Annotated in this window: 83 protein-coding genes, 1 tRNA gene and 1 pseudogene; 49 read left to right on the top strand and 36 right to left on the bottom strand. The window is 54.3% G+C overall.

All coding sequences use genetic code 11. The annotated features are described in order from the left end of the window. Window positions 1-19: 19 nt before the first annotated feature. A complete protein-coding gene (locus GN107_RS06920; protein ID WP_155286997.1) occupies window positions 20-655 on the bottom strand; it encodes a TMEM175 family protein in 636 nt (211 codons plus the stop codon). Window positions 656-990: 335 nt separating this feature from the next. On the opposite strand from GN107_RS06920, the gene GN107_RS06915 reads away from it, so the two are divergent. Next, a complete protein-coding gene (locus tag GN107_RS06915; RefSeq protein WP_155286996.1) occupies window positions 991-3,993 on the top strand; it encodes an LTA synthase family protein in 3,003 nt (1,000 codons plus the stop codon). A 1,331-nt stretch (window positions 3,994-5,324) separates the two neighbouring features. Beyond that, the gene (locus GN107_RS06910; protein WP_155286995.1) at window positions 5,325-8,339 is read left to right on the top strand and encodes an LTA synthase family protein; all 3,015 of its coding nucleotides are present in this window, start codon (window positions 5,325-5,327) and stop codon (window positions 8,337-8,339) included. 959 nt (window positions 8,340-9,298) lie between these two features. On the opposite strand, the gene GN107_RS06905 is transcribed toward GN107_RS06910, so the two are convergent. Both GN107_RS06905 and GN107_RS06900 read right to left on the bottom strand, forming a co-directional pair. Continuing rightward, complete coding sequence (locus tag GN107_RS06905; protein WP_155286994.1) at window positions 9,299-10,834, bottom strand: DUF6056 family protein; 1,536 nt, start codon at window positions 10,832-10,834, stop codon at window positions 9,299-9,301. A 50-nt stretch (window positions 10,835-10,884) separates the two neighbouring features. Beyond that, on the bottom strand, window positions 10,885-11,379 hold the full coding sequence (locus GN107_RS06900; protein ID WP_155287005.1) for a phosphatidylglycerophosphatase A family protein: 495 nt from the start codon (window positions 11,377-11,379) through the stop codon (window positions 10,885-10,887). A 235-nt stretch (window positions 11,380-11,614) separates the two neighbouring features. Here GN107_RS06900 and GN107_RS06895 point away from each other — a divergent pair, with 235 nt between their 5' ends. The 3 genes from GN107_RS06895 (at window position 11,615) to GN107_RS06885 (ending at window position 15,679) form a co-directional block, all read left to right on the top strand. Then, entirely contained in the window at window positions 11,615-12,403 is a 789-nt protein-coding gene (locus tag GN107_RS06895; RefSeq protein ID WP_196246276.1) for a LicD family protein, read from the top strand. A 15-nt stretch (window positions 12,404-12,418) separates the two neighbouring features. After that, on the top strand, window positions 12,419-13,846 hold the full coding sequence (locus GN107_RS06890) for an oligosaccharide flippase family protein (protein ID WP_155286992.1): 1,428 nt from the start codon (window positions 12,419-12,421) through the stop codon (window positions 13,844-13,846). A gap of 207 nt (window positions 13,847-14,053) precedes the next feature. Then, complete coding sequence (locus GN107_RS06885) at window positions 14,054-15,679, top strand: O-antigen ligase family protein (protein WP_155286991.1); 1,626 nt, start codon at window positions 14,054-14,056, stop codon at window positions 15,677-15,679. Window positions 15,680-15,739: 60 nt separating this feature from the next. Here GN107_RS06885 and GN107_RS06880 read toward each other — a convergent pair whose 3' ends face one another. Continuing rightward, on the bottom strand, window positions 15,740-17,101 hold the full coding sequence (locus GN107_RS06880; RefSeq protein ID WP_155287004.1) for an MFS transporter: 1,362 nt from the start codon (window positions 17,099-17,101) through the stop codon (window positions 15,740-15,742). Window positions 17,102-17,579: 478 nt separating this feature from the next. Next, window positions 17,580-18,824, bottom strand: a complete 1,245-nt coding sequence (locus GN107_RS06875; RefSeq protein WP_155286990.1) for an RNA-guided endonuclease InsQ/TnpB family protein — start codon at window positions 18,822-18,824, stop codon at window positions 17,580-17,582. Window positions 18,825-18,916: 92 nt separating this feature from the next. Between GN107_RS06875 and tnpA the strand changes: the two genes are divergently transcribed. Further along, entirely contained in the window at window positions 18,917-19,363 is a 447-nt protein-coding gene (tnpA, locus tag GN107_RS06870) for an IS200/IS605 family transposase (protein WP_155286989.1), read from the top strand. 152 nt (window positions 19,364-19,515) lie between these two features. On the opposite strand, the gene GN107_RS06865 is transcribed toward tnpA, so the two are convergent. Further along, entirely contained in the window at window positions 19,516-20,277 is a 762-nt protein-coding gene (locus GN107_RS06865; RefSeq protein ID WP_155286988.1) for an SLAP domain-containing protein, read from the bottom strand. Window positions 20,278-20,704: 427 nt separating this feature from the next. On the opposite strand from GN107_RS06865, the gene GN107_RS06860 reads away from it, so the two are divergent. Next, complete coding sequence (locus GN107_RS06860; RefSeq protein WP_196246275.1) at window positions 20,705-21,790, top strand: glycerate kinase; 1,086 nt, start codon at window positions 20,705-20,707, stop codon at window positions 21,788-21,790. Between the two features lie 62 nt (window positions 21,791-21,852). On the opposite strand, the gene GN107_RS06855 is transcribed toward GN107_RS06860, so the two are convergent. From GN107_RS06855 to GN107_RS06845, 3 genes are read right to left on the bottom strand one after another with little or no spacing between them, the layout of a single operon-like run. Continuing rightward, window positions 21,853-22,821 carry an aliphatic sulfonate ABC transporter substrate-binding protein gene (locus GN107_RS06855; RefSeq protein WP_155286986.1) on the bottom strand — a complete coding sequence of 323 codons (969 nt, stop codon included), beginning with the start codon at window positions 22,819-22,821 and terminating at the stop codon, window positions 21,853-21,855. Between the two features lie 9 nt (window positions 22,822-22,830). Then, complete coding sequence (locus GN107_RS06850) at window positions 22,831-24,351, bottom strand: AMP-binding protein (protein WP_155286985.1); 1,521 nt, start codon at window positions 24,349-24,351, stop codon at window positions 22,831-22,833. Next, a complete protein-coding gene (locus GN107_RS06845; RefSeq protein ID WP_230678568.1) occupies window positions 24,344-25,552 on the bottom strand; it encodes an acyltransferase in 1,209 nt (402 codons plus the stop codon). The genes GN107_RS06850 and GN107_RS06845 overlap by 8 nt, the downstream gene beginning before the upstream one ends. Before the next feature lie 241 nt (window positions 25,553-25,793). On the opposite strand from GN107_RS06845, the gene GN107_RS06840 reads away from it, so the two are divergent. Then, window positions 25,794-27,605 carry a heavy metal translocating P-type ATPase gene (locus GN107_RS06840; protein WP_155286984.1) on the top strand — a complete coding sequence of 604 codons (1,812 nt, stop codon included), beginning with the start codon at window positions 25,794-25,796 and terminating at the stop codon, window positions 27,603-27,605. Window positions 27,606-27,719: 114 nt separating this feature from the next. Further along, window positions 27,720-28,418, top strand: coding sequence for a signal peptidase I (gene lepB, locus GN107_RS06835; RefSeq protein WP_269057689.1), 699 nt, complete (start codon window positions 27,720-27,722; stop codon window positions 28,416-28,418). Window positions 28,419-28,503: 85 nt separating this feature from the next. Here lepB and GN107_RS06830 read toward each other — a convergent pair whose 3' ends face one another. Continuing rightward, window positions 28,504-29,619, bottom strand: coding sequence for a M56 family metallopeptidase (locus tag GN107_RS06830; protein WP_155286983.1), 1,116 nt, complete (start codon window positions 29,617-29,619; stop codon window positions 28,504-28,506). Between the two features lie 17 nt (window positions 29,620-29,636). After that, complete coding sequence (locus GN107_RS06825) at window positions 29,637-29,996, bottom strand: BlaI/MecI/CopY family transcriptional regulator (RefSeq protein ID WP_155286982.1); 360 nt, start codon at window positions 29,994-29,996, stop codon at window positions 29,637-29,639. Window positions 29,997-30,209: 213 nt separating this feature from the next. Between GN107_RS06825 and GN107_RS06820 the strand changes: the two genes are divergently transcribed. Both GN107_RS06820 and GN107_RS06815 read left to right on the top strand, forming a co-directional pair. Then, a complete protein-coding gene (locus GN107_RS06820) occupies window positions 30,210-30,407 on the top strand; it encodes a hypothetical protein (RefSeq protein WP_155286981.1) in 198 nt (65 codons plus the stop codon). Window positions 30,408-30,440: 33 nt separating this feature from the next. Then, on the top strand, window positions 30,441-30,707 hold the full coding sequence (locus GN107_RS06815; RefSeq protein WP_155286980.1) for a hypothetical protein: 267 nt from the start codon (window positions 30,441-30,443) through the stop codon (window positions 30,705-30,707). A 105-nt stretch (window positions 30,708-30,812) separates the two neighbouring features. Here GN107_RS06815 and trpA read toward each other — a convergent pair whose 3' ends face one another. From trpA to trpB, 5 genes are read right to left on the bottom strand one after another with little or no spacing between them, the layout of a single operon-like run. Beyond that, complete coding sequence (gene trpA, locus GN107_RS06810; RefSeq protein ID WP_155286979.1) at window positions 30,813-31,592, bottom strand: tryptophan synthase subunit alpha; 780 nt, start codon at window positions 31,590-31,592, stop codon at window positions 30,813-30,815. 21 nt (window positions 31,593-31,613) lie between these two features. Continuing rightward, window positions 31,614-32,192 carry a phosphoribosylanthranilate isomerase gene (locus GN107_RS06805; protein WP_155286978.1) on the bottom strand — a complete coding sequence of 193 codons (579 nt, stop codon included), beginning with the start codon at window positions 32,190-32,192 and terminating at the stop codon, window positions 31,614-31,616. 12 nt (window positions 32,193-32,204) lie between these two features. Continuing rightward, window positions 32,205-32,999 carry an indole-3-glycerol phosphate synthase TrpC gene (gene trpC / locus GN107_RS06800; RefSeq protein ID WP_155286977.1) on the bottom strand — a complete coding sequence of 265 codons (795 nt, stop codon included), beginning with the start codon at window positions 32,997-32,999 and terminating at the stop codon, window positions 32,205-32,207. Further along, the gene (trpD, locus tag GN107_RS06795; protein WP_155286976.1) at window positions 32,996-34,015 is read right to left on the bottom strand and encodes an anthranilate phosphoribosyltransferase; all 1,020 of its coding nucleotides are present in this window, start codon (window positions 34,013-34,015) and stop codon (window positions 32,996-32,998) included. Before trpD ends, trpC begins: the two co-directional genes overlap by 4 nt. A gap of 26 nt (window positions 34,016-34,041) precedes the next feature. Further along, window positions 34,042-35,229 carry a tryptophan synthase subunit beta gene (trpB, locus tag GN107_RS06790; protein ID WP_371863480.1) on the bottom strand — a complete coding sequence of 396 codons (1,188 nt, stop codon included), beginning with the start codon at window positions 35,227-35,229 and terminating at the stop codon, window positions 34,042-34,044. Between the two features lie 750 nt (window positions 35,230-35,979). On the opposite strand from trpB, the gene GN107_RS06785 reads away from it, so the two are divergent. The 4 genes from GN107_RS06785 (at window position 35,980) to GN107_RS06770 (ending at window position 39,532) form a co-directional block, all read left to right on the top strand. Continuing rightward, complete coding sequence (locus GN107_RS06785) at window positions 35,980-36,783, top strand: tyrosine-protein phosphatase (RefSeq protein ID WP_155286974.1); 804 nt, start codon at window positions 35,980-35,982, stop codon at window positions 36,781-36,783. 149 nt (window positions 36,784-36,932) lie between these two features. Continuing rightward, a complete protein-coding gene (locus GN107_RS06780; protein ID WP_155286973.1) occupies window positions 36,933-37,655 on the top strand; it encodes an ABC transporter ATP-binding protein in 723 nt (240 codons plus the stop codon). Continuing rightward, complete coding sequence (locus GN107_RS06775) at window positions 37,655-38,851, top strand: ABC transporter permease (RefSeq protein ID WP_155286972.1); 1,197 nt, start codon at window positions 37,655-37,657, stop codon at window positions 38,849-38,851. Before GN107_RS06780 ends, GN107_RS06775 begins: the two co-directional genes overlap by 1 nt. 15 nt (window positions 38,852-38,866) lie before the next feature. After that, on the top strand, window positions 38,867-39,532 hold the full coding sequence (locus tag GN107_RS06770) for a TetR/AcrR family transcriptional regulator (RefSeq protein WP_155286971.1): 666 nt from the start codon (window positions 38,867-38,869) through the stop codon (window positions 39,530-39,532). 95 nt (window positions 39,533-39,627) lie between these two features. Here the strand turns inward: GN107_RS06770 and GN107_RS06765 are convergent, their stop codons facing one another. Then, the gene (locus GN107_RS06765) at window positions 39,628-40,551 is read right to left on the bottom strand and encodes a helix-turn-helix domain-containing protein (RefSeq protein WP_196246273.1); all 924 of its coding nucleotides are present in this window, start codon (window positions 40,549-40,551) and stop codon (window positions 39,628-39,630) included. Between the two features lie 704 nt (window positions 40,552-41,255). On the opposite strand from GN107_RS06765, the gene GN107_RS06760 reads away from it, so the two are divergent. After that, on the top strand, window positions 41,256-42,290 hold the full coding sequence (locus tag GN107_RS06760; protein WP_155286969.1) for a hypothetical protein: 1,035 nt from the start codon (window positions 41,256-41,258) through the stop codon (window positions 42,288-42,290). 11 nt (window positions 42,291-42,301) lie between these two features. Beyond that, on the top strand, window positions 42,302-42,535 hold the full coding sequence (locus GN107_RS06755) for a hypothetical protein (protein ID WP_155286968.1): 234 nt from the start codon (window positions 42,302-42,304) through the stop codon (window positions 42,533-42,535). 117 nt (window positions 42,536-42,652) lie between these two features. Here GN107_RS06755 and GN107_RS06750 read toward each other — a convergent pair whose 3' ends face one another. Continuing rightward, window positions 42,653-43,348 (bottom strand): hypothetical protein, encoded by a 696-nt coding sequence (locus GN107_RS06750; RefSeq protein WP_155286967.1) that lies wholly within the window; start codon window positions 43,346-43,348, stop codon window positions 42,653-42,655. A gap of 513 nt (window positions 43,349-43,861) precedes the next feature. Here GN107_RS06750 and GN107_RS06745 point away from each other — a divergent pair. Next, on the top strand, window positions 43,862-44,305 hold the full coding sequence (locus GN107_RS06745) for a DUF3284 domain-containing protein (protein ID WP_155286966.1): 444 nt from the start codon (window positions 43,862-43,864) through the stop codon (window positions 44,303-44,305). 85 nt (window positions 44,306-44,390) lie between these two features. On the opposite strand, the gene cls is transcribed toward GN107_RS06745, so the two are convergent. Together cls and GN107_RS06735 are read right to left on the bottom strand one after the other, a co-directional pair. Then, on the bottom strand, window positions 44,391-45,863 hold the full coding sequence (gene cls, locus GN107_RS06740; RefSeq protein WP_155286965.1) for a cardiolipin synthase: 1,473 nt from the start codon (window positions 45,861-45,863) through the stop codon (window positions 44,391-44,393). A gap of 3 nt (window positions 45,864-45,866) precedes the next feature. Further along, complete coding sequence (locus GN107_RS06735) at window positions 45,867-46,469, bottom strand: TetR/AcrR family transcriptional regulator (RefSeq protein ID WP_155286964.1); 603 nt, start codon at window positions 46,467-46,469, stop codon at window positions 45,867-45,869. Window positions 46,470-46,667: 198 nt separating this feature from the next. Between GN107_RS06735 and GN107_RS06730 the strand changes: the two genes are divergently transcribed. The 10 genes from GN107_RS06730 to GN107_RS06685 all read left to right on the top strand — a co-directional run bounded on the left by GN107_RS06730 (window position 46,668) and on the right by GN107_RS06685 (window position 58,854). After that, complete coding sequence (locus tag GN107_RS06730) at window positions 46,668-47,450, top strand: lysophospholipid acyltransferase family protein (RefSeq protein WP_155286963.1); 783 nt, start codon at window positions 46,668-46,670, stop codon at window positions 47,448-47,450. A 79-nt stretch (window positions 47,451-47,529) separates the two neighbouring features. Continuing rightward, window positions 47,530-48,390, top strand: coding sequence for a glycosyltransferase (locus tag GN107_RS06725; protein WP_155286962.1), 861 nt, complete (start codon window positions 47,530-47,532; stop codon window positions 48,388-48,390). A gap of 47 nt (window positions 48,391-48,437) precedes the next feature. Next, window positions 48,438-49,388 (top strand): glycosyltransferase family 8 protein, encoded by a 951-nt coding sequence (locus GN107_RS06720; protein ID WP_155286961.1) that lies wholly within the window; start codon window positions 48,438-48,440, stop codon window positions 49,386-49,388. Continuing rightward, window positions 49,385-50,245 (top strand): lysophospholipid acyltransferase family protein, encoded by an 861-nt coding sequence (locus tag GN107_RS06715; protein WP_155286960.1) that lies wholly within the window; start codon window positions 49,385-49,387, stop codon window positions 50,243-50,245. Before GN107_RS06720 ends, GN107_RS06715 begins: the two co-directional genes overlap by 4 nt. Window positions 50,246-50,269: 24 nt before the next feature. Next, window positions 50,270-50,905, top strand: coding sequence for a TetR/AcrR family transcriptional regulator (locus GN107_RS06710; protein WP_155286959.1), 636 nt, complete (start codon window positions 50,270-50,272; stop codon window positions 50,903-50,905). A gap of 77 nt (window positions 50,906-50,982) precedes the next feature. Continuing rightward, complete coding sequence (locus tag GN107_RS06705) at window positions 50,983-51,348, top strand: YxeA family protein (protein ID WP_230678567.1); 366 nt, start codon at window positions 50,983-50,985, stop codon at window positions 51,346-51,348. 161 nt (window positions 51,349-51,509) lie between these two features. Then, on the top strand, window positions 51,510-53,237 hold the full coding sequence (locus GN107_RS06700) for an ABC transporter ATP-binding protein (protein ID WP_155286958.1): 1,728 nt from the start codon (window positions 51,510-51,512) through the stop codon (window positions 53,235-53,237). Next, window positions 53,230-54,987: an ABC transporter ATP-binding protein gene (locus GN107_RS06695; RefSeq protein ID WP_155286957.1), complete on the top strand. Its 1,758-nt coding sequence runs from the start codon at window positions 53,230-53,232 to the stop codon at window positions 54,985-54,987. The genes GN107_RS06700 and GN107_RS06695 overlap by 8 nt, the downstream gene beginning before the upstream one ends. 330 nt (window positions 54,988-55,317) lie before the next feature. After that, window positions 55,318-58,092: a cation-translocating P-type ATPase gene (locus tag GN107_RS06690; RefSeq protein WP_155286956.1), complete on the top strand. Its 2,775-nt coding sequence runs from the start codon at window positions 55,318-55,320 to the stop codon at window positions 58,090-58,092. Between the two features lie 537 nt (window positions 58,093-58,629). Beyond that, window positions 58,630-58,854 (top strand): cold-shock protein, encoded by a 225-nt coding sequence (locus tag GN107_RS06685; RefSeq protein ID WP_155286955.1) that lies wholly within the window; start codon window positions 58,630-58,632, stop codon window positions 58,852-58,854. 82 nt (window positions 58,855-58,936) lie between these two features. Here the strand turns inward: GN107_RS06685 and GN107_RS06680 are convergent, their stop codons facing one another. Continuing rightward, entirely contained in the window at window positions 58,937-60,583 is a 1,647-nt protein-coding gene (locus tag GN107_RS06680; RefSeq protein ID WP_155286954.1) for a 6-pyruvoyl-tetrahydropterin synthase-related protein, read from the bottom strand. A gap of 325 nt (window positions 60,584-60,908) precedes the next feature. Between GN107_RS06680 and GN107_RS06675 the strand changes: the two genes are divergently transcribed. After that, complete coding sequence (locus GN107_RS06675) at window positions 60,909-61,610, top strand: ABC transporter ATP-binding protein (RefSeq protein ID WP_155286953.1); 702 nt, start codon at window positions 60,909-60,911, stop codon at window positions 61,608-61,610. 9 nt (window positions 61,611-61,619) lie between these two features. Then, complete coding sequence (locus GN107_RS06670) at window positions 61,620-64,235, top strand: ABC transporter permease (RefSeq protein ID WP_155286952.1); 2,616 nt, start codon at window positions 61,620-61,622, stop codon at window positions 64,233-64,235. Between the two features lie 1,169 nt (window positions 64,236-65,404). On the opposite strand, the gene abc-f is transcribed toward GN107_RS06670, so the two are convergent. The 4 genes and pseudogenes from abc-f to GN107_RS11490 all read right to left on the bottom strand — a co-directional run. Continuing rightward, the gene (abc-f, locus tag GN107_RS06665; RefSeq protein ID WP_155286951.1) at window positions 65,405-66,955 is read right to left on the bottom strand and encodes a ribosomal protection-like ABC-F family protein; all 1,551 of its coding nucleotides are present in this window, start codon (window positions 66,953-66,955) and stop codon (window positions 65,405-65,407) included. A gap of 314 nt (window positions 66,956-67,269) precedes the next feature. After that, on the bottom strand, window positions 67,270-67,890 hold the full coding sequence (locus tag GN107_RS06660; protein WP_155286950.1) for an SDR family oxidoreductase: 621 nt from the start codon (window positions 67,888-67,890) through the stop codon (window positions 67,270-67,272). A gap of 88 nt (window positions 67,891-67,978) precedes the next feature. Further along, window positions 67,979-68,503, bottom strand: a complete 525-nt coding sequence (locus GN107_RS11375; protein ID WP_155286949.1) for a nitroreductase family protein — start codon at window positions 68,501-68,503, stop codon at window positions 67,979-67,981. Between the two features lie 41 nt (window positions 68,504-68,544). Next, window positions 68,545-68,724, bottom strand: a pseudogene (locus tag GN107_RS11490) (nitroreductase family protein); the annotation flags it as partial. A 155-nt stretch (window positions 68,725-68,879) separates the two neighbouring features. On the opposite strand from GN107_RS11490, the gene GN107_RS06645 reads away from it, so the two are divergent. Then, a complete protein-coding gene (locus GN107_RS06645) occupies window positions 68,880-71,426 on the top strand; it encodes an excinuclease ABC subunit UvrA (protein WP_155286947.1) in 2,547 nt (848 codons plus the stop codon). A 102-nt stretch (window positions 71,427-71,528) separates the two neighbouring features. Then, window positions 71,529-72,581, top strand: a complete 1,053-nt coding sequence (locus tag GN107_RS06640) for a zinc-dependent alcohol dehydrogenase family protein (RefSeq protein ID WP_155286946.1) — start codon at window positions 71,529-71,531, stop codon at window positions 72,579-72,581. Window positions 72,582-72,660: 79 nt separating this feature from the next. On the opposite strand, the gene GN107_RS06635 is transcribed toward GN107_RS06640, so the two are convergent. The 4 genes from GN107_RS06635 to GN107_RS06620 form a co-directional block, all read right to left on the bottom strand. Continuing rightward, entirely contained in the window at window positions 72,661-72,822 is a 162-nt protein-coding gene (locus GN107_RS06635) for a hypothetical protein (protein WP_155286945.1), read from the bottom strand. After that, a complete protein-coding gene (locus tag GN107_RS06630; RefSeq protein WP_155286944.1) occupies window positions 72,819-73,436 on the bottom strand; it encodes a DUF1700 domain-containing protein in 618 nt (205 codons plus the stop codon). Before GN107_RS06630 ends, GN107_RS06635 begins: the two co-directional genes overlap by 4 nt. Then, the gene (locus GN107_RS06625; protein WP_155286943.1) at window positions 73,423-73,746 is read right to left on the bottom strand and encodes a PadR family transcriptional regulator; all 324 of its coding nucleotides are present in this window, start codon (window positions 73,744-73,746) and stop codon (window positions 73,423-73,425) included. Before GN107_RS06625 ends, GN107_RS06630 begins: the two co-directional genes overlap by 14 nt. Window positions 73,747-73,994: 248 nt before the next feature. Next, entirely contained in the window at window positions 73,995-75,410 is a 1,416-nt protein-coding gene (locus tag GN107_RS06620; RefSeq protein ID WP_155286942.1) for an aldehyde dehydrogenase family protein, read from the bottom strand. 412 nt (window positions 75,411-75,822) lie between these two features. Here GN107_RS06620 and GN107_RS06615 point away from each other — a divergent pair, with 412 nt between their 5' ends. The 11 genes from GN107_RS06615 to GN107_RS06570 all read left to right on the top strand — a co-directional run bounded on the left by GN107_RS06615 (window position 75,823) and on the right by GN107_RS06570 (window position 88,136). Beyond that, the gene (locus GN107_RS06615; RefSeq protein WP_230678565.1) at window positions 75,823-76,710 is read left to right on the top strand and encodes a metal ABC transporter solute-binding protein, Zn/Mn family; all 888 of its coding nucleotides are present in this window, start codon (window positions 75,823-75,825) and stop codon (window positions 76,708-76,710) included. 88 nt (window positions 76,711-76,798) lie between these two features. Beyond that, window positions 76,799-77,449, top strand: a complete 651-nt coding sequence (locus tag GN107_RS06610) for a L,D-transpeptidase (RefSeq protein WP_230678564.1) — start codon at window positions 76,799-76,801, stop codon at window positions 77,447-77,449. A 423-nt stretch (window positions 77,450-77,872) separates the two neighbouring features. Then, on the top strand, window positions 77,873-79,501 hold the full coding sequence (locus GN107_RS06605; RefSeq protein ID WP_230678563.1) for an ABC-F family ATP-binding cassette domain-containing protein: 1,629 nt from the start codon (window positions 77,873-77,875) through the stop codon (window positions 79,499-79,501). Window positions 79,502-79,773: 272 nt separating this feature from the next. Continuing rightward, a complete protein-coding gene (locus GN107_RS06600) occupies window positions 79,774-80,646 on the top strand; it encodes an Rgg family transcriptional regulator (RefSeq protein ID WP_196246272.1) in 873 nt (290 codons plus the stop codon). Between the two features lie 2 nt (window positions 80,647-80,648). After that, complete coding sequence (locus GN107_RS06595) at window positions 80,649-81,509, top strand: helix-turn-helix domain-containing protein (RefSeq protein WP_155286940.1); 861 nt, start codon at window positions 80,649-80,651, stop codon at window positions 81,507-81,509. 141 nt (window positions 81,510-81,650) lie between these two features. Continuing rightward, window positions 81,651-82,757, top strand: coding sequence for an exonuclease SbcCD subunit D (locus tag GN107_RS06590; protein WP_155286939.1), 1,107 nt, complete (start codon window positions 81,651-81,653; stop codon window positions 82,755-82,757). 11 nt (window positions 82,758-82,768) lie between these two features. Next, entirely contained in the window at window positions 82,769-85,906 is a 3,138-nt protein-coding gene (locus GN107_RS06585; RefSeq protein ID WP_155286938.1) for an AAA family ATPase, read from the top strand. Window positions 85,907-86,020: 114 nt separating this feature from the next. Beyond that, on the top strand, window positions 86,021-86,170 hold the full coding sequence (locus tag GN107_RS11305; RefSeq protein ID WP_196246271.1) for a hypothetical protein: 150 nt from the start codon (window positions 86,021-86,023) through the stop codon (window positions 86,168-86,170). 515 nt (window positions 86,171-86,685) lie between these two features. Continuing rightward, a complete protein-coding gene (locus GN107_RS06580; protein ID WP_155286937.1) occupies window positions 86,686-87,348 on the top strand; it encodes an NAD(P)H-dependent oxidoreductase in 663 nt (220 codons plus the stop codon). Between the two features lies 1 nt (window position 87,349). Next, window positions 87,350-87,529, top strand: coding sequence for a hypothetical protein (locus GN107_RS06575; RefSeq protein WP_155286936.1), 180 nt, complete (start codon window positions 87,350-87,352; stop codon window positions 87,527-87,529). 82 nt (window positions 87,530-87,611) lie between these two features. Beyond that, window positions 87,612-88,136 carry an HdeD family acid-resistance protein gene (locus GN107_RS06570; protein WP_155286935.1) on the top strand — a complete coding sequence of 175 codons (525 nt, stop codon included), beginning with the start codon at window positions 87,612-87,614 and terminating at the stop codon, window positions 88,134-88,136. Window positions 88,137-88,234: 98 nt separating this feature from the next. Here the strand turns inward: GN107_RS06570 and GN107_RS06565 are convergent, their stop codons facing one another. The 4 genes from GN107_RS06565 to GN107_RS06550 form a co-directional block, all read right to left on the bottom strand. After that, complete coding sequence (locus tag GN107_RS06565) at window positions 88,235-89,533, bottom strand: ammonium transporter (RefSeq protein ID WP_155286934.1); 1,299 nt, start codon at window positions 89,531-89,533, stop codon at window positions 88,235-88,237. A 295-nt stretch (window positions 89,534-89,828) separates the two neighbouring features. Beyond that, window positions 89,829-90,641, bottom strand: a complete 813-nt coding sequence (gene thiD, locus GN107_RS06560; protein ID WP_155286933.1) for a bifunctional hydroxymethylpyrimidine kinase/phosphomethylpyrimidine kinase — start codon at window positions 90,639-90,641, stop codon at window positions 89,829-89,831. 201 nt (window positions 90,642-90,842) lie between these two features. Beyond that, a complete protein-coding gene (locus tag GN107_RS06555) occupies window positions 90,843-91,898 on the bottom strand; it encodes a hypothetical protein (protein WP_155286932.1) in 1,056 nt (351 codons plus the stop codon). Continuing rightward, entirely contained in the window at window positions 91,891-92,781 is an 891-nt protein-coding gene (locus GN107_RS06550) for an SbcC family exonuclease (RefSeq protein ID WP_155286931.1), read from the bottom strand. Before GN107_RS06550 ends, GN107_RS06555 begins: the two co-directional genes overlap by 8 nt. 240 nt (window positions 92,782-93,021) lie before the next feature. On the opposite strand from GN107_RS06550, the gene GN107_RS06545 reads away from it, so the two are divergent. Together GN107_RS06545 and GN107_RS06540 are read left to right on the top strand one after the other, a co-directional pair. Next, complete coding sequence (locus tag GN107_RS06545) at window positions 93,022-94,191, top strand: MDR family MFS transporter (protein WP_155286930.1); 1,170 nt, start codon at window positions 93,022-93,024, stop codon at window positions 94,189-94,191. A 61-nt stretch (window positions 94,192-94,252) separates the two neighbouring features. Beyond that, window positions 94,253-94,325, top strand: a tRNA-Ala gene (locus tag GN107_RS06540). Between the two features lie 66 nt (window positions 94,326-94,391). On the opposite strand, the gene GN107_RS06535 is transcribed toward GN107_RS06540, so the two are convergent. Both GN107_RS06535 and GN107_RS06530 read right to left on the bottom strand, forming a co-directional pair. Next, window positions 94,392-95,054 carry a YetF domain-containing protein gene (locus tag GN107_RS06535; RefSeq protein ID WP_155286929.1) on the bottom strand — a complete coding sequence of 221 codons (663 nt, stop codon included), beginning with the start codon at window positions 95,052-95,054 and terminating at the stop codon, window positions 94,392-94,394. A gap of 137 nt (window positions 95,055-95,191) precedes the next feature. After that, on the bottom strand, window positions 95,192-95,497 hold the full coding sequence (locus tag GN107_RS06530) for a hypothetical protein (RefSeq protein ID WP_155286928.1): 306 nt from the start codon (window positions 95,495-95,497) through the stop codon (window positions 95,192-95,194). Window positions 95,498-96,292: 795 nt separating this feature from the next. Between GN107_RS06530 and GN107_RS06525 the strand changes: the two genes are divergently transcribed. The 3 genes from GN107_RS06525 to GN107_RS06515 all read left to right on the top strand — a co-directional run bounded on the left by GN107_RS06525 (window position 96,293) and on the right by GN107_RS06515 (window position 97,506). Next, a complete protein-coding gene (locus GN107_RS06525) occupies window positions 96,293-96,673 on the top strand; it encodes an iron-sulfur cluster biosynthesis family protein (protein ID WP_155286927.1) in 381 nt (126 codons plus the stop codon). A 92-nt stretch (window positions 96,674-96,765) separates the two neighbouring features. Next, window positions 96,766-97,188 (top strand): GNAT family N-acetyltransferase, encoded by a 423-nt coding sequence (locus tag GN107_RS06520; protein ID WP_155286926.1) that lies wholly within the window; start codon window positions 96,766-96,768, stop codon window positions 97,186-97,188. Between the two features lie 24 nt (window positions 97,189-97,212). Beyond that, the gene (locus GN107_RS06515) at window positions 97,213-97,506 is read left to right on the top strand and encodes a hypothetical protein (protein WP_155286925.1); all 294 of its coding nucleotides are present in this window, start codon (window positions 97,213-97,215) and stop codon (window positions 97,504-97,506) included. Window positions 97,507-97,547: 41 nt separating this feature from the next. On the opposite strand, the gene GN107_RS06510 is transcribed toward GN107_RS06515, so the two are convergent. Beyond that, window positions 97,548-98,573: a zinc-binding alcohol dehydrogenase family protein gene (locus tag GN107_RS06510; protein ID WP_155286924.1), complete on the bottom strand. Its 1,026-nt coding sequence runs from the start codon at window positions 98,571-98,573 to the stop codon at window positions 97,548-97,550. A 119-nt stretch (window positions 98,574-98,692) separates the two neighbouring features. Here GN107_RS06510 and GN107_RS06505 point away from each other — a divergent pair, with 119 nt between their 5' ends. Continuing rightward, entirely contained in the window at window positions 98,693-99,115 is a 423-nt protein-coding gene (locus tag GN107_RS06505) for a hypothetical protein (protein ID WP_155286923.1), read from the top strand. The last annotated feature ends 434 nt before the right edge of the window (window positions 99,116-99,549 follow it).

Raw genomic sequence — 99,549 nt, 5'->3', positions numbered from 1 at the left:
TGCCCTATTATTTTGTCATTTAAAAGGGGCCTACACTCTTAGCGTTGGATTTCTCCAACACCAGAAAGTGTAGACCCATTTCTTGCCGGGCCGCGCTGTTGAGCAGGAAGCTGAGCACCGGGTAAGCCAGGTAGAAGAACAGCGCCGCTTCGGGGAAGAAGTAGGCGACGACTAACGCAACGATGCTGAGAATGTCGAGGTAGCGGTTCGCGTTCCCGTAAATTTTGACGTAGACCTTCTGCATCTCCGTCTTATCTGTGTACTGCAGGTGCACGATGACTTTCGCCAGGTAGCGGAAGAGATAGTTGACCAAGAACTGTAGCAAGCCGTACAGGATCACGGTGGTGCGGGTAGTGTTCTGCGCCATCATGTTGGTGAACAGGGGCATCAGCGCGAGGAAGGCCAGAAAAATGATCTCGAAAATCAGAATCCGGTAGGTCATAGTCGCGATTTCGCCAAATGCCGTGCTGTGTTCATACCAAATATTGGCCACAAAAATAAAACTGATCAGGTAGACCCCAACGTGCTTGCCCAGCAGCAGGTAATTGCCAAGGCTGTCGTGCAGCACAGGGGGGATGTCGAGGACCATGATGGTAATAATGATGGCGATGATGGCGTCACTGAAGGCGTCCAAGCGGTTCTTTAATTTTTCCATAAGGCTGACTTTCTGTTCAATGACTAATGTGCGGGTGCAAACTGTTATCCTTGCCCGTATTCTACGGAACTAGGGGTTAAAGTGCAAGGCACTTGGCCTGCAGTCGTAAATGGCGTTCGTGATTTTTATTGATAAGCTGCAGTTTTGGTGGGTGGCGCGTGCGCGACTGGCCGCTGACATTGTGCGTGCGGAGTTAGACACCCGCAGTGGACTTAATTATAATTAGAACCAACTATTAAAAATTAGGCTGAATTCGCGGGCTGATATTGCCATCTATGCCAATGCATGGGCAACAGCTTGCTGGACAGCGCAACTAGAGAGTGTGGAACTTAACTGTGGAATCATTCAAAAAAGTAATGCGGCGGCCAGCCGTGCGCACGATCATCGGGCTGCTACTGATGGTGGCGTTCGTGATGAACGAATACGCATTTGGCGTGCGGGGGCTGTACTCGCCAACGATTAACGCCCAACCTGTCGGCCTGAAATGGTTAGTGGTTTGGGCAATCAAGCTGATCATGGTGATTGGCAGTGATGCCTTTCTGATCTACTTGTTCCGCTTATTTATCGATGCTAAGGTCCACGTCAAACTTGCTGTCCACACGTGGCTATTTGTCGTCACTTCGGGAATTATCCTGCTTGGCTTCACGATGGTTCACGGCCAAGTGCCTGGATTAGCGGGCCTCCTGGACGCCATGTTCCCGATCGTGCGGAACGTGGTGCCGTATCTCACCGGCATGCTGATTTTCATGTTGCTGCTGCCGTACCTGCAACTCGGCAAACATGCACCCCTCGTTAAGCGGCTCTTACTGCTGGCGATGGGCATGGCGATGCTGATTGGCCGCGACATCTGGAGCTTTAATGCCGGCAGCGGCCTCACCGCCGCGCTTTGCGTTGGCTTGGTCGCGCTGCTGTTCCGGAACGAAAATCTGGGCAAGAATCTGCGCGCCTTCTGCGGTTTAGCGCTGCTGGCTTACCTGCTGACCCTGTTTATGTCCTGGGCGACTCTGTACGGCCAGGGGGCGTGGAACAATTCCGCGCAGTTCATCGCGCCGGAATCAATTTTGACCCTGATTCCCGCCGTGGCGCTGGTGAACGTTTTGCTGCCCGCACCGGCTGCGAAGACGCAGGTGCAGGGTGCAGAAAGCTGGCAACTGTTTGCTGGCATTTTGCTCGTAGTCGTCAGTCGTAGCGCCAGCTTACTGGCAATTATGACGCTGCTGAAGAACAAGGTGCAGGCATTGATCACCGCCCGGCTGGGCATCTGGATGCTTGTTAGTGCGCTGGCACTGACGGTTGGGGTCGTCATCTTTACACTGGCCCTGCTGTGGATTCTCAAGCGGACGCAGACCTGGCGCGTGCTGGGCAAGGAGTCTGACTTCGAGTTTGTGCCCTTAGCCCGGGACATCGTGGCAAAGCGCAGCCACTTGCTCGGTGCAATCTGGCACCGGCTGTGGCCCGGCGCACTGGCTTTTGGCCTCTTCTACGTTCTGCAGACCGTGGCGACCTTCTTCATGTATCCCGGACTGCAGGCGGCGTGGAAGGCGTGGTCCGGCCCGATGGTTTACCCGCGGGTCCTGCTCGTGCGGATCCCGGCCATGGTCTACGGTGCCATCCTGCTCATGGCCATTTTCTGGATCATTCGCGGCCTGACTAACCGTTACTGGACCGCCCTGATTGCGACCTTCACCGCTGGCACCCTGTGGCTGATTGCGGATGTCGTCAAGATTGCTGCCCGGAATGAACCAATTGTTCCCGCCGACATCTACGAATTACGTTCCACCGCTAATCTTGTGAAAATGGTCAGCCCGCTGCTGCTGATTGCCGGCGTGGTGATCGTTGTGGCCGTGATTGCCCTGTGCATTTGGCTGGAACGCAAGCACCCGGCGCCAAAGACGAGCTGGCTAATGCGCGTGGTGCAATTCATTTTTGCCATCGCGTTCATGGTCGGTTTCCGTTCCTACAACCAGTACATGTCTGCTAGTCAGCAGTTCGCGAACAACTTCAAGGTGACCTACAAAATTATGAACCAGATGTGGGCCGCCCAAGACAACGGGCCGTACGTGCAGTTTGCGCAGAACATCGACGTGACGCCGATGGAAAAACCCAAGGGCTACTCCAAAGCGGCAATCGATCAGCTGGCCAAGAAGTACGGTCAAGAAGCTGCACAGATCAACAAGACGCGCACTAACGACATTAGCAAGATGACCGTCATGTTTAACCTGAGCGAGAGCTTCTCCGACCCGACCCGGGTGCCAAACGTCCACCTAGACAAGGACCCGATCCCGAACATTCGCGCCATCAAGAAGCAGACCACGTCCGGGCTTATGATGAGTCACGGTTATGGTGGTGGGACCGCTGATATGGAGTGGGAGACGCTCACGGGGATGAGCCTTGGCAACCTGAACACGACGCTCTCGACGCCTTACACGCAGCTAGTTTCGCGGCAGCAAAATGGGGCGGCGGTTTCAACTTGGTTCAAGTACTCTTCCGCAATTCACCCCTTCAACGGTTCTGAATACAACCGGCAGGGCGTCTACGAGAAGTTCAACTTCAACAAGTTTGCCGCGCTTGATAGCAAGTACCCGATCAAGCACAGACGCTACGTTGGCAACGCCCACACCTACCTCTCTGATTACACGGCCTACGATAACGCGTTGGACCAACTGCAGGCGCGCAAGGGTGGCCAGTTCCTTAACCTGATTACCATTCAAAACCACATGCCGTACACGCCGACGCTGTACAGCAAGCATGACTTTAAGGCATCTGGTTCCGCGTTCACAACCGCCGACCTCAAGGGTTCCTTTGAGAGTTACGCGATGGGTCTGCACTACACGGATGACGCGGCCGAGAAGTTCATGCACCAGATCGATGCCATCAACAAGCCGATCATCTGGGTCTTCTACGGTGACCACCTCGGTGCCCTCTACAATGGCGACAGCTCGTCCAAGTACGCGGTCCCGCTGCACCAGACCGACTACTTCATTTACGCTAACAAGTACGCCCGCGCGCACGGGGCCAAAACCAAGCTGAGCAATACCAAGCAGGTTGGCTCCAGCGACTTCATCGCCATGGCCTTCGCGCAGGCTAACGCCAAGGTCGACCCATTCGTGGCTCTCCTGACGAAGGTGCAAAAGACGCTGCCAACTATCTGGATGCGCAGCGACAACCGCACGAATGACCCAACGTACGGGATGAGCTTCGTGAACAAGAACGGCAAGGAAGTTTACTACAATGACCTGAGTAAGAAGCAAAAGGCCACCTTGCACGATTACCAGCTCCTCGAATACGACATCACTGCCGGCAAGCAGTACGCATTGCAGGCGGGGATGCAAAAGTAATTGTGAGTTAAAATGGCACCCTGGATTCCATTTGAGATGTGGAGTTCAGGGTGCTTTTTGGTTGGCTGCCCGGGCGGTGGGCGCCTCTTCCTCCCGTTTCGCTATTGGGGGTGACAGCAGGCATGCTGGGGCCGGCTGCAGGCTTGACCTCTTCGATGTCCGGAAGCTCTAACCGCTGAAGCGCTAAGAGCTCTGGCAAACCCGGGCCAAGTCTTCCGCCTGAACTACGAGCCCGCCGTGTTGTAGTGACCAACCACGGTAAACTCACAGTTGTGCTTTTATTTTATTGGCGGTCTCTCCGTTCTCCCCGATAATCAGCGCAAACCACGCTGATTATCGCGACAGCATGGTCACCCCCACTAGCTGCACTTCGGAAGAGGCGTCCACCGCCCTACAAATATCCACACATTAACTGCGGTTTTTACTCAGTATCCAGACAGTTTGACAACACGCTTTGCAATCATTGTGAGTAAGGATCACCTATCAACTCTTGGTAACTGGTTCACCTGTGATAACGGTTATGAAGTCACTTCCAGTTGTTAAGCAGAAATACACCTCTTAACGACTGTTTGGGCTTTACGCGGCATATACTTCATTCTCCAATATTGATTGAACTAGCAGCGACATATCCACAGCAGTTTAAATCGCTATGCAGCGGCGCCCCTCCTTGCTACATTCATTTCTAACCAATAGGCGGTGGCTTAGACTGCCTAACTAAGCAAACTGCTTACAATACACAATGCAACTATCCAGTGGTGTTGTGTATATTCTCCTGGATTGTTGAGTATCCAAGTTACTTGTAATATCCGAGGTAGTTAGAAGAGGGGGAGATTTTATTGCAGGCTGGAAAGTGTCCAGTTCATGACGGAGCTAATTAAGAACATCTCTGTAGGGTGGCGGGCGCCTTTTCCGGGAACGGAGCTGGCGGGAGTGACCATGCTGAAACGAATATTGAAAGTAGTAGTCTTGCTGGGTTTGCAAGGCTACTGCTTTCAATATTCGGGGATAGCGGAGAGACCGCCTATGATGATTAAAGCAATGCGCCAAGCTTACCATCGACGGTTGCGAAAACACGGGCGGGCTCGGAGCTAAGGCGGAAGATTTGACCCGGGCTTGGTCAAACCTGTAGCCGTGCCCCAGCATGCCTGTCGTCACTGCCGCCAGCGCAGTGGGAGGAAAATGCGCCCGCCGCCCGGACGTACAAGCCCTTAGTAGTGGTATATTCCACCTCCACCTACGTTTCCGTCCGCGCAGGTGATTTAGGCAACCACTACCCGAACGTTAGTGTATAATTAGCGGGAGATTAGAAAGGTACATATCGGGGACGAATCATGAAACGTAATCAGAGCACAGGGGACCGGCGCTTAGGGCTGGTCCTCCTTGTATTTTTTGGAATCATCATGCTAGGCGCCGTTCTGACCTACTTTGTTAGTTACGGGCAACACGGTGTCTTAGCCTACACACTAAATAGTAGCAAGCCCACCAAACTGTGGCTGGCCGGGAATCTGCTTAAGTACGGTCTCGGCATTTTGGCTGATATCGGGTTGATTTGGGCGGGCAGTTTCTTTGCGCAACGCCACGTGAGCCTGGCGACGACAGTCCACTTTTGGGCAACGGCAATCATCAGTGGCATCGTGCTGATTTTGGCGCAACTTGCGGTCGGTAGTTTTGGCGAGCCGGCTGCCATTTATGACCAGCTATTCCCGGTTTTGCGCAACGCGCAGCCTTACATCACCGGGGTCGTTCTCTTCACGCTGCTCGCACCGTGGTTGCAGCAATGGCTTGCCAAGCGGGAATGGAAGCTTTTCGGCGTATTTTTGCTGAGTTTGCCGCTGATCTTTAACCGTGATATTTGGACGCTCGGAAACGGTGGCTTTACTGCTGGGGTCATGGCGCTAGGCTGTATTGGACTCGTCGCGGGCGATGCGACCGCGCGAATTCGTTGGGAAGACTTAGGCCTGTTCATCGTGGGCTGCCTGACGATTCCGGCGATGGGCTTCAGCACGACAGCAGCGGCACTGACACTGGCCAATTCCGCGCGCTTTGTGGGCTTGCTTTCGCCTTTGACCTTTCTACCGGCGCTAGTTGTTGTGCGGGTGGTCCTGAAGCTGAGCCGTAGTACGCAGGCACCAATCGATTCTGCTAGCGACCGCATTCACCAGGTCATGGCCTATGCGGTTTGGTTAGGGGCACTCGTAGCGGCCGGAACGACCTGGCGGGACCTTTTGGGCACTTATGTTGAAGATTTACACCGCTTCTTTGATGGTTTTGGTCACCTGTGGCTACCACTTAGCCTCATCACCATTGCGGCCTTTGTGTTGCTACTTGCGCTGATCAGTCTGGCCTTTTCATGGCACACTAAGCTATGGCGGCGGGCTAGTCAGCGCTTGGATATGCCGTTTACAACCGCCTGGCTGCAGTTTGTGGCGCATCCGCAAGCTGCTATCAAGCTGTTCTGGCATGATTACCAGCGGCCAATCATCACTGGCGTGGCGTTATACGCGGCACAATTGCTCGGCGCCTTAGCAATGAATGAGTCTTGGCAAACGGTTGAAAATATTTATAATCCGCATTTGTCCGTGCTGGGTTACACGGTCATGACCTTGGTTCCCAACATGTTGGTCGGGACGCTGATCCTGCTGATTATTTACTGGATTTTGCTGGGCTTAACGGACCGGTATTGGCTGTCACTGATCACCACTTTGACCCTGCAGACGATATTTGTCATCGCTAACCGGGTCAAAATCGTTTATCGCAATGAACCAATCGTGCCGAGTGACATTGCGGAACTGAAGGCGGGGGGCCAGCTGGTCAAAATGGTCCCGGCGTGGCTACTGGTTGCGGCACTGATCGGCATTGTGGCCATTGTGCTCCTCATCGTGTTTATTGAGCGCCGGGCGCAGCGAGCTGAACAAACGCGCCTGACCGGGATTGCAAAATTGCTGGTGGCGCTCGTTGCTGGCGCTGGTCTGTTCACGATGAATCAGCATTATTCCTACTGGCGCAACCTGACCGATAGTGGTCACATCGTGATGGCCAACAACAATCAACTCCGCTTTGCGCAGTGGAACGGACCAATTTTGCAGTTTTTGAGTAGTATTGATGTCCACGCGATGGCGCAGCCCCAAGGTTATTCCAAGGCGGCAATTCGGCGAATCGTCAACAAATACAGCCAGCAGGCGGCACTTGCCAACCAGTCGCGGCCCAATTTGCCGCAAAAAACGACGGTGATTTTTAACCTTTCTGAGAGCTTTGCGGATCCAACGCGGATCCCTGGCGTTAAAATCAGTCAGGACCCGATGCCCCATATTCGGCGACTAATGCAAGCGAACACCAGTGGCTCGCTCATGAGTTTCGGCTACGGTGGGGGCACTGCCGACATGGAGTACATGTCCTTGACCGGCCTCAGCACGGGTAATTTTGACAGTGCTCTCAACACGCCTTACACCCAGCTCGTACCGCGGCTGAAAGCCAATCCGAATGTTGGTAATGATTTTGACTACGCGACCGCGGTCCACCCGTACACGGGCAGCTTCTACAACCGGCCGCAAGTTTATCAGCGTTTTGGCTTCAACAAGTTCATTTACTTAGGTAGTAAGTACAAAATTATCGATAAACACCGGCTTGGTAGCAGTCCTTACCTCTCTGACACCACCGCCTACGCAAACGCACTGCGGCAAGTGCACGCACGGCGCGGCGGGCAGTTCCTCAATCTCATCACGATTCAAAACCACATGCCGTTCAACGGTTGGTACAGCAAGGGGGTCACGGCCAAAACGACCAGTGCGACCCTGTCCGCCCGCCAGCAGCAGATCGAAACCTATGCGCGTGGGGTGCACTACACAGATCAAGCCGCCGCGGCGTTCAAGAAGCAAATCGACAAAATCAATAAGCCGATTGTTTGGGTCTTCTACGGCGACCATCTGCCCGGCATCTACCCAGGTATCACCGACACGGTCCTCTTGCACCGCACGGATTACTTCGTTTATGCGAATAAATACGCGCGGGCACATGGGGCGCTGGGCAAACAGCACGGCGGGGTCATCGGTACTAACGACCTGATTGCGCTGGCCTACAAGCAGGGTGGTTTGAAGCTGAACGCGTACAACGCACTGCTGACGGCGGTTAACGCCAAATTGCCTGCAATGTGGACTAAGGTTGCTAACTCAAGCACGAACAGCACGACTGGGATCCGCTTCGTGAAGGATGACAACCGCACGGAGCTTTACCCACAGCTGAGCAAAGCGCAAAAGGCAGTGCTGCACGACTACCAGCTGATTCAGTACGATATCGCGGCTGGCAAACAGTACAGCGTGCAGTTCGGCATGAACAAAAAGGTGAAGTAGCTGCCTGAATTAATTGACTGACGACTGCAAGTACGCGTAGATCTTGAGCTAACTAGACTGGCCGCCGGGAGGGGCGCCGCTGCTCCGCTTCGCATATGCTTTCGCGTGGAACAGCCCGGGGCCGGATACGGACTAGCTTCGCGAGTCCTCCTCCTAAAATCGGGCCCGCATCGCTACGCTCAACGCGGTCCCAATTTCACCCCCAGTGGTTAAGCAGAAGCCCACTGCTTAACCGCTGTTTGGGCTTTACGCGGCATATGCTCCACACTCCGCGGCTTTGCCGCTCCGATGTCGATTGAACTAGCGGCGGCAGAGCCGCTGCAGTTCAAGTCGCTACGCAGCGGCGCCCCTCACGACTACATGTGTTTATTCCAGGTAGGTAGTTGATCAGGCTATGAAGCCGAGCTTGGCGGTTATCCAGCTTGATAATGGACGAAACTGATCATTCATACCAATAGCACCGCCAAATTGTGTTGGTTGCAGAGTTCAAATTCAATAAATGCCAAAACACGGTCAGGACATATTTTTACAAACGCGCAATATGGCGCAGAAAGTCAAGCGGGACAAGGGTTCTAGAGATTGCTAAAAATATGGCTTGCAACAACATTCACAAGTCTTACCGTCAAGTACAGATTCAGCAACATTGGGCGTGGGAGATAGATCCATATTTTGGTCATTCGCGCAAAGTCTGTACTACCAACGTTTCGGGCGGTTTCTGCGCATATTTGTAAATATGTCCTAAGCAGATTTTCGGCTTTTCGGCAGTCGCCCTTTTCGAGTCAGGCCCATTCTTCAGCCGGCACGGTCGGTGGTGATTCAGCAAATAAGTTAGCCTAGTGTTAGTCGGCGCGAGCTAAACGGAGCAGTGGTGCCCCGCACCGCGGCAGTGGAATAAGCAGCAGTCTGACGATATATGTAAAACCGGCCGCCCCGTTGGATACGGAGCGGCCGGCTTTGTTTTACTTTTGCTTTGGCGCCACCTGCGGATACATGCGGGCGAAGCTCTTTAGCAACGTTGCCGGATCCTCGTGCCGATGTGCGCGCCACTGACTGTAAGGAACAAAAATGCCTGCCCCGTAGCGGAGGTTGTAGTAGCGGTCGATCTTCCAATCCTGATTCGGAGCTAAGTGGCCGGACCAGAACCAGTCACCGTGCGGAATCTCTGGGTAGTAGTTCTGGTACTTGCGGGGGTGCTTGGCTTCATAGCGCAAGACCTCTTCCCGAACGACCTTGCCCTGATGAATCTGGACTAGGTACGGCGTGCTGTACGCCAAGGTTACAGCTGCGGCGAGGGTGACGCCGATGGTCCAGACGCGGGCGGACGGTTGCACGTAATTATGCAGCCAGCGCAGAGCGAGCAGGACCAGGAACAATTGCGCGCTGAATACGCAGCGGGGGCCGAACGGGTGCAGGGCGAGGTAGGGCAGCAAGGTGAACACGGCCGCGGCCAGCAGGTACCAGGAGACGAGGTCGGCGGGGGCCAGGGCCAGCAGTAGTAGCGCTAAGGCGCCGAAGCAGCCGGCGGTGAGCAGTAGGTATAGATCCGCGTAGTGGCTACTGAGGTGGGCGGGATCCTGGACCAAGTGGTTGCCGACACACAGGGCGGCAAGTTCCAAGGTTGCCAAAGTGCCCAGAACGCGTTGGTAATTACGCCAGCCCTGCCAGTTTTTGATGCTCAGGATGATGGCTAGCAGTAGGAAGGCAATCAGCAGTCCGGCAAAAGAGTTCAGCGCTGTTTCCGTGATGACTTTGGCGTTCTGGACGATGCTGTGCAAACTGAAGTTGATGCTACGGTAGCTATCCGTCCCGGCGATACTGTTGCGGTAGCCGCCGTTCATGAACATGAGCACGAAGCCAATCAGGGTGCCGGCAAGAGCGGCCCACCAGTGCCGCGCAAGGTGGCCGCCGCGCAGCTTGGCAACGGCAATAAAGGCAATGATGCTCAGCAGGTTCAGCATGGTGACTGGTTCGCTGAGCCAGCTCGACAGCATCCCGGCGCCGGCCAGAAACAGGGCGAAGGTGCGGGGATAGTTGAGCGCAATTGGTCGTGCGTTTAGGATCTCCCGGTCGGCGAGCGCCAAAATACCGATGGTGAACAGCGTGGAGAACACATAATTAATGTAGCCGGAATTCCAGCCGATCGTCTGCGCGAAAACAATGCGGGGCATCAGCAAAACGGCGGTCATGGCCGCAACACCACCACTGACCGAGCGCAGCAACTTACTGCAGACCCAAGCCAAACCGGCGGCAATGAGTCCGTAAACGATGTGCAGTAGCCACTGAATTTTGCTCAGAACGATAATCATTGTGTTGCCGAGGTAACGCCCGTCGTACACGTTAAATGAGCCCCAGTGCCAGTACCGTGCCAGCGAGCTAACCCCCCAGGTCAGGTCGTCGCCGGTCAGCGGCATGGCGATTGAAATCAGGGTAAAGATGATAAACACGCCCAGAACCATGGCAACTTCTGGACGCCGATCGTGGTAATGATTCAGCATAACTCCTCCAAGAGTCCAAAACCGATGCAGCAGTGGCTTAGCGCAAAAGTCTACGCGTACTTATGGGCCATTTTGCCGGCAACAGCGGCCGCAATCGCACCAACGAGGTCGTCAATGAAGGTGTTCACCGATGTACCGTTGTTGTCGAGTTTGCCGATAATCCCAGGTTTGGTGCGATCAATGTAACCATAGTTGGTGATGCCGATCGAGCCCCATAAAGTGGCGATTCCAGATGCCAGCGTTTCGTCAACCCCGAAGACGCCAACATCATTGGCAACGATACTTTGCAGTGGCTCGTCTAGTTGCCCCTTAGTTGCCAACTTATCGAGTTGCAAGGCCACCATCGCGTTGTTCAGCAATTCGCGTTTGTGCATGACGTTAATGACTTCCGCCTCGTAATCGGCAATCGTCGCGTCCGGCAGAAACTTGTGCTGCAGGCCGTATGTGATTTGGGCGATGTCGCTGAGGCGTACCCCTTTTGCATCCAGCTCGTCAATTACGTACTTGTAAGCCGCCGTGTCGGGGTACTTGAAATTATTATTCATTACCATCTATGCAAGCCTCCAAACTTTTGCCTCAATTCTGGACTAATTAAGTGCCATTGACTAGTCCGCATATAGAAGCTGTAAGAATCTTTAAGCTTTGCCCATGTGCATTGCGTCCGGTTAGCTAAGTTGCAAGAATGGAGGGGATGCCGATTAGATGCGCGTAGATAAAAGCGGCGTGGTATCATAGATGAAGCAAATTATATTTCGGAATACATATTTGGAGGATGGATTATTGGCTAATGTAAGCCACGAGGTGCTACTGACAACTCTAAAAAAATTACGCCGCATGCTAAAGCGTTATGATGTGCAGTATTTCCTCATTGGGGGTTCAGCAATTGGCGCGGTCCGGGAGCACGGGATGATTCCTTGGGACGATGACGTTGATATCGGTATTAAACGCGAGAACATTCAGGCTTTTATCGCCGCGTTTAACGGGGCCAATAAGGAAGCAAACGTCCGCTTGGTCAAACCGGGGGACCAAGGCTATTTCTTGGCCACTTACAAGGTATTGAACCAGTCCGAAGCCGTTTACGACGAAGTGGACGCGGGTACCGGTCTGCACGGGGTGTTTATTGATGTTTTCGCGCTGGACAAAACGTTCCGCTGGAAGCCGCTGCGGCGCTTGCACCAGCTGCTGATCCGCTTAGATCAAGTGGCGCTGGACGTGGCTAACGGTGACAATACGACCGGTCGGCACCTGGGCTTCTTGCACAAGATTGCTGAGTTTATGGCCGCCCACCGCAGTAAGGCTGACCTTGCGCGCCATAACGTGAAGCACATTCAGCTGTTCAACTGGTTGCCGTTTGGTTATATCTACTACAACTTCAGCAGCCCTTACCCTTGGGATAAAGAAATGTATCTTCCCAAAGAAGTTGCAGATAGTAGTATTCAGGAGTTTGAAGGGGAGAAATTCCCAGTTGCCGCCGGTTACGATGCAATCTTGACCCGGATGTATGGTGATTACATGCAGCCACCGAAGGAAGCGGACCGGAAAGCGCGGCACTTACAAGAAGATAATTAATGAAGAGGTGAAACCGTGCGGAAAACAATGGTGAACATCGTCTACAACGCCTTGTACCAGGTGATGGCGCTCATGCTGCCGATCGTGGTGCAGCCATACGTCACCCGGACTCTGGGCGCGCAGGCGGTTGGACTGAACGCGTATATTAATTCCATTCCGACGCTGCTGGCGGTGATCATCTTGTTTGGGATGAACCAGTACGGGGCGCGGGCGATTGCCCAGTCAAAAGCTGAGGATCTGCCGAAGCGTTTTGCCCACCTGTGGTTTATTCAGCTGCTTGTGGGGCTGGCCACAATCATCGGCTTCGTGGTCGTTGTCATGTTGTTTATGGACCACAAGAACTACTTCCTGCTCGAAGTGCCATTCTTACTGGGTTACGTGCTCGATATTTCCTGGCTGTTCATCGGCCTGGGAGAAATCAAGGCGGTCGTGACCCGGAACACATTCATCAAGCTCGCCATCATGGCCTGCATCTTCATTTTCGTTCATAATCCAAGTGACTTGTGGATCTACCTGTTAATTAACTCAGTTACTTACTTGGCCAACATCGTGTTCTGGTTTGATTTGAAAAAGCGCTTGGGCCGCAAGCTCACCCGCAGCGATTTTGACTTTGACAAGATTTACTTCCGCGGTGCGCTGACGATCACGATTCCGTCCATCGCGGTGCAGATGTACATCAGTTTCGACCAGACGCTGGTCGGCCGCATCGCTGGCAGCACCCAGCTATCATATTACGGGCAGTCGCAGATGATTGCCCGGGCAATAATTACCGTTGTCGGTTCCGTCAGCACGATTTTGATGCCCAAAATGGCGCAGATGCTCAGTCAGGATACCGATGAGACGCGGGTTCAGCAATTACTTAAGTCGGCGCTGGATTACACCTTGCTCATTGGGGCTTACTTCACCATTGAGTTGATGCTGAATGCCGATAAGTTCGTGGTTTGGTTCTGGGGGAAGGATTTCGCACCGGCCGGGTCGGTGCTGTTCCTCGGCGCCCTCATCATCGTGCTGGTCAGTTATGGTGGGGTCTTCGCCAACCAGTACACTTTGTCGCGAGGCTTGTTCAAGCAGTTCGCGATCCCGTATTATTGCGGGGCGGTGCTCTCAATCGTGCTGAACCTGCTCATCGTGCCCCACATGGGTGCGCTGGGTGGGGCAATCACCATCGTCACCACTGAGGCGATGGTGTGCTTCCTGCGGATTTTCCTGGTGCGCCGGGAACTGCCACTACGAAAGTTATTTGCAAAGCAATGGCAAATAATTATCGCGGCGGGCTGTGCGCTAGCCGTGGGGATGGCCTTACACCTCGTGGTCAACAGTGGGTCGCTCTTCTTAGACCTAGTTGTGCAGACGACCATTAGTAGCCTGGTCTACTTGCTACTGCTGATAATTATGCGCAATAACACGGTCATGGCGGTGTGGGCAAAAGTCCGGCATCACTAGGCGCGGGCTTGCGCCACTTAGTCCGTAAGTTTAGAATTACACATATTGATAAAGACAGTCGTATATATTCATTGCTCGCCAGTAATCATCCAGGGGGGTGCACCACGGCGCGGACCACGCGCGGTGCATGCGACATGCGGCCAAGGACACAGCGCTTAAGCAACGCGGGCTAATTGCCGTGCAAGACGTTATTTTGGAGGAAAAAGTGTGGCTTCTAAGTTAAAAAAAGTATTAATGATTTTCATAATCATACAGCCCTTTCTAGATATTTTCTGGCTGTATCAGCCGCCGATTTCTGAATGGCTCGGAATGTCCCCAGCCACGATTATCCGGATCTTATTTGTCGGTGTCATCGGGGTAATGTTCCTGCTGGCTGATCACAGCAAGCGGATGAACCTGTTCTTTGCGGGTTACCTGGCGCTGCTGTTGGTGTACTTCGCACTGCACCAGTGGAATGCGGGCCAATTCCACTCACTGATTCCCGGTAATTTTGCCTACTCGACGTTTGGTGAGTTGTTCTACATCGTGCGGATGGTGATGCCACTGTTTATCATCGTGGTGTCTTACCGGACCGAATTCGATGACCACACGCTCGAGACGGTCGTTTCCTGGCTCTCCGGGCTCGTTTCCGGCTCCATCGTGCTCACCAACCTGCTCGGCATTAGTCTGGGCTCCTACCTGCACCAGTGGGGTAAGGGCGGAATCATCAAGCAGTACGCCCGGCAGCACATTACGGGCAACATTTTCGCCTGGTTTACGACTTCTGGTCAGGGTAACTACTACGGGCTCGCATCGAAGGGCTTCTTTAACCATGCCAACACCGTCAGCGCCATGATTTTGATCCTGACGCCACTGGTCATTTACTTCCTGTGCACCAACTTCAACGCCAAGAACGTCATTTTGACCGTGCTGCAGGCATTGGCCGGGCTCGAGCTCGGGACTAAGGCCGCGGCTTACGGAACCCTGGGCATTATTGCGCTATTTATCATCGTTTACCTGTTCTTCGTGTTCATCACCCGCGAGTTCCGCTTCAAATGGGCCGTTGTTGGCTCCTTGGTCCTGATTTTGCTGGGGACGGGGCTCTTGTTCCACTACTCGCCAACTGGCAACCGGCAGGTGTCTGAGGCGCAGACCGAAGACAACGCCACTGAGCTGCGCGATAATTCCAAGAAGGATAAGCACGATATCAAGAATGTTTATAACCACTTGAAACGCCTCGAAAAACGGAATGCCAGTGACAAGCGCGTTGGCAAGTACATTGAAAAGCACGCAAGCGAGCTCGCGCTCAACGAAGAGTTCGTCAAGAAGTCATACCCGGCGCGCTATGACACTAACTTCTGGCGGAGTATTCTCAAGTGGCCGATTTGGCAGCGAATGAATTACCGCGGGTTGCAAAATGCCATCTGGCAGCGGGTCTCGGGCATCAACAACAACAGCAAGGACAAGCTCCTCGGCTTCGGTTACACCCGGCTCAGTAACATGGGGCTGATCGAACGGGATTTCGTTTCCCAGTACTACGCGATGGGAATCATCGGGATGCTCCTGCTGGTCGCGCCATACGTGCTGATCATCTTGTTTGCGATGATCATGTTGCTCTGGCACTTCCGTAGCCGGTTCACGATGCGGAATGTTGCCCTTGGAATCAGTTGCGCGTTGACTTTGTTCCTGTCACTGTACGCGGGTTACGTCATGGATTACCTGACCGCAACCTTGCTGCTGTCCTTCTTCATGGGTCAGCTGCTCCGCGGCGCGACTGGAGCCAGCAATGGTAATAGTGGCAACACGCGGACGCTTGCCGGTCTCACTTTCAACGGAACGCGCGGTGCGAAGTAATTAATATGTAGATTGCAAAAAGACGTCCAAGCACCCAGCCGGTGCTTGGACGTCTTTTCGTTACGCCTGTGGTTTCTTTTGATCAAGGTTCAAGAGCTTGTGGTACAGGAACCAAATGATGACACCGAAGACCGTTAACATGATGAACGCCCACGCACTGCCCGCGGCCACGTTGGCGGCGTGGCTGTTACCAGGCCGGTGAACGGAGCCCATCATCAGTGCCAAGACCGTCGTCCCCATCGCGCCGGCAACCTGTTGCCCGGTGTTATAGAGTGCGTTGGCATCATTTTGCAACTGCTTGTCCATCTGCTTGAGGCCGTAAGCGACAGTGTTCCCAAAGGCCATGGAGCGCCCAATGGAGAAGACCAGGTAGACCAAGGTGATGCCCAGCACGCCGATGCGGCTGCCGCCAATCGCGAGCACGAGCAGGTTCGCCGTGAACAAAATATCACCGAGGTAAAGCGGTAATTTACCGCCAAACCGGTCCAGCATGTAGCCGTAAAATGGTTGCCCGAAGCCGTTAAACAGGCTGCCAGGCAAGAGGATGAGGCCGCCGACCAGTGAGCTGGCCGCGAACACGGTCTGCACGTAATTTGGAAGTAGGAAGTTGATCCCAACGTTTGCAAACTGTAAGAGGATGTAGGGCAGAAAACTGTACAGGAACGCCGAATCCGCAAACACGTGCAGGGAAAACAGGTGTCGGGTAGCGGTTTTTGACAGGTGTACAAACAGCAGGGTCAAGGCGATACTGATTACCAGCAAAACGCCACACTCCAGGTAGCCAGCGGTGCCGAGTGCGTTCAGGCCAACAATCAGGGCCACCAATGCGGCGCCGAGAATGAAGAAGCGTAGCCAGTCGAAGGCGTACTTTTGGGTGCGACTGTACTGCTTGATGACAAACTGACCAATAATTAGCAGCAACAACGCTAGTGGGAGCGTGGACCAGAATATCATGCGCCAGCTGAAGAAAGCGACGACAAAGCCGCCGAAGGTAGGTCCAAAAGCCGGTGCAATCAGAATGATCAGGTTGGCGAAACCGATGTACATACCTAATTTGCTGCGGGGCACCACGTCCAAGATGATGTTCACCATCAGTGGGGTGCAAAGACCCACACAACCGGCCTGAATTAGGCGGCCGAGCAGCAGTACCCAAAATGTTGGGGCTAGGCCGCAGATGATATCACCAGTGATGAAGAACAGCGCCGCACTACTGAAAAGGGCCCGGTTGGTGAAGCGCCGTTTCATGTATGCTGATGTCAGCATGACGAGCGCCGCCATCAACAGGTAACCGGCAGTCACCCACTGGACGGTGCTCATGCCAACATTGAATTGGCGCATGAGCGTGGGGAAGGTGACGTTCATCGACGTCTCGGTGAGGATCCCAATGAAGGACATGAAGGCGACGGTCGCGACAACGAGCATGGGTCGTGAAGAATTGCTTTGCGATTGTTTCAAGGACGATGGCCTTCTTTCACTATGTAAATTGTTTAATGATTAGCATGAAATTATAAATGAAATTTGTCAAATCAAAGCCCACCATACGTAAACAGTCCCCACCGCTACCGGTAGGGACTGCTGTTGAGTTAATTCAAATTGCTGCTTAGAAGTTTTCCCAATCGTCATAATCCGCTGAGCTTTTTTTGCGTTGGCGGCGTTTTTGCGCGAACGCTTTCGCTTCGGCTCTTTGGGAATGGTCAACCACCCTTGGCTAAAGTCAGAGGCTTGTAAGCGCATCGCCTAACGACGGCACGACTACAATTTGCTTAGATACAGCGATTGCCCGCAAGCGGGTCTTACGTGCTAATTACCAAAGCCCTTAAAGTCCGCAGGTTGCCAGACGGACTTGGTGCTTTAGCGCCTTAGTTCCGTCGGACACCGGAGGGCCAGACGGACTGTTTTGTTAGTTGAGAGCTAATCCTTTAGCCAAAATGTTCTTTGCGGCGTTGTGGTCGCGAATGTGGAATGCCCCACACTGCGGGCACGTCCATTCCCGATCAGCCAACGTGAGCTTCTGGTTGCCACTCATTACGAAACCGCAGTCGCTACACGTTTGCGTAGTGTTTCGCGGATCGACCGTTACAAACTGGCGGCCATATAAGTCGGCTTTGTACGCCAGCATACTCAAAAACGTTCGCCAGCCAACGTCCGCGATGCTCATTGCCAGTGCGTGATTACGCAACATGTTCTTACTTCTCAGTTCTTCCGCTACGACTAAATCGTGGTTCTTGATTAGTGTTGTAGACACAAGATGGAGAAAAGCGTTGCGGCGGTTGGCCACGATACGTTGCAGGTTGGCGACCAGCACCCGCTGTTTTTGATAATTCTTGGCATTCCGCAATGCACGGTGTTCCTTCTTGGCCCGTAAGCGGCGACGAGCGAGAATGCGCTGCTCTTTTGCCAGCCGGCCCTTGATAGCACGATAGTAGCGGGGGTTGAGAACAATGATACCGTTTGAATCAGTCAAGAAATTTTCAGTGTTCAAATCAATGCCCACCGCTGACTGAACTGGTTTTGTGGCGTGCGCGAATGGTGTATCAGAGCCTAGCTGCATGGATAAGAAATACTGACCGGTGGCGTCACGTCGGATTGTAATTGTACCAACACGGATGTTTTCTGCGTCATTGAATAAGCGTTTCTGCGAGCCAGAGACGCGAATTTTACCAAGACCGCTGAGAACGACATGCTTCTTGTCGATAAATCGGTTAGACCCTTCCATCAGGCCTATTTTGGACTTGGTATAACGAGTTGGCAGCTGATAACTGCCGTCAGCACGCTTGCGGTGAAAAACTGGCACTCCCGAACGATGTACCTGGCGAAATAGCCGCCATGCGCTTTGATAAGCTCGTCGAGCCTGGTCAATCACGTCTGTCCCCACCCCGGCACCCGCTAACCACGGGTGGATAGCAAACAACATTTGCGTATTATTTTTGCGGCGTTGTAAGTATTCAATGCGGTCTTGAACGATGGTGATTGGAATTTTGACCTGACGGAGCGCGTACAGCTCCTTGTCGATAGCGACCATTTCGTTGTAAGCAAACCGACTGGCGTTGATGTTGTTGTCAATCACGCGCTTTTGTGCAGACGATGGAAAGAGGCGCATTTTCAGTCCATAGTGATAGTTCAGATCTGCCATTTTCTTAGCCATTTGTTTTCACCTCCTGACGCCTATATTATACTGCACATGGTATAATTCAGACAGTAGAAACTGCACTATTACAATAGTTATGGAGAATACATATGGTTAAGAATAATGCGATTCACGAACGCGGCTACGTCTATAATTTTCATTATCATCTGGTTTGGGTAACAAAATACCGGCGTGAGGTTTTTACCACGCCTCAGCTTGTCGCAGATATGCTTGAGATCCTGAACACGACTGCCAACGACAACGAAATTACCATCGAGGAAGCAAAAGTGATGCCAGACCACATACACTTATTGCTCAGCTTCAAGCCGAAGTATGCTCCAGCAAACGTGGTCAAGATTCTAAAAGGTGCGTCAGCACGGACTTGGTTTGTCGCGCACCCAGAAACCAAGCGACTACTTTGGGGCGGTCATTTATGGTCGCCAAGCTATTACATGGGGACACTGGGTGACATGTCAAAAGAAACTGTTGCAGATTATATTCGAAACCAGAGAACAGAAAGGGGGAAGGTGGGACGCCCAAGTAAAAAGGCTAACTAACCTTAGCCAGTGCGGGCTTACCTCCCCTGGCTAAAGTTAGGGGTTTCTCGCCAAAATAATTCATGACAACCATCCTTTCTGAATTCTGAAGTAGCGTAGGGTTTTAAAAGACCCCAAGCGTTTAGGCTCGGGGTCTTGGGACGATGAATGAATTATTTGTTGTAAACAGCGTAAGCGGCATCGACCCACTGGTTGCCACCAAGGTTGTACCAGGTGTTACCGTCAAGGTTAGCAACTTGGAATACCTTCCAGCTGGTGCCGGCCATGAGCTTCTTGGCGTGCTTCTTGTCGACCATTACGGGACGCTTGCCATCCTTGTAGCCGTCCCAGATCTGGATACCGTAACCCTTGGTGTAGTGGACCGTAACACTGCCGGTGATGGGGCTAGGAGCTGTGTAAACCAGCTGTTCCAGTGCCTGGCTCAGGGCGTTGGTTTCGTTGTCCAGTTGGTCCTGGCTAGCGTTCTTCTGGGTGTTGATAGCAATGGCCTGCTTGTAAACCTTGTCGAACTTGGCGAAGCTAGCAGCGGTGTAGTCCTTAGCCTGAACGGCGGCTGCACTGTTAACGAGGTAAGTCAGTCCGAAGTGGTTAGCTGCGGTGTTGCCGAGGTCCATGAAGCCGCGCAGAACCGCCGTTGCGAAGTTGTAATCGGTGGTCTGGCTAGCACTGTTACTCATGGTCATCTTTGCCAGACCGATTGCCCGCTGGAGACCTTGGTAACTTGCGGTCGTCATGTTGCCCTGCTTGATGCCTTCAGCGTTGCTGAGCAGAGCTGAGAGGGTAGCTTTAGGAGTAGTAGTAGCAACCTGACTGGCGGCAGCCACACTCTGAATTGCAGTTGGTGCTGCAGTAACAACGGCGCCGCCCATTAGTGCTGCGCTAAGCATTGCAACCAATACCATGTTCTTCTTCATAATAGCTACCTCCATTTTATGTAGTGGGTCGATTCCCGCTGCTTCCTTGATGTATTTATTATACGTCATCTAGCCGTAACATGTCTGTAAAAAAGTAAAACTTTTTTAGTCACAGACGTTAAATAACGGCAACGGCAACCGCTTTTTCTATTTTAAAGGGGCCAAGCACGGTTTAACTAACAAATGTTTTTTATAATTAAGTTCTAAAAGCCGCAGCAAAATCATTGCGTGTCATCTTACAGACGTATTAGGCGCTTACAAATATGTCCGTTTGTTACAAACTACTTTTTTAATCATAAGCAGGTACTTGGCAAAATTTCAGGGGGCCACTTGCGTTATGTTTTGCTGAAAAGTGCAAGCGCTGGCGGTGGGATTCGGAGCGGCGTTACAATTGGTACGAAGCAGACAACTAATGGGGGCACACAAAATGCGCATACTGATCATGCCAGATTCGTTCAAGGGGAGTTTAGCCGCGGTTGATGTAGCGGCGGCAATGGCGCGGGGAATTGCTACCGCGATGCCAAGCGCGACCATCGTGCAGCTGCCGGTCGGCGATGGCGGCGAGAATACAATCATTAATTTGCAGAAACCGCTGCAGTTGCAAAAGGTCATGACCACCGTGACAGGTGCAGACGGCAGAGCCATTAACGCTCCGTATTACCTGCAGGTTAGTACCCAGACCGCCTTCATTCAGGCAGCGGACGTGGTGGGCTTTGCTGATTACGTTGGCAATGCTGAACCGCTCCAGCTCAGCACCTACGGAATTGGGGAGCTGTTGCTTGCAGCGCGCGGCAATGGTGCACGCCATGCAGTAATTGCCCTTGGTGGTTCCGCAACGAGTGACGGCGGCTTGGGGATGCTGCAGGCGCTGGGCTGGCAGGTTGGCAGCAAACGGCCGTTTACGCCCGATTGCTTGCCGGATGTGACGGCCCTGACTGCTGGTCCTGACATTGGTATGACCGTGACGGCTCTGGCCGATGTCACAAACCCCCTGACCGGTGCGCACGGTGCCGCCCACGTTTTCGGCCCGCAAAAGGGACTGACTACGGCGCAGCAGGACTGGCTGGATGCGCAGTTGACCCGAATCTATCCTGCCGCCACCCGCGTGGTTCATGGCGCCGGTGCTGCCGGTGGCTTGGGTGCCGCCATTGCCGGGCCGCTGCACGGGCAGATCGTTCCGGGAATCGACTATGTTCTTGATGTGCTGCACGCAGATACTGAGCTGCAGCGGGCAGATTACATTTTGACGGGCGAAGGTAAGCTGGACGGTCAATCTGCGGCGGGTAAGGTAATCAGTGGTATCAAGCAGCATGCGGTGGCCGTAAACAGTCAGGCGCCAATCATCGCCCTGTGCGGTGCGGTTGACCACGCGGGAGTGCAACAGCTAGGCATCACTGCGGCATTTACCATTGGCCGCGGGGATGAAAGCCATGCCGAAATGTTAATGCACACGGCCGCAAACTTGGAGTACACGGCGAACCAAGTGGGGCGCGTGTTGCAATCAGCAAACTAGGGTTAACTAAAAGGAGGTAGGGTCGACTGCGACCCTACCTCCTTATTAGTGTGTAAATGCCTTTAGTTCAGGTTCAGCACATAATCGCTCATCGTGATGTGCTTCTTGGTGATGCCCTCTTGGTAAAGCAGGTCCGCGATGGCTTGTTCCTCATTAGTCGTTTCGGTCGTCATGGCGCTGAACTTGTAGATCCGCCGGTTGACCATCCGCGAAACGACCGCCTTCGAGAGCTTGAGTTTCTTGCTCATTAAGGTCACCAGCTTGCTCTTGTGCGTGTTGGCCCAATCCATGTCCTCACTGAGGTACTGAATCAGCAGCTGGGTCGCGGTTTTATGGTTGCTGGCGTACTGGCCGGAAATCAGGACGTCGCGGTTGTTCACATCGACCTTGGTCCCGTTAACGAGCATGCGGCCTTTGTAGGTGAGCTCAGCCTGTGCGGTGGACGGATCCCAGTTGGCCCAGGCGTCGACCTTCCCCTTGGCAAAAGCCACTGCTGCGGCCGACTGGGACATGTCCATCAACTTCACATCGTTCGTGGACAGACCCGCCTGCTTCAGGACCTTCAGCACCATGTATTGGGAGCTAGTGTTGGTGGTGTAGGCAATTTTCTTTCCCTTGAGGTCCTTGATTGCCTTAATGGAGCTGTTCTTCTTGACGACGAGCCCACTACCATTGGACTTGGACGAACCGGCCGCAACCAGTGACAGCTTGGTCCCGTTGGCGGCGGCGGTCACTGGCGGTGTGTCCCCGGTGCGGGCAAAATCAATCGTTCCGGACGACATGGCTTCCATTTCCGCCGCACCGTTTTGGAATTCCTTGAAGACGATGCGGTAACCTTTGGCGGCCATCTTCTTGACGAGTTGCCCGTGGGCTTTCGAAATATCGATCGGGTCCCCAGCCTGGTAACCAATCGTAATGGTTTCTAGTCCCTTGTCGCCCTTAGATTTGGTCAGGGTGTAGCCCCAAATGGCGACGCCGGCAATGAAGAGCAGGAAGATGGTGTAAAAAGCGCGTTTGAAGTATTTGCCCATGTCTTTCTCCTAGTTCTCGCTCATCGCCGTGACGATTTTGCTCAGCTGGGGCCGCAAAATTTTGCCAGTTGGATTCAGTGGGAATGCGTCCACGAAGTACACCTGAGTCGGCCGCTCGTACTTGGCCAACTTCTCTTCCGTAATCTGTTTGATTGCGGCGCGGTGCTCGGCGTGGACTGCTGGGTCCTGACTGCCGTCAATGACCGCGGCCGCGACTGCTTCGCCGTAGATTTCGTCGGGCACGGGGACAACGGTCACGTTGCGGACAAAATCCAGTTCCTCAATGACATTGGCAACGTGGGCCGGACTGACCTTCTCGCCGCCGTGGTTGATGATGTCCTTGGAGCGGCCCTCAACGAAGAGGTAGCCATCCTTGTCGAAGTGGCCCAAGTCGCCGGTCAGCAGCCAGCCGTCCTTGAAGGCGTCAGGGTGGGGGTCGAGGTAGTGGGTGATGACGTGGTCGCCGCGAACAGCAATTTGGCCGTGGACGTCGGGGGTCTGCACGAAGCGGTCGCCACTAACAATGGCCACATCGGTCTTGTAAGGCTTGCCCGCGGACCCGCGCTTGATTGCGCGCAGCGGGTTCAGGGTGCACTGGCTGCAGGATTCGGTCATGCCGTAACCTTCCAGAATCGGCACACCGAAACGCTCGACGAATTCGCGGTGGTGGCCCAGCGTCAGCATGCTGGACGCGCAGCGAATGAAGCGCAGCTTGTGCTCGGGCCGAAACGCCGCGTTGGCCCGCTCGTTCTTGAGCAAAATCGTAACGATAGTCGGCACAACTGAGGACCAGGTGACGTCGTTGTCCAGAATTTCGGGCCAGAACTTGCGGGCCGAAAACTTCGGGGCGATGACCATTTTGCCCCCGGCCAGGAAGCTCGAGAGCACCAGGACGAGCTGGGCGTTGATGTGGAACATCGGCATCACGATCAAGACGGTGTCACTCGGCACCAGCTCGTGGCTTTCCAGGTCGTCGTGGGCGGCGATGATCATCATTTTGTGGGTCAGCCCGACGCGCTTCGGCTTGCCGGTAGTGCCAGAGGTGTTCAGAATCATGCCAAGCGTTTCTTCAGTCGGTTCAGCGTGGCTCGCCGGCTGCGAGTGCCGGGTGTTTTGCAGCAAAATTAACCCGGGGAACGTTAATAGACCGTCCAGTTTGGTCTGCTTGATGTAGTCGAACCGGTCAAAAGCCGCGGCGCGGGCTGCGTCCAGCAACATTGCCGGGTAGTTGAACTCCTCGAAGTCAGCGACCAGGCCGTCGTTACCAGTTGATGGGGCAATGGGGTGGATCGTTGCGCCCATGTACCAGAGGGCCTGGTTGATCGGCAGGTAGACGGCGGAGTTTTGCAGGGACATGAACACCACGTCATCGCGGCCAATGTTCGCGGCCCGCAAAGCTTGGGTCAGGAGTCTAACGTCGTGCTCGATGTCGGCGCCAGTGAACCACTGGCCGCGCTCCTCGTCCTTAACGACCCGGTCGAAACCGCGCCTTGTGAGCTCTGCATGTAATTCATCAGTCAATCTAGTCATTTTCGGGAACCTCTTTCTTGCTTAGTTGTTTAAGAATCCGTTTGATAACTCCTTGGGGCCGGCCAATCAGGATGCCGAATGGTGGGACCTTGTAGAAGAAGAAGCACATTAGCCAGGTAAAGCCTAGGGCGACCAAGTAAACCACTGGGGCCATGAATAGTAGCTGCCAGTCACCAAAATGCTGCAGGCTGAGCCACTTGGTGACGAAGGTGAGGGCAACGGTCTGCCCTAAGTAAATCCCAAAGGAAATTTTGGACGACAGGGCCACGAACTTGGCGAACCACTGCCAGTGCGGCCGGGTGCGGCGCTTGGCGTATTCTAGGCTGAGCAGGAACACGGTGAGTACCATCATTGTGGCGTAAACGAAGAGGTAGGGCTGGTGAATGAGCTCGGCGTAGTGCCGGGTGAGCCCGAGGACCTTCACGTTGAACTGGTACAGGCCCTGGGTGCCGACAGCGAGCAGCGCCGTGAGCCAGTAAATTGCGCGGTGGTGCTTACGCAGGAAGGCGATGGTCTCCTGGTAGTGAATGGAGACGAAGGCCCCGCCGAGGAAGTAGAACTGGTAAGAACCGATAAAGTTACCGTAGTTGGCAAACATGTAGGGCCAGCCGGTGTGGTCGATATATGGGAAGCGATATTTCGCCCAAAATAGGAACAGTAATTGCACCAGGGCACTGATTCCGAGCAGCCAGAGGTGGTTACGCGTGGTTTTCAGACTTTTGAACAGCTTGACCAGAAGTGGAAAAATCAGGTACAGCTGGAACATGACTAGCAGGTAGTACATGTAGAAGCCGTCCGCGTGGAGTAGGTGCTGCCAGACCTGCTGGCCCCACTGCGTCATGGTCAGCGTTTGCTGGGCAGCAACGGCGACGAAGAGGGTGTAGATGCAGTTCCACAGCACGTAGGGAATCCCTGAACCCTTGTAGCGCTTTACCCAAAATGCCGGCCAGCTGTTGTTTTTACGGTGATAATATTGCAGAAATAGGACCAAGCCGGAGATAAACATGAAGCCCATCCGCGTGAAGTGCAGGATGAGGTGCGATGCCAGCATGATTATGTAAGGAACGGAATCCGTCTTCATCGGCGTGGTGACGGCGGTGGTGGCGTGATTGGCCAGGACTCCGAAGATGAAGATGACCCGCATCAGGTCCACCTCATATAGGTAGGGCTTTTTCTTTTTCTTTGCTTGTGCGTTTGCCACGATTCTTTTTTCTCCTCCAAAACAATTTGTTAATAAGGGCACAGAATTTACTTTCAATATCACATTGTAAACTTTAGAGAGTAAATGTGGATTTTTTGTGTTCATTTGCAGAAAAAATTCCAGATTTGGTTCATATCGAATTAGGAATTAGCGCGTGAAGAGGTTAAAATTAGACTAAAGCATCTAAAAGCGCCGGATATGCAATTGTCACCGGGCATAAGGGTAAGGGAGGTTAATTGCGATGAAGCGATTATTCAAGACGTATTGGCGGTTGATCCTGGTATTAACGACTGGGATCGTAGCGCTCATATTGGCTTTTGGCCTGGGACAGCACTTGTGGGCCCGCTGGCTGATCAGCGGGATCAGCATCGTGCTCGCCCTGCTCATGTTCTGGGACATGGTGCAAACCTTACGCTCCGGCAAGTTCGGGGTCGACCTGCTCGCAATTACGGCCGTGGTTGCGACCGTGGCGGTTGGCGAGTACTGGGCGGCGCTGATCGTGCTGCTGATGCTGACCGGTGGGGACGCGCTGGAAGATTACGCGGCCCACATGGCTAACGGGGAGCTGCGCAGTCTGCTGGCGGCAACGCCAACGCGGGCGCACCGCCTACGCGATGGCCACACCGAAGACGTGAAGGCGGAAGACATTGTGGTCGGTGACGAGCTGCTGGTGCGGCCCGGTGAAGTGGTCCCGGTTGACGGCACCGTCCTCACCGGTAGTAGTAGCGTTGATGAATCCAGCCTGACCGGTGAGTCCCGGCCTTTAGACAAGACAGTGGGTTCCAAAATCATGTCGGGGACCGTTAACGGCTCCGGCGCGCTGACGGTGCGGGCCGATGCGACTGCGGCTGATAGTCAGTACCAAGGAATCGTTGCCCTAGTTAAGGAATCCATCTCTAAACCGGCCCCATTTGTCCGGATGGCAGACCGGTACGCCGTGCCGTTCACATTGGTTTCCTACATTATTGCTGGGGTGGCTTGGGCGGTTTCGGGTAACCCGGTGCGGCTAGCTGAAGTTCTGGTCGTGGCCTCGCCGTGCCCGCTGATTTTGGCGGCCCCGATCGCGCTCGTGTCGGGGATGAGCCGCTGCAGCCGTGCCGGCATCGTTGTGAAGTCCGGGGCGGTCATCGAGAAGCTGGCGGCCGCCAAGACCGCAGCCTTCGATAAAACCGGGACCATCACGCGCGGGGTGCTGGAAGTGAAGGATGTCGTGCCCGCCGCGGGTTACTCCAAGGAGGAACTGTTGACGGTGGCTGCCGCAGCCGAGCACCAGTCCGCGCACGTTCTCGCCCGCTCGCTGCAAGCGGCTGCGCCGCAGAACCTGCCGCCCGCAACGAATGTTACTGAAGAGACTGGTGGCGGGGTGCAGGCTGAAGTCCAAGGGCACACGGTGCGCGTCGGGAACGCCAGATTTGCGGGCATTGAGCCGCAAACTGACGTGACGGCCGTGTACGTGAATATTGATCAGCACTACGCTGGTTACGTGGCCTTCGCCGATGTCATCCGGCCGGAAGCTAAGGAAACGATGAGCCACCTGCACGAATTGGGGGTGGCCAACTTGATGATGATCAGTGGTGACCGCAAGCCGATTGCTGAAAGTGTTGGCCAGACCGTCGGCATCGATCAGGTCTACGCGGAACAACTGCCAGTGGGCAAAATCAAGGTGCTGCGCGATGTACCTAAGGACAAACGCCCGGTTATCATGGTCGGGGATGGGGTCAACGATGCGCCGTCTCTCAGTGCTGCCGACGCCGGGATCGCCATGGGTGCACACGGCGCCACGGCGGCCAGCGAGTCGGCTGATGTGGTCATTTTGCGTGACGACTTGGGCCACGTGGCGACGGCCGTTAAGATTGCTCGCGACACGATGCGCATCGCCCGCGAAGCCGTACTGATCGGGATCGCGATTTGTATCGTGCTGATGCTGATCGCCAGCTTCGGCGTGATTCCGGCAATGGTGGGGGCATTGCTTCAAGAACTTGTCGACACCACGACCATCCTCTACGCACTGCGGGCGCGGGGCAACAAGAAGCAGGACGCCGCGACCCTGTAATGATTCGTAATCGCTAAGTAATGGCTAAATTATGGGTCAAGGCGTAGAATCAATTGGGTCAGCGCTGCTGAATATGGTATTATCAGCACAGATAACCCGCATGGAGGCAAGATTTTGAGAGAAAAAGAAACGAGTAACTGGAAGTTTATCGTTGAACTCGTCGCATTGTTCGTGGTGGTATTCGCCGCCACGGCGGGGCTGATGACTTTTGTTCTGAGCAAGGATCAAGTGTCTGGCCCGTCAATGGAGCCGGGACTGATGGACAAAGATCGGCTCTTCTCACTGCGCCATAAACAGATCAAGCGCAACGAAATCGTTGTTCTCTACGCGCCGGACAAGGTGAGCCAGCAGTTCTTGCAAAAGAATGGGGCCACCGATGCCGATATTAGTCAGCACAACGGTAACCTCTACTACAACGGTAAGGTCGTTCCCCTGAAGGATCACGAGCTGTACATCAAGCGGGTCATCGGGATGCCCGGGGACACGGTCTCCAGCAAGAACGACAAGCTGTACGTCAATGGCAAGCAGCAGGCGGAACCGTACCTGAAGAAGAGCTTCATTAACAAGGAGCTCCAGCAGTACGCCACCATTTACGGCCAGAACGTTTCCGACATGAAGTTTACGAACGACTTTGACCTCAAGACGCAAGCCAGCACGCACCGCTCAACAGTGCCTAAGGGTTCGTACTTCGTGATGGGGGACAACCGTTACGTGTCCCATGACGGCCGCGCGTTTGGCTTCATCAAGAAGCAGAACATCCAGTCGGTAGTGGTGTTGCGCTACTGGCCACTGAACAAGTTTAAAATTTACTAGAATTCATTTGATGGACCTCCTGAGCATACTCGGGAGGTTTTTTGTTGCAAAAAAAGAGGACTAGGACAGTCCTCAAAAAGCTATATTAAGGTTTATTTCTAATTGGGATGCCCTTCAGTGCTGGCGAGTGCAGCTGGGTTACTTTACCCAGCTTATGGCCGTTGATAATCAGATAGTAGAATCCCTTTGTGTGCAAAATATAGGAATTTGACCGGTCAGTGATTGCATAGGTTTTACTAGCTTCGCTGCCGGGTTGAACATAATCAGGTTCAATGATGACGGAGCTTGCCGCATAGGGTAGCACAATTATTATCGCAATTAGTAGCAGGCTGGTGCTGCGAAATTGGTGATCCTCCAGTAGAAACTCAATTCGCCGCTGTAACACATTGTGGTTGATGTCTGCGAAGCCGCTGGTACTCGGAAAAGCAATGGTTTGCTCCGGGGCGCTGTTCCGCAATTTCTTGGTGGTTGTCAGCAGCGTCTCCAGATACTCGGTACCCTTTTCTGCAGACATGTTCTTCACAACCTGGGCATCAACGTGTAGTTCAATGATGATTGCTAATTCCTTGCGTAATAGGTAGACGAGGGGAAACCACCAGTAGGCGCAAACCAACAAACTCATGGTTATTTTCTGCAGAATATCGTGGTTGCGAATGTGTTGGTATTCGTGCTGCAGAATGTCTGCACGTTCTACGGCAGATAGGTTCAAGTCAGGCAAGAAAATCACGGGGTGGCGCGCGCCACTAACGAAGGGCGTACAGTTAGCGCGAATGCGATACACAGCAACACTAGCCGGAATTTTGTCTGGATAGATTCTTTGCCCCGTTGCCATTAACGTCTGCGTTAAACGGCGTGAGCGTAATAGTGACCGGAGCGATAGGAAGGCTGCGACAACACTACCGGCAATCCAAATGGCGGCCATGATCCTGAAAGTTGATACGTGAGCGGCTTTGGCGATGGTCAACTGGTGGTGGCCGAATTCGTAGAAGACTGGCAGGATGTGTTTGGACGTGAGCGTCTTCGTGTGCAGAAACCCGATTGGCACAATCAGGCGCAACGCAGAGATGATGATCAGCGCGTATAAGAAGTCCACCCGGAAGGTCTTGTAGGACGCTTTAGTGAGTAAGATCAGGTCCGTGATCACAATCAGGATGCTTGCCACAGCTACCGAAAATAAAACTGATGATACTGAAAGTTCCATTGTGCAGGCCCCCAGAGCTATTTCAGTTTATTCTTGCGCTGCTGAATTAGTTTTTCCAGTGCATCTAAATCCTCGGTGCTATCTTGATCATCAATGTAGCCGGTGACGATTTCGTGGAGGGCCTTGTCAGAGGCCGCAGACGTTAAATAAGCGGATTCCTGAAGTACCGGGGCGTATTTCCGCATCAAAGTACTGCCACTCATCGCGATTGAATCGGTTTTGATGATGTTCTGCTTAAGTAATTTGCGCAGTACGGACAGAATTGTGTTCATACTGATTTCTGGTGCTAGTGTGCTGATATCTTTAGCGGACAGAGCTTTATCCGCGTGCCACAAGGTGTTCATGATTTGTAGCTCCCGTTTGGTGAGTAATTGCAAAGATGCAACCTCCTTTTGAGTCCATTTACCATCATGATAGCGCTTGAAGACCGTTAGAACAATTGAAAATGAGCTTAGCTGTATTTATTTATTGTGGTTACAATTATGCATTGACATTGTGTACGCACCGCCCTATGCTGTTTCTGTAATTAATTACAGGGTGAAAAGTTGGCTTGGGTATCCAAATAAGGCGATTAAAGGAGGACGGCTGCTTTGAAAGGCAAGAACGAGGGCCTGAAGTATCTGGGCGAATTTGCGATCTTGGCGTTATTAGCGGTGTTCAGAATGCAGCCGTATTACGGAGTTGATGCGGTGAAGTACCTGCCGTCATTAGCCATTGTGGCGCTGGTAGTTGCCGTCCAGTATCCGGTACGGAAGGTGATTGCGCGCAGGCGTAAATTCGGCAAGTAGTAGTTCAACACACAGATAGCAGGAGGACATTTTATGCAACCTAACATCATCACAATCATGACAGTGATTGCTTGTATCATTGCCTTGATTAGGGCTTGGCAAACACGAGATGTTCCGAATACGCAGAAAGATGCTGGAATTATTAGTACGGTGTTCGGGGTGGTCTGGGTGCTGGCTGAACTGTTTGACTGGCCGCGGTATGTAATTGTCGCTAATGCTGTCTGTTCAATTATTTTGCTTGAGCTTGATACGCATTACCGGGACAAACAGGCCCGGGAACGTTGGCGCAACCGTCAATAGATGTATTTAATTTCTACCGCTAGTATAAAAGAATCCGTTACTGACGTGAATGGGCCAGTAACGGATTCTTTGTGTTAGTTAAACTGCAGTTCAAATCAATAATTATTAACCAGCTAGTGCAGTTGCCTTCTTCAAGGACGCCACGTAACTTTCAATATGTTCGGGTGCGTCCTTGCCGTACTTACCCACTAGGTCAACAATACCGGAGCCCACGATAACCCCGTCACTGATTTTGGCCATCGCCGTTGCCTGTTCCGGCGTGTGGATGCCGAAGCCGATTGCCGCAGGGGTGTCAGTCTGCGCGTGGATATCGGCGAGCAGTTTGCTCAGGCGCTGATCGAATTCTTCGCGGGTGCCAGTAACACCCTCTGAGCTGACCACGTAGATGAAGCCCTGCGCGTTGCGGGCGAGCATCGGCACGCGGTCGCCGGAAGTGAGTGTAATGAGGTTAATGATGTCGACGCCGTACTTGGTCGCACTCGGCAGGATCTCGCCCTGTTCTTCATGCGGCAAGTCGGGGATAACTAAACCCGCGACTCCGAGTTCACTGCAGCGGGCGCAGAATGCGTCGTAACCGTAACGGAAAGGAATATTCGCGTAGGTCAGGAAGACGATTGGCGTCTTGGTGAACTTGCGCGCCTCGGCTACGATGTCAAAAATCTCGGCAACGCTGATGCCGCCCTTGAACGCGCGGACATCAGCCGCCTGGATAACCGGCCCGTCAGCGACTGGATCGGAGAACGGAATGCCGAGCTCGATGATGTCGGCGCCGCCCTTGTCGAGGGCGCGGATGTTGGCGAGCGTGGTTCCTTTGTCTGGATCCCCAGCGACGATGAAGGGGATGAATGCCTTGTTGTTGTTAAAAATTGCGGATAGTTTGCTCATATTTAAAATTCCTCTCTTGAGTTAATGCTTGTGCGCGCTGGCGATGATGGCCGCAATCAGGGCCGGATCCTTTTTGCCGGCGGCTTCGACCCCGCTGGAAACATCGACGGCATAGGGGTGGACGGTGGTGATTGCCTTGTCTATGTTGGCCGGCGTGATGCCGCCAGCCAGGAAAATTGGTTTGTTGCTAGACGGTAAATTTTGCCAATCCAGCTTGTGGCCGCTGCCGGCACCAGCGTCGAGCATTGCGTAGTCAGCGGGAGTGTCTGCAACTTGCGGTAGTGGGGCCTTAAACACACGGATTACCTTAACGCCGCGTTCCTGGAGCAGGGCGATGATTGCGTCCGGCTCACTACCGTGCAACTGCACGATTTTGATGCCGGCGTGCACCGCAGCCAGAATTAGGTCGATGTCGTTGTTCATGAAGACGCCGACGGGAGTAATGTTCGCGTCCAGCTGTTGGATTAGCTTGCTAGCGGTGGGTACGGTCAACTGGTGGCGGCCATGCGCGAAGACGAAGCCGGCGTAATCGGGCTGGTACTGGTTAACGGCCGCAACGTCGGCTGCCGTCATGAGCCCGCATATTTTGATTGCCGTCATGCTTAAGCCCCCTTAGCTAACTGGCTTGCCGAACAGCTTGGTCAGTTCGGCTTTTTTATCGTCTGCGCGCATGAATGCTTCGCCGATCAGGCAGGCGTCGATGTTACCGGCGGCGAGCTCCTGCACCGCGGTCGCGGTCTTGATGCCACTTTCGGCGATGACGATTTTGTCGGCTGGAACCAACTTGCTGAGTTGAACACTGTTGTTCAGGTCGACCGTGAAGTCGCGCAGATCGCGGTTGTTGATGCCGATGATCTCGGCTCCGGCCGCCAGTGCGGTCTGGAGCTCGGTCTCGTCGTGGGTCTCAACGATGGCGGCCAGGTCCAGTTCACGTGCTAGTTGCAAGTAATCACGCAGCTGCTCCTTGCTCAAAATTGCCACGATGAGCAGGATCAGGCTGGCTCCATTCGCGCGGGCCTGGTAGATCATGTAGTCGTCAATGGTGAAGTCCTTGCGTAGCAGCGGCAAATTAACGGCTTGGTGAATGGCCGCCAGGTACTTGATGTCGCCGCGGAAGTAATCGGGCTCGGTGAGGACGGAAATAGCGTTAACGCCGGCGACTGCGTAGCTTTTGGCGATGGTGACCGGGTCAAAAGCGGCGGCAATCAACCCTTTAGAAGGGGAGGCTTTTTTGACTTCAGCTATCACGTGCATGCGCGCGCCGTCTCTACGTAGCGCCCGCAGCGTGGCGGCATGGTCCGGCTTTGGGGCCGCTACTGCCAGTTCCCGCATTTTGGCGGGCGTGATTTCTGCCTGTTCCTTTTGCATGCGCCGCTTGGTTACGGCGACTAAGTCATCGAGAATCATGCTGACACCGCCTCGGTGGTTGCGCGGATCAAACCGTCCAGGGCTGCCTTGGCCTTGCCGCTGGCGATGCTTTCGCGGGCTAGGTCGATGCCATTCGCGATGCTGAGTTCAGGCTTGGCGACGTGCAGTGCGCAGCCGGCGTTTAGCAGCACGGTGTCGGTCTTGGGTCCCTGGGCACCGTTCAAAATATCGCGGGTGATCTGGGCATTTTCTGCCGGTGTGCCGCCCACCAAGTCGGCGGACTGGGCGCGCTTAAAGCCAAACTGCTCCGGGGTGATGCTGTAACGGGTGAACTTCTGGCCGCGGACTTCTAGGACCTCAGTTACGCCGGTCAGGGTCACCTCATCAAGGCCGTCGTCGCCGTGCACGACCATCGCGTTTTCGACGCCGACCTTGGTCAAAACCTTAGCGAGGGGTTCGAGTAGGTCGGCGCTGTAAACACCGAGCAGCTGGTTGCGAGCGTGGGCCGGGTTGGTGAGGGGTCCGAGCAAATTGAAGATGGTTGGAATCCCGAGTTCTTTGCGGACGGGGCCGACGAAACGCATTGCAGGGTGGTATTCCTGGGCGAACATGAAGCAGATGTTACTGCTGGTCAGGGCCGCTTCTGAAACGGCGGGGGTGACGTTCAGGTTCACACCGAGTGCTTCGAGAACGTCGGCCGCACCGCTCTTGGAAGACGCGGCGCGATTGCCGTGCTTAGCGACGGGCACACCGGCACCGGCAACCACGAATGCGGACGTGGTTGAGATGTTGAAGGTGCTAGCCTGATCACCACCAGTGCCAACAATTTCGAGAACATCCTCACCGGCCTTAAACGGTAAGGCGTGGGCGCGCATTGCGGTGGTGGCACCGGCGATTTCATCCGGCGTTTCACCGAGCATGTGCATTTCGGTGAGCAGCGCCGCCGTTTCGGCATCGCTGCACTTGCCGTCCATGATTTCGTTGACGACGGCTTTGGTCTGGTCCAAGGTCAAATCCTCTTTGTTTGCGAGTTGCTTAATGGCTTCTTTAATCATGATGATTTCCTCTTTTTTAGTGTTCCTTAGTCTTCGTTCAGCTCAATGCCGCGGTACTTGGCGATTGAGGCAACATCTTTGTCGCCACGGCCGGACAGGGTGCAAATGATAATTTTGTCCTTGCTGAGGGTCGGTGCGAGCTTCATGACTTCAGCGACCGCGTGGCAGCTTTCAATGGCGGCGACGATGCCCTCCTCTTTAGCAATGTACTCGAAGGCGTTGACAGCCTCGTCATCGGTGATGGCGACGTACTGAGCGCGGCCGGAGTCCATTAATGCGACGTGTTCCGGGCCGACGCCGGGGTAATCAAGACCGGCGGAGATGGAGTAAACCGGGTTGATCTGGCCGTCATCGTTCTGGAGGAAGCGGGACTTCATGCCGTGGAAAATCCCGGTCGTGCCGCGCTGCATGGTGGCGGCGGTGTCGGGCGTGTTGACGCCGTGTCCGGCCGCTTCGGCACCAATCAGGTTAACTTCGGGATTCTCGATGTACTCGGCAAAACTCCCGATGGCGTTACTACCGCCGCCGACGCAGGCAACTACGTAGTCAGGCAGGCGGCCCTCAACTTTTTTGATCTGCTCCTTAGATTCCTTGGAGATGACGCTTTGGAAGTCGTGAACCATTGCGGGGTAGGGGTGTGGGCCAACCGCGGACCCGATGACGTAGAAGGTGTCCTCACTGTGGGCTGCGTAGTCTTGCAGCGCCGCGTTGATGGCGTCCTTCAAAACGGCCGTGCCGCTGGTAACTGGGTGCACCTTTGCGCCGAGTAATTCCATGCGGAAAACGTTGAGCCGCTGGCGGTCGGTGTCCATTTTGCCCATGAAGATCTCGCACTTCATGCCGAAGAGGGCGGCGATGGTGGCCGTTGCGACCCCGTGCTGGCCCGCGCCGGTTTCGGCGATGAGGCGGGTCTTGCCCATGCGCTTAGCAATCAGGGCCTGGCCGATGACATTGTTGATTTTGTGGGCCCCGGTGTGGTTCAGATCCTCACGCTTGAGGTAAATTTTGGCGCCACCCAGGTCCTCCGTCATGTTCTTGGCGTAGTAGAGCAGCGATGGCCGGTTGGCGTAGTCCCGCAGCAGGGTGTGGAATTCGTTCAGGAACTCGGGATCATCCTTGTACTGCTTGTAGGCCTTGGCAACCCGCTGAATTTCGGGAAGCAAAATTTCTGGTAGGTACTGGCCGCCGTATTCCATGTAGCTACCGCTCTTCATTGAATCTTCGGGTGTGTATTGTGCTTTTGTTTTAGTGTCCATGATTAATATCCTCCGGTGGTTGATTGTTGCGTGCAGTAACTTGTTTCGTGCCTACTGCGTTTGCCATCGTGCACTCAGGGTGGGCATTGATGGTTTAGTTGCGTTGTGAAAGTTGAATTTGCTTGGTATTTGCATTTGAAAATGCCTCCTTCGTGAATGTGGGGATGTTGATAAACAAAAAAATCCGTTCCTAATCTATTTGTGCCCACAACGGGTACAGATAGATTAAGGACGGATTAACCGCGGTGCCACCTTAATTCGATTGACTTTGCCAGTCCAGAAACACAAAAACCCGCGTGGAATAGCATCCACCGCGGGCCCTCACGTTAACGGATTGACAAGCAATCACACTTAGCGAAGAGCTAACACTCTCCCGGCAACTGACGTATGCCTCTACGTATCCCGGTACTCGCGGCCATAGCCACTTTTGCAGGATCCCTCGGCGGTCCATTTGCCAGCCTGCGTTCGGTCGCATTCTCATCATCGCGACTTTCTGTACGTGCACAACTGGTTTGATCTCCGCCTCATTGGTTTCTAAGAACTAATTAATTTAATTGAGACAAGCATAGCCACTCCTGATATCACTGTCAAGAATAAAGTTGGCAAAATTTTTGGTGGCGGTCACTACTAGTCAGCCAATGCTGCTTCTGCTATGCTTACTCGTGAGTGCGCTTTAGCAGCGTTTAAAAAACTTCGGAGGTGCTTTTCATGCCTGCAGCTGCAGCCAAATATTTGAACAAAGCCGTTATTAATTTAGACCAGGTCCGTAACGCCCGGACGTACCGGAACGTGCGCGGAACGGCAGGCCAAATTTTGCGTCCCAACATGTTTTTCCGCTCCTCCCGGCTCAGCGCCGCGGATGCCGCCGATCTAAAGACATTGCAGCGATTCGGCATCACTGGGGTCATCGACTTGCGGCAGCAGTTCGAGGTGCAGGCCCATCCTGACCGCCGGATTGCGGGCAGCACCTACCTCAACGCACCGATTGCCTCGGACCACATCAGCGCCATTGCTCCGACGACTGACGATTTGTTCGCATATTTTCAGCAGCACAACGACGCAAGCGTAGTCAAACAGCAGGCTTACCGCAGAGTCGTTTCTGACCCGGAGCTGCAGGCCAGTCTGCGCCAGGGATTAACGCTCGCACTTAGCACTCCTGGCGCCGTGCTCTGCCATTGTTCCATGGGCAAGGACCGCACCGGTGTGTTTACGGCCGTCTTTTTGGCCGCGCTTGGTGTCGACCGGCAGTTTATCATCAGTGACTACATGCAATCGAGCTTGGCCATTCAGGCGAATGCGGCTAAGCTGGATGCATATTTCAAGCAGAAGGGTGCAACGGATGGTATGATTCAAAACCTCCGGGCGCTATCGGGTGTCCACAGTAGTTACATTGCAGGGGTGCTGGACTGGATTGATACTAACTATGGTGATGCGGCCGCCTACCTCGCGAACGGGCTGGGCTTCGGAGCCAGCGGAGTGCAGGAGTTACAGACAAAGTTTCTGCAGGCATAAATACCGTATTAACAGGGGCTGAACATTCAGCCCCTGTTTTTTATTGCATAAGTGAGTTGACACTCACTTTTGCGGGTGCTATGCTCATCTCCGTTAAAAGTGAGTCGGCACTCACCAATGGCTGCCGACGAAAAAGGGGAAGTGCAGTAATGACTGAACAAGTAATTCAAATGACCGATTTGCAGAAGCAGTTTGATAAGCAATTGGTTCTGCGAGGAATCAACCTCAACGTCTTTAAGGGTGAAATCGTCGGTCTAATTGGGCCCTCTGGTGCCGGTAAATCGACGATTATTAAGACCGCCTTGGGGATGGAGAAGGCAGACGGCGGGCAGGCCTTGGTGCTGAACACCAAAATGCCGAACCGCGAGTTGTTAGGCCGGATCGGTTACATGGCGCAGACCGACGCCCTCTACGACGCTCTGAGTGGCCGCGAGAATTTGGAGTTTTTCGGCCAGATGAAGGGCCTGAAGAAGAGTGCAATGCAGCCAGCAATCGCGCACGTGGCGGCGGTCGTTGACTTAGAGGCTGACCTGAACAAGCGTGTGTCCGGTTACTCAGGCGGGATGCAGCGGCGGCTGTCACTGGCAATTGCCCTGCTGGGTGATCCCGAGCTGTTGATTTTGGACGAACCCACAGTGGGGATCGACCCGGCGCTGCGCCGCAAAATTTGGGCGGAACTACACAAACTCAGTGCGAACGGTCATAGCGTTTTGATCACCACCCACGTAATGGACGAAGCCGAGTTGTGCAGCAAAGTCGCACTGCTTTTGGACGGACGGATCATGGCCTTCGCGACGCCGACCGATCTTAAAAAGCAGTACGGTGTGCAGACGGTCGAAGATGCATTTTTGAAAGCAGAGGGGGAATTATAATGCGCACACTTGCGATTGCAAGACGGGTGATCAAGGAGCTGTTTCGCGACAAACGGACGCTGGCGTTAATGTTCCTCGCACCAGTTTTGATCATGTTTCTGATGAAAATTATTTTTGGGGCCAATTCTAGTACCAGCGTCACCATTGACGCGGTGCACGTTCCGAGTGCGGTGCGGACGGAGCTGGAAGATGTTAAGCACGTTCAGGTCGTCAAAAAGTCTAGCATGCGGGCCGCGCGTAAAAGCCTGAAAAATCAGCATGCGGACGCCATTGTGCGCAAATCTGGTAGTAAGTACATCTTGACCCACGCCAACACTGATGCCAGCAAGACCGCCGCGGTCAAGCAGGTCATGCAGGGTGTTTTGACCAAGCAGGGTGTGGAAACCATGAAGCAAACCCTTAAGCTGCAGGGCACGGTCATCGCCAAGCAGCAGACGGCCATCGGGCAATTGACCAAGCTGTTACCAGCACCGGCAGCCAAGCAGTTTGCGGCTGCAAGCGCGGGCAACGCGGCGGCGCCAGCCACGACGCACAAGCAGGCTGCCGCTCCGACAATCACCAACCACTACGTCTACGGCGACAAGAACACCAACTTCTTTGACAAGATGTTGCCGATTCTCATGGGCTTTTTCGTTTTCTTCTTCGTCTTCCTGATTTCGGGGATGGCGCTGCTGAAGGAACGGACGAGTGGCACCCTGGACCGCTTGCTGGCGACCCCAGTCCGGCGTAGTGACATCGTGTTTGGCTACACCATTGCTTATGGACTTTTGGCCATTATCCAGACCCTAATTATCGTTGTGGTCACGATTTATGCACTTGGAATCCAGATTGTCGGTAGCTTAGCGGCAGTCATTTTTGTCAACTTCGTACTGGCATTGGTCGCTTTAGCATTCGGCATTCTGCTGTCGACTTTTGCCAGCAGCGAGTTTCAGATGATGCAGTTCATTCCGATCGTGCTGGTTCCACAGATTTTCTTCTCCGGGATCGTCCCGCTGGATTCAATGGCTGCATGGGTGCGCGACATTGCGTACATTCTGCCACTGAAGTATTCTGGAGATGCGCAGGAGCAGATCATCATGTACGGTCGCAGCCTGTTTAGTAACGAGGTGCTCGTGGATTTGGGCGTACTGATGCTCTTCCTAGTGGTTCTGACCGTTGCCAATATTGAGGGGCTGCGCCGTTACCGGAAAGTATAGAAGTGGGGGCATCTGATGACAAATAAACAACCGAGCGATTTTCAAAAACTATATGCCCAGACGCTTGCCGCAGACACGACCCTGCCGGTGAAGCAGCGGGATATTTTGCTAGCAGCGTTCGCACTCTTTACTCAGCAGGGTTTCGACCACACGACCACGGCGGACATTGCTAAGCGCGCGGGCGTGGCGCAGGGCACGGTTTACAAACGCTATAAGACCAAGGATGGTCTGCTGAACGCGGTGCTCGCACCGTTCTTCGCCGGGGCCATTCCGCGGGCCGCAACGGAATTCGTTAACCAAGAGATCAATCAGGATTACCCCGACCTGCACACATTCGTAACTAATGTTGTTGGGAACCGCATCGATTTTCTCGCCATCAACGCTCCAGCCCTCAAAATCGTGCTGGGTCAGATTCTCAATAACCCGGACACCCTAGCCAAACTCAGCCGCCTATTCACGGATCATGTTTATGCGGACCTGATTGTCGACTTGAAAAAACTAAGAGCGCAAAAACTGATTGTCGATTTACCAAATGATATGCTGTTGCAGGGATTGGCGGGGCCAATGCTGGCGCTAGTATTACGCATTATGCTCGGTCTGCCTACTGGGGACTTGGCGCAGCAAAAGCGGGTCGTCATTGGCTTTATCGAGCGCAGCCTCACGCCAACGCAGGCAAATTAAAAAGATGGTCACAGCAAACTATTAATTGCTGCGACCATCTTTATTTTTATTGTGTGCTTTGAGGGGCGCTTCAAGCCGGGGCTTAAGCAAAATGCTTAGCTTTCGGCTTCAATTTGCTCCGCGATGTCTTGTTGGCCCCCAACGTTACTAACAGGAACCCGAATCAGTTGCAGCCAACGCGCATCACTATTAGCAATCGTGTCGTTGCCAGTCAAAGCCATTGCGTTCAGCGTGGTTTGGACTGCATCAAGCCGCGCACTAGTTGGTTGCTTAAGGTAAGCTAGAACATCCAGCGCCAAAGAGCGGCGGTAGTTGAAGTTAGCCGCCAATGGGTCGTCGCCGAGGTCGGCAAGCATGCCACTGATTTCATCGGCCATTGCCAAGGAGCGTTCAGCCAGTGGGCGCCGCATTGCGCTCAGCAATGCCTCCGCGTATTCACAAGTATCGTCAAGCGGGTGCTTGCGCTGGGTGTAGGAGCGGTGCATGATCCGCAGGCAGCGCTCAGCTGCGTGGGCGTCCATGAAGTAGATCAGGTGGCCCAGAAGCATGTATTCAAAACGGTGCCAATCATCGTCTCTAGCCAAGAAGTTAAGCACTTCCCGCTGTTCGTCTTCGTGCATGTAAGCGAGCGGGTCAGTAATTGACCGGGCAACTGAGTTTAGAATCAGCAGGTCAAAGTGCCGCAGCGGCAGGTCGCGGTGGGCCGTTGCGCTACGGTAGGCATTGACCGCTTCTTCAGCCGCGGCTTGGTCAGCGTTGACCAGAGCCGTATTCACTTGCTGCAGTGCGTTGGTAAAGGCCCGTTTTGATTGGGCTGACCGCAGAAATAGGTCTTCGGGATCGACTTCGAGTGCTTCAACTGAAGGTGCAAGTTTAGCAATTGTGAGGTCGATTTGACCACGCTCAAATCGCGAGAGAGTTGTTTCTGAAATTCCACTCGCGACGTCCCGAATTTTAAGGCCACGGCGCTTCCGGATGTGCCGGAAAAATGGGCCAAGTTGTGTGTCGTAATCTTCCAAAGGTGCTCCTCCTAAATTATAAGTACTCCTAAATTTCCCCAAGGACTCAGTATACGCTACGGGTGGTGGGTCAAGTCAAGGAAAATGCGTAATAGCATGTTATTTCTTAACCAATGCTGATTAAGCGGTGAAAACTTTCACAGGAGGCAAGCCCGGATTTACTGCGGATTGGTCCGGCGTATCATTTTGCGGTTAGAAATTATACAACCATGTTGATAATGAGCGACTGTTATTCTATATCTAGACCGTCCGGCTTGGGCTTGGCTCTGTTCCGGCGGCCAAAATATCAGCATAAATGGCAGCGCACTCGGTGGTAGATTTGTACATATTTGTACATAAATAGATAAAACGTCGGTTATGAAGCGCTTATTAGGGCTGTCAAGTTGGCACTCTGGCAGCCGACTGTTAAAATATTACACCGTTGTACTGTGTCAGGACTTACTGAAAACGGTCTGCTGTGCTTCCGCTGCACGTGCCGAATTGCGGGCAACTTTGTTTTTTATATTACATACGTTCTTAAATGAAAGCGGCTTTTGCAAACTGGTCATGCTAACTGGGGCTGGTGGCGCCCAGTGGCCATTCAAAAAAAGGCTGCCACCGGTGTTCAGCCTAAGTGTTTGCAAAATAAGTGCCCGCTTGGATGCGATGCGTTCGGGCTTACTCTATAATGAAAGTAGATCAGCTAAGAACATGAGGAGATAAAAATGGCTAAGCAAAACGATGCGGACCGTAAATACGTGCTTGAACATACGCAGGAGTGGCTTGATGATTTCCTCACTAATCCCGGCATTCAGGCGTACGCAGAGAATTTCAAAATCAGTGACAAGCGAATTCGCGAAATTATCCGCGAATATAGTCTGGCGATGTGTGACGAATTCGGGCGCCGGCCGCGGCGGTGGACCGGAACGGCTACGGAGCAGATTGCGCAAGAACACTATCGTCAGCTGAGCGCAGATGCGTGGCGCGAAACCTTCGTCATGCTAGGTAACTACTTTGGTTATCTGCAGGAGGAGGGGCACATCAATAATGCGGATGCCCTGCTGCACGCACTCACAGAATTCGGGGGGCTGTACATGCCCGCTAGCACTGACGCCTATCTGGATGACATTCAGGGTTACGACGGCTACAATTTTGAGCGTTACGATGATGGCACTGGCCTGAATCCCAACCCCCGCAATGGCTTTGATCCCGATGACGTTCTGGACACGTTAGCGGAGTTTTACGGCCTGCAGCGGGAAAGCAAGCTCGATAATGACAAGTTCATGCAGGAACACTTCAGTGAATTCGTGTTGCTTGCTGAGGGCGCAGACGGTATGGACCTGATGCTCTGCAACGCTATTGCCGACGGTTATGGTCGCGCGGACATGAAGTACATCACCGATTGGTTCAAACGCATCGTGATGCCCGACATTAATCTGAGCAAAATGCTGGATGGCCAGCAGCCGCCCAAGAACCAGCGGGAGATGGACGCACTTATTAATCAACTCGTCACCAGCTTCATGGTGGACACTTCGCCGCTACCAACGGATCTGCGGATGCAGTTCGCGGCCCAGCTAGATGGGGACTCACTTGCCAATCCTGGCGGCGAACAGCGCTTCATGAGCCGCCACGCAGCAGTTTTGCAGGAGTTCTTCGACATCAAGCAGAAGCCAGCCCAGCCCGCACCCAAGCAGAATAAGCCCGCCAAAATCATTAGTTTTGATGAGGCGCGCCGCCGCTTGCAGGCTGAAGAAAAGTAGGAGGAAGTAACATGGACCAGACTGTATACGTACTGAGTTTTGCGAATCCGGACGGAATGGGTACGGAAGTTTTTGCCCATAAGGCGCGCTGCCGGGATGAATTTCGCAAGATGATCAACACGATTCAAGACCAGATGGACGAGCCCAGCATCGACATGATCCTTGACGATGGTGCGGATGAGGGGAACTTCTACGATGGATACGGCATCACGATTCAGTGGGCGCAGGCGGATGTAATTCAATAGTTGCGTAGCTTGCTGGCGGAGTTTTGAATTAGTCTGCGGCTTTGCCGATACATAAAAGCAGCCCCACAACCGTAGTTTTTGAATGGTTGTGGAGCTGCTTTTTGCTATTAAGATTTTTCAGCCCATTTCTGCGTAGTCGGCGTCCCCGTCACCTTCGTTGACCCATGGGACCGCGTTTTGCCGCTTGCTGAACATCGAGTAGCCAACAGCCACAATGGCACCACCGAGGACGATTCCCAAAATCAGCGTGTTGCCCACGGTATTGAGTAGGTGCCCCAGCATCAGGATCGAGCGCGACGCCAGGCCAAAGGAAATGAGTCCCGCTGCCAGGTTGAGGCGCTTGATGGTGGTCATGATTGGATTGCTGAAGCCACGGTAATTGAAGATTCCCCGTAGTTCGATGCCAATTTTGATGACGGCAATCAGGCCCCCAATGATGGCGGCACTGATCGACTCTTCGGGGTGATGGACCGCGAAGAACAGCCACAAGGTCAAGACAATGTAACTACCCCCGATGGCGATCAGGAATGCGCCCGTGTTGTGGTAGGCCTTGTATTCGCGCAGAAACCGGTCGCTGGCAGCATTTTGCTGGCGGCTAGCCCAGTACTGGCGCAAGGCGTAACGGCGGCTAAAGAACAGCAGGAGGTAATAAGAACCGTTCAGTACGAGCCACGGCGCGTGGGTAAAGGCGCCCCAGATTACGGAGACGAGGCCCGCTAGCAGGTTCAGCGCAGAGGAGCTAATGGCTCCTGTTGCTGCGCGGCGGTTGGGGCTGCTAAAGAATAAGTTGTAAATAGTATTAATTAATTGCACCGGTTTGCTCCTCCCTCCAAACATAATAGAGCAAAAAGTTACGGAATTCTAAAGAAAATTTGATTAGACAAAAGGTTGTTGAAAATTAATGAATGCAATGATAGCAACCAATATTGTCTGCCAGCACTTTATAACGTGTTATTCAATTCGTTGGCATTAGCAAATTTTGTGGTTTATTTGCTAAAAAAGTTTATGAAAGCGCTTGAACAGACTGGGGCCAATCTTGTAGACTTTATTTATAAGCAAAGTAAGCATTACGTAATACCTGAGCAGCAAGGGCTTAGTTTTCGGGGGAACACTAAGCAGGGAGTGGCAGCATGGATGCTAGACAATAGGACAAGCAGGTAGTTACAAGCGTTGAAAGTGCGCGGCGCCGGTCTGCTGCAAGCTGTAATCGTCCTGAACGGGAGTGACCGGCTCGAGTAAGTAACCCGCATGCAGCAGTGGAATGCGTCTGGGGAGGCGGATTCGCGCTGCTTGTGCAGGGGAAGTATATGGTAGGGGGCAGGATTGATGGAGCTAAAAATCGAGTTAGCCGTTCCGGCGGAGTACTTCTTTACGGAGCTGATCCAGTCGGCAATTTACGATATTCAGTGCAGCGTTGGGCGCAATATTTCGGCCACGCGACTCAAGAATTTTGCCTACCGGAAAGTTCTACCAAACGGGCAGCATGCGCATTATGTCATCACCGACTGCACGCCGAATCGCTGTTATGCTTATCGCCTGCGTGTTGGCCGGGTCGAACGCTGCGTTAGCTACCAGCTGGAAGCGCTCGGTGCCGCGCAAATGCGCTTAGCGTACGGAGAAGAGGTAAATGCTGGCAGTCGCTGGCTGGCGGATAACATCCCCATTGGCGGATGGCTACGTCGGCACAATCTCACCAAGATGGTCCGGGAAATTGAAGCTGCTTATTGTGATTGTGGGACACCACGGGTGCAACGGAGTAGCTCGGTTTAAGAGTTGTGCTTCACGATTCGACAAAATGTAAATGCAAAGGGGGCGCAGTCTGAATGGCTGCGCCCCCTTTGTTGGGTTGCGGTGCTTATAGAACTGGTGATAGTAAGCGCGAGAAATTTTGCTTGAACCGCAGCCAGTGGGACCAATCCGCGATGGTTTCATCTGTGAGTAGTTCACTCATCTCGATGTCGTTTTCGTAGATGTCCGCCAATTGGCTGACGATCGCATCGTCGTACATGAAGGTGTTCACTTCGAAGTTCAGGCTGTAAGAACGGAAGTCCTGATTGGCACTCCCGACCGAACAGATGTCGTCGTCAACGAGCATGGTTTTGGCGTGCAGAAAGCCGTTCTGGTAAACATAGATTTTGACGCCAAAATCGTGCAGCATGTGCGCGTAGTACTGGGTTGCCCGGTAGATGAAGGGGTGGTCGGGCATGCAGGGAATCATGATCCGCACGTCAACGCCGGCACTAGCCGCCATGTGCAGGGCGGTGATCATGGAGTCATCGGGAACGAGGTAGGGTGACTGCAGCCAAACCCGGTGCTCGGCTTCGTTGATCAGTTTGATGTAACCGGTCTTGATTTGCTCATCGTTGGAATCAGGACCACTGGTGACCACCTGCAGGCTGGTGGTGCCACTGACCACCTGATCCGGCAATGGGAAATACTCCGGGGTGTAAATTAGGTGTTCACTGTCGTTAACTGATGCGTTCCAGTCCATCATGAAGCGCATCTGGAGTAATTCCACCCCGTGGCCGACGATGCGCAGGTGCGTATCACGCCAGTAGCCGAACTTCTTGCTGCGGGACAGGTACTGGTCGCCGATGTTGAAGCCGCCAGTGTAACCGATCTTGCCGTCAATCACCACGATTTTACGGTGATCATGGTAGTTCAAGCGGAAGCTTGCGACGGCGTTAGTGGAGGTAACAAAAGCCACCGCCTGGCCACCCGCCTGGGTCAGCGGCTTAAAGAACTTCGCGTTCGTGCCGTGGGAACCGAACGCATCGTAGAGTACGCGAACTTCCACCCCCGCGTTAGCCCGTTCAACCAGGGCGTCGCGGACTTGGGTACCGATCTCATCGGCGTAAAAAGTGTAGTACTCAATGTGGATGCTGCGCTTAGCTTGGGCAATGTCAGCCAGCATGGCGGTAAATTTATCGTTGCCATCCGTGTAGATTTTGACGTCATTGCGGCGGGTCAGTGGGGCCCGGTCGATTTTGCGGAACAGTTCGACCGTTTGCTTGCGCTTCTTCGTAATGTCGTCGGCGCTAGAGTGATGGTACTTCGGCAGGGCGGCAACTTGGGTCTCGATAACTTCTTTTAACCCGATGCGGTCCGCTTGGTGCATGTGGAACAGTTTATCCTGTGACATCCCGCGGCCCGTAAACATGAACAAAATGAAGCCGATGACGGGGATCATCACGAGCACGAGCAGCCAGGCCCAAGTGGACGCAATGTTGCGGGGCGTGTGGAACACCGTCACGATTGCGGCAACGGTGTTGATAAAGATGATGATACCGATGATGGTTGGTACGTGGCTAAAGAGCAAATCTAGCATTGCTTAATCCTTCCGCATTGTGCTTGCGTGATCGGCAGCTGCGTCTTCGTCTAATCCGAGCTTCACGAACAGGTAGTGAATATCGTTAATGACATCATCGGCCTTAATTTTGTCGTCGTTAGCGATGTAATCCGTGAGCACGGAGACGATCATGGCGGCGGCGAAGTGAATGAGCCGTTTCGGGTCGGGGGCGCCATGGATGAGATCGGCTAAGGGGCGATCGTTTGAGAAACCGGTGGTGTTGTTGTCGAATTCCATCAAGATGGTAGTGACGACGCGGACCAGCTCTTGGTATGAGCTAAACTGCTGATTTTCGACCAGCAGGTTCTTCATTAACTTGCGGTTGTGGACGACCCACTGAATCATCGTGGCTAGTCGGGAACTGGGATTCATGCTGTCGAGTTCCTTGAACATGTCCGGGGTGATGATCACCCGCATCGAGGAGCTTAACGCCTCGTATTTGTTGTGAAAATAGCGGTAAAAAGTGCTGCGGTCAATTTCTGCAGTGCGCGCGATATCGTCAATCGTGATTTTCTCGAACGGTTTGACGCGCAAGGTGGCGATGAGTGCGCGTTCGATTACGAAGTCAGTAGCTTGGCTTGTCATTTGTATATCCCCTCCAGCTTTACGCTAAAGTTTAGCGCGCATCTAGTTCCCGTGCAACTAAAAGCGGAAAGTGCCGCACGGGCTGCTGATAAGCATTTGGGTAGGGCTTTCAAACCAAAATTGAGTAAGTTTCTGTAAACTTTTGATTGAGTAGTCACTCAAGCCAGTCTATAATAAGCGCCGAAGGGAGGGGGCAAAATGGCTACGGAGACCAGATACTACACCAGCTACGCAACGGATTTTGTGACGAGCAAAACCCAGGACTACCGTTTACCTGCCGACTATCAGTGGCAACACCCGGGCCGTGCATTTCAACTCACGTCCAGCTTGGTTTACCGCCTAGCTGGTTTTGCCGGCTCCCTTTACAACCGGGTGTATTTGCACGAACGCATCGTTGGCCGGGAAAAGTTACGGGCGACGCGGGGTCGTGGCGCGTTTCTGTACCTCAACCACACCCAACCCGTGGGCGACGCCTTCACGCCGATGCGGATTGCTGGGCGCGGCCGGGCGAGTACCGTGGCGGCACCCGCTAATCTCGGAATCCCGGTCATCGGTCCGCTCATTGCACTGGGCCGGGGATTGGTGCTACCGAGCGGCTTGCACCAGTTGGGCCGTTTTACTACTGCGATGAATCAACGGCTAGAGGCCGGCGACCTTATCGCAATCTATCCAGAGGCGCACGTTTGGCCTTATGCCACAATGATCCGGCCCTTCGTTTCTGGTTCCTTACATTATCCAGTTGCCACTAACCGGCCGGTCTATGCCGCCACTAGTACCTACACGCGGCGGAAGTACGGCAAGCGGCCGCGCAAGACCGTCTACATTGATGGGCCCTTCTACCCGGACCTGAGTCTGCGGCGCAGTGAGCGGCAAGAAGATTTGGCCCAGAAAATTAGTGCCGCGATGCAAACGCGAGCGCAGCAGAGCAATGTTGAGTACATTCGTTACCGGCCGGTAGCGGAACGGAGCACCGTTAAATAGGTTGGAAGTTCGCAATTATTTTAAGCGCGTCATGACACGCGCAGACGCCAATTCACTGAATCGAGGAGGCAAACATTTTATGAATATTCTATTTTGCGGCGATGAACACATGACCGATGGCCTGTTTATCGCCACCTTGGCATTAATGAAACACACACCAGAGCCCCTGCACATTTATGTATTGACTGCCAGCATCGCCACTAGCAAAAAGCAGTACCGGCCGATCGCGCCGGATACAGTGGCTAAACTTGACGCCCGCATGCGGGCCGAGAAGAGCGGTAACAGCGCGGAATTGATTGATATTAGTAATCTGTTTGCGCAGCAAGCACCAACCGCGAACATGGAAACATTGTTCACGCCGTATTGCATGTTGCGGCTGTACGCAGATCAATTACCGCAGCTACCCGACCGGATTTTGTACTTAGATACCGATGTTGTTTGCCGGCGCAACCCCCTGCCGTTTTACGAGCAGGACCTGCAAGCCACCGAACTTGTTGGTGTGCTTGACTACTACGGCAAGTGGTTCTTCCACAGCGAGCTGCGGCTTGCGGACTACCTGAATTCGGGTGTCTTGCTCCTGAACCTCGCGGAAATCCGGCGCACCGGCCTCTTCAGTAAGTGCCGGGAGCTTTGCGCCACGCGGCAGATGTTCATGCCCGACCAGTCGGCACTTAATCACCTGGCCGGCAGCAAGCGCATCGCCAGTCACATCTATAACGATCAGCGCCGTCTGCACCCGGACACGGTTTTTCAGCACTTCACCACCAGTTTTCGCTGGTGGCCGTGGCTCCACACCCAGACCGTCAAGCCGTGGGAAATCGACCGGGTGCACAACACCCTCAAAATTCACGAGTACGATGACGTGCTTGCCCAGTACACGGCCATTGCGCCCGAATTGCACAAGCACAGTTCCAGTCCCAAGCAAACTATCAAGAATTAAGTTACTGCGCTGAGCAGCTACTTTTCAAGAAAGGTAATCATTAAAACATGTCAACTAAAGAAACTGTTCCCGTATTTTTCGCCGTCAACGACCCTTACGCTGCGGCGCTGGGCGTGGCAATCAAATCATTGACCGCCAACGCCAACCCCGACCGTCAATACCAACTGATCATTTTGAACCAGGGTTTGCGGCCAGAGCACGTCAAAAAAATCAAGCAGCTGGCGACCCCTAATGTCAGCATCGATTTTGAGTCCATGGCTGCCAAAATTCAGGAGTGCCTCAGTGACAACAACAACACCCTGCGTGCGGACTACTTCACGCTGACCATCTACTACCGCCTGTTTATCGCGGAGATGTTCCCCGAAATCAAACGCGCCGTTTACATTGACGCGGATGTGATCGTGCTCGACGACATCGGCAAGCTGTACGACACCGACCTGCAGGGCAACATGATCGGGGCCGCACTCGACCCCGTTATCGGGACCGACGCGCTCATGTCCAACTATTCCCGCAATGCAGTCGGGGTGCCCGCTGAGCGTTACGTCAACTCCGGGGTGCTCTTAATGGATCTGCAGCAGCTGCGGCAGCGTGATTTCGCCGGGCACTTCTTGAACCTGCTGAACACATACCACTTCAACAGTATTGCGCCCGACCAAGACTACATCAACGCAATCGCGACCGACCGCATGTTCATTATCGATAGTAAGTGGGACGTTGAAAACGGGGAACTGGCCGGTACGAAGCTCATCCACTACAACCTCTACCAGAAGCCATGGCGTTATGCCGGCATGAAGGGCGAAGAGGCGTTCTGGAAGTATGCACCAGCCACCCCATTTAATGATGAGTTGCGCGCCAACCTGGCAATTTACGACACTCCGGAGCACCACCAGGAAGACGATCAGCACTTCAAAGACTTACTGGCCCGTGCTGACAGAATTGCCGCAGAGACCGGGACGTTCCATGAAGTGCAAGAACAGACCGGCAAGGTGCGGCTATGATCACCGACCTGTTCCTACGCGGGGACCGGTCTGCCGTGATTGCCAACATCAAGCGGGCCGCCACTGAGGGCCGGTTCAACGATAAGGTGGAGACCAACGATCCGGTTTTGGATCTGAGCCAGGAACGCGCACTTGAGGCGAACTACTTACGCATGCGCAAAAAGCCCGCATTTTGGCTTAATTCGCACCTAGAATTGGCGCTGATCGGGACGACCGCCAGCGTGGACACCCGGCACGTGCGCGTCGTCGGCCGGGACAATTTGGCCGGGGTGACTGGTAGTGCTGTCGTCACGAGTAACCACTTCAGCCCCGGGGAAAACTTGATGGTGCGCAAGGCGGCGCGCGGGCGCAGCCTGCAGATTGTTGGGCAGCTGACGAACCTCGAGATGGGCGGCTTTTTGGGGTACCTGATGACTTACGGCACCCTGCCGATCAGTAGTGATGCTAAGTACATGGGCCGTGAATTTCCTAAACTGCTTGGGGGCAGTTTGCAAAAGGGAAACTGGGTCTTGATCTATCCGGAGCAAGAGATGTGGTTCCAGTACCGGCGGCCGCGGCCACCGAAGCGCGGTGCGTACTATTACGCCGCTCGCTTTAACGTGCCCGTAGTCTCTTGCTTTGTGACAATGCGGGATACGGGTGTGCACCTGACCGGCGATTTTAACCGGATCGAATACACCTTACACATCTTGAAGACACTCCGGCCAGATCCTAAACTGAGCGTACGGGATAACAGCCGCGCAATGATGCAGGCAGATTACGCGCAGAAGTGCGAATTATATGAGACTACTTATGGTGAAGCGATTGACGCGCCATTTTCCGCGGCGGATATTGTTGGTTGGCACGCACGGGGATGATTCAGATTGGGAAGAGGGAGCAGCATGGACACAAGTGAGATGGGTTTGTTCGCGGACCTGCATGTTTTCGATACGATGACCACCAAGCAGGTGCAAATCATCCGCGCGGCAATCGACGTGTTTGCGGATAAGGGCTACGCTAATTCGAGCACGCACGAAATTGCCAAGCGTGCGCACGTGGCGGAGGGTAATATTTTTGCGAAATTCGGCAGTAAACGGGGCCTGTTGCGGGCAATTATTGACCCGGTGATCCAGTCGATTTTCCCCCAAACGATTGATGGTTTCCTGAGAGAAGATTTTCGTGCGGACTACGCAACACTCGACGAGTTTATCAACGCGATGGTGCGCAACCGCATCGATCTAGTCCGCAACAACAAAAAGGTCCTGAAGGCTTTTCTCAGCGAAATCATCTACAACAGCGATAATTGGGACCGGTTAAAACAGGAGATGCCGCAGGGCTACTGGACGCGGATGTACACCTTATTTGACCGCTTGAAGGCTGCGGGCGAGCTGGTGGATTGGCCCGACCAAGACATCGCCCGGGTGCTCTGGTCGAACTTTGGGGGCATGCTCGCCGGCTACTTCTTCTTTGACCAGAAACTTGATGACCCGAGCGTGGCCATCATGGTCGCCAGCTTGGTCAAAGCACTGCGCCCCTAAGCCCGCAGCTGCAAAATCGGGCGGAAGACCGAGGCGTGTGCAGTCACGAGCTGGCATAATCATGTTTGAGGTGAAGAATGATGCGGAAAATTGTGATTGCGGTATCGGCATTGCTAGTGGTCTTTGTTGCCGGCGGGCTGTTTTGGTACGGTCAGTCTAATTATGGTGGGCAGACCTACTACACCCAGGTCACTACTGACGGCCAGCAAGTGGTCGATAAGGCTAAGTCTGGTGAGCATTACCGGGACTATGCCTACACTTTGAAGGGCTACACGCAGGACGGCCAGGGCAAGACGCTCCACTTTAAAGCTAACAAAGAGCGGCCACTGCGGCGCAATGCTTACCTGAAGCTGGTCAACAATGACAAAAAAGGTGTTATCAGCTGGCAGAGTGTTGCCAAGAAGGACGTGCCTGCAAAGGCGCTCGCTAAATTAAATCAGTAATCAACAACATTAAAGATTGGGGGGCCGGCAGCCGTGTAGTTGCCGGCCTCTTTTTGGCTAATGGGGGAATTAGCGGTCTGCAGTTGGCAGCTTTTCCAAAATGCGGGCATTTGTGCTAAATTAGACAAAGCTAAGTGCTTTCTTAACTGTGGAGGAGAAAAATGAAAACTTTGTGGCCATACTTGCGCCGGTTCTGGCGCGCAGAGCTGGTTGCGACCATTGCGACGATCATCATGGCCTTTGCATCACTGTGGCAACCACACTTGCTGCAACAGGTAATGGCAGCCATTATCGCGAACCGGCAGCAGCAGGTCTTACATCTGGGAATCGAGCTCATCGTGTTTGCGGCCCTCGGCATCGTTGCCGGGGTCGTGAACACGGTCTTTAGTGCGCGCGCCGCCGTGGGGATTGCCACCGCGCTGCGCAGTGATCTTTACAAGCAGGTGCAGTCGTTCGCGTTCGCGGACATTGAGACTTTTGCCGCCAGTAAGCTCGTTGTGCGCATGACCAACGACATTAACCAGGTGCAGGGCATGGTCATGGCTGTATTCCAAATCGTCGCGCGGGTGCCGATTATGTTCATCGGCGCGCTGACGCTGGCCCTACTAACGGTGCCGTCACTCTGGTGGCTGCTGGCCATCATGCTGATTATCATTGTCGTTATCGCCATCGTGGGCATGAAGCGGATGAGCAAGTACTTTGGTGCCATCCAGGCCCGTATCGACGACGTCAACACGATCGCCCGGGAGAACCTGATGGGTGTGCGCGTCGTGAAGTCCTTCGTGCAGGAGGACGCCCAGATCAAGCAGTTCACCAGCGCATCCGACAAGATGAACGCGCTGGCAATCAAAATCGGCTACACCTTCTCCGTGATGATGCCGGGCTTCTTCCTGATTGGTTACCTCGCAATGGCGACCGCTATTTTGGTCATCGGGCAGAGCCTGCGCGTGCACCCTGCGTACTTAGCAGCCGTGGCCAGCTTCACCGGTTACCTGATGCAACTGCTCATGGCGGTAATCAATGCTAGTTTCATTGCTAGTGGGACCACCCGGGCGTTCGTGTCCCTGGGGCGGATCGGCGAGGTGTTCGCACACAAGCCGAGCATGCACTATCCGGACGTGCCGGTAGTTAACCTCCCTGGTAGTATCGAGTTCGACCACGTGGACTTTTCCTATCCGGGTGCCAGTCAGCCAACGCTGCACGACATTAATTTCAAGGTCGCCCCTGGGCAGATGGTTGGGATCGTTGGGGCGACTGGTTCCGGCAAAACCAGCCTCGCCCAGCTGATTCCGCGGCTGTTTGACGCGACCAAGGGCGTGGTTAAGGTCGGCGGCAGCGACGTGCGGACCCTCGCCGCGGGCAGCTTGCGGCAGACCGTTGCGATGGTCATGCAACGCTCAACGCTGTTTTCCGGAACGATTGCCAGTAACCTGCGCCAAGGCAAGCCGGACGCGACCACGCGCGACATGCACTGGGCGGCCGATATCGCCCAGTCGAGCGAGTTTATTCGCCGGCTGGACGCGGGCTTTAACGCCCAGGTCGAGGAACGCTCCGCCAACTTTTCCGGTGGGCAGAAGCAGCGCCTGGCAATCACCCGTGGCGTCATCGCGCACCCGAAAGTCCTGATCATGGACGATTCAACGAGTGCCTTGGATGCGCGCAGTGAGCGCCTCGTGCAAGAGGCCCTCGATCGCGAGCTCAAAGACACCACGACCGTGATCATCGCCGAGAAGATCGCGTCGATCATTAAGGCCGACCAGATTTTGGTCCTCGATGGGGGCCGCTTGATCGCGCGGGGCACGCACAAAGAATTGTTAAAGACCAGTCCGGAATACCGGGCAATTTACCAGACCCAGAAAGCACGGGAAGGGGTGTTCGCAGATGCATGATTTAAAAGTAGCCGGGAAGTACTACTGGCATTATTTGCGCGCTTACCCCTGGCAATTCCTGGGCATCTTGGTGGCGGTTATCTGCTTTGCTACCTCACTGGCCGTTGCACCAACCTACATGGGGGCCGCGGTGCGCGACCTGACTGATTATCTGCGCAATGGCGCCAGCCTGAACCAGTTTTATCGCGACCTGGGCATCATGACCCTGCTGTACATTTTTTCCTCACTGGGCGACTTCAGTACGTCCATGTTCATGTCCTGGATCGGCGGGGTGGCGACCGGCAAAATGCGGACGGGGATGTTCCGCAAAATGCAAAAAATGCGTGTCGAGTATTTTGACACGCATAGCGATGGTGACATTCTCGCCCGTTACACCAGCGACCTCGATAATATTTTCAACGCCATGAACGAAGCCTTTGTGCAGCTGATCTACAGCATTGCGCAAATTCTCGGGATCGTAATCATGATGTTCCATAATAGTGTGCCCCTGGCCTTCATCACTATGGCGACAACGCCGCTGGCCATCATCATTGCAGCGGTCAACATTCACCAGGCGGGTGTGGCGGTTGACCGCCAGCAGGATGATATTGGCGACCTGAACGGGTACATCAACGAGCAAATCACCGGCCAGAAAGTGATCATCACTAATGGTCTGCAGCAAGATTCCATCGCCGGTTTTGAGGAGCGCAACGCCCGCGTGCGGGAATCCTCACTGCGCGGGCAGATTTGGTCCGGCGTGCTGCAGCCACTCATGAACGGGATGATGCTGCTGACGAGCGCGGTGGTCATCTTCTTTGGTAGTTGGTTCGTGCTCCAGGGCGGCCTGCAAACGGGAGTTGGCCTCGCGCTGATTGTTGCCTTTGTGCAGTACGCGCAGAACTACTTCCAGCCGATTGTTGCCGTAACTAGTGTCTACGTGCAGATTCAGCTGGCCATCACCGCCGCACGCCGGATCACGCAGGTCCACGAGCAGCCAGAAGAGAAGCGGCCGGAGCCGGGATTAGCTGTCAGCACGGTCCACGACGCCCTCACGATCGAGGATGTGCACTTCAGTTACAATCCGGGCACCGAGGTCCTGCACGGCGTCACCATGACCGCCAAGCGCGGGCAGATGGTGGCTTTGGTTGGACCGACTGGTTCCGGCAAAACGACCGTGATGAACTTGCTCAACCGCTTCTACGACGTTGACTCGGGGCGCATTTGTATTGATGGTGTCGACATCCGGACAATGAACCTAGACGCGCTGCGCAAGACGGTGGGCATCGTCTTGCAAGATCCGCAGTTGTTCACGGGCACGATTCGCGCCAACATTAGTTTTGGCCAGCCTGACGCGAGTTTAGCGGCCGTGCGGGACGCAGCCAAGCAGGCCAACATTGATGACTTCATCATGAGCCTGCCGGATGGTTACGATACTGAAATTAGTGATGAACAATCCGTTCTGTCCACGGGGCAAAAGCAGCTGGTCAGCATCGCCCGCACGATTTTGACCAATCCGCAGTTGCTGATCCTGGACGAGGCCACCAGTAACGTGGACACGGTGACGGAGGAACGGATTCAAAAGGCGATGGACAACGTGATTGCTGGCCGCACCAGTTTCGTCATCGCGCACCGTTTGAAGACGATCCTGAACGCGGACCGGATCGAGGTGCTGCGGGACGGGCGAATCATTGAGGCCGGCACGCACGCCGAGTTGTTAGCGAACAAGGGCTTCTATTCCAGCCTGTACCGTAACCAGATGGTATTTGATTAAGTTCATTACCAGATTACGGTCAATTCGGGCGCAGTATTTGCAGTCCGAAGTTGCAACTAAACGAGATGTTTAAGCGTCTTGGTCCTCGGCCGCAAACGGGTTGAGGGCCAACGTTGGCTATAGCTTAATTTTGGCGTCGGCGCTGGCCTTTTGCCGGCATCTTTACGGCTTAATGAGAAAGCAAAATGCCGTTATAGCAAGTTTTGCAACGGCTTGCTAAGATTGCTGCACAGAATTAGCTGTAAATTGAGCCAAAGGTGTTAGAATACATTTATCAAAAGAAGCCGTCGGTGTGTTTAAGGCCGCAGTGCTTATGGGAGTGATTATAGAATGGGAAAGATGGCGAAAACACCACAGGAGATTGCGCAGGAATCACAAGCGCAGGTGTTTGCAGACCTACAGACCAGTAAGGATGGTCTTTCTGCCGCTGAGGCTAAGGACCGTTTTGCAAAGTATGGTTCTAATGAGATTCAGAAGGGTAAAAAGAAATCACAGCTGAAGGCGTTTCTGAAGAACTTCACCAGCCTGATGGCAATCCTCCTCTGGGTTGGTGGTATCATCGCCATTGTTGCCGGAATGCTCGAACTTGGGATCGCAATTTGGTGCGTTAACATCATCAACGGGGTGTTCAGTTACTGGCAAGAACACGCCGCCCAGAAGGCTACTGATTCACTGATGAAGATGCTGCCAACCTACGTGCACGTTCGGCGTGACGGCAAGCTGGTCCAAGTTGAGACCACTGATGTTGTTCCTGGTGATGTCTACGCACTCCAGGCTGGCGACAGTGTTCCATCTGATTCAGTTCTGATCGAGGCCAGCTCGATGCAGGTTGATCAGTCTGCGTTGACTGGTGAATCTGTTCCTGAAAGCAAGAGCGTTAAGTACGCACCTGGCGAAGGTGAGTTCGCTGAATCGAACGTTATCTACGCCGGGACCACAGTTGGCGCTGGGACTGCGGTTGCCATTGCGGTTGCAACGGGGATGGATACTGAGTTCGGTAAAATCGCTAAGTTGACCCAGACGTCTGAGAAGACTGATGGTCCACTGTCAATTGAACTGAACCGGTTGACCCAGCAGCTGTCAATGATCGCCATCGGAATTGGGCTGGCGTTCTTCGTGCTCGCGGTCACAATTGTGCACTACCCGATGGCGCAGGCTTTCATCTTCGCACTCGGGATGATCGTTGCCTTCATTCCGGAAGGTTTGCTGCCAACTGTTACCTTGTCACTGGCCCAAGGGGTTACCCGCATGGCCAAGAAACACGCGTTGGTCAAGGAATTAAACAGTGTTGAAACTTTAGGTGAAACTACGGTCATCTGTTCCGATAAGACCGGGACCTTGACCCAGAACCAAATGACGGTTAACCACATCTGGTTGCCTTTCCGTGAATTCGGGGTTACTGGGACCGGTTACGTCGCTAACGGTGACATTAAGTACCGGGGCCACAAGGTCAAGCTTGACGAACAGCCCGAGTTGAAGCTATTGCTGGAAATCTCAGCACTCGATAACGACACCCGCGTTCAACAGGGTGAAGATGGGGCTAAGCTTTTAGGTACACCTACCGAAGCCGCAATGATCATCATGGCGGAAAAGGCGGGGCTCAAGGCCGATGAGCTTGAAAAGCAACACCCACGGGTCAAGGAACTGACTTTTGATTCCGAACGGAAGCGGATGACCACCATCAACAAGTTGCCAGACGGCGGTTTGCGGGTCAGCGTTAAGGGTTCACTGGGGGATATCATGACCCAGTGTTCAACCATTCTTGACCGGGATGGAGTTCGCAAAATTACCGATGCGGATAAGCAGCGCGCAAGCAAGGCGGAAGCGGATTACGCTGAGGCCGGTTTGCGGACGCTTGGGGTTGCCTACCGGGATATTCCGGCTGACCAGGTCCCAGCATCAATGAACGACTTTACCATTAAGAACACCGAAATTAATTTGACTCTGATTGGGCAGGCCGCAATGGCGGATCCAGCCCGGCCAGAGATTTTCGATGCCGTTAAGGAATGCCACCGTGCATCCATTCGCATCATCATGGTTACCGGTGACAGTCCCGTGGTTGCCCGGAACGTTGCCGCACAGATTGGCATTGTTTCCAGTCCTAAGGCGCGGGTCATCACCGGGTCCGAACTCGCTGACATGAGCGAAGATGATCTGAAGGCCGCGTTTAAAGAGGAATTGATTTTTGCCCGGGTTGCTCCTGAGCAGAAATACAAGATTGTTTCCACCCTGCAGGACATGGGTGAAATTGTTGCCTCAACCGGTGACGGTGTTAACGATGCCCCAGCCCTCAAGAAGGCGAACATTGGGGTTGCGATGGGTGTGACCGGGACCGATGTTGCTAAGGATGCCGCCGATATGATCCTCACTGACGATAACTTTGCTTCCATCGTTGCCGCCATTGAGGAAGGCCGGACCGTTTACAACAACATCCGGAAGTTCCTGACTTACATCCTGAACTCTAACGTTTCCGAAGCGATTCCGTCAGTTCTGTTCCTGCTCAGCCGCGGCGCTATTCCACTGCCACTGACAGTTATGCAGATCCTGACCATTGACCTTGGGACCGACATGCTGCCAGCACTGGGTCTTGGTGCTGAAGCTGCTGAACCAGGAATTATGGACAAGCCACCGCGTCCCCGTAGCGAACACCTGCTGACCAAGAGTGTTACCTGGCGGGCCTTTGCCTGGTACGGGATGCTCGGGGCATTAGTATCATCAGCTGGTTACTTCTTCGTTAACTACATGCACGGCTGGCCAAGCGTGCCCCTCGCTGCTAGTGGTCCGCACTACATCGAGGCAACCACGATGACGCTGGCTGGTGCCGTGTTTGCCCAGATTGCCGCGGTTATGAACTGCCGGACGCAAGACGCATCTGTCTTCTCGATCGGTTTGTTCAAGAACCACAGAATTAACCTGGGGATCATGGTCGAAATCCTGATTCTGGTGGCCCTCATGTACGCGCCACTCCTTCAAGACGTCTTCCAGACCGGTCCACTCTACTGGCAGGAATGGTTATTCCTGGTTGTTATCCCGTTCCCAATCTTCTTTATTGAAGAGCTCCGCAAGAAAATTGTGCGGGATCACACCGACAAGCCGGTTATTTAGCATTTAGAATTAACAAAATGTTTGCATGAGAATCGTCTGCAGTCACGTGAAGTACGTGATTGCGGGCGATTTTTTGTCCGGAGCTGCGAGACTGGCTGCAGTTGCCAGTGAGCACTGGCGGTATGGCTGCACGGTTCATCAGCTTACTAGGCTAAACTGTTAACAGGGCCACTGGCATGGCTAATAAGGGTTTGGGGCTCCGAATAACGGCTGTGGTGTAGTTGATAGGTGTAACAGGCGTAATTTTATCTGGAAACAAAGTGTGCTCAAATTCTGTTATGGTAGCATTTGATAACGATTATGAGATTGCAAAAAGATACTTGTACTTGTTATAAGCTAGTGGTATAAATTAAGTGTAAGTCAAAGTGTACCAATCTTTAACTGTGTGTTCGTAAGCGCGGATGCCAGTTATGACACGATCTGTGGGGGATTGATTGGTACACGATTACTACCACCAATGCGTAAAGTTTCCTTTTGAGAGCGCCTTGTTGGGAGTATTAGTTTAGGTTAAATCACACCGAGAGGCAGGGGTTTAACATGACGGACGGAACGGTTGAATGGTTTAGCCTAGATAAAGGTTATGGAATGATTAGCACTGATGACGGAATGGAAGTCTTCATGCCTTATTCGGCGGTGTTGGGTAACGGAGTTCGTTATCCTGAAGCTGGGCTGAAGGTCCGTTTCAATATTCAGCAAACGAGTCACAACTACATGCACGCTACCGGCGGCATGCGGGCTTGTGACGTGGCCCCAGTTGATTAGATGGGTTCGACTCGCTTAAAAATGTAAGTTATTAAAAAAAGGAAGTTCGCTAAGATTATGCGAGCTTCCTTTTTCGTGTTTTTTAGATACTGGCGTGTTTGGGTTTACGCATGCTTGGTGTGAGGTAGCGGCGCCGCAGGACCGGGAACAGGCCCCAGAGAATGAGCGTCACCAAACTAATGATGCGGGCAAAAATGGTTGTTCGTGAATTGCGGTAGGTGATGGTAATGTGTGCCGTGCCGTGGGGCAGACGTACGCCCGTCATGCCATCAACGCTGCTGGTCGCGATTGGCTTACCGTTGAGTTTTACCAATTGGGAAGCGTAACGGTAGACGCTGGTGCGCAGGACCTGGCCGCTTCGACCGTGGTTCGTGACGGTGAAACTGGCGGTGTTTTGCGTGTAGTGGGCGTGCAGCTTTTGGACCTTGCCGGCGAGGCGCGGCCGAAAGTCGGTCACGTAGGCGGGGTTCAACGCACCGTCTGGGCGGTAATCCTCGTGGGCGTAGTTTTGCATTTTGCCTTCGAGCTCGTTGTCGTTATAAACCAAGCCAGAGGGGAAGAACATTGCGGTTTGGGCACGCACGGCGTGGAAGCTGGTGTAGTGGACGCTCAGTAGTGCGCCCGTCAGCAGTAACAGCGTGAGGCCATAAGCGTAAGGGCTGTGGACCGCGGGCAGGTGGCTGCAGGCAATGTAGAGCACGAACAGGGTCGTGAAGGCGTTGAGCCGCCAGATGAACTGGATGCTGGCGACTGGGGTCTTATCAAACAAGGCAATTGGGAACAGGGTGGTCAGCAGCAAAATCATCCCCAGTGCCGTGGCTAGTAGGGTGCGCTCGACACCATTTAGTTTGCGGAACTGCGTTAATGCGTAAATGAGTGCGATGAGCACGGTGATGCCCAAGCCGTAGTGACTCCAATCGTTGTTCAACGAACTGGTGAACAGAGCACTCGGGCTCAGGACGCCGCGTTCGAGTAAGTGGCGGACGGGCAGCGCAACCTTCTGCGCGCGGGACATCTGCAAGAAGGGCAGGATAAAGGCCAGGCTCAGCAGTACGGTCATTCCGGCTGCCTTGATCCCGGCCGTGATGCGCTGCAGGCGGTGGTCCATCTGGGGCAGTGCGAGGACGGCGAAGATGGCGCAGAGAATAACGCTGAGTGCGACCGTCAGCAAGTGCGTGTACAAAATCAGGGTCATCCCCGCAGTTAGTAGCGGCCATTTGCGCCAGTTGCCGCGGAGCACTTGGTAGAGACCCAGAAAGGCGATCGGCAAAAACAGTGCGCAAAGTGTCTCGCCCAGCGCCCCGCGCAGGAAGACGTTAACCGACCGGTAAGCCGCGAAGGTGTAGACAGACGCAAAAACGAGGGCGGCAGTGCGCTGGTGCTTCATGGCCATGAAGGAGTAGTAAGCACTGACCGCGGTGAGGAAAGTGATCAGCACAATGAACAGCTTGTAACCCGTTGCCAGGCTCCCGGTCAGTTTGACCAGTAAGTAGGCTGGGTAAATGGTCAGCCAGGGGTAATAAGGGTTGATCATGTTACCGTGGTGGGCAAAGGTCAAGAAGTTGACCGGACTGTGCCACACGTTGCCCATGCTCAAGATGCGCCCGAGGTGAAAACGGGTGTCCTGGGGGCCCGCCAGTCCACTATTAAAAAGGGGAAAGCAAAACAGCAGGCTGATGACGAGCAGATATGTAATGACAATGGCGTTGTTAAGTACACGTTTATTCACGAAAATTCCTCCGCTGAAGTTCAGGTGTGACGCCGCTGGGTGACGCCACGAATTAAAACAAGCCTACCCCCGGCCAAACGGCGGCGCAAGGGCGTAGCGGCATTTTGCTAGGTACGGGTCAGCTTCTGGTAGCCAACGTATTAATGATAACAAACGTGCTTGGCTAAGAACATGCCAATCATTGCTGTAGCGACCAGTCGTACTAATTTTGGTAGCTGTCACCCGGAACCCCCGCACTTTTGGGCAATGCGTGGTATATACTTATTACAAACTACGTGGCTGAACGGCGGCAGGGTCCGTTTTGACCGTGAACAGGAGAAACGATATGGCATATATTGAAGTGCGACACGAATTCAAAAAGTACCAGATGGGCGACACCGAAATCATCGCCAATAATGACCTGAGCTTCGATATTGAGCGCGGCCAGCTGACGGTCATCTTGGGCCCCAGCGGTGCGGGTAAATCAACCGTCCTGAACATTCTCGGCGGGATGGATAGCCCCACCAGCGGCCAAATCGTGGTCGATGGCAAGGATATCGCGACCTATAGTGCCCGCCAGCTGACTACATACCGGCGTCAGGATGTGGGCTTTGTGTTTCAGTTCTACAACCTGATCCCCAACTTGACGACCTTGGAAAATGTGGAGATGGCCACTGCACTGACTAGTGACGCGCTGAATCCACAGGCAACGCTGGAGTCGGTGGGGCTCAGTGCGCGTTTGGACAATTTCCCCGCCCAGCTTAGTGGTGGCGAGCAGCAGCGGGTGGCAATCGCCCGGGCGCTGGCCAAAAACCCGAAGCTGCTCCTCTGCGACGAACCGACCGGCGCGCTGGATTACCAAACTGGTAAGGCGGTGCTACGCTTGCTTGCTAGTGCCAGCCACGAGCGCAACGCCACGGTCGTCATCATCACCCACAACGCCGAGATCGCCAAAATGGCCGACCGGGTGATCCACATCAATGATGCCCAGGTCCGTAGCGTGACCGACAACGCCAACCCGTTGCCCGTCGACCAGATCGAATGGTAGGTGCGTGCGATGCAGAATAAGATGTTAAACCGGATGCTTCGGCGCACCATTAAGGATACTAAGGGGCGGTTCATCGCCATCACGCTCATTATTATGCTGGGCGTGCTGATTTTTGTCGGGGTCAAGGGCATCGGCCCGGGCTACCGGGATAGCGCGACTCGCCAACTGGACAGTGCCCGGCTTGAGGACTTGGCCGTCAGTAGCACCGCCGGCCTGACCAAAAAGGATGTGGCGCGGGCCAAGCGGGTTAAGGGCGTCACTGTTGCCGCTAGCAAGAGCACCTTTGCGCTTGCGCAGGGGGATGAGTCCGTTGTTAACGTGCTGGGCTACCGGAACAATCGGGGGCTCAACCGCTTGATCATGCGCAGTGGTCACCTGCCGCAGCAGCGGGACCAAATCGTGCTGGATCAACACGCCCGAGAATACGGTAATTACAAGCTTGGCGGGCGGTTCACACTGAAACCGACCAAAACTTTGCGCCGCCGCAGTTATACGATTGTCGGCTTTGCGGACTCGCCACTTTACATCAATAATAATTACGACCGGGGCAATGCCAATATTGGTAGCGGGACGGTCGCCTATTTTGCGTACACGCAGCAGCGCAATCTCAAGCTGAACGTGTATACCAGCATTGCCCTGCGCCTCAAGCAGCGGCCGGCTGGTGATACATATGGCGCTGCCTATAAGCATGCGGTCGCCAGCAAGCGGCGCGACCTACAGCGAGCGTTTGCTGGGCGGGCCAGCGCGCGCAGGACCGAGCTGCGCCAGCAGGCATTGGCACCGTTAGCTAAGCAGCAGGCACAGCTGGACGCACAAAAAGCAAAGCTGACGCAGGCGCAGCAGGCTGCGGCCGGCATGCCGGGAGCGGCGGCCACGTTGACCGCACAAAGCCAGCAACTAGCCGCGGCCCAGCGGCAACTGACGAGTGCGCACGCGCGGGTCGTGCGAGCCATCCCCAAGGTTGATTTCACTTACGCCGAGCGCAGCGACCTGATTGGCTTCAGTGACTACGGCTCCTCGGCTGACCGCATCGCGGCCATCGGGGACGTGTTCCCCGTTTTCTTCTTCCTAATTGCGGCACTCATCACCTTCACGACCGTTAGCCGGATGGTGACTGAAGACCGGACGCAGCTGGGCACTTTGAAAGCCCTAGGTTATTCTGGGGCGGCAATTGCTCGGAACTACTTCCTGTACGGACTGTTTGCGGCCATCATTGGCACGATTTTGGGCGTGCTCATTGGGCAACAGGGCTTGGTCCGCTTTGTGCTCCTTATCAGCAAGGCCAACATCTTCACCACGCAGGTCATCTTGCCGCAGTGGGGCGACATTGGGCTGGCGACATTGATGGCGCTGCTCGCCACGGTTGGTGCCGTGGCCGTGGTGGCACCAAGCGAACTGGCAACCAAGCCGGCGGAACTAATGCTGCCCAAAGCACCCAAAAACGGCAAGAAAATTCTGCTCGAGCGGATTCGGCCCCTCTGGCGGCGTTTCTCCTTTAATACGAAGGTGTCCATGCGTAATCTGTTCCGCTTCAAGTCACGGATGTTCATGACCATCATTGGCATCGCTGGTGGGGCCGGACTAATTCTGACGGGTTTTGGCATCCGCGATTCGATTGTGGGCAGCTCGGCGGCGCAGTTTGGCGGAGTTTTGCGTTATCAGGCCACCGTGCGCCTGGACAAGCCGGCGTCCGCAAGCAAGGCCAAGCACGTCCTGCGCCAAAATGCAGCCTACAAGAGTACGCGGAGTGCCGCCAGCGACGTGGTGACCTTGGCGCGGAAAGGCAACAGCGTCGCGAGTGTGACCATGATTGCCCCTAGCAGCAGCAAGAATTGGCGCGAATACGTCCGCTTAGACACGATGCGTGGTAGGCACATTCAGCTACCGAAGCGCGGCGTGGTGCTGACGCAAAAGGCGGCGGACATTTTGCACGCCCAGACTGGCAGCCGGATCAGTGTCAAAAACAGCGCTGGCCGCAGTGTTTCCGTCCGGGTGGCCGCGGTCAGCCGCAACTACACCGGGCACTTTCTCTACATGAGTCCAGCCGCATACCAGCACACATGGGGCAAGCCGGTGCCTCGCAACAGCCTGCTGGTCAAAACTAAGCACATGCGCAAGTCCGCGGAGCGGCAACTAGCCCGGCAGTTACTCAGTCGTGGTGGTGCGGTTAATACTAGCTACATGAGTGATTCGCTGAGCACCATTCAAGATATGAGCAAGAGCCTCAATTCAGTTGTCCTCATCATGATCTTGCTGTCGGGATTGTTGTCCTTCGTTGTGCTTTACAACCTGACCAATATCAATGTTTCCGAACGCATGCGCGAACTGTCGACCATCAAGGTGCTGGGCTTCTATGATGGTGAGGTCACACTCTACGTTGGCCGGGAAAACATTGTTCTCACCATTGTCGGCATTATCTGCAGTTTCGGGGTGGGTCAAGTACTGACCCGTTTCATTCTGCAGCAAGCTGCATCCGACACGATTGTTTTCCCCGTGATCATCGGTTGGGAGGGCTACGTGGCGGCGACCATCCTGACGGCGGTGTTTACCGCCATCGTCATGTACGTGACGCATGTCCGGTTGAAACATGTGGACATGCTCGAAGCACTAGCAGCCCGCGAATAAGCAAAAGCTACGGCTGTCTGTCTGGAAACTGTCGGGCTGGTCGTGCGTCTTCCTCCATTTCGCTGGTGGCAGTGACGACAGGCATGCTGGGGCACGGATCCAGCTTTGACCAGGCCCGGGTCAAAGCTTCCTCCTTAGCTACTAGCCCGCCCGTGTTTTCTATCTGGGCCTGGCAAGCTAACTAGCAGTATTTTTAACATCATTGGCGGTCTCTCCGCTATCCCCGACAAATAGTAGTGGTACACCCGCAAGACCCGCAGGAATACCACTACTATTTGTCGTTTCAGCATGGTCACTCCCGCCAGCTTCATTCCAGAAGAGGCGCGCCCAGCCCTACACTGTCGGTTGATAACCACAAAGCGTAATGTTCACCGTCCGGGCGCACTCGAGGTTAATATTGCTGTACCATCAATCGCTAGGGTCTCTCCTATTTGAACAAGTAGGAATATCGTCAATTTGGCCTAGCCTTCTATAATGCGTAAGACCATTTCGCGTTTTTTGGTTCTTTAGGCAATTAATAAGCACTGTGTGGTATAAGTACATCCATGTTGGGCGGTGAGGGTGTCTACGGAGCGGAGACACGCGACCCGGTGCATGGAGCTGCCCCGTGACGCAGCGGGAGTAAATACCCCCACCGCCCTATTTGGACGCTCTAAATTACCAGGTGAATGCTAGGTAATTACAATATCAAGCAATTTGTATGGCAACTTTCCGAATTATGGAGGCATGCCGTTACACCATTGCTTAGGTCCTAATAATAATGAGATGGTAAAACTGACTCTGAGTTTAAGGATAACAGTGAGCATAATTACTGTGTACTTGTTGATTGACAGTGTAGGGCTGGGGCGCATCTTTCGGGAGCGGAGCTGGTGGGAGTGACCATGCTGAAACGAACAATGAAGTTAGTTGTCTTGCGGGCTTTGCAAGGCTACTAACTTCATTGTTCGGGGAAAGTGGAGAGACCGCCAATGATAGTATTGGCACTGTCTGCAAGCTTACCGAAAGAGCTAAATCAACACAGGCGGGCTCGGAGCTCAACCGGAAGACTTGGCGAATTTTGCCAAGCCTGAAGGTGGCCCCAGCATGCCTGTCTGTCACTGCCGCCAGAGTAGCGGGAGGAAGATGCGCCCCCAGCCCGGCAACACCCACCGCCCGGCCTTTCAGGGGCTTCAGAGCTGCATTGGTTTCAGCTCCACGACCTTGCTTGCCACCGCGTCAATGAAGTGCTGGTCGTGTTCCGTGATCAGCATCGTCGGTTGCACGGACTTGATGACCGCCGCAATCTGGTCCTGGTTGAACACGTCCAGATAATTGAGCGGTTCATCCCAGATGTAGAAGGCGGCGCTGGTGGCCATGCTGGCGGCTAATTCCACCTTCTTCTGTTGGCCGGCTGACATCTGTTCGATCGGGACGGTGAAGGTGCTGCGGGGCATGCCCAGCTTGTGCAGGTTGTTTAACAAGTCCTGGTAATTGAGCTTGCGGGCCGCCGCAAAGCGTTGTAGCGGGCCGCGGTTGTCCGGGTAGAATTGGCGGACGAGGGCGCGGCGGGCACCAGCTGTGAGGTCAATAGTGCCACTAATGGTGCCAGCAAAAGTTGGGGCGTCCTGGCCCGTAACCGTGCTACTGGCCGGTGCTTGCCGCAAAATTGCCGCCAGCAGCGAACTTTTGCCCGCGCCGTTGGGACCGACCAGGGCGACCCGCTCGCCGCGTTTGACCGTGAAGCTGACGGGGGCAAATAGGGGCTGGTTTCCGAACTGCAGGGTGACATTTGCCACCCGCAGCAGAACTTCGTGATAATCGGGCTCGTAATCCAAAGCTAGTGGGTCAAGATGTTCAACGTTCTGGAGCAGTGCTTCCTCCGTGTGAATTTGCTTATCCATCCGGTGCTCAAGGTTCTTGGACTTTTTCATCATCCGGGCGGCGCGGGCGGTAACGAAACCGGAGTGGCCAGTGCCGCCGCTGCCCTTAACGTGTGGGTCGCCATGAATGTCGTTCTCGCGGCTGAGCGCCCAGTCCTTCTTGTCGTGGGCACTGCTCTTGAGGCGGGCGATGTCCTTGCGTAATTTTGCCTGCTCGTCTTCCTCGGTCTGGTCGCGGCGGGCTTTTGCGTGCTCATAAGCGCCAAAATTACCCTGTGTGAGCACGAGCTGTTGCTTTTCAATGCTGAGGGTGTGGTCCGTGGCGGCGTCCAGAAAGTCGCGGTCATGGGCGATGACGATGTAGCCGCGCTTTTGGCGGGCTAGGTAAGCTGCGACCTGTTTGCGGCCGGCAATGTCTAAGTGGTTGGTGGGTTCGTCGATCAAGGGGAAGGCGTTGTGGTCGGCGAACAGGACGGCCAGCAGCAGTTTGGTCTGTTCCCCGCCCGATAGGCTCGAGTAGGGGCGGTAGAGTGCATCTTCGGCAATGCCAAGCGCGCCTAGTTCCCGTTCCACCTCCCATAATTCCGCGTTACTGATGGCACTGGCTACTTCCCAGGCGTCGCGCTCCGGGTCGCTAACGGGTTGCGGAAAGTAGGTCGGCACCTCCGGAAACTCGATCCGCGTGTCGCTGCTGCCGTGCAGCTGGCCCTGCAGCAGGCGCAACAGGGTGGTTTTACCGCGGCCATTGCGACCCGTTAGTCCGAGGTGCCAGCTACTGTCGAGCTGAAGTGATTGTTTGGTGAAAAGATTATCCTGGCCCGGGTAGGCGAAGGTGAGATTGCTAATTGTGATATTCGACATGGATGCCTCCTGGAACGCGGAGCGACTCTGCGTTCTGGCAGCGCTAGTGGGTGCTGATATTGCGGCTACTTGTTGGGGAGATTTTGCTGCCGTGCACTTTTGCAGGCACGAAAAAAGGCCCCAGAAAGTCTGCGGGCCCATTGTTGCGGAACCCGACCAGAGAGTCTAAGCAAGCAGTCAAAACAGCACACTATGCCCCATAAAGGGTAACTAGCGTAATGTTCAGACAACTTACTTAGTTCTTCAATGGCCGATTCCTCCGTTCAATTTGTTGCTTACTTTGTACCACGCAACGCCAGGCGTTGTCAAGCAAGCTAGATTGCTTTGACCGCCTCCGCGATTGGTGTCTGACCAGCGTGCATGGTGATGACCTTGCCGATGGTGTTATCCGCGTGAGCTAGTTCAGCGAGCACTGCGGCCACGTCGGGGATGGTGTTGCTTCCGGCTTCAGGGGTGAAGGAGGTGGTCCCGGTTGCGGGTAGTTCTTGCAGGGTGCCGGGCTGCAAAATTGTGTAGTCCAGGCCAGATTCATGCACTAGGTACAGGTCCGCGTAGTGCTTAGCGATGTAGTAATCCTTGATGGCGGCAATGCCAGGATTATTCCACTTGCTGCGGTCGAGGGCAAAAGCGGCACTGAGCATGATGTAGCGTTTAACGCCCGCCATTTCCGCTGCCTGCATGGTTTTGATGGCCCCGTCGAGGTCAGTCCCCAAGTTGTCCTTGCCCCGCGAGCCGGCAGTGAAGTAGACGGCATCAAAGCCATCTAGCTGCGGCGCAATTTCGTTGGCCTCAGCGTGCAGGTCCAGCTGCAGCTTGGCGCCGGCGTTGTCCTGCGGGTGGCGGGAAGCAGCAACGACCTCATCCCCCTGTTTCTCCAAATCGTTAACAAGTTCTTGGCCAACGCGGCCACTGGCGCCAATCACGATAATTTTCATAATAGTTTACCTCCATTTGGCTTGCGTGCTCGCAGGGGGCGAGCACCGACATTAACAACGAGTTTAGACAATTAACGCGGCAGTAATCTTAGTCCTGCGGCAATTCAAAGCCTTGCGCCGCCAAGATCCGGCCGATTTCGTCGCGGTGGTGCAGGCTGGCGGTGAGGTGGGCGACCATTGATTCGGTATAGCTGACGTCGCGCTGGTTCCAGCTGCGGCTAGCGTAATAGTTACGCACAGTCGCATCATAATCTGCCAGTGCGGTTTTATCCACTGGTGGATAAGTATCAGTTCCGACCACTAGTTTGTGCGGCAGCCGTGGCTTAACTTCCGGATCCTCAGCGGGCACCCCGATTTTCATGCCCAGCAGCGGGAAGGTGTAGCGCGGCAGGTGCAGCAAGTCGATCATGCGCTGCGGATCGTTCAGGATGCTACCAAGGTAAACACCGCCCAAACCGCTGTGCTCAGCTGCGCTCAGCATGTTCTGGGCGGCAATGGTGACGTCAAAGACACCGCCGAGCAGTGCGTCCCAGTTGGTGAGCTGGTGGATCGATTCACCGCTACTTTGGACCAGCTGCACGTTGCGCGCTTGGTCGAGTACGAAGACGTACAACTGGCCGGGCCAGCGACAAAATCGTAGGTGGTCACGGCAGCAATTGCCTTTAACAGGGCGGGATTGCTGATGCGAATCAGAGAAAACTGCTGCATGAACTTGCTGGTGGCACTGGCCTGGGCGACGTTTTCAAGCTCGCTTAATTGGGCCTCGCTGAGGGCTTCATCTTTAAATCGCCGGATGGACCGGTGCTGTAATGCTGATTGATCAATTTCTGCCATGACTTTTACTCCTAACGGTTGATTAATATTGGGTGTGGTTAGCGGTCAAATCGAGCTGGCTGCCTTTTGGCTCGGGTCCCCGCCAGCGCTATACTTGAGCTAAACGACGCGGATTAACCGCCCGCGCTTTCTTGACGAAGGGGAGACGAACTTACATGCATAATAGCACGATTCCACAATATATTCGCGTGCGTGGGGCACGGGTGAACAATTTGAAGAACCTGAATGTCGACATTCCGTTGCACCAGTTGGTCGCAATCACAGGGCGGTCGGGTTCCGGAAAGTCATCGCTGGCGATGGGCGTTCTGTACGCCGAGGGGATGCGCCGCTACGTGAGTGCGTTGTCCACCTACACGCGCCGGCGCCTCGGCCAGACGGGCAAGCCGGACGTTGATGACATTGACCACATTCCTAGTGCCATCGCGCTGCGCCAGCGCCCCAGCGTGCCGGGGAACCGCTCAACGGTGGGCACCAGCACCGAGGCGCTCAACGTCTTGCGGCTCGCCTTTTCCCGGCTGGGCTCGGTGCGCTGTCCGAACGGGCACCAGTTGCCGCCGAGTCGGGCAATCGCCCAAGCAATGGACCTGCCGAACAAACCGGGTAGCGGCATGGGGCAAATTACTTGTCCGGAGTGCGGCGTGCAGTTCATGGCCTTTAGCGCCGAGGATTTTGCGTTCAACGCAGCCGGTGCTTGCAAAAATTGCGGTGGGACTGGGCTTGCGCAAACGCTGGCGGACGACCGGCTGATTCCCGACCCCAGCAAGACGATTCGGGAGGGCGCCGTTGCTTCCTGGCGGCTGCCCGGGCGCAACTTCATGCACATTGTTGTCCAGCAGATGGGCATCGACATCGACACCCCGTTCCAGGATCTGCCCCAGGAACAGCAGGACATCGTTTGGAACGGTCCGCGCAAGAAGTATGCGATCAATATTCCGAGCAAGAGCGGCAAAATTTTCCACATGGATAACGCCCAGTTTGAAAACGCCCGCGCCGCGGTGACCGACAGCATGGCCACCACGACTAACGAGCGGGCCATCGCCCGGCTGAGCCGCTTCTACCGCTTCGGTACCTACCCCGTCTGTCACGGCAGTCGGTTCCGGCCTGAACTTTTGCACCAGCTGCTGGCCGGGAAGAACATCGCTGAAGTGAGCGACCTGACCCTCAGTGAGCTGAAGGAGTTCATTCCTAAGGTTTACGAATGGTTGCCGACCGACATGCAGGAACTAGCTGAAGACATTTTGTCCGAGCTGGAGCAGATTCTGCGGCCCCTGCTGGAACTTGGGCTGGGTTATCTCAGCATCGGCCGTGCGGGCGCGAGCCTGTCGACTGGTGAACTGCAGCGAATTCAGCTCAGCCGTACCTTGCGGACCAAGACGACGGGGGTGCTCTACGTTCTGGATGAGCCGTCAATCGGTTTGCACGCGGCCAACGTGCAGGGTCTGATCGACGTTATGCACGGCTTGGTCGCGCAGGGTAATTCCGTAGTGGTAGTTGACCATGACCCAACCATTATTGCGGCGGCGGACACGGTGTTGGAAATTGGCCCGGACGCCGGTGAACGCGGTGGTGAGTTGGTCAACCAGGGCACCCCAACGGCTATTGCGCAGGCGCCAAGCAGTTTGATTGCCCCGTTTCTGACCGGCAGCGGCAAGCTGATCGTGCGGCCGCAGCGCAGCCAGGAGGAGCTCGCCGCAGCCAAGCAGTACGGTGTGCGGGTTAGCGACCGCTTCAACTTGCATGACCTGACGGCTAGTTTTCCGGTCCATGCCTTCAGCGTGGTTTCTGGTTTTTCCGGAGCCGGTAAGTCGACGCTGATTCTGGACGCCCTAATTCCCGGCCTGACCGCGACCAAGACGCAGCCCGCACCGGATTACGTTGCGCAAATTCAGCGTGGCGGCCTCAAGCGGGTCGTGACCATTGATGCCACCCCCGTTGGCAAAAACGTCCGCTCGACGGTTGCGACTTATACTGACATTCTGGACAAGTTGCGTCAGCTATACGCGCAGCAGCCTGCCGCTAAGGAGTTCGGTTACACCACCAGCAGTTTTTCCTATAACGTGGCTGCCGGCGCCTGCCCAACTTGTGGCGGGACCGGGCAGATCAACCTGGATATTCAGTACCTGCCCGACATGCAGCAGGAGTGCCCGACCTGCCATGGCCGGCGCTACAATCCGGAAGTGCTGCGCGTTAAGTGGCACGACTACTCCATCGCCGATATTTTGGACCTCTCCGTGAACGCAGCGTTACCGGTGTTTAAGGATGAGAAGGGGATTGCGGCGACCTTACAGATCCTGCATGACATGGGCTTGGGCTACCTGCACCTGGGTGAAAGCACGCCAACCCTGTCTGGCGGCGAGGCGCAGCGCCTCAAGTTGACCGCGCACATGGGGCGCAAGCAAGCCGGCACTTTGTTTGTGTTTGATGAACCGTCAGTGGGCCTGCACCCGCTGGACGTCCAGGTTTTGCTCGCCGTTTTCCAGGGGCTGCTGGATCAGGGCGGGACGGTGCTCGCAATTGAACATGATCTGGATGTGATTGCGAACGCCGATTACTTGCTTGATATGGGTCCGGGCGGTGGCAGTGAGGGTGGCCAAATTGTGGCGAGCGGGACGCCGCAAGCCGTAGCTGCTGCTGGTCAGGGGAGCACTGCCAAGTATCTGGCGGAACATTTTGCCCGCTTCGGTGTTACCACCCAGAAATAAGTACAATTTTGGCACTAGCCCTTGCCTTAGAGTGGACTCTAAGGGGTATTCTAGATGTAGTGATAGTAATTCGTCCCTAATTGATTGAGGAGGAAACAATTTATGGCAACATCAAAGACAGCAGTATTCATCGAACCAGGCAAGGTGGAGGCGCAGAACTTGCCCAAGCCAACAATTAAGGACCCTGGCGATGCCGTGCTCAAAATCGTCCGCGCCTGTGTTTGCGGATCAGATTTGTGGTGGTTCCGCGGCATCAGTAAGCGCGCCGGCAACGTTGCGGTCGGCCATGAGGCAATCGGGGTCGTTGAGTCTGTCGGTAAGGACGTCACTAACGTTAAGCCCGGCGACTTCGTAATTGCGCCCTTCACCCATGGTTGCGGGCACTGTGCCGCTTGCCTGGCTGGTTTCGATGGCGACTGCATGAACGTACCGGACGCTGGCGAACCAACTGGCTACCAGGCCGAGTACTTGCGCTTCGTTAACGCTAACTGGGCATTGGTCAAAATTCCTGGTCAGCCTGAAGACTACACGGATGAACAGCTGAACGACCTGCTCACCCTGTCCGACGTCATGGCGACCGGCTACCACGCCGCTGCTACCGCCGAAGTTAAGCCTGGCGACACGGCAGTCGTTGTTGGGGACGGTGCCGTTGGTCTGTGTGGGGTGATTGGCGCCAAGCTGCTTGGTGCTAAGCGCATCATTGCGATGAGTCACCACGAAGATCGGGCGCAGATGGCCAAAGAATTCGGCGCTACCGACATCGTTTCCGAACGCGGGGATGCCGCCATCGCCAAGGTCATGGAGCTGACTAATAATGCCGGTGCGGACGCTGTCGTCGAGTGTGTCGGCACCGAGCAGTCTGTTGACACAGCGCTGCAGGTTGCCCGTCCTGGTGCGGTTGTTGGCCGGGTCGGGATTCCGCAGAAGGCCGAAATGAACACTAACAAACTCTTCTGGCGCAACATTGGTCTGCGCGGCGGGATCGCCTCAGTGACAACTGACGACCGCGCCCGCCTGCTGGACGCAGTTTTGCAGGGTGAGATCCATCCCGGGAAGGTATTCACCAAGTCCTTCGACCTCGATCATGTTCAGGAAGCTTACGAGGCAATGGACAAGCGCGAAGCTATTAAGTCACTATTGGTCGTTAGCAAGTAATTTAGTGCCAGGGGCTATAAATCCGCATAGGTACAGCAAAACCCACATGCAGCACGCATGTGGGTTTTTGTTGTTTTGTTTAATTGAACTGCACAATGTCATACCAGTGGCCGTGGTCGGTGTAGGCCGCACCATTGAAGCCGCTCAGTGCGAAGCCTAAGAGTGCGATGACGATGCCTGCAGCCAGCAAACTAAAGCCAATTTTGAGGGCTGCGAAGCGCCCGCTTGTTAAATGCCTCATGCTAGAGCCACCTTTCTGTCAGTGAACTGTTTGCTCAGCCAGTGCCAAAGTAGGGTGTGCGCCTGCAGGAACCAGCTGCCAAGTTTGTAGGTCACGTAGCCAGCAATGATGGCAACACCACAGAGGGCGATACCGACGCCGAAGTCGCTCAAGCCCATGAATGGCGCGTGGATGAAGGCGAAGGGACTGGCGCAGATGGCAATAATGCCGCCGAAACCGAAACCACCGGCAAGGCATAAGCCGGTGAAGGGGATGCACCAAAGACAAATTTCCGCCGCGAGTAGCACGCCCAAGCCGGCGAGGAGGATGCTGCCCCAGAGCGGGGACCCGATAACCAGTAGGATGATCACCGGCCAGTTCAACTTGCGGTGCCAAAGTGGCTGCGGGTTTGGCGCAGTCCACGTTGCACTTTGACCAGTCCCGGCGGCAATCGCATCGTAGACGATGGTGCCCGGATCACCAAGTTGGGCGACGGCATCATCCTCGGAAGTACCGTCTTCCATCGTGTCTAATAACATTTCGTCGTAATAAGCGACGATGCGGTCCACTTCCGCCGGTGCCACGTAACCCTGCAGCCCGGTCCGTAGCCTGATATCAAAATCACTCTTCTTCATTTTGTTCGCTCCTCTGAATATACGCGTGGATTGTTTCTAGCTGTTCCCAGTCAGCGAGAAACTGCGTGATGCTCTGCTTGCCCTGCTCCGTGACGTGGTAGTATTTGCGTTCCCGCCCGTTGTGGGTTTGGCTATAAGTGCTAACGCGCCCGTCAGTTTCCAGGCGTTTCAAAATCGGGTAAAGCGTGGATTGGGTCAGCCCCAGTAGTGCTGGTGAATCCTTAATGATTTGGTAGCCGTATGAATCACCGTGCCGCAAGGTTGCCAGCACGCTGTACTCAACTAGACCCTTCTTAAGTTGACTGTCCAATCTGATCACCCCGTTTACGTTCATACTATACAATGCAGACTATCAAAATCGAATCGGGCTTAGGACCTAAATGTTGAGTGCGGAGCAGATTTTGCTAGGTTGTAGACCTCAGCTTCGACCGGTGGGCCACTCCGATGGGGTAGTAAGCTGCAGAAGTGGAAATGGCTCCGTTCTGTGGACAAAAAAATCCTCCGGCACCGTAGTACCGGAGGATCAATGAATTGATTAACAGCTAAATTCGGGAGAAATTACTTGGCGCGGATAACTGACCGGAGCTCGTTGATGAATTCAACAGGGTGCCGGGTTGGGCGCGCAACGTACTTGATGTTGAGCAGGTCGTAAGTGGACAGGTTGTGGGAAATGGAGTTCTTCCCGTAAGTCCCAGTGCCCAGTGTGAGTGATGGGGTGAGGCCGTTGAAGAGGCCACCGATCCCACCAAGTGAACCTGGCTGGTTGATCAGGATGCGACATGCTGGCATCTGCGCGCCGAACTTGTCGACCACGTTGTTGTCCTGCGTGTGCAGAACGGCTGTGTGACCAAGACCACCGTAGTTGAGCAGGCCAAGGCAAATGGAGAATGCGGCTTCCTGGCTGCTTGCAACGTACATGGATAGAACTGGGGACAGCTTCTCGCCTGAGAGTGGGAAGTTAACGCCAATGCCATCAAGCTTACCGATCAGCAACTTGGTGCCAGCAGGAACCTTGATGCCAGCCAGTTCAGCAATCTTTTCGGCAGTCTGACCAGCAACCGGGCCCCGAACAGTGTGGCGGTTAGGGTCGATGACAGCTTCGGAAAGCTTTTCAACCTCGTTGTCAGGAACAAAGTAGGCGCCTTGCTTCTCGAATTCTTCCTTAACGTCGCGGAGGATGTCGCGGTCGATGACAACACTGTTTTCGCTGGCACAGATCATCCCGTTATCAAAAGTCTTGGAAAGCATGATGTCGGTAACGGCAGACTTGATGTTAGCAGTCTTTTCAATGTAAACAGGAGCGTTACCAGGGCCGACACCCAAGGCAGGCTTACCGGTTGAGTAAGCAGCCTTGACGAGGCCAGGGCCACCGGTAGCGAGCACGATGGCGATGCCAGGGTGGTTGAGCAGAGCGTTGGAAGCCTCGATGCTGGGGTCAGAGATCCACTGCACAAGGTTCTTAGGCGCACCGGCTGCGACTGCGGCTTCTGCCATCAGCCGGGCAGTTGCAACCCCACACTGCATTGCTTGTGGGTGCAGACTGAAGATGATGGCGTTCCGGGTCTTGAGGGCCAGGAGAATTTTGAAAATGACGGTTGAAGTTGGGTTGGTAACAGGAGTGACCCCGGCGATGATACCGAGTGGCTCTGCGACCTTGTCAACCTTCTTGGCTTCATCTACACCGATGATGCCGACGGTCTTGTCATCCTTGACTTGCTTCCAGATGTACTGGGATGCAAAAATGTTCTTGATGGCCTTGTCTTCGGTGTTACCACGGCCGGTTTCCTTGTAGGCTAGTTCTGCAAGGTCCTTAGAGTGGGCAGCAGCGGCGTTGACCATTGCCTGACAGATCGTGTCGACCTGTTCCTGACTGAAATTCTGGTATTGGTCAAAGGCGAGCTGGGCGTTGGCAACTAATTCGTTAATTTGCTTGCTTGCGCTGGTCTCTTTTTCCAAAGTAGCTGTATCTGGCATTTTTATCTTCCTTTACAGATTGACTTAGGTTTACAAGGACTATAATAAGGACTTTTCAAGACGTTGTAAACACGCACAAATCCCGCTAAAACAACGTTTATCAGGTGTTACATTAGTGGCTTCTGCATACCTGTTAGCGATTACCAAAGCCGTCGTTCCTGAAAAGGTCAAGCCCAGCTGTTATATTCAAAAGGAGCTCTACACCCGGATAATGGTACAGAGTTAATTTTTAGCAGCTACAGTTATTTACTTTGAGCAGCCAGTGGTCACGTTGGGCTGCGGGGTGCAGAACAACTATTGCTGTGATTCGCACAGCTTTTTGCAACTGGGGGGACAGGGCGGTGCTTGTTGCCAGCCAGATTCTTCTGTATACTTCATGTTAGTTCTAATTATTAGTAAGCAAGAGGAGACCATGTTGAAACGGATTATGCGATTAATGGCGGCACTGCTGCTAACACTCACCCTTGCTGCGTGCCGGCAACAAAGCAGTAACAGCTCTGCGGATAAAGGATCGACCAAAATCACGGTTGTTACCAGCCTCAAGGTGTACCAAGAAGTGGCAGCCGCCGTTTTGGGTCGGTATGGCCATGCCAGCGCAATCATTGCTAATCCCAATGTGGATCCGCATGATTTTGCGGTCACGACGGACACCGCCAAGCGGGTCGCGGACGCACAAGTCGTTGTCACTAACGGGCTGGGCTACGACGATTGGCTGGATAAGCTGATCGATTCCGCTAACCCCAAGGTGCAGCACGTGGACGTGGCGCGCAACGTTTTGCACCGGGCAGATGGGGCCAATGAGCACGTGTTTTACGATCCGGGGATGATGCCGAAGCTCGCCCGCAAACTGGCGCAGCAGTACGGCAAGCTGCAGCCGCAGCACCGAGCGTATTTTGATGCGCAAGCGGCTGCTTATATCAAGTCACTCCGGCCCCTGCAACAGGCCATCAAGCACCATCAGAATTCGCAGCAGCGCTTAGTCGCGACCTCGGAACCAGTTTTTGATTACGCACTGGCCGCCTGTGGGTACAAAATTACCGCGGAACATTTTGCCAAGGCAATCGAAGACGGGACGGACCCATCTCCGCAAGACGTCGCGCAGTTGCGGGCGCTGATCCGGGAGCACAAGCTGGCCTTCTTCGTCGACAACGTGCAGTCGGACAGCCCGGTTGTGAGCCAAATCGTGCAGTTGGCGGAACGGGAACACGTGAAGGTGGTGCGGGTGCGGGAGACGCAGCCACGAGGCAAGGATTACTTGCAGTGGATGCTCGGCAATTATGCTCAGCTGCCAACAAACTAATATAATTTACAAAAAAATCGCGGGTCCAACGACCGTAAAATGTTAATCTTAACTATAGTAAGACTGATGATTTAGGGGAGGTGTCACGGTGCGACTTAAACGCAAATATCGCAATTTGCTGCTTTTAATTTTGACAGTTCTCATCGTGATCTGGCTCGCCGGTTTGGGAATCCAGCACCACAACACGGCGGTTCAGGCCCGCACGCAAAGCAGCATTCGCACGGCGCAGCAGAAACAGCGCGCGGCGGCTTCTGCAAAGCGGGTTCAGGCCCAAAAGCAGGCTGCCAAAAAGCAGCGGGCCATCAACTGGCGGGCCCCGTCTGAAAAGAAGCCGTACCCGGACGTTGCGAAATACCCCCACATCTGGGTGCGGGTCGACATTGCTAAGCAGCGGGTTTATCTCCGTAGTGGGCACAAGTTGCTCTACACCATGTACTGTTCGACCGGTAGCGATGCCTCACCGACCCCAACTGGTACTTACTACATTCAGGGGGAGCGCGGCGCGCACTTTTATAACCAGTCTTCCGGCGAGGGTGCTAATTATTGGGTCTCCTGGAAGAACCACGGTGAGTATCTGTTCCACAGTGTTCCCGTTAGTAAGTCCGGTCATTACATCGTGAAGGAAGCACGCCATCTGGGGAAGAAGGCTAATTCTCATGGCTGTGTGCGTTTGTCGGTCAGTGATGCCAAGTGGATGTTCAGAAACATTCCGTATGGAACTAAGGTCGTTGTGCGGTGAGCTAATTGAACGAGTATTTGGGACGTGTCCGCAGCAAGTAGTAGTTTTGAATTAACTTCTGGCTATCGCTGTCGGCCGACTCCTGACCAATCTTAATTACGGTGAGGAGTCGGCCTGTAGACGTGCTCCCCAATGCAGCTCCTTCCGCTTAGCTAAATCGGCACCTACTCCCAAAGAACGGGAATAGGTGCCGATTTTTCTAATGCTCAGGAGCTATGCGCATTGGGGACCACTTGCCTGTGCGAATATGAATAAGTTTACAGAAACATGCCGGCGGGAGTATCGCTCAGCCGCTAAATTTGCTAGAATAGGAAGAATCTATTTAATCGGGAGCTTGCGAGCCTAGTGGTCTAAACCACTGTTACGCAGGGAATCTCTCATCAAGAAAACGCAAACGAAGCCAAATAAGGAGACCTGCATAAATTGCTTAATGTTAACAACGTCAGTATGACCTTTACCGACCGGACACTGTACAGCGACGTCAACCTCAACTTCACTGAGGGCAACTGTTACGGAATTATCGGCGCGAACGGGGCAGGTAAGTCCACCTTCCTGCGCATCTTGGAGGGCAAGTTGCAGCCAAGTAGCGGGACAGTGACCCTCGGGCCCAACGAACGCATGAGTAGCCTGAATCAAGACCACTTTGCTTTTGATGACCAGACTGTTCTGAACACCGTGATCCAGGGTTACAAGCGCCTTTACGAAGTGATGCAGGAAAAAGACGCCATCTACGCCAAAGCTGACTTTACTGAGGCGGACGGAATGAAGGCCGCTGAACTTGAAGGTGAGTTTGCCGAGATGGACGGCTGGAACGCCGAAAGTGACGCCGACCAGCTTTTGCAGCAGCTTGGCATTCCCGAAGAAATGCACGGCACGCTCATGGCCGAACTGACTGAAGGCGACAAGGTCAAGGTTTTGCTCGCCCAGGCACTGTTTGGGCAGCCTGACGTACTGCTCTTGGACGAACCAACTAACGGGCTGGACACCAAGACGATTTCCTGGCTGGAAAACTTCCTGGCCGACTACCAGAAGACTGTTCTCGTTGTTTCCCATGACCGGCACTTCTTGAACGCGGTCTGCACGGAGATGTGTGACGTTGATTTTGGCAAAATCGAGCTCTACGTCGGGAACTACGACTTCTGGCGTAAGTCCTCTGAACTGGCTCAGCAGCTGAAGTCCAACGCAAACGCCAAGAAGGAAGAACAGAAGAAACAACTGCAGGAATTCATCGCGCGGTTCTCTGCTAACGCCAGCAAGTCCAAGCAGGCAACGTCCCGGAAGAAGCAGCTGGAAAAAATTACGCTTGACGACATCAAGCCGAGTTCCCGGAAATACCCTTACATCAAGTTCAACCAGCAACGCGAAATCGGGAACGACTTGCTGCGGGTCAAGGACCTAGCGTTGACCGTTGACGGCGTGCCCGCCATCAGTAACGCCAGCTTCATTTTGAACCCCGGCGAAAAGACGGCTATCATCAGCCGGTCTGACGTCACGGCAACGCAGCTGTTGCAGCTGCTTGCGGAAGAAGTTAAGCCCGATTCCGGCAGTATCGCCTGGGGGGTCACCACTCGCCGCGGCTACATGCCTAAGGACCTGAACAGCGTGTTCGGTGATAACAACAGTAGCATTTTGGATTGGCTGCGGCAGTATGCACCCAAGGATCAGCAGGACAATACTTTCCTGCGCGGCTTCCTCGGGCGCATGCTCTTCTCCGGTGACGATGTGCTCAAGCAGCTCAGCGTTCTGTCTGGGGGCGAAAAGGTGCGGAGCATTATCTCCAAGCTGATGTTGGAGGAACCAAACGTCCTGATTCTGGACGACCCAACTAACCACTTGGACCTGGAATCAATCACCAGCCTGAACGACGCGCTGGTTGATTTCCCTGGCTCCGTCATCTTCACCAGTCATGACCACGAGTTTATCCAGACGATCGCCGACCACATTATTGAGGTCGGACCAAAGGGTGTTGTTGACCGTGCCGGCACGACCTACGACGAATTCTTGGCCCACCCGGTTGCGCGGGAACAGGTCAAACAGATTTATGGGGACTAAGCAAGAGTAGACCGGAACGTGGTCAGTTCTTGAATGTGGGTAAAATAAGGGCTATTCCTGAACTTTGGGAATAGCCCTTATTTTTGTCTAGACGCAGTGGCGCGCTGGTAGGATGGAAACCTTTTTTCGGGACGGAACTATGGTGACGATAAATAACAATCGTTGTAAATAATCGTAAATAGAAACTTTTCTTCAAAATATTTAACTCATGTGCATGAATGACTTGTATAATCAGTACATAGAATTATGTTGACGTGCGGGAGGCGTGGACCTTGCTAGGAAGTAATTTTCGTAAAATCAGGCTTGAACGGGGGTTAACGCTGCAAGAAGCCGCCGCCAAAGCGGTGTCTGTGGCGAGCCTTTCTAAATTTGAGAATGAAGAAACTAGCCTGGGTGTTCGCAAACTGACAGCCAGTCTGCACAATATGAACACGAGTTTCTTGGAGTACGCAAGTTTATGCGATGATAGTACTGGTAATCCGGACAGTTATCTCTTCCGGGTCGTTGCGGCTTACCGCAAGCCAGATCTTGCTACCCTCAAGTTGCTCGTTGATGAGCAGGCGGAGCGCTACAAAATGGCCGGCTCTGAGATCGACTTCAATGATTTGATTTCGGCAGCGGGCTTGTACTGCGATCTCAGCGGCAAGAATCTTGTCGGTCCCGCCGAGTTGAAGCACCTTGAGAATAAACTCAGTCACGTGCAGGCGTGGGGTGAAACGGAAGTCATCGTGTTTGGCAATGGTATGACCCTGCTTAACGATGAAACGGTGACCAAGTTGGGCCTGGACCTGCTGGCACATGTTGATGATATTCACGCGTGGAACGATGCCTTGTATCAGGACGCGTGGTCTGCATTGATGAACGTTGTGGACCTGCTGCTGGCGCGGCATAGTGACCAGGTGGACAGACTGTTCAAGGCAATCGGGGACTGCGATTTACCTGAAGCAATCATGATCGATCACTTTCGCCTGCGCTTCTTGAAGGACTGTTATGCGGCTCAAAAGCAGCCGACAGCGGCAACCGTAGCGCTGGTGCAAAGGGATATCGACTTTTTGGCCAAGGTTGGTTCCAAGCGCGTGCACGATCAGTATGTGCGTAGTGCTATTCGGCTGTTAGGCGCTGATTATCCGCATGAGGAGGCGTAGCGATGGAGATGGGAGCAGAGTTTAAACACCTGCGTGAACTCAAGGGCTATTCAGCCGGTGCCGTTAGCAGTGGCATCGTCACCTTGAACAGGCTCAACGCTTTTGAAAGTGACGAGGGTGATATCCCCCTCGACAAGCTGCGGGCATTGCTACTGCAAATGGGGGTTTCACTACGCGAGTTTGCCCACTTCTGCGAACGGATGGAAATCAATAAGGGCACACTGCGGAAAGAACTAAATAAAGCTTACGCAGCTAAGGACGTCAACCGCCTGCAAGCACTATTTACCATGTTGGCGCCGGAGAACCAGGAGCCGCAGCGGCTTCAATTCTACGGCCGCATGACCGCGGCGGGTGCTTATTATGAGTTGACCGGAACTAAGCTCGCCAGCGCGGAAGAGTTACAGCGATTAGTAGATATGCTGCTGGAAACAGTCACCTGGAATGAGTCCGAGGTCAGTGTTTTGCACGCCACGTTGATCTTAATGACTGATAATCAGGTGTTTATGTTGTGTCGGGAGGTGCTGGGCAGCGTTGCGGGGATCCGGCCGTGGAATTTTGCACTTTACGTTAGTGCGTGGAGTGCGGTCATGCAGGGTTATCGCGTATTGATTCAGCGGCGGTCTAACTTTGTGGCCACCTTGGCTCGGCAAATCGACCGGACAGAGCCGATGGCGGAGGCGATGCTGCAAAACCGGTTTAAGTACATCTTCTTGAATGCGATTCGCGCGGCACAGACTACCGATAGTATGCAAACGCGGGCGCGAGTGCGGACGGTCTACGGGTGGCTGGTGCCGATTGGTCCCGAAGAACTTTTAGCTGAAGCCCGCAAAACGAGTATTGACGTCCTGGGTTTGGACTTGTAGTAAAATTGATCATCTTAGTCGCTGCGCTTTTTTTGCGGAGCGGCTTTTGTTTAGCCAGAATAGTTTCACAAACATATGTTCGCGTTGCGGGTGTTGCGGTACAATGAGGACAAGAATAAACGGAAAGTGCGGGGAAGAAAAATGCGGATATTACACACGGCTGATTGGCACATTGGCAGGGGGCTGGCAGGCTTTGACCTGCTGGATGTGCAGCGACATTCTTTTGAAGCGTTACGGCGCATCGCACGTGAACAAGCGGTTGACTGCATGATCATTGCCGGTGATGTTTATGATCGCAGCCTGGCTAGTGAGGGCGTGGTGAATACGGTCAACGGGATGTTGCGGACGCTGAACCTGGACGACAAACTGCCCCTAATGGTGATTTCTGGTAATCATGATTCGCCCGCGCGGCTGGCGACGGGGCGCGAGTGGTTTGCCGCGACCAAAATGCACCTCAACACGCAACTCGCCGAGGCGTTCACACCCGTTGAAATGGACGACTGTCAGTTCTTCTTGTTGCCCTACTTTGAACCGCGGGAGGCGCAGGAATACTTTGCCGACTCTGAATTGACCAATATTGGGTCGGCAACGGCCGCGGTGGTCAAGCGGATGGTTGAACTGTTTAAGCCCGGCATGCGGCACATTCTTATCGGCCACTTTTTTGCGGCGGGTAGCACGCACAGTGGTTCGGAGACCTTAGTTAACGTAGGCGGTCTGGACGCCGTGCCGACGGATGTGCTGGCGCCATTTGATTACGTGGCGCTGGGCCACCTGCACAACCGGCACGCGCTGAACGCGGAGAAGATCCAGTACGCCGGGTCCCTGCTGAAGTACGATGTGAGTGAGGTCGATCAACAGAAGGGCTGCTACATTATTGATACGGACACCATGGAGCGCACCTTCGTGGCGATTCCGCAGCAGCCAGATTTTGTGCACGTGACGGCTTCTTTTGCGGATATCATCGCCGGCACGGTCCCGGGGGGCATTGATTCGGATAACTACGTCCAGTTCACCCTGACCGACACGGAAGTGATTCCCGACCTGATGAACCGCCTGCGCCGCGTGTACCCAAAGTGTTGCGGCGTTGATCGACAGACCCAGGTGCAGCTCGACACGCCGGTGCACTCTTTTGACAAGAGCTTGGACCCCATGAGCCTGCTTAGTCAGTTCTATCAGGACGCACTCGGCAAGGAAATGGCCCCCGCGGAGCAGCAGTGGGCCCAGCGGACGCTGAATGAAGCCAAATAGGAGAATGCAAAATGCGCTTTGAAAAATTGCAGATGCAAAATTTTGGACCCTACGAAAATGAAACGGTTGACTTCACCGCCTTCGCTGACCGCCCTTTGTTTTTGATTACGGGGGATACCGGTGCGGGTAAAAGCACGATTTTTGACGCGCTGTTGTTTGCGCTTTATGGTTCGGATTCCAAATCTAGTAATGGCAATCAAGGGCGCGTGGCGCTCGGGCTGCGCTCAGATTTTGCCGCTTCAAAAGATGAGACTGTGGTCAGTTTGCAGTTTAGTCACCAGGGCCAGCAGTATTCGGTGCGGCGGGCAATTCGGGTCCGGAAGACTGGCGAGCTCGTCCCGCGGGATCCGGAACTAACGGTAACGGCCGCCGATGGAACCCAGCACGTGGTGACAAAGAATCGCGAGGTCAACGCGGCACTATTGGACCTGCTGCAACTGGATAAGGCCCAGTTCCGCCAGATTATTTTGCTACCGCAGGGGGACTTCCGGCGCTTTTTGGACGCAAGCAGTAAGGAACGCGAAGAGCTGCTGCGGAACATTTTCGGCACGGATCTGTACCAACGCTGGCAGAATAATATTGAGGAACACCGCCGACAGCTCAAACGGCGGCTTGAGTCCACCAGCAACAAACTGGAGGGGGTCATTGGCACGTACGCGCTGGATGCGGGCCAGGAGCTTGCTGACGGTGAACTGAGCGCGCAGCTAGACCAACTGCGCGGATTCCTGCAGGCAGACAAGGCCAAGCTGGCGGCGCAGGCTGCAGCACTTACTAAGGCGCAGGCGGCGGCGACGGCAGCCGTTGCCGCTCAGACTCAGGGGCAGCAGTTAGCGGCTAATTTTGCACGGCTGGATACATTGCGGCAGCAGCAGGCAGAACTCAAGCAGGCTGCAGACCAGCAAGCGGCCCGAACGCAGCAAATTGCCGAGCTGGAGTGGGTCAGCAAGCATGCTGAACTCAGCACGCGGCTGGCGCGGGCGCGCGCAAACAGTGCGGCCGCACAGACACAATTGGCGCAATTGCAGGACCAGCTGCAACAAGCAACGGCGGGCAACGCGCAGCTGCGGACCCAACTTGCTGAATTACAGGTCCAGCAGGCGGACATGGATGCTGCCGCAGCGCGCATTAAGCAGATCGACCAAACCCTGGAGCAGTTGGAACAGTTGGCCCAGCTCGAGCGAGTTGCCCAGACAGCGCAGGCGGAACTGACCGCGCGGCAACAGGCTTTGGGCCAAATCAAGGCCACTTTGGCCAAGTTGACAGCGGAGCAGACCCAGACGCAGACGGCTTTAAGCACCAATCAGGCTGAGGCTTTAGCGACGGCAACCGCGGCCCAGCAGCTGGTGCTCAGTCAGCAGCAGACTTTGCTAAAGACGTACAAGAATGCGGACCGCGCCGTTACCGCAGCAGTAGCTAAGGAGCAGGTTGCCCAGAAGCAGGCAAGCACAACGGCAACTGCGGCCCAGACTGCGACTCGGGATTACAAGCTGCTGCAAATGCAGTATTACAGTGCCCAAGCGGCTGTTCTGGCGGCGGACCTGCAGGTGGATCAGCCCTGCCCCGTTTGCGGGAGCCGGGACCACCCGCATCCTGCTAGTGCGGCTGCCCAAGCGGTTGACCAGAGCACCCTCGATGCGGCGGCGCAGGCGGCGGATGTGGCGACTAAACAGGGCGAACGGGCCGCAGTTCTTGCCGACAGCGCTAATAAGGAGTTAAGCACCGCCAAGCAGCAACTGGAAGCGGCTGCGAATGATTTATTATCCGCATACAAAGACACGACCGTATTCGGTGCCATCCCTGCGGTAGTTGACCTTAACACCGCGGTGAGCGGAATTGCGGCTAATGCCAAGCAGTTGCAGCAAAATACCGCGGCCCTGCAGTTGGCCCAAACGCAGCGCCAGAATCTGCAGCAGCGGACGGCTGAACTGAGTGCCCAGATCGCGCAAACGCGGATGGAACTCGATTCTGCCCAGGCTGTGTTGACCACGGCCCAAGCCAAGCAAGCGGCGGCGGCGCAGGCAGTGACGAGCCTGCGGGCGGCGCGCAGTGCGGCTGAACTAGACGAGAAGCAGTTACGGCAAACGCGGGCTGATTTGTTGCAAACGACGACGACTTATCAGCAGCAATTGCGCAAAATCAGCGCGGACCAGCAAGCCGCCCAGGATCAAGAACAGCAACTCCACGGGCAGGTGCAAGTTCAAGCGACTGCGACTAAGCAGGCCCAGCAAGAAGTTGCGCAGCTAACTGCAAGTTTCAACGGCCTGCTGCAGGAGCATTTTGGCAGCGCGGATGAGCAGCGGTTCGCCACAGAACTGGCACGGTTGCCGGAGCTACCGGACTTGCAGCAGCAGCAACAGGATTATTTGGATCGCGTTGGAAGTATCAAGAAACAGCTGGCCGATGCCCAGACACTAACGACTGGGCGGACCCGGCCGGATGTACCGGCGCTCACGGCTGCGGCAGATGCGGCCCGCCAGCAAAGCGATGCCCTGACGGAGCAGTATGGGGGCATGCGCACGCGGACCGAGCGGAATGCGGCGGTCGTGCAACAGGTGGCAACCGAATTGCAGGGCTGGGCGCAAGATGAGCGGGACTACCGCGCGCTGGCGACCCTGCTCGGGGCCTTCAACGGCAACAACGAGCGCAACTTGGGGCTGGAACGCTACGTTCTCGGTTCGTATTTTGCCCGGGTCCTGGAAATTGCGTCCGACCGCTTCCACACCCTGACTAGGGGCCGCTACCGGTTCCTGCTGAACACCGGCGGGGATGTCAAAATCAGCAGTCGGACGGGGCTTGAAATTGACGTGTACGATGACCAAGTTGGGGGTGTGCGGTCCGTGCACACACTCTCTGGTGGTGAGAGTTTCATCGCGGCGCTGTGTTTAGCACTGGCCTTGGGCGAAGTCATTCAGGAAGAAAGCGGCGGCATTAGTATTGACGCCCTGTTCATTGACGAAGGCTTCGGGTCACTGGACCGCAAGAGCCTCGATTTAGCCATGGCAGCGTTGGAGTCAATTGAGGGTAATAACCGGATGATCGGGGTCATCAGTCACGTGACCGAGATGAAGCACAGTATCCCCGATCAACTGCAAGTGATTCCCGACGGCACCGGTCGCAGTCACCTCCAAGTGCGGCACGGCGCGGAATGAAAACGGTTGTTAAGAATAATTAACTTTTAGCAGTCATCCCAATTAAGTGCTATAATGAACCCCGTAGCGAGGTGGAATGCCCCACGACTTCAAGCAAAAAGAGGCGAGAAGACTATGGCAGGAAAACTCAGTAAGGAACAGCGTAAGGCTCTCATTCAGAAGGCTGAAGAGGATCGCGCTAAGCACCCAGTTAAGAATGACGGCAAATCCGGTTTCGCCGCAATTGACGAAGAAGCCGAAAAGCTGGACGGTCAGAGTAAGTAATTTTGACTACTGAAGACTGTACAGGCATTGCAGCGCGCAATGCCTGTTTTTTTGTACACAGAGCGGAGTCACCCGGGTTGCTCCTGAGCATCAAGGTGACTTAGGTTTTGATGGGTGGTCTTCCCATCAAGGCCTAAGTCATTTTGAGCGGAGCCATTTCTGCTTGTGCAGCTTGCTGCCCTTAGCAGAATGGACAACGGAGTAGGAGCAGGGTGACGGAGCTCGACTAGGATACAGAGCGGAGGCCCGCGGTCAGAAGCTGAGGACTAACGGACTCTGGGCAAAATGCCTGGGCTTTAGGCATTTGGCCCAGAGTGTGTTAGCCGCAAGCTTCTGCGGGCCGCAGCTCGACTCGGTACCCACTGCTACCCTGCGTGCACTTACCCCCAATTCCTTCCCCACAGTGCACTTGTGGACAACTTTTGCTGCAAAACCGGCAAATTTGCGCAAAAGTTATCCCCATGTGCATATAATTAGGGTAAAACCGTGGTTGAAAACATTAAGGAGCTGAACTTATGCACACATTGATTGCCGTTGCGCACCCGCACATTGCGCGCAGCAACACACAGAGCTTTTTAAAAGAGACCGCCGCGCTGGAACCAACTGCGACTTGGCACGAGTTAGATGGCGCTACGCTTAATTTAGCAGCGGAGCGGAAACAGCTCCTCGCCAGCGACCGCATCGTTTTGCAGTTTCCCCTGTACTGGTACAGCGCCCCGGCCGCATTGTGGAATTGGCTGGATCAGGTCTGGGTCAAGAATGTTGTCTACGGTCCGGATGACGGCCTGCTGCAGGGTAAGTCGCTCGGGCTGGTGGTTAGCTACAGTGAACCCCCACGCGACTATGACTTGGGCGGTAAGGTCGGCCTGAGTATGCAGGAAATTTTGCGGCCCTTTGCCGCCATTGCCAAGCGCTGCGGCCTGCAGTTACTTTCGCCGCTGCTGATTCCGCAATTTGACCGGATGACGGAGCAGGAGCGGGCGCAACTGTTAGTGGCATACCGCCAGTACTTAACCTTGGCTGATCCCAGCAGTCAGCGCGAGCAGGCCGCGTGGTTTGAGCAGCAGCTTCGGCAAAATGACGCCGAACTATTGGCCGACACGCTAGCGGACCAGCAGGACAAGTTACTTGATTTACGTGCCACGGTCAGCCAGTTACGGGCGGGGGAGGAAGAATAATATGGACGAAAGTAGTGCGTGGCTAGTTGCGGAGGCCAAGAAGCGGGCCACCGCGGCCGATGACTATGCTCAGCAGGCTTTTTACACCGCCTTAGCCGCATTTTGCCAGGAACAAGGTCGGCAGATCGAGCTGGCGGAAGGCGAAATCGACGGCCGCAGTTGGAATCATGAACAGTGGTGAAAATGGCACCTTAGACCGATGCTGGTGGGGCTTGAGCATGTTAAATTAAGTACATGAGTAAGCGAAAAGGTGGTGCAAGATAATGAAATCATTTTATGCAGAATTCCAGCGCAGCGCGTGGTTGCGGGCAATTCTTATGTTCATCCTGGGGGTGTGGATGGCAATTAACCCCCGCATGGTGTTTGGCCTCAGCGTGAACATCATCGCGGCGGTTCTGCTGATCAGTGGGATCATGAACCTGATTACGGGAGCCAAAGTCCGACGCGCCGGTGGTAGTAATTTTGGTACGGGTAGCGGGATCGCGCTCATTGTCGCGGCACTGCTAGTTGAGGTTTTATCGGGCGCGGTACTCAGCATGATTCCGTTCCTGTTCGGCCTGGGCCTGATCATCTACGCCATCTCCGAAATCAGTGGTGCACGGTCGAGTCAGTACGTTAATGTCTCTGGTACTGGGACCGTGATTTACGGTGTCCTCATCCTCGTCGCCGGGCTGGTCATCATGTTCAACCCGTTTGGGACCGTGATGACAATGCTCCGGATCTTGGGGGTCATCCTCGTGGTCATGGCCGTGATGGAATGCGTCAATTACTTCCGTTACCGGCAGTAATCACAACGATTTAGTGCAAAATTAAGCGTCCCCGCGGGCGGCAGGCCACATTCAGGCTTGCTAGTCGCGGGGACGCTTTTTAATATTATCGACTTAGCCTACTTTGGCTTCTGCTTCTGCGGTGCAAATCCGCCGAGCTGGCCGATGAATTCATCCGGGTACCGCAGGACGTCACTAGTCGCGGGGCGCTCACCCTCACTTTCGCCATGTTCGGCTAGATCTAGGCCCAGTGCTTCTTCAGCGGCGCTGACGCGCATCGGGGTGATTTTGCGCAGAACGAGTACGATGACTGTGGCCATGATTGCTACCAATGCGATCGTGATGCCAGTTCCGAGAAGTTGGACCAATAGCAGGTGCCAGCCGCCACCGTAGAAGAGCCCGTTTGCGGATAAGCTGGGCGCTACGGATTTGCTGGCGAAGGCGCCGGTGAGCACGCTGCCGATGATGCCGGACACCCCGTGGCAACCAAACGCATCCAGAGTATCGTCAATGTGCAGGCGGGGCTTGAGGTAGTTCACGAAGCCGAAACTGGCGAGGGTCGAGCACACCCCGATTGCAAAACTCCCAAACGCGGTTACGTAACCGGCAGCGGGGGTGATGCCGACCAGCCCGCAGAGTGCGCCGGTGCAGACGCCAATTAGGGTCGGTTTACCACCCCGATGAATATCAAGCAACATCCAGGTGCACATGGCGCTGGCAGCGGCGATGGAGGTCGTCAGCGCGGCGGTCACGGCCGCCATGTTTGCGGCTAATGCCGAACCGGCGTTGAAGCCGTACCAACCGATCCACAGAATCGCGGTGCCCAGCAGGATCCACGCGCGGCTGTAGGGTTCATCTTGGCCCTGCCGCCGTCTGCCCAGAAATAGCGAGAGCACCAGCGCCGTGATGCCGGCATTGATGTGGATGACGGTGCCCCCGGCAAAATCAAGAACGCCCATCCCCGCCATCAATCCGTGCGGACTCCAGACGAGGTGGACCAGCGGGTAATAAATCAGGAAGCTCCACAAGATGATGAACCAGGTCAAAAAGCCCCAGCGGATCCGGCCAACGACCGCCCCGATGAACAGTGCGGGGGTGATAATCGCGAACATCATCTGGAACAACGCGAAGACGCCGTTAGGTAAGCCATCTGGTCGCAAGCGCGTGAGGTGGGCACCATTCAGAAATAGGCCGTGCAGGCGGCCGATGATGCCGAATTGGTCCGGCCCGAAGGATAGTTCGTAGCCACACGCCGCCCACAGCAAGATGGCAACGCCGGTAATGTAGAAGACGGAAAACATCGTGTTGATGACATTCCGTTTGGACACCATCCCACCGTAGAAAAACGCGAGGCCGGGAGTCATGAACCATACGAGGACGCTGGCTATGAGAACAAATGCGGTATTGGCGGTATTCACTATGATCAACCCCTCATCAAGAATGGCGTCAGTATACCATCGAAAATGGGTCGCAGCGGGGTTTGCGGGGCAAAATCACTGTGCTCCGTAAATTAGCAAAAGCGCTTAAACGTTGTCGCTATGCGGGATTGGTCTAGCTGAAATTTTGCCAATATCTTGTCATCTAAGCTGACATTTTTCCTTGACGACTTTTTGCGGCAAGCGCGGAGGCCGGGGCTGCGCAGTGCAATTAGACGGCAAAAAAAAGCCTGCCGGAATGGTGCCAGCAGGCTTAGTACTTATCAAGTGTAATTGCTTAAGGGCGAATTGGTTCGTTGGCCCAGTGGTTAATAGGGCCGAACTTGTGGCCGACCGCGATGGGTTCGCTAATGGCGTTGCTGACGAAGGCGCGGCCAATGCGGATGGCACTTTCGACATCGTTACCTTTGGCGAGCTCAGCGGCGATGACAGCACTGAGGGTGTCGCCAGTACCGTTGCGGCGGTCGGTGCTGTAGAACTTGGCTGGCAGCCAGAAGCTCTTGCCATTTTCGAGCAGGACATAATCGTCAACGGTGGCGGCGTTAGGGTCGCGGCGGCCCTTGATAATAATGTTCTTGCAGCCCAGGTCCTGGAGCTCCTTGGCTGCGTCAACGATGGACTGCTTGTCGGGCAGCTTGCGGCCAACGATGTGTTCGGCCTCGTAGAAGTTCGGGGTCATCACGGTCGCCAAATGAATCAGCCGGGCCTTGAGAGTCTCATAGGCGGCCTCTTCCAGCAGCATGTCGCCGAATTTGGTCATGATGACGGGATCCAAAACGAGCTGGCCAAAATCGTATTGTTCGAGTTTGTCAGCAACGGTGTTGATCAAATCCGCGTCGGCAAGCATACCGGTCTTGGTTGCCTTGATATCTAGATCATCGTGCAGAACGTCAAATTCTTTTGCGATGAAGGGCAGTGGCAGGGTGACACTGTCGTGAATACCGTAAGAGTTACCGGCAACAGCTGCCGTGAGTGCGACCGTGCCGTACACACCACGCATGAAGAAACTGTGCAGGTCGGCCTGGATGCCGGCGGAGCCATCGCAATCGGAACCGCCGATAACCATCGCTTGGGGAAATTCATTAGCCATTTTTATCAACCTCAAATCTATCATTAATTAATTAGGAACATTATAGCGCGAATGTCAGCTGATTGTTAGACTGAATTGTCCGGCTGCTGCTGAACACTTGTTACGTGACAGCAGGCTAAAGTTAACAAGCATTTGCCGATGGGGCGGGCCCAACTCAAAAAGGAGTCGGGCTGAGCGTAGCCGGACTCCTTAAGCTTAGTTTTAGTTGAACGCTGGTTTCTTGGGCAGCACTGCCTTGAGCCACTGACCCAGGAATGGGTACTGTTTGTTCAGCTCAATGATCTGCGTTTCCGGATTACCATAGGCGAGGGTGACCGTGTTGGCAGTTGCGTCAACGCGCACGGTCAGGTCCCGGTGATTCGGCAGGCTCAATGAGTATTCACCCGGCTTAGCAGTTTCGCGCATCAGGATGGCGTTGCTTGAGGCGATGACGAAGAGCTCGTCCATTGCGGGGACGTTATCGACGGAACGCACGGAAACGGCAAGGGTCAGGGTCTGGTCGACCAGCTCCTCGGGGATGCTGGTGCTTTCCCAGACGAATTCATCGCCTTCCATCCGGTCACTGCCCAAGTCCATCCAGTCGTGGTTATTTTCGTCCAGAACGTGGTAAGCAGCAACGGTACCGGAAATGTTAAGGCGCAGGACTAAGCTGCCCGGAGCGGTAACCTTCTGGCTCGTGGTGATGGGCTTGCTGGTGTCGAACTTGGTTTGGAAGGTCAGACCATCGACCGGCTGCAGGACCGTCTCGTTGATGTCGTGGAAGCCGTAACCGGCCGCATACATCTGCTTAACGAGGACAATCAGCGCGTCAATCTCCTTGTCCGTGAATTCTAGCTTGCCATCCTTGGCGGTAATCTGCTCCAAAGTTGGCAGGTTTGAGGAGACCAGGTGGCCGTCCGTGCTGAGCGGGTCAACCAAGGTGAAGAGTTCCTGGTTGCTATCAGCCGCGGCGAGGAAGAACACGAGCGTGGTGTGGCTAGCATTTGGCGCCACGGATTGAATCCAGAGCCGGTCCATGAAATCAGTGTCGGCGAGGCCCTTGACCGTGTTCAGCGCCTGGTACAATTTGTCGCCAAGCAGTTCGGTGTATGCAAGCAGCTCATTGACAGTCGCAAAATCATTGGCCGCCCACAAGGGGTTATCGGCACGGGCCTTAGCATCAGTTTCCGCCTTGATGGTGATGCGGCGCCGGGCTTCGGCAGGGTCAAGCGGACTCGTGACGATGCTGAGAATCTCCTTATCGTTGTAATTAAGCATGACGTTTTGCCTCCTCCTGCTTCCGCAGTGTCTTCATGTAATCTTTGCTTAGGTTGGCCAAAACGTTGATGAACTGGTCGATGGAACTGTACTGGCTCATGACCGCTTGGTACTCGTAACGGGTAACTGCGGCTGCGACCTCGAGCTGGCGCTTCTCACCGTCGAACTTTTGGTCGGCGGCTTCCTTAGCGTCGGCGAATTGGCGCCGCAAACGGTTGATGTCAACACCGTGGCGGTTGCGCCGGCTTGGGAGCGGCGTTGCTGCGGGTTGGCTGCTGTCGTCGTCATCATCGTCTGGGTCGATGAAGTTCTTCAGTAAGCCGCGGAGGCCGCTACCGGAGCCGGTGCTACCATTGCTGGCAGTGCGCGTTTCTGGCTGCTGGTCATCGTCGTCCACACTTTCGTAGTCGTCGATTTGGGCATGCAAATCAGTTGCTTCTTGATAAACCGATTTGCGCAGCCGGTCGACCTGGTCATCCAAGTAGTGGTCCGGATCCTGAGCGAAAGCCTGCAACTGGGGGAGAATCTCTTGTTGCTGTTCATTCTGGTGCACAATTTCCCGGCTGAAGACATCAAGGGTACCGAACTCACGGCGGTGGTACCAGTCACCGAAGAAGACGTGGCCGTCATCACTGACCTCGAAGAACGGGACGTATTCACGCAGCCACTTGACCAGGTTGCCGCGCAGGAAGTGGTGGAGCTCCTCCTGGGCGGACTTGTCATAAGCGAGTATGTAACCTGGTACTTCGTGGATGTCGAGCCGCAGCGTGGAGGCTGTGCCATCGATGCCCTTGTACAGGCGGTAGTCGGAATGATTCTGCCACGCGTTGACAAAATCATCGAAAAATTTCTGCTGGTAAGCAAGACTAGTTTCTACTGACATGTTTATACCTCATATCGTTTTTTGTCTGATTAACTATATTCTACCCTAAGAATAACACCGATAGAATGATAGATGATTCCGTTTTCGTGGATTTTGCGAAAAAAGGCACAATTGGGGCGCGCTTGCAGACGCTGACATGAGCATTTTGCCCATTGAGTGCTCACGCCAATCTCAGAGAGACTGCGAAATGCGGCCGTTTCTGTATACTAATAATGGAGAACGAATGCAGGAGGGATAAAATTGCGCGCAACGACACCACAGCTGAAGTTGAAGTGGCTATTTCTCGGCTACCTCATCACAAACACGGGTTCCAGCTTCATCTGGCCCCTGACTACCATTTACATGCACACCTACCTGGGCGAAAGCCTGACGATGGCCGGGATCGTGCTGTTCTTTAACTCGATGTCGATGGTGGTGGGGAGCAGTGTTGGCGGCCGCCTGTTTGATACCTGGCGGGAGGACGCGACCATCTTAATGGGAATTGCCATTACGGGAATTGCAACGGGACTACTGATCTTCTTGCACTCGTGGCCCGCTTATCCCATTTTGCTGGTTATCTCCGGTTTTGGAAGCGGGGTGATCGTCACCGCGGTCAATGGCTTTGCGACCCGCGTGCATTCGCGCCGCTCTAGTTACATTTTTAACGTGATGTACTTCATCAGCAACCTGGGGCTGGTATTTGGCACGCTGGGCGTGGGCTTTTTGCTGCCACTTGGAATCACTTATATCTTCAGCGTTGCCTTTGTGATGTACGCGCTGTTCTTTGTGATTGCCTTCTTTGAATACCGCGGCAAAAATCAGCCGCATCGCGCGCGGGCCAAACAGGAAAAGCAACGGATTAAGCTCGCTCCTGCTGTCATCACGGTGCTCTTAACGCTGGTCATCGTGTGGGTCTTCTACGAGCAGTGGCAGAGCAATATTTCCGCCTACATGCTGAGTAAGGGACTCAAGGTCCGGGACTACAGTTTCCTGTGGACGGTCAACGCTGTGCTCATCGTTGCGTTCCAGCCCGTCCTGACCTTCTTCGATGACTGGCTCAGCGAGCATTTGCGGGGGCGCCTCTACACGGGCTTCACGCTGCTGGCGGGGAGCTTTCTGATTCTGTTAGTTGCCAAGCAGTACTACCTGTTTATTTTGTCCATGGCCATTTTGACGCTGGGCGAGATTATTGCCTTGCCAGCCGTGTCTACCTTTGTTGACGGCTACGCACCGGGTAGCCAAAAGGGCCGCTATCAAGGCTTCGTGCAGTCCTGCGCCTCAGCAGGGCGGGCAATCGGGCCGCTGATTGGGGCGCTCATCATTGAAGCTACCACGTACCGGGTACTGTTTGTTGCCGCAACCGTAGTTATCATGCTGAGTACGGGTATTTTTGCAATGAGCAAGTTTGCAGCTGGTAAATCGCGGGCGTAACTGGGTTTGACTGCTTGCCGGGTAGTGGGCTAAGTGCTACTATTATTTGGTACTGATTCATGGGTCTGTAGCTCAGTTGGGAGAGCGCCTGCTCCGCAAGTAGGAGGTCGACAGTTCGAATCTGTTCAGATCCAGCTTAGCAGTAAATATTAAAAGTCGTCTTACCGCATGGTAGGACGACTTTTTTTGCGCAATTGTAATTAAGCTTGGTGCTGCTGCCCGTCAAATGCGGTCAGCCATAGCCGCTCGCCGTCCCATTCAGCACAGAAAATCTGGCTGAGTTGGGGCTTGCCGGCTGCGGCTAAACGTTCAGTCAGCCACGCAGCATCGCGGTCCGCGCGTTCTAGAGCTTCGTGTTTGATTCGGCCGCGGTCAACGAGGATGACACTAAATTCAGTGCCGCTAGATAGGTTAACGCTCAGCTCACCATTACGTTCGAAAATAGCGTCATCCACCGCGTGGGGGCCAGGGACGCCTTGGCTACGCAGCATTGTCTGCAGACTGGTGGGACTGAGACCAGCCCGCTTGAACGCGCGTGGTTGCATTTTGCCGTCAACAATCAGTTCGATTGGACTACCGTCAAGCAGTACGCGCACCTTTGGGTAACGCCGGCGCAAAAAGCGGATCGCCACCAGTAAGAGGATCCAGATGGTCATGAACATCCCTAAATCAATTGGCCGCACGTTTTGATTCAAGAGCGTCGTCCCCGCGATGGCCCCAACAACAAGGTTACTGATGCTGTCGAAGACCGTCACGGGCGCCAGGCGCCGGCTGCCCGACAGTCTGGTGTAGATGATCAGTAGGGTGATTACCGTCAACATTTTCCACACGATCCCGAGGTAGTAATTCCAGTTCAAAGCCATTTTTACCACTCCCTTACCTAAGCGATTAGCGTCTATCTAACTTAACTATACCGGGTTGAGGAGGGTAAAAGAAGCGTAATGCGCAAGCTGATTTTGCGGACAAAAAAAGGCTCAGAGCGGGCTCTGAACCGTGGAGCTTACATTAAGTGCTGGGCCAGCAGTAACAAAAGGACTCCGGCAATGATGAAAATAATGCCAATAATGACGTCGATCACGACCACATTGTGGCTCAGCTCCTTGAAGGGAATCGGTTCCCTGGCGCTGGAGAGAAGCTCGGTGTGTTGGAAGAAACACACGGCGGCGCCGGCGAGGATGAGGACCGCACCGAGGATGGCACAGCCAACGGTGAGGATGTTGAAATTGTCCATGAACGCCCCGGCCAGCAGAATGATGATGCTCAGGCCCAAGCCAATTTCGAAGGGTGCGCGCATATTTCTGTTCATAAAAATCTCCCCTTAATCAGTGCAGTATGTACCGCAATTGCGGTGGTTACAAAAAACACGCCGCAAGCGACGTGTTCCTGGTGTTCACGTGTCTATATTACCACAAAGCGGTGGTAATAACTCTGTTTAAGAACGTCAAAATAACGAAATAGGCCTCCGCAAACGCGGGGGCCTATTAGTGCGGGTCTGGGGAACCCGACTGGTTAACTCTTGAGGAGGAGAAAAATGAAGAAGAAGTTGTTGTTGTTAGCGAGGTGAGTCTCTGGGAAGGCTCATCTCTATAGTTAACAGCTTATCGGCAGCGTATGAAGAAAGTGTGACCGAAAGTTTAGGAATTTCTTGCGCTTAGGTAAAGCTTTTGTGGTGTCGGGTTTTTGAGTCAAAACTGGTTTTTAGCGGCCGGTGCCGAACTGAGCTCAGCTTCTAAGCGCCCCGCTGCGCATCTTACCAACAAAAAATGGATCACCGGGGGTTGACCAGTGATCCATCGAGTAAGGGTTTGCCAGTGGAGCAATGCTCTACCGGCTATTTTACTTTGGAGGAGTAAAATGAAAAAAAGTTGGGTTGGGTATCGAAATAAGGGCTTGTTCTTATCTCGATACCTGTATAGTAAATCCCGAGTGTGAAGAAATTGTGACTTCTGAGTAGTCCCTTTGTGAACTTACGAAAAGTTATCTACTAACTATTCGTAAGTGTTGTTTTAGCCTGGGTGAAGGGGTACAGTAAAGGTGAATTAACCGTTGGCAGACGGCGTCAATGCCGTCGTGTTAGTAACTTGCGAAAGAGGAGATAGACATGCAATTAACTTTTGATGAAGCGTCAATCAACAAGATCAAACCTCACTTGGGGGATGGCAAGCGGCTGTTACTGACTTTTGAAGATGGCGTGGGCCCATACTCCCAGCACGCAATGTTGCACATGATGGTGCAATTCACCATTAATGTTGTGGCGGCGGACGCTGATGTGCACGATTATGACTACACGATCGACAGTAACCTTGGTCCCGTCGGCCTCAAGGGTTACTCGCAGGAGGATCTGGATGAGCACCTGAACATCCGCTTTAACCCGCGGGAGAACGCCCTTGTGTTGTCAGGTGACATTGGGGTAATCGATACTAACGTCGGCTTTATTGACTTTACCCAGGCAGACGGGCTTAAAAACAACCCGGCACAATAATTTTATGTAAAATGCCTCATTTACGGTGGAAAATCTGGCTATCTGTTGTAGAATGAACTCCTGAGTAAATAACTGGAGGCAGCAACTTAAAGATGATTCGCTACAATTTTGAAAATGGTCTGACCATTCATGAAATCAAGGCTCTGTACGGGGCGGTCGGCTTCGACGAATACCTGAAAAATGTCGCCGAGACCGCCGAAGGACTTGCCAACTCGACCATCATGACCGCACGGGATGATGACCGCTTGGTTGGCCTGATCCGCGGGGTTTCTGACATGCACACCATTTTGTTCATTGATGACTTACTCGTGCTTCCTGAGTATAGTGAAGATGGGGTTGAGGAAGAACTCCTCAAGCAGTTTACCGACTACTTCAAGCAAATTGACCGCATCGTTGCCCTTGGGCGGACGGATAATGTCACTAAGTTGCTCAAAAAGGCAGGGTTTGCGGCCAATGACGCCAAGGGGAGTAGCTGCCTAGTGCGGCCACGGCACCTGCTTGAAATTAAATATTAAAACTTCGCTATTCAGGGGGTAGGCATGACTAAAGAAGAGACGGTCCACCGCAATCAAAAGATCAGCGGGGCCAACGCATTCATGGACCAAGGCTACATTACGGAGCGGGATATTCCAGCGATGATGGATCGTGAATTCGCTCAAAAGTTCGTGCTGGATGTGCAAGACGAGTTGCAACTACGCAGCCTGGACGTGCAAGTGGTCCTCCAAACTTTCAATTACTACATGGGCAGCGGGTGCATTATCTACAACCCAACAGTCCTGGATGAAGACGCGGCACGTGAAGCTTTACGGCTTGCCTTAGGATATCGCAAGTAAAAAAGTTTCGACCAGCAATGGCCGAAACTTTTTTTGTGGCGTTAATCTTCAAATCCACCGGTAATGACGACCTTGCCGCTGCCGTGGCCGCTTTCGACAAGCGCGGTGCCGGCACGAACACTATCTGCGTTGATTGGGCTGAGTTCTTTACTCGTGATGCTGTGGAGCTTGCCAGCCGCAAATAGTGCGAAGACTTGAGCCAGAATCTGACCCTGACGTTCCGGTGCAACATCATTATCGCTGCGGGCGAACATGTACTCGAAGTCCAGACTGGCCGCCTTGTTTTTAAGGATGGCAACGTCCAGTGGCTGCTGCGGCAAGACAATCGTCCCAATGTGGCCAAACGGCGCAATCAGTTTGCCTGCCAGCGCCATGTAGGGTTCTGGCGCGTACAAAATGGCAATTCCATCCAGTGGTGTCATCTCCTGCGCTGCCAGCTGCTGCTCAATATCCGCATGGTAATCGACGGACTGCGCACCGGTAACGTCCGTGATCCATTGCTGGTGCTGCGGGCCCGCGGTCGCACTAACGGTCAGTCCGGCCCATTTGGCAAGCTGGCCCAAGATGGAACCGACCCCGCCAGCACCGTTGATAATCAGTAACTTTTTACCCTGGTTGGCACCGGCACGCGGGGTGAAGCCCATTTTGTCAAAAAGCAGTTCCCACGCCGTGATGGTAACCAGGGGTAGGGCGGCCAAGTCGCGGTCACTGATACTAGCTGGCGCTTGAGCTGCGAGGCGGTAGTCTACGCACTGGTAACGCTGCTCGCTGCCTGGCCGTTGACTACTTCCGGAATAAGCCACGCGGTCACCGGGGGTAAACCCAGTGACCTCGCTGCCGCACGCTGTGACGGTACCGACTGCATCGTAACCACTGACGTGCACGGTGGTCCCTGAGGTCACCCCCTGGCGGAATTTACTGTCGACAGGATTCAGGCTGACCGCCTGCACTTGGACCAGCAAGTCCTTGGGCCCGGGGGTAGGCATTGGTAGACTGAGATCTTGAAAACTGTCCGGGTCGCTGACGGGCAGGTATTTGTAGAAAGCAACTCCACTGTTAGTTGTCATACTGATTCCTTCTTCCTTTAACAAAAATTTTAGCACTGAAATGGTCTGTTTACAGCCAGCATTCGTGCACGGTCGCCGTAATTTTGGTAAACTTAGGCATAATCAATGGAGGCAAGGAAATGAAGCGTGAGAATGCTAGTGGTAGTAATAAAGGAATCAAGGTGGCTGCGTTTATCGTTGCGGTGGTGTTCATCGCGCTGGGCGCATACCTGACTAAACCCAAGGGTGTCATTGACTACATGAGCACAATTGGCTTTGGTATCTTGCTGACACTCGGCCTCATCGTCTTGACCGTCATGGATGGCCGCGCTCGTTCGCGGGGCGTGCGCTTCTTCGCGGATTGGCTCACCGGGACAATTCTACTGGCCTTCGTGCACTTGTACATGATTGGTCTCGAGCCACAGTGGCTGTTCCTTGGAGCGGGTTCCGGCATTATTGCAGTGATTTCCCTGATCGTTGCCCTGCGCACGAAGTTTGTGTACCCAGAGCAAGAGTATGACGCGACCGCTGAAACGATGGTTCGGCGGCGCCGGCGTAATTAATTTAGAAAATGGTATTCGGCCCTGCGCACAAGTTGCGTGGGGCTTTTTCGTGCGCATAAAGGTAGTCGGTAAGCGTGTTTGGCTTGACGAATCGGTTGGACTCACAACGACTAACCATTGAAAAACTCAAAATTTGGATAGGACATATTTTAAAATATGCGCACGATCAGCTCAAAACGTTGATATGACGGGCTTTGTAGAAATAGCTAAAATATGAACAGCAGCCGCACGTAAAAATACGAGAAATTTCAAGATTGTGAAAATTAACGCAACCCATATTTTTAGTAATCGCTAGAACCCTTGTCCTGATTGACTTTGCGCGACATATTGCGCGTTTGTAAAAATATGTCCTGACCATGATATGGTCCCTTTTGGAGAGACAACTAAATATCTACATTCTCTGAATGGAGGTTATTTAGATGCCTAGGTCCAAA

Source organism: Lacticaseibacillus zhaodongensis (assembly GCF_009687905.1).
Taxonomy (GTDB): domain Bacteria; phylum Bacillota; class Bacilli; order Lactobacillales; family Lactobacillaceae; genus Lacticaseibacillus; species Lacticaseibacillus zhaodongensis.
The sequence above is the reverse complement of the archived record's forward strand: the minus strand, read 5'-3'. Positions and strand labels throughout refer to the sequence as shown.

Coding starts and splice junctions, on each gene's coding strand:
- GN107_RS06570 (WP_155286935.1), top strand. CDS start 87,612: ATGAAATCATTTTATGCAGAATTCCAGCGCAGCGCGTGGTTGCGGGCA.
- GN107_RS06735 (WP_155286964.1), bottom strand. CDS start 46,469: ATGACAAGCCAAGCTACTGACTTCGTAATCGAACGCGCACTCATCGCC.
- GN107_RS06865 (WP_155286988.1), bottom strand. CDS start 20,277: ATGAAGAAGAACATGGTATTGGTTGCAATGCTTAGCGCAGCACTAATG.
- GN107_RS06755 (WP_155286968.1), top strand. CDS start 42,302: ATGGACCAGACTGTATACGTACTGAGTTTTGCGAATCCGGACGGAATG.
- GN107_RS06905 (WP_155286994.1), bottom strand. CDS start 10,834: ATGCTGAATCATTACCACGATCGGCGTCCAGAAGTTGCCATGGTTCTG.
- GN107_RS06745 (WP_155286966.1), top strand. CDS start 43,862: ATGGAGCTAAAAATCGAGTTAGCCGTTCCGGCGGAGTACTTCTTTACG.
- GN107_RS06525 (WP_155286927.1), top strand. CDS start 96,293: ATGCAATTAACTTTTGATGAAGCGTCAATCAACAAGATCAAACCTCAC.
- GN107_RS06780 (WP_155286973.1), top strand. CDS start 36,933: ATGACTGAACAAGTAATTCAAATGACCGATTTGCAGAAGCAGTTTGAT.
- GN107_RS06550 (WP_155286931.1), bottom strand. CDS start 92,781: ATGTCAGTAGAAACTAGTCTTGCTTACCAGCAGAAATTTTTCGATGAT.
- GN107_RS06720 (WP_155286961.1), top strand. CDS start 48,438: ATGTCAACTAAAGAAACTGTTCCCGTATTTTTCGCCGTCAACGACCCT.
- trpD (WP_155286976.1), bottom strand. CDS start 34,015: ATGATTAAAGAAGCCATTAAGCAACTCGCAAACAAAGAGGATTTGACC.
- GN107_RS06920 (WP_155286997.1), bottom strand. CDS start 655: ATGGAAAAATTAAAGAACCGCTTGGACGCCTTCAGTGACGCCATCATC.
- trpC (WP_155286977.1), bottom strand. CDS start 32,999: ATGATTCTCGATGACTTAGTCGCCGTAACCAAGCGGCGCATGCAAAAG.
- GN107_RS06515 (WP_155286925.1), top strand. CDS start 97,213: ATGACTAAAGAAGAGACGGTCCACCGCAATCAAAAGATCAGCGGGGCC.
- GN107_RS06855 (WP_155286986.1), bottom strand. CDS start 22,821: ATGGGCAAATACTTCAAACGCGCTTTTTACACCATCTTCCTGCTCTTC.
- GN107_RS11305 (WP_196246271.1), top strand. CDS start 86,021: ATGGCAGGAAAACTCAGTAAGGAACAGCGTAAGGCTCTCATTCAGAAG.
- GN107_RS06805 (WP_155286978.1), bottom strand. CDS start 32,192: ATGACGGCAATCAAAATATGCGGGCTCATGACGGCAGCCGACGTTGCG.
- GN107_RS06675 (WP_155286953.1), top strand. CDS start 60,909: ATGGCATATATTGAAGTGCGACACGAATTCAAAAAGTACCAGATGGGC.
- GN107_RS06555 (WP_155286932.1), bottom strand. CDS start 91,898: ATGCTTAATTACAACGATAAGGAGATTCTCAGCATCGTCACGAGTCCG.
- GN107_RS06840 (WP_155286984.1), top strand. CDS start 25,794: ATGAAGCGATTATTCAAGACGTATTGGCGGTTGATCCTGGTATTAACG.
- GN107_RS06615 (WP_230678565.1), top strand. CDS start 75,823: ATGTTGAAACGGATTATGCGATTAATGGCGGCACTGCTGCTAACACTC.
- GN107_RS06700 (WP_155286958.1), top strand. CDS start 51,510: ATGAAAACTTTGTGGCCATACTTGCGCCGGTTCTGGCGCGCAGAGCTG.
- GN107_RS06775 (WP_155286972.1), top strand. CDS start 37,655: ATGCGCACACTTGCGATTGCAAGACGGGTGATCAAGGAGCTGTTTCGC.
- GN107_RS06595 (WP_155286940.1), top strand. CDS start 80,649: ATGGAGATGGGAGCAGAGTTTAAACACCTGCGTGAACTCAAGGGCTAT.
- GN107_RS06620 (WP_155286942.1), bottom strand. CDS start 75,410: ATGCCAGATACAGCTACTTTGGAAAAAGAGACCAGCGCAAGCAAGCAA.
- GN107_RS06585 (WP_155286938.1), top strand. CDS start 82,769: ATGCGCTTTGAAAAATTGCAGATGCAAAATTTTGGACCCTACGAAAAT.
- GN107_RS06705 (WP_230678567.1), top strand. CDS start 50,983: ATGATGCGGAAAATTGTGATTGCGGTATCGGCATTGCTAGTGGTCTTT.
- GN107_RS06630 (WP_155286944.1), bottom strand. CDS start 73,436: ATGAAGAAGAGTGATTTTGATATCAGGCTACGGACCGGGCTGCAGGGT.
- GN107_RS06715 (WP_155286960.1), top strand. CDS start 49,385: ATGATCACCGACCTGTTCCTACGCGGGGACCGGTCTGCCGTGATTGCC.
- GN107_RS06815 (WP_155286980.1), top strand. CDS start 30,441: ATGCAACCTAACATCATCACAATCATGACAGTGATTGCTTGTATCATT.
- GN107_RS06590 (WP_155286939.1), top strand. CDS start 81,651: ATGCGGATATTACACACGGCTGATTGGCACATTGGCAGGGGGCTGGCA.
- GN107_RS06580 (WP_155286937.1), top strand. CDS start 86,686: ATGCACACATTGATTGCCGTTGCGCACCCGCACATTGCGCGCAGCAAC.
- abc-f (WP_155286951.1), bottom strand. CDS start 66,955: ATGTCGAATATCACAATTAGCAATCTCACCTTCGCCTACCCGGGCCAG.
- GN107_RS06850 (WP_155286985.1), bottom strand. CDS start 24,351: ATGACTAGATTGACTGATGAATTACATGCAGAGCTCACAAGGCGCGGT.
- GN107_RS06880 (WP_155287004.1), bottom strand. CDS start 17,101: ATGCTCGTTGTCGCGACCGTCGCCTTCATGTCCTTCATTGGGATCCTC.
- GN107_RS06535 (WP_155286929.1), bottom strand. CDS start 95,054: ATGGCTTTGAACTGGAATTACTACCTCGGGATCGTGTGGAAAATGTTG.
- GN107_RS06505 (WP_155286923.1), top strand. CDS start 98,693: ATGAAGCGTGAGAATGCTAGTGGTAGTAATAAAGGAATCAAGGTGGCT.
- GN107_RS06730 (WP_155286963.1), top strand. CDS start 46,668: ATGGCTACGGAGACCAGATACTACACCAGCTACGCAACGGATTTTGTG.
- GN107_RS06520 (WP_155286926.1), top strand. CDS start 96,766: ATGATTCGCTACAATTTTGAAAATGGTCTGACCATTCATGAAATCAAG.
- GN107_RS06725 (WP_155286962.1), top strand. CDS start 47,530: ATGAATATTCTATTTTGCGGCGATGAACACATGACCGATGGCCTGTTT.
- GN107_RS06695 (WP_155286957.1), top strand. CDS start 53,230: ATGCATGATTTAAAAGTAGCCGGGAAGTACTACTGGCATTATTTGCGC.
- GN107_RS06760 (WP_155286969.1), top strand. CDS start 41,256: ATGGCTAAGCAAAACGATGCGGACCGTAAATACGTGCTTGAACATACG.
- GN107_RS06670 (WP_155286952.1), top strand. CDS start 61,620: ATGCAGAATAAGATGTTAAACCGGATGCTTCGGCGCACCATTAAGGAT.
- trpA (WP_155286979.1), bottom strand. CDS start 31,592: ATGAGCAAACTATCCGCAATTTTTAACAACAACAAGGCATTCATCCCC.
- GN107_RS06645 (WP_155286947.1), top strand. CDS start 68,880: ATGCATAATAGCACGATTCCACAATATATTCGCGTGCGTGGGGCACGG.
- GN107_RS06510 (WP_155286924.1), bottom strand. CDS start 98,573: ATGACAACTAACAGTGGAGTTGCTTTCTACAAATACCTGCCCGTCAGC.
- GN107_RS06900 (WP_155287005.1), bottom strand. CDS start 11,379: ATGAATAATAATTTCAAGTACCCCGACACGGCGGCTTACAAGTACGTA.
- tnpA (WP_155286989.1), top strand. CDS start 18,917: ATGGTTAAGAATAATGCGATTCACGAACGCGGCTACGTCTATAATTTT.
- GN107_RS06530 (WP_155286928.1), bottom strand. CDS start 95,497: ATGAACAGAAATATGCGCGCACCCTTCGAAATTGGCTTGGGCCTGAGC.
- thiD (WP_155286933.1), bottom strand. CDS start 90,641: ATGGCTAATGAATTTCCCCAAGCGATGGTTATCGGCGGTTCCGATTGC.
- cls (WP_155286965.1), bottom strand. CDS start 45,863: ATGCTAGATTTGCTCTTTAGCCACGTACCAACCATCATCGGTATCATC.
- GN107_RS06785 (WP_155286974.1), top strand. CDS start 35,980: ATGCCTGCAGCTGCAGCCAAATATTTGAACAAAGCCGTTATTAATTTA.
- GN107_RS06640 (WP_155286946.1), top strand. CDS start 71,529: ATGGCAACATCAAAGACAGCAGTATTCATCGAACCAGGCAAGGTGGAG.
- GN107_RS06830 (WP_155286983.1), bottom strand. CDS start 29,619: ATGGAACTTTCAGTATCATCAGTTTTATTTTCGGTAGCTGTGGCAAGC.
- GN107_RS06660 (WP_155286950.1), bottom strand. CDS start 67,890: ATGAAAATTATCGTGATTGGCGCCAGTGGCCGCGTTGGCCAAGAACTT.
- GN107_RS06710 (WP_155286959.1), top strand. CDS start 50,270: ATGGACACAAGTGAGATGGGTTTGTTCGCGGACCTGCATGTTTTCGAT.
- GN107_RS06690 (WP_155286956.1), top strand. CDS start 55,318: ATGGGAAAGATGGCGAAAACACCACAGGAGATTGCGCAGGAATCACAA.
- GN107_RS06635 (WP_155286945.1), bottom strand. CDS start 72,822: ATGAGGCATTTAACAAGCGGGCGCTTCGCAGCCCTCAAAATTGGCTTT.
- GN107_RS06860 (WP_196246275.1), top strand. CDS start 20,705: ATGCGCATACTGATCATGCCAGATTCGTTCAAGGGGAGTTTAGCCGCG.
- GN107_RS06875 (WP_155286990.1), bottom strand. CDS start 18,824: ATGGCTAAGAAAATGGCAGATCTGAACTATCACTATGGACTGAAAATG.
- GN107_RS06910 (WP_155286995.1), top strand. CDS start 5,325: ATGAAACGTAATCAGAGCACAGGGGACCGGCGCTTAGGGCTGGTCCTC.
- trpB (WP_371863480.1), bottom strand. CDS start 35,229: ATGAAGAGCGGTAGCTACATGGAATACGGCGGCCAGTACCTACCAGAA.
- GN107_RS06685 (WP_155286955.1), top strand. CDS start 58,630: ATGACGGACGGAACGGTTGAATGGTTTAGCCTAGATAAAGGTTATGGA.
- GN107_RS06575 (WP_155286936.1), top strand. CDS start 87,350: ATGGACGAAAGTAGTGCGTGGCTAGTTGCGGAGGCCAAGAAGCGGGCC.
- GN107_RS06770 (WP_155286971.1), top strand. CDS start 38,867: ATGACAAATAAACAACCGAGCGATTTTCAAAAACTATATGCCCAGACG.